We start from the raw sequence: 115343 nt of genomic DNA, 5'->3' as shown, positions 1-115343 counted from the left end.
ATAATCATCGGCAACAATCGGGATTTCACGGCCGGTAATCGGGAGGACAACATTTTTCCCTATCAGATGCTGATAGCGTTCGTCTTCAGGGTGAACCGCTACGGCTGTATCGCCAAGCATGGTCTCCGGACGGGTTGTGGCAACCTCAATGGATCCTGAACCGTCTGCAAGCGGGTAGTTCATATGATAAAAGGCGCCCTGGACATCCTGGTGAATTACTTCGATATCTGAGAGCGCAGTTTTTGTGGCTGGATCCCAGTTGATGATATATTCGCCGCGGTAAATCAGGCCTTTTTTATAAAGAGAGACAAAAACTTTATTAACCGCCTTGGAAAGCCCCTCATCCATTGTGAAGCGCTCGCGGCTGTAATCAAGTCCCAGGCCGAGCTTAGACCACTGCTGGCGGATATGCTCTGCATATTCTTCTTTCCATTTCCATGTTTCCTGGACAAATGCTTCGCGGCCGAGATCGTAGCGGGATTTTCCTTCGCTTTTCAGCTTCTGCTCGACTTTCGCCTGTGTTGCGATGCCGGCATGATCCATGCCCGGAAGCCATAATACATCATAGCCCTGCATCCTCTTCATGCGGGTAAGGATATCCTGAAGCGTGGTATCCCAGGCATGGCCGAGGTGAAGCTTTCCTGTTACGTTCGGCGGCGGGATGACAATCGTATAAGGCTCTTTGCTTTGAGCATCCTTCGCTTCAAAAAATTTGTTCCCGATCCACCATTCATACCGTCCCTTTTCAATATTCCGGGGATCATACTTTGTTGGCATCGCCAATTCATTATTCTCCATTGTATTCCCTGCCTTCCTTGTATCTGTTAGTGTTGTGGGTACCTGAACAAATAAAAAACTCCATCCGTCAATAAAAGGACGAATGGAGCTGATTTCGCGGTACCACCTTTTTTCCGGGCAAGTAATGCAATCCTGCCAGGCGCTTAATCTGATAACGGTTTTCCCGTCTTTCGCTACTGTGAACATGTTCTGTTCGCGAAAGAAGCTCAAGGGCGACCTTCCAATGATTCTGCCTGGAAAACCTTTCAGCTTGGGGTTTTCCTCTCTTTAGGCAGCTTGCACTGTACTCTTCCCTGTCAATGCTTTTCTAATGATATTTATATATGATATAGTACCGAATTTCGCGGTTTATAGTCAATAAGTATCGGCAATATTTTTTAAAATCATACATCCGCCCGTACGATTCTAAAAAATAGGCACTTAACCTGGGGAAGGGACATAGAATGGTGTAAAAGAGATTAGGGGGAAAACAGATGAAAAGGAAATTCAATCCTTATACCCTGCCTCCATGGCTGAGGACCTTTAGAAGTGTTTGTGCCCAATTCATAATTCCCTTCTGTGTCTTTCAGGGAATACGGACCATTCTCATTCCTACGACCTTTGATGTTCTTTTGCTTTCAGTCTTTATCTTGCTGGCTCTGGCACTCCATCTTGAATTCATTTAGGAGCCCTCAGGACGAATTGTCCGGGGCTCCTTCCTGTTCGGCCTGGGCTTTTGCCGCTTCCTGTGCCTGCTGCTTCTGCCTTTCGATTTCGTCGATCCTCATGACGATGTACTCTGTATTCTTCAGAAGCCAGAATTGGCGCTGAAACTGCTGGACGAGCTTTCTTTCATCTGCAGAACCGCGGTTCTTATGGTAGTTTTCCGCCTCTCTCAGGACAGGGCCCGGGTGGGCAAGATAGCTCTGGAACAAGAGCATTTCATCCTGCTTGAACGGTATATATTTAAAGTAGGTATACAGCCACTCAACCGATTCATCGCTCCGCTTCGGGTAACTTCTTAAAGAGCGCGACAGAAACGGCAGGAGATCGTGGAGCGGGGAAGCCTGGCGCGATTTTTCAAAGTTGCTGAAATATCCGTAGCCTCTTTCATCATACAGAAAATGCTCTGTTGAAACTTTTCCATGGATGATGACAGTCCGCGCTTTTTCATCATCCTTCGTTTTTTCATGCCAATCCTTCAGCTTGCCTTTCGAAAATTTCAGCGCCTGGGTAATATCATGGTAATACAGGCAGAAAAGGAGCTCGAATGGCGCCATATACTGCTTTCTTTCACATTCATCAATAAATCCCTCGCAGAATTCTGTCTCCTTCTCCCAGGCGAGCAGGGTCTTTTCATAATGCTCCTGCCGCTCCTCGCTGGTGACATTGACTTCCTTCAATGACAGTGTGTGCAGCCGTGCCAGTTCCCGGAACATCTGCTGATGGCGTTCAAAACGGTTTTCTTTTTCTTCATTGGCGAGCCATGGCATTAAATAATACAGTTCACTCTCATGAAAAACAGCGTAGCGGCCGTCAGCAGCCGGATAGATCGGCACTATCCGGTTGTAGCCCTTCTGATAAAGGGACTGAACCTGCCTGATAAAATCGGTCCCATGCTTTGCTTTCAGCTTTTTCAGTGCAAAAACGCCTTTATCGGAATAGATCTTCCTGGTCCTGCCGTAGTCTTCCACAAAGTGGGGCTGGACGGCATAGTGCTTTAAAATCGGGGAAACCGCTGCTAATCTGTTGCTTCCTTCCATACGCGTATCCCACTTTCTTATTGGCGTAGTGATCCTCCGGAAATAAAAGAAACAGTTGAACAGGTACCTCCATACCTGCCCAGCCTGTTTCATACATGTCTTATTGCCTGCAGAAGGCTATTTCTGATAGGCATGCACAGGGACATACAGCACCTGGCCTTCATAAACGTCCTGGTTCAGCTCCAGGTGATTGACTCTCAGCAGCGCCGGAACAGGAACCTCATATCTTTCTGCGATAATATCGAGTGTATCGCCATGCTGAACGATGCACACTTTCATCCTGGCAGACTGCTCTTCTTCCTTTCGGGCCAGAAACTCAGCCAGTGACAAGCTCTTGCTTTTTTTCTTATTGGCTGCTTTCTTCTTTTTTGGAGCCTGGTCAGAAGAAGATTCACTTTCCTCCTGCTGGGCCTTGAAGCCGGTCAATATTTCTGCCGGCTGCATTTCCGGCTTTTGGTTACCGGCATAAGTATCTTCTGCTGCCTTTTCACTCCTGAACGTTGCAAAGCTATGGTCAGGCACTTGTTCTGCAGGTTCAGCATGGTAGGCTGCTTCCGGGACCGGAAGCTCATGATCTTTGATGGTGTCAAAAAACGCTGCCGGCTTTTCTTCTTTTTCAGCCTCCTCCGGCTGCTTTCTCGCTTCGGCAGTAAAAGGGGCAAACAGATCGGCAGCTTCTGCGTTCTCTGTTTCATCTTCCTCTTCCGCTCCTGCCCCGGCTTTATAAATAGAATCTTTGAAACCGGCATATTCCGGGAGCTGCACCTCTTCATTGTCCTCTATTATTAACTCTGCCGGCGCTGCCGAACGGAATAAAGGCTCCAGCTCCTTTTCAGTCTCCTCTTCTGCTGCAAGCAGTGGCTCAAAATGATCCTGCTGCTGCTCCTCTTCCTGAGCTTCTGCCTCAGCTTCCTCTTCTTCCGGCCTTTCATCGTGTTCCTGTGCTGCATCTTCCTCATCATACTCCGCGGCAGGATGCTGCTGTTCCCCGTAGAGGCCGGTGATGGTCAGATCTGCTGTCAGCCTCATGCAGCTTCTTTCCTGGAATTGATAGTCAAAAGAATCAATATAGACATCCAAATCATAGACGCTTCCTATCCTATTATTCGGAATGGTTATATCAACAGGGAAATGGTGAGAAAATTCACAGATCCCCCCTTCCCTCTCTTCGACGGATTGAATGAATTTTGGACTGGCAAAAGATTCTTCCAGTTCATCTTCTTCATTTTTCCGGTACTCCCCGGCCAGTTTCAGCGATCCTTGAATCGATACATATTGTTCATGTTCCTGGATGGTTATATTCGGATCAAGCGAAATAGAAACAAGCTCAGATACTTCCTGTCCTTTTTGGAACCAGACGGATTCTTCTAAAGAAAAGCGCAGGCATGATTGATCTTCCTGGGACAAAGCGACTCCTCCTTTCAGCTCTTTCACGTATAATCACTATGTCATTATCACTCTATGAACGGCTGATAGTAATTATGATTAGATTGTGAAAAGTTATGGAGCGCAGGAGAGTAGGGGGTGAATATTAATGAGGCAATGAGGGGGGATTCGTGTATAAGGACACACACAAAAAACAGGCCGGAGTTAACCGGCCTGCTTCCATCAGCCTTTCAGCTTGGAAAATGCAAGCTCGGCTGCGTTCAATGTTTTTTCAATATCTTCATCCGTATGGGCGGTTGATAAAAATAATCCCTCGAATTGCGATGGAGGCAGGAAGACTCCTTCATTCGCCATTTCACGGTAATAAGAAGCAAAATAGTCCAGGTTGGAGGTTTTCGCTTTTTCATAATTGATGACTTCTTCGTTTGTAAAGAAGAAACCGATCATTGAACCTGCACGGTTGACCGTCAGCGGGATATCATGCTTCTTCGCTGCTGCATAAAGGCCTTCTTCCAGCCTGTCAGCCTTCCGTTCGAATTCTTTGTACGATTCAGGAGTGAGCTGGCTCAGCGTTTCGTATCCGGCAGTCATGGCCAGCGGATTGCCTGAAAGTGTTCCTGCCTGATAGATCGGGCCGCTCGGGGCGATTCTCTCCATGATTTCCGCTTTGCCGCCATAGGCGCCTACAGGCAGGCCGCCGCCGATTACTTTGCCGAGGCAGGTAATGTCAGGGGTAACGCCGTAATAGCCTTGAGCGCAATGATAGCCGACACGGAAGCCTGTCATGACTTCGTCAAAAATCAGGAGCGTCCCATATTCACTCGTTATGTCCCTTAATGCTTCAAGGAATCCTGGAAGAGGAGGGACAACCCCCATATTGCCGGCAACAGGTTCTACGATGACCCCGGCAATATCTTCGCCGAATTGCTCAAAAGCATATTTTACACTTTCCATATCATTGTAAGGCACAGTAATTGTGTTCTTCGCAACGCCTTCAGGCACCCCCGGGCTGTCGGGAAGGCCGAGTGTGGCAACACCTGAGCCTGCTTTGATCAGGAGGGAATCGCCATGGCCATGGTAGCAGCCTTCAAATTTAAGGATTTTGTTGCGCCCTGTATATCCGCGGGCAAGGCGCAGGGCGCTCATTGTCGCCTCTGTACCTGAAGAAACCATCCTGACGATCTCGATGGACGGCACCCGCTCAATCACAAGCTTGGCCAGCTCATTTTCGGCAATGGTCGGAGCGCCGAAGCTTGTGCCAAGTTCCGCGATTTTCTTGATCCCTTCCACTACCCTGTCATTCGTGTGCCCAAGGATTAACGGCCCCCAGGAAAGCACATAATCGATATATTCATTGCCGTCAATATCATAGATCTTCGAGCCTTTTCCCCGCTCCATGAAGATCGGATCCATATTGACCGATTTAAAGGCACGGACTGGGCTGTTGACGCCGCCTGGCATCAGCGATTTCGCTTCATTATAGGCTTCGGCCGATTTAGTATAAGAACGCATGCTTTTCCCTCTTTTCTTCTTTTTAATCATTCAAGAATAGGATGGCTTTACTGGCATTACTGCTGTTCTTTAATCCATCTTGCAGCATCTTTGGCATGGTAGGTGATGATTAAATCTGAACCGGCACGCTTCATCCCGGTCAGCATCTCCATTACAATGTTTTTCTCGTCAATCCAGCCATTTTGCGCTGCCGCTTTCACCATTGAATATTCGCCGCTCACATTATAGATGACCATTGGCAGGTTCACTGCATTTTTCACGTCTCTTACAATATCCAGATAAGGCATTCCAGGCTTTACAATCAGGAAGTCTGCACCTTCTGCAAGATCAGCTTCTGCTTCCCTGAGTGCCTCCATGCGGTTGGCAGGGTCCATCTGATAAGCTTTCCGGTCGCCAAATTGAGGCGTGCTGCCGGCTGCATCACGGAATGGGCCGTAGAATGCTGAAGAATATTTGACTGCGTAAGACATGACCGGCACATCCTGGAAGCCTGCCTCATCCAGTCCGGCCCTGATGGCTGCAACAAATCCATCCATCATATTGGAAGGGGCGATGATATCAGCGCCTGCTTTCGCCTGGCTGACTGCAGTCTGGACAAGGAGCTCAAGGGACGCGTCGTTCAGGACTTTTCCATCCTCTATCAGCCCGCAATGCCCATGGCTTGTATATTCGCACAGGCAGGTATCGGCGATGATGACCACCTCAGGAAATTTGGACTTGATCAGTCTCGTTGCCTCCTGGACAATCCCGTGATCGTGATAAGCCTGCTGGCCGCATTCGTCTTTTTCGAGCGGAATTCCGAATAAGAGGACTGATTTGATCCCTAATGATACAACCTCTTCCATTTCTTCCTCAATGCGGTCAAGGGAAAGGTTATACTGGCCAGGCATAGAAGGGATTTCCCTTTTAATATTTTCTCCTTCTGCGGCGAATATCGGATAAATCAAGTCTTCAATACGAAGATGATTTTCCCTTACAAGCGCTCTCATACTGGCTGTCTGCCGTAAACGGCGGTATCTTTTGAACTGCATATCCATTTCATTTCCTCCTCTGATTCAATTCAGCTGCTATGCTTTTTGCCAAATCTTCAATCGTATATCCGGCAGGGACCACATGGACACCAAGCCCCAGTTCTTCCGCTCTTTTCTGAGTAACAGGGCCGATGCAGGCCACAAGGCAGCCTTTGATAGCTGCTTCAGCACCCGTCTTGCGGACAATCTCCATAAAATGCTCTACAGTCGACGGGCTGGTGAAGGCCAGCACATCCAACGATCCATTTTTCAGCATGACTGCGAGCTTTTCTCCGCTATCTTCAGGAAATCCGGTTTCATATATAATGATTTCCTGCGGCTCTGCCCCTGCCCTTTTAAGCTCGTCTGCAATATAGCTTCTTGCTTTATTCCCTTTGGGGATCAGCACCTTCATGCCTTTTTCGACAAAGGGAAGGAACTCATCAATAAATCCTTCTGCAGCAAATTCCTCCGGAGTAAAGCTGACAGCAAGCCCTGACTCCTCTGCGGCCCTCTCTGTTTTTGTGCCAATGGCCGCAATCTTGGGAAAAACGGCATTTCTGCCGGCAAAGGATATAAAAGTTTCAAGGGCATTTTTGCTGGTAAAAATGACCCAATCGTATGTAGGAAGCTCCCTGACAGCATGAAGGATTTCTTCTGTTACCTCTGCCGGCCTGAAAGCAAGCAGCGGTATTTCCACTGGTATGCCGCCATAGCTGCGGATCAGCTCAGAAAAAGGTCCGGCCTGATCCTTCCCCCTGGGTACAAGCACTTTTTTGCCTGCAAGGGGAAGGCTCTCCCCGGTCATTCTCCGTCAAGCTCCTTTTTTACATCATCAATAAGCTTTTTGGCGCCTTTTTCAATCAGCTTTTCCGCAGTTCTCAGGCCCACTTCTACAGGATCAGCTCCAGTCACTTTTTCTTTATAAATCGTTTTTCCGTCCGGTGAAGCTACAAGACCTGTAAGCTCAATTTCATCCTGCTCATTCAGCACAGCATATCCTGCAATCGGAACCTGGCATCCGCCCTCCATTTTATGAAGGAATGCACGCTCGGCACGGACTGTCTGGTTTGTTGTCCCGCAAGTGAACTTACTCAGCAGCTCAAGCAGCTCCTTATCGCTCTCGCGGCACTCAATGGACAATGCCCCCTGGCCAACGGCCGGCAGGCAGACTTCCGGCTCAAGGAATTCCGAAACAGTATCAGTTGTCCATCCCATTCTTGACAGACCGGCTGCAGCGAGAATGATTGCATCATACTCCTCTGTTTCAAGCTTTGCGAGCCTCGTATCAATATTGCCCCTGATCCATTTGATTTCAAGATCCGGGCGCTTTGCAAGCAGCTGTGCGCCTCTTCGCAGGCTGCTTGTGCCGACAACCGCTCCCGGCTTAAGCTGATCCAGTGTCTGATGCCCTTTTGAAATCAATGCATCACGGTGATCCTCCCTTTCAGGAATAGAGCCTATCACAAGGCCTTCCGGCAGGACAGCGGGCATATCCTTCATGCTGTGGACTGCCATGTCGATTTCTTCATCAAGCATAGCCTGCTCGATTTCTTTTACAAATAAGCCTTTTCCGCCAACCTTGGATAAGGTCACATCAAGGATCTGATCTCCTTTTGTCACGATTTCTTTCACTTCAAACTCGAAAGAATCGTCTATCTTCTTCAACTGGTCCATCACCCAGTTGGTCTGTGTTAATGCAAGCTTGCTGCGCCTAGAACCGACTATAATTTTTCTCATGACAGCCTCCTATGTATAGGGGGCAAGGCTTTTGCCAAGCCCCCTGATATAAATCATTATTATGAGCTCCAGAAGTGGAAGGATGAAAGCCTTCCAAACAGGAAAAAGTTAATAAGTACAATTAAAAAGGATGCGAGATTCCACAGGGCCAGCGATTTGCCTGAAAAGCCCCTTGCCACCCTCACATACAGGTATACGCTGTATACGCCAAGCACGATGAATGAGCCAATGACTTTCGCATCATACCAATGCATATCTGGTACCTTGATATAAGCCCATTGCGTCCCGAGGATCAGGCTTATAATCAGCATCGGTACACCGATTACATTTAATACATACGACATATGCTCAAGCTTTGACAAATCTGCAATTCTCAGGAGCCTGGATCCCCATTTTTTCCTCTTTAGCAGGTCATACTGAATAAGATACAGCAAAGAGAAGACAAATGACAGTGAAAAGGCGCCATATGAAAGGATTGCGACTGTTATGTGGATCAGGAGCAATTCCGAGACGAGCTGCTGGGCCATGACTTCAGATTCGTACTGAACGGGTGCAAAGGTGTGGATGGCCATGATGACAAAGCCGAGCACATTAGTGAAAAAGACGATAAAATCCACTCTCAGAAGGCGGTTGATTCCGAGCGAAAGAGTGATAAGCACCCAGGCATAAAAATATAGCCCTTCAAATATAGTCAGCACCGGAAAACGCCCTGTATTTTTCATGTACAAAAACAGAAAAACAGTCTGCAGAATCCACACAAATGCAAGTAACCAGAAGGCAACCCTGTTGGCCTTCCGGTTATTGTGAAGAAAGTCGATGAAGTATAAAAGCACGCATAAAGCATACAGAACGACTGTTAACTCATGCAGCCTTGTCATATAGATGTCAAACATTGCCCAGAACCCCGCTTATGACTGAAAAGAAGGCACGGCCGGCTTCACTGCTGCCCGCATTGGTTCTGCTGCCTTCACTTCATCATCATGTTCTGCAACAAGGTCTTCTATATTGAAGATTTTCACAAATAAATCCAGCGCTTTATCGGCATCAGCCTGTGCAGCCATTTCCTTGGCCTGCAGGATTGGGTCTTTCAGCATCTGGTTGATGATGCTCTTCGTGTGTTTGTTCAGCACTTTTTTGTCGCGCTCACTGAGATGAGGCAGTTTTCTTTCAATGCTGTTCATGGTTTCGGACTGGATGGCCAAAGCTTTCTCACGCAGGGCGGAAATGACCGGAACAACCCCAAGGAGGTTGAGCCACTGCTTGAATTCCACAATCTCGCCTTCAATCAGCATCATGATAGCTGCTGCCGCTTTTTTGCGTTCCTGGAGATTGGCTTCTACAATGCCTTCCAGATCGTCAATATCATAAAGGAATACGCTGTCCAGCTCAGAAAGCTTTGGATCAAGATCGCGTGGCACGGCAATATCCACCATAAAGAGCGGTTTGCCTTTGCGCATCTTCTCTACATGGACCATCATCTCTTTCGTAATGACGAATTCCTTTGCACCTGTAGAGCTGATCAGGATATCAGCTTCCATTAAAGCGCACTGCAGCTCCTGGAGGGTCTTGGCTTCACCGTGGAAGCGGCTCGCCAGATCCTGGGCCTTTTCAAATGTGCGGTTGATGACAGTCACCTTGCTTGCCCCATTGGCATGCAGGTTCTGAATGGCCAGCTCTCCCATTTTCCCTGCTCCAAGGACAAGGACATGCTTCCGGTCAAGAGATCCGAATATCTTTTTAGCCAGCTCGACGGCAGCATAACTGACCGAAACCGCATTTGCGCCAATTTCAGTTTCAGAATGGGCCTTCTTCGCCAATGTGACAGCCTGCTTGAAAAGCTGATTAAATACAGTGCCTGTCGCCTGCTTTTCCTGTGAAGCCAGGAAGCTAGTACGCACTTGTCCAAGAATCTGTGTTTCGCCAAGAACCATGGAGTCCAAACCGCAGGCAACTTTAAACAGATGCTCTACAGCACCGTCCTGTTCGTAAACAAACAGATACGGAGAGAATTCTTCATGGGCCATATCAAACCACTCAGACAAAAATTCTTTTATATAATAGCGGCCGGTGTGAAGCTGATCGACCACTGCGTAAATTTCAGTGCGGTTGCAAGTAGAGAGGATAACATTTTCCAGGATGCTCTTTTTGCTGTTCAATGCCGTCATGGCATCCCCCAGAGAGTCCGGATTGAATGTCAAACGCTCGCGGATTTCGACAGGGGCAGTTTTATAATTAAGACCTGCTACAATAATATGCATAAAGTGTTTGCACCCCCAGCTAAGTACGTCATTCAATACTATAATTATAACATTTTTTTCGTGTAAAATTGTGAACAGATAATGAACTCATATGGTAATATAAATGATTGAAAGGTGCTCTTGCTGCATGGCTCAAAAGAAGCCTGCAGGAGCAGAAAGCCTTGGCCCAAATTACATATATCGACAAAAAGGCTTACTTATGTACAGTACCAAAAATAAAGCCGGGATTCAAGTGAACCTTACTGGAAGTGGTGTAAAAATGAAAAACCAGCGGATTTTCCCAGGAATCATCCTTATAGGCTTCGGTGCCTATTTCCTGATGCAGCGCTCAAACGTACAATTATTCCAGGATTTCTATTCCTGGCCGACACTATTATTGATCGTCGGTATTGCTTTTCTATTCCAGGGATACGGAGCCAAAGAATATGAAGCGATCCTTCCCGGCGTCATCCTGGCAGGGTTTGGATTGCACTTCCATATTGTAAGCCGGCTCGAAGTGTGGCCTGACCATATCGGCACCTTCATCCTGATCATCGCCCTCGGGTTCCTGCTCAGAGCCCAAAAGACGGGGGCAGGCTTTGTCCAGGGGCTGCTTTTCCTGTCCATCAGCATCCTGCTTCTATTCAATGACAAAGCAGAAAACATTTTAGGACCATTAGGGCCGGGCCTATCATCCATCTTAAGATTCTGGCCGGCTGCACTTGTGCTGGTAGGCCTGTACCTGCTGTTATCAAAGAAAAAGTAGGCTTATACTGCCTATCATTCCACACTTGCACAAAGATAAAACACCCGGACGGGTGTTTTATCTTCCTTTATTCAAAAATCTCCACTGCCTTACAGCACAGAATCCAGGAAGCTTTTTGTCCGCTCTTCCTTCGGGCTCAAAAACAGCTGCTCCGGATGGCCTACCTCGACAATCCTTCCTTCATGCATATATACCGCAAAATCGGCGACTTCTCTCGCAAAGCCCATTTCATGGGTCACGACAATCATGGTCATCCCTTCCTTCGCAAGGTCCTTCATGGTGGCAAGCACTTCACCGACCAGCTCGGGGTCAAGCGCAGAGGTCGGTTCGTCAAACAGCATGATATCAGGCTTCATGGCCAATGCCCTTGCAATGGCCACCCTTTGCTTCTGCCCCCCTGACAGCTTGGCGGGATATACGTCCTCTTTATCTGATAACCCCACTTTTTTCAGGAGCTCTTTTGCCTCTTTCCTGGCCTGCTCCTTTGGCACTTTTTTTACATACACCGGGGCCTCCATTACATTCTCAAGGACAGTCCGATGGGGGAACAGGTAGAAATGCTGAAACACCATCCCCACTTTTGACCGGATCCTGTTCAGGTCATGCGTTTCTTTCTCAACCTTCTCCCCTTCAATGACAATGTTTCCGCTGTCCTTCATTTCAAGGAAGTTGAGGCATCGCAGCAGCGTGCTTTTTCCTGACCCGCTTGCCCCGATCAAACAGACTACATCGCTTTCTTTCACTGTCATATCTATATCCTTCAATACATGAAGGTCCCCAAACGACTTGTTCAGCTTCTCCACTTTTATCATCACTGCTTCATTCATCTGCCATTGCCTCCTCTTTAATCACTAATTGCCATCCGCTTTTCAATAATGCTGACCAGGAATGAGAATACGAGCACCAGTATGAGGTAATAGACTGCCACGATTAAAAGATAGCTCATATAGTCATACTCATTTGATCCATATGTGGTCGCCACATTGAAAAGCTCGTACATGCCAATGAATGAGGCAAGGGATGAATCCTTCAGCGCTATAATGAATTGATTGCCAAGAGGCGGCAGGGCCCTTCGAACTGCCTGCGGAAGAATGATGCGCCTCATAGCAAGCCCGGCTGACATGCCGAGCGACCTGCCCGCTTCCATCTGCCCTTTTTCAATGGACTGAATCGAGCCCCTGAAAATCTCCGCTATATAAGCGCCGTTATGGAAGGCGAGCCCAAGGACAACGGCCAGAAACTGCGAGATATTCAGAGATGTCAGCCCAAAGTAGAAGATAAATATCTGGACAACCAAAGGCGTTCCCCTTACAAGGAATATATATATATCTGCAATCCATTCAAGAACTTTTATTCGCGAGATTTTTAAAAAGGCAAAAAACAGCCCGATGAAGATGGCTATAAAAACAGAAACAATCGTCAATTCAAAGGTAAGAAGCATGCCCCGTAAAAATACGGGATATGTTTCTATAAACTTTCCTGCAAGTTCCATAGGCTTTTCCTCTCTTTAATTGTAATATGAAGCATTTCTTTTATGTACATAAAGAGGCGAATGCAAGTTGCAGTACATTCGCCTTCTTCCCCTTATTCCTTTTCAGGGTCTTTTGTGATGTCCTCACCGATGTACTTCTTGCTGATTTCTGTCAAAGTTCCATCTTCATGAAGCTTTTCAAGCGCTTCATTGATTTGATCAAGCAGCTCTTCATTGTCCTTCGCTACGGCAATTGCCTGTTCACTGCGCCCAAGCAGCTCCTTGCCTTCGATTTCCATCCCGGAACCGATAGCCTCTTTGCCTGTGATGAAGTCAGTGATGACGGCATCATGCTTCCCCCTGCTCAATGCTTCGAGGGCGGTTACATCACTGTCGTAAAAAATGATGTTGTCTGTCACCTCTTCAGCAGAGTCTGCATAGGTTGAACCTTTGGATACAGCAATCTCCAGATCCTTCAGATCATCAAGGCTTTTCGCCGAACTGTCAGGACGGACAAAAATCTGCGGTCCTGAATAATAATAAGGAATGGAAAAATTCACTGCCTTCAGCCTGTCTTCATTGATGGTGTGGCTCGCTACCGCGGCATCAAAACGCCCTGATTTGACGCCTTCAACAATTCCGCCAAACTTAAATTTCTTCTGAACCGGTTCAAGGCCCAGCTCCTTGGCCACTGCTTCTCCGACTTCAATATCAAAGCCGGTCATGGTCCCATCCGCTTCTGTCACGCTGAAAGGCTTGAATTCACCTGAAGCAGCATATGTAAACTTACCTTCGTCTGCAAGCTCCATCCCCCCGGAGGATGCCTCTTTTTTCCCGCATGCTCCGAGAACAGCGGCACAGCATAAAATTACAACAGCTATGATCCATTTTTTCAATTGTTTTCCCCCTCAATGTTTTCTGAATTTCATTTCAAGCTTATTACCCTTATTACCATAACATTACACTTACTTTTGCCACAAAATTCAAATTTAGCTGTATTTTCAGTCATTAACCCCCATACTGGCCTGACAGCGGCTCAGCTGTACAATGCTATTAAATGGGGGCATATACTGCCCTCTTCTCCCATTTCCTCCCGAACGGCCGCCATACAGCAGCAAAAGAGCTGTTTTTGCAAAAAAAAAAACGCCAAATCGGCGTTTTTTAGCTCTGCATATATTTCTTGAGAATCCCCCAGGCCTCATCCTTGCCTTCACCGGTCTCGGATGAGAACAAAACAATATCGTCCCCAGGTTCAAGCTCCAGAGTCTCTTTCGTGATTTTGAAATGCTTCTGCCTTTTTGTTTTAGGAATTTTATCAGCCTTTGTGGCTATGATGATGCATCGGATTCCATGGTGCTTCAGGAAATCGTACATCATGATATCATCCTTGGTAGGAGGATGGCGCAAGTCGACGATCAGGACAGCTGCCTTCAGCTGCTCCCTGGAGGTAAAATAGGTTTCAATCATCCTACCCCATGCTTCGCGCTCCTTTTTGGAAACTTTGGCATAGCCATATCCCGGGACATCGACAAAATGCATCATTTCATTGATCAGATAGAAATTCAGTGTCTGGGTTTTGCCTGGCTTCGAGGATGTCCTCGCCAGGTTCTTACGGTTAAGCATTTTGTTAATAAATGAGGATTTGCCGACATTGGATCTCCCTGCCAGGGCAAACTCGGGCAGGGACTCCTCAGGATATTGTGCCGGTTTGACCGCACTTATAACGATTTCAGCACTATTTACTTTCATTGCTGTGCACTCCATTCAGGGCGTGCTTGAGAACTTCGTCAACATGTGATACGAGAACAAAATCCAATTCGTCGCGGACACTCTCTGGAATATCATCAATATCTTTTTCATTATCTTTAGGAAGGATAATTTTAGTCAATCCCGCTCTATGGGCACTTAAAGTTTTTTCTTTCACTCCGCCGATCGGCAAGACCCGGCCGCGGAGCGTTATTTCTCCTGTCATCCCCACTTCTTTGCGTATCGGATTCCCCGACAGCGCTGAAACAAGGGCTGTAGTGATGGTAATCCCTGCAGATGGGCCGTCTTTTGGAACGGCACCTTCAGGCACATGGATGTGGATATCGTACTTTTCATAAAAATCTGCCTCGATGCCCAGCTCTTTCGCTTTTGAACGGACATAGCTGAATGCAGTCTGTGCAGATTCTTTCATGACATCCCCAAGCTTGCCTGTCAGGACCAATTTGCCTTTGCCTGGAGATAAAGATACTTCGATCTGCAGCGTGTCTCCGCCAACTGTTGTATAAGCAAGGCCGGTCGCAACCCCGATCTGGTCCTCGACCTCTGCCTGGCCATATCTGAACTTTGGCTTGCCAAGGAAGTCTTCTATATTCTTTTCAGAAATGATGACCTTCTTTTTCTCGCCTGAAACAATAATCTTTGCAGTCTTACGGCAGATGGAAGCCAGCTGGCGCTCAAGCCCGCGGACGCCTGCTTCTCTTGTATAATAGCGGACGATTTTCTGGATTCCGTCCTCCCTGATCTGCAGCTGGGATTTAGAAAGCCCGTGCTCGCTGATCTGCTTAGGCAGGAGATGGTCCTTTGCTATATGAATCTTTTCAAGCTCCGTATAGCCCGCAATCGTGATAATTTCCATCCGATCGCGGAGAGGGCCCGGTATGGTTGCCAGATTATTCGCTGTTGCAATGAACATAACCTTCGACAGGTCATATGTTTCTTCAATATAATGATCGCTGAAATTGTGGTTCTGCTCAGGATCCAGAACTTCCAGCATGGCTGATGAAGGGTCTCCCCTGAAATCATTGGACATTTTATCAATTTCATCAAGCAGGAACACCGGATTGATGGTCTCTGCCTTTTTCATGCCCTGGATAATCCGGCCCGGCATGGCGCCGACATAGGTCCTTCTATGTCCGCGGATTTCAGATTCGTCCCGCACCCCTCCAAGGGAAACGCGGACAAAGTTGCGGTTCAGCGACGCAGCAATAGACTTGGCAAGGCTCGTCTTACCGACTCCCGGAGGCCCGGCCAGGCAAAGGATGGGACCTTTCAGCGAATTGGTGAGCTTTTGCACAGCCAAATATTCCAGCACCCGCTCCTTGACCTTTTCAAGGCCGTAATGATCCCTATTCAGGATACGCTCTGCATTATGAATGTTCAGGTCATCAACAGTTGCCTCAGTCCATGGCAGAGAAACAAGCCAGTCGATATAGTTGCGGATTACCGCGCTTTCAGCAGAGCTGGAAGGCACCTTTTCATAACGGTCAAGCTCTTTTAATGCAGCAAGCTTGACATGATCAGGCATCCCGGATTGTTCGATTCTATCATTGAGCTCGGCGATTTCGCCTGTTTTGCCTTCCTTATCGCCCAATTCCTTCTGAATCGCCTTCATCTGCTCACGGAGATAATACTCCTTCTGCGTTCTTTCCATGCTTTTTTTGACGCGCTGCCCAATCTTCTTCTCAAGATTCAGGACCTCTTTTTCATTGTGGATAATCTCTATGACCTGATTCAGCCTTTTTTTGACATCGATCATTTCTAGAATATCCTGCTTTTCCTTCAGCTTCAGCGGCAGATGGGAAGCGACGATATCTGCCATGCGCCCCGGTTCCTCAATATCGGATACTGAGGAATAGGTTTCTGCAGAAATCTTCTTGGATACTTTTATGTACTGTTCAAAGTACTCAAGCATCGTCCTCATCAGCGCCTGGTCTTCGGCATCCTTGTCTTCTCTGTCATCATAAGTCTCAACACTGACTGTATAATGATCTCCCTCATCGGTGAGCTCGGTAATTTCTGCCCTCTTCAATCCTTCCACCAGCACACGGATTGTGCCGTTTGGAAGCTTCAGCATTTGTTTTACACGGGTAAGAGTACCCATTTTGTATAAGTCATCTTCCGCCGGCTCATCTATTGAAATATCCTTTTGAGTCGTCAAAAAAATAAGATGGTCATCTACCATTGCTTTTTCAAGCGCCTGCACGGATCTTTCCCGTCCAACGTCCAGATGCAGGACCATTGTAGGGTAGACGAGCAAGCCCCGAAGCGGCAGGAGGGGGACGATGATGTCTTTCTTATTCGCCATAGTTTGCACCTCCAAATGCAAATCAAATATATTATCTGCCTCATCCTTATTCTTTGCACTAAGCCCGCAAAAAATGAGAAAGAGAAACCAAACAATCATTCCAAACCCGCATCATATCACAGGTCAAGCCTTTGTACAATTCTAACTTATTTATTTGTGGGTGTCTATTAAATGAAATGCGGAGCCGGCTTGTTCAGAGCCGACAAGCATAAGACGAGCAGGACGGAAGGTTGTTCTTTAACCTTCTGGCCTGATCGGCTTATGACTCGAGGGGCTAGCGCCCGCAGCTGGACAACGCGAGATGCGGAGGGAGCTTGCCCCATCCCCCTTATCTTATTGCTTTATTGCTTCATTGATTATATGACGAATGAATTCCTGTTAGACAGCTTATTTCTCTTTTATCCTGTCAGAATAAAATAAAACTCCGGTTTGAAGCATATGCTGCAAACCGGAGCTCCTTTAGATACTTTCTTTCTTAGAAAGCTCGATTGACGCTGTGAGGGACTGGTCTCTTGCATAGTCCTTCAGCAGGGCTGCAGTGAACACCTGGCTGAGGTGGCTGACAGGAATGATGTCGATTCCCTCTATCTCTTTCAAAATACTTTGCATATTTTCTTCAGGGATGATAACAGTCCTGGCGCCGGCTTTCTGGGCAGCCTTTACTTTGGCATACACTCCGCCGATCGGCTTAACATGGCCGTGGATGCTGATTTCTCCTGTCATGGCCACTTCCCTGTTCACCGGCCTTTTATATATAGCCGAATAAATTCCGGTAGCCATAGCAATCCCAGCAGAAGGACCGTCAATTGGCACACCGCCTGGGAAATTCACATGGATATCATAATCTTCAGCAGGCACTCCCATTGTTTTTAAAACGGTCAAAACATTTTCAATTGAACCCTTTGCCATACTTTTCCTGCGTATTGATTTTCCGCGGTCCCCGATGCTTTCCTCTTCAACAATCCCGGTGATATTGATAGAACCTTTTTCCTTTGCAGGCATAACCGTCACTTCTATTTCCAGCAGGGCACCTGTGTTTGGCCCATATACAGCAAGTCCGTTTACAAGCCCGACTGCCGATTCTTCACTGATCTTTCTTTCCATCCTTGGAGAGAGCTGGCTTGAGTTAATGACCCATTCAATATCCTCATCCTTTATGTAATCCCTATCCTCGGTAATGGCAACCCCTGCAGATATCTGCACAAGATTTACCGCTTCACGACCGTTTCGTGCGTATGAGGCCAGTGTCTTTAAGCTTTTTCCGCTGATTGGCATTTTGACCTTATCCGCCGCCTTGCTGCTGATCGTTTCCACTTCATCTTCTGTGAGCTCTTTAAAAAATACTTCCATGCAGCGTGATCTGATTGCCGGCGGAATCTCACTCGGAGTCCTTGTCGTCGCTCCCACAAGCCTGAAATCTGCAGGAAGCCCGTTCTTAAAAATATCATGGATATGCTGAGGGATTTGTGTATTTTCTTCATTATAATAAGCACTTTCCAAAAAGACCTTGCGATCCTCTAAAACTTTAAGCAGCTTATTCATTTGAATCGGATGCAATTCGCCAATTTCATCTATGAACAGCACTCCCCCATGCGCATTGGTGACTGCTCCCTGCTTTGGCTGCGGAATGCCTGCCTGTCCCATAGCCCCTGCACCTTGATAGATGGGATCATGGACAGAACCGATCAGCGGATCTGCTATCCCCCTTTCATCAAAGCGGGCTGTTGTCGCATCAAGCTCAACGAAAACAGAAGATTTCCGAAATGGAGACTTGTCCTGCTTCTTTGCTTCTTCCAGCACCAGCCTTGCCGCAGCGGTTTTACCGACTCCAGGCGGCCCATAGATGATGACATGCTGAGGATTGGGTCCGCAGAGTGCCGCTTTTAATGACTTAATTCCATCTGCCTGACCGACGATATCTTCGAAGCTTGCCGGACGCACTCTTTCCGAAAGCGGTTCAGTCAGCCTGATGGAACGCATTTTTTTCAGCTGGTCCATTTCTTTTTTTGACTCCCGGTCGATCGACACCTTTTGAGTCCTCTGGCTCTTTAGCAGATTCCAGAAATAAAGCCCGATAATGATTCCGAAAAACAGCTGGATGAATAAAGCTATCCCGGTCCAACTCATAGTATCCCTCCTGCACTTTTGTTCAAGCTGATACTTGGTAGTATCTCCTTGTACAGGTTGGAATAAACAAGAATACACTGTAAAAAACTTCCTGAGCAAAGACTTGAACAGAATCTTAACGTGCAGCAGTGAATACAAAAAAGCCAGGCAGAGAAAACCCCGGCCTGGCTTTATTTATTCTGTTATCATGCAGAAGTTTTACGCTCTTCTTCCACAACCGTACCATCATTCAGCACAAGCTTTGGCACGCTGTTATCTGTAACTGTCTCTTTTGTGATGATGCATTTAGAAATATCATCACGGGACGGAAGATCGAACATAACATCCAGCATAATGCCTTCAATGATTGAACGGAGTCCGCGGGCGCCTGTTTTTCGCTCGATTGCTTTCTTCGCAATCTCATGCAGGGCACCTTCTTCGAATTCAAGCTCAACATCATCAAGCTCAAGCATTTTCTGATACTGCTTAACAAGAGCATTTTTCGGCTTTGTCAGAATTTCAATAAGAGCTTCCTCATCCAGCTGAGTAAGGCTGGCAATGACCGGAAGACGTCCGATGAATTCAGGGATCAGACCGAATTTCAGCAGGTCTTCAGGAAGAACTTTTGAAAGTAATTCCTTCTGGTCAAGCTCCTGCTGCTTCTGTTCAGAACCGAATCCGATCACTTTCTGGCCAAGACGGCGCTTAATGATCTGCTCGATGCCGTCAAATGCACCCCCGCAGATGAACAGGATATTTGTTGTATCAATTTGGATAAATTCCTGGTGCGGATGCTTTCTTCCGCCCTGTGGAGGAACACTTGCTACAGTTCCTTCCAAAATCTTAAGCAATGCCTGCTGCACACCCTCACCTGAAACATCCCTTGTTATGGACGGGTTCTCAGATTTACGCGCCACCTTATCGATTTCATCGATATAGATAATGCCTTTTTCCGCCTTTTCAACATCATAGTCTGCAGCCTGGATCAATTTCAGGAGAATATTTTCCACATCTTCCCCAACATAGCCAGCTTCCGTAAGAGATGTAGCATCAGCAATTGCAAATGGAACGTTGAGAATACGGGCAAGCGTCTGGGCAAGGAGCGTTTTACCGCTTCCTGTCGGCCCGATCATGCTGATATTACTTTTTGAAAGCTCAACATCATCGATCTTGCTGTTTGAATTGATTCTCTTATAGTGGTTATAAACAGCCACTGACAGAGATTTCTTTGCCTGTTCCTGGCCGATTACATACTCGTCAAGAATATCGCGGATTTCTGCCGGCTTTGGCACATCCTTGAATTCGACTTCTTCCTCTGTGCCAAGCTCCTCTTCCACGATTTCCGTGCAGAGCTCGATGCACTCGTCACATATATATACACCTGGTCCGGCAACTAATTTACGTACTTGATCCTGTGTTTTCCCACAGAAGGAACACTTTAATTGCCCTTTTTCATCATTAAATTTAAACAATGCCTTCACCCCTTGAATTACTTCTGTGCCTTATATAAAGCTTGCGGATCACTGCAAACAATTTTTACTATTCAGCTTTTTCAGCTTATGGAATAACGGCTGGGAAAATCCCAAAACAGCCCCTGTGCCTTTATGTCCTTTTGATTGCTATTTGTCAATCGATTGGTTGGGAACAGTTCACACAGGAGAAAACTTTAACAGTTATGTATTGCATTGTAACACATTTAACAACTGGACAGGAAATGATAACTCTTAGAAAAGTATGTTTCATTTTTATCATGATCTGTCTGCTGATCCGCATTTAAAACTATGTACCCAATAAGCTTATCCATAAAACAGAGAGTTAAATCCCGATTAAGGGATATTTAATTACGGCGGTTATGTATAGAATTTTTCCTGTCCGTTTTAAGCCTTAATATACTATATGCTGCTTTTTATTGTATAAAACAAGGCACGATCAAATCGCGCCTTGTTTTATTAAAAAAGTTTATGCAGCCATTGCTGCTATTACAAACATTTATTTTTGGCTATTAAGCAGTTTTGCTGTTTTCGATAAGGAAGTCAACAGCTTTTTTCACTTTAAGGTCTGCTTTCACGCTGTCGAGGCTTCCAAGCGCCTGCTTGATTGCATCGGCAGTCATGTTGTACATTTCAGCCATTTTATCAAGCTCGGCAGTAACCTCTTCGTCTGTTACTTCAATGTTCTCTGCTTTTGCGATCTCTTCAAGAGTCAGGTTGATGCGTACACGCTTTTCGCCTTCTTCTTTCATCTGCTCGCGCAGGGCACTTTCGTCCTGGCCTGAGAACTGGAAGTAAAGCTCAAGGTTCATACCCTGCATTTGAAGGCGCTGTTCGAATTCCTGCATCATTCTGTCGACTTCATTGTCGATCATTACTGCAGGCAGGTCGATTTCAGCATTATCAGCAGCTTTTTCGACTACAGTGTCGCGAAGGTTGTTTTCAGATTCCTGCTTCTTGCTTTCTTCAAGGCGAGTCCTGATTTTTTCCTTAAGGGCATCAAGAGTTTCAACCTCTTCGTCAACATCTTTTGCAAACTCGTCATCAAGCTCAGGAAGCTCTTTGCCTTTGATTTCGTGAACAGTTACCTTGAATACTGCCTTCTTGCAGGCAAGCTCAGCAGCATGGTATTCCTCAGGGAAAGTCACTTCAACATCCTTGGATTCGCCAGCAGCTGTTCCTTCAAGCTGTTCTTCGAAACCAGGGATGAACTGGCCAGAACCAAGCTCTAGTGAATAGTTCTCAGCTTTTCCGCCTTCGAATGCTTCGCCGTCAACAAAACCTTCGAAGTCCATGACAACTGTATCGCCGTTTTCAGCTTTGCCTTCTTCTTTAACAACCAATTCAGCCTGGCGCTCCTGAAGGGAAGTGATTTCATTGTTTACATCTTCTTCAGTTACTTCTGTTTCAAGCTTTTCTACTTCAAGGCCTTTGTATTCGCCAAGCTTAACTTCAGGCTTAACTGTAACTGTTGCCTTGAAAATAAGGCTCTTGCCTTTTTCAATTTGCTCTACATCGATTTCAGGGCGGTCAACAGGCTCGATCCCTGTCTCATCAATTGCACTTGCATATGCTTCAGGAAGAAGGAAGTCAATTGCGTCCTGGTATAGAGATTCAACGCCAAAGCGTTTTTCGAACATTCCGCGCGGCATTTTCCCTTTACGGAATCCTGGCACGTTTACTTGTGCAACAACTTTTTTGAATGCAGCGTCCAGACCTTCTTTGACTTTCTCTGCATCTACTTCAATTGTGAGAACCCCTTGGTTCCCTTCTAGCTTTTCAAACTTAGCAGACATACTATAATTCCCTCCAACAATCTATTGTCATTACCATTTTTGCGGACTTTGTATGAATATTGCCTAAATATCATAGCATATTCATCTTTTTGATATGTAAAATAACTATTTTTACACATAACAGCCACTATATTATAACATACGTTATCTTTGTTTCAACAGAGATACTCAAATATTGGGATAAGAAATTTCTTCTATCTTCCCTATAAAAATCCTGGATGCCTCAAGAGTATCTTCTTCCACCCCATATTGGCCGGCCATATCCCCCGGATCTCCATCCATGCCGTAAAATGAGCATCCGACAAGATGGTATGCAGCTGCCCAAAGGTCAGGCTGATCAGGCTGCAGCTTGAACGGGTACAACAGGAAGAACTGCCTCTGGAGCAAAGCGATGATATTTTCCAGCAGGACCGGATCTTCGTGTTCAAGTTTATCTTTAACCGCTGCTTCAATTGCCCTCAGCTGCTTATGATCATGGACGTCATGAAGTGCCGATGGGATGAACTCTTCATTCATCCCGAGCTTTTTTACAGTCACAGGCTTATCATATTCCTGCTCTTTCAGTATATTGATAATCATTGTTTTCAGGAAAGGATGCCCTTCCTCTGAAATCAGGTAAGACTTCAGCTCTTCAAGATATGGCCTGATGTTGATGTTTGCAAGCTTTGCCAGCAGCAGGACCTGCTCTTTGGGATCTTGATAGGACAGGAGGTTCAATTCCTTATCCCTGTATTCTTCGCGGAGCTGTTCTTCTGCAGCAGGATCAGGGCTTCCCTCCGCCATACGCCTGCTGAAGTGCAGCATTTTTGCGAAATGCTCCAGCTTATCCTTAGGGATCTCCCTTTCCTGGAGAAGGGCTTCGATAGTGGCGGCTATTTCCCCATATTCATGGAGCTGGACCATGATCATCAGATAAAGATCTACGATTTCAAAATAATCTCCGATCCCCTCCTGAAGCATGGATTTGGCTAGATTTTTGGCCTTTTTCAGCGCTCCGGCCTCAAAATAGGCCAGGACAAGCCCTATATGTATATCACTGCTCTCCGGGTCAAGCTCTTTGGCGTCCTCAAACAGCTGGATTGCATCTGAAAACTTCTTTCCCTGGAGGCTCTCAAGCCCTTTCTCAAGCAAACGTTTTTCCAGACCGGGAAAGGGGATGAGATTGCTGCTGTCGTTCTGGTTCCGCTTAGTCATGAAAAAACCGCCTTCCCTGTTAATATTGAAGATAGTATAGCACGCATGGAAAGAAAAAAGAAATTCAAAGAAGAGAGCCTTGAAAGGGGGAATAGATTAACTTCCGCAGTAAAAAAAGAAGATCCACATGAGAGTGGATCTAGCTTGTTTTTTCATACGCCTCTATTTCCTTCTCAAGCTGAAGCGTTATTTCAATTTCATCCCACCCATTAAGAAGCATCGTCTTCCAATAAGGCTGGATCGGAAAGCTTGCTGAGAACCCATCCTCACTATAGACAGTTTGTGTTTCAAGATCAACTGTCAAAAACAGCTCGGCTTCTGCTGCTTTCAGCAGGAGCTGTTCTGTCTCCCCCTGGCTCAGACGGATGGGCAGCAGACCATTTTTCAGGCAGTTCTGATGGAAGATGTCAGCGAAGGAAGGGGCAATTACCGCTTTAAATCCGAAGTCCTGCAGAGCCCAAGGGGCATGTTCTCTTGAAGAGCCGCAGCCGAAGTTTTCATTTGCAATCAGAATTTCCGCACCGCTGTTTTCAGGCTTATTCAATTCAAATGCAGGATCAAGCTGTCCATCTTTATAGCGCCAGTCATAGAATAGGTATTTCCCAAATCCGGTTTTCTCGATTCTTTTTAAAAATTGCTTCGGTATGATCTGATCAGTATCTACATTAACCCTGTCCAGCGCAGCTGCTTTGCCTGACAGCTTTTTGAAACCGCCCATTCTATCTCCTCCTACACTGTAATTGATTCTTCCATCAATGTTTTCCGGACATCAACAAATTTTCCATTCACAGCAGCAGCTGCTGCCATAAGCGGGCTGACAAGATGGGTCCTCGCACCTGATCCCTGCCGCCCCTCGAAATTGCGGTTTGAGGTTGAAGCGCAATGCTCGCCCGGAGGCACGATATCATTATTCATGCTGAGGCACATACTGCAGCCTGATTCCCGCCATTCAAAGCCGGATTCAATAAAAATATGGTGAAGCCCTTCCTTTTCCGCCTGCTCCTTCACGGCCTGTGATCCCGGTACTACAAGGGCCCTGACACCCGGATGGACTTTTTTGCCGGCCGCAAACTCTGCAGCCTGCCTAAGGTCCTCGATGCGCGAATTTGTGCACGATCCGATGAACACATGCTGAATGCTGATATTGCTGATCTCCTGCCCTTCAGAAAGACCCATATACCGAAGAGCCCGCTCAAGTGACGTCCGTTCTGTTTCGGTCTTGCAATCAGCCTCAGAAGGTATCCTTTCATCAACCCCCGCTGCCATGGAAGGATTGGTCCCCCAGCTGACCATCGGCGGGATCTCCCCGGCATCGAGCGTGATTTCTTTGTCATAATTCGCATCAGGATCCGATGCGAGGGCCTGCCAATGAGCAAGGGAAGTATCCCATTCATTGTCTTTCGGTGCATATTTCCGCCCCTTTATATAAGAGAAGGTGGTCTCATCAGGACTGACCAGGCCAGCCCTTGCTCCTCCCTCTATCGACATATTGCATATGGTCATCCGCTCTTCCATGGACATAGACCTTACAGCCTCTCCGCAGTATTCAATGACATGTCCTGTTCCGAACCCGATGCCAAACCTGCTGATGATATACAGGATGACATCCTTGGCTGTAACCCCGCTTTCAAGCCGGCCATCAATCTGAAGCTTCAGTGTTTTCGGCCTGGACTGCCATAATGTCTGGGTTGCAAGGACATGCTCCACTTCACTTGTTCCGATGCCAAAAGCAAGCGAACCAAAAGCACCATGGGTGGAAGTATGGCTGTCCCCGCAGACAATGGTCATCCCCGGGCGGGTCAGGCCAAGTTCAGGGCCGATGACATGGACAATGCCCTGATCCGGGCTGTCCATTCCTGCAAGCGGCACACCAAATTCCCGACAATTTTTTTCAAGGGTGGTCATCTGTTTTTTGGCGACTGGATCATCTATATGGCCGCGGTTGATTGTCGGCACATTATGATCCATAGTAGCGAAGGTTTTGTCCGGGCGCCTGACTTTCCTGTTTTTCATCCGCAGGCCGGAAAATGCCTGAGGGGATGTGACTTCATGCACTAAATGCAAATCGATATAAAGCAGATCAGGCTTGTCTGTTTCTGTATGGACGATATGCCGGTCCCAAATTTTCTCTACAATTGATTTGCCCATCTATTTTTCTCCCTCCATCTTTTCCGGGTCCTTCTCCCGGAATCTTTTATAAATAAGTACACGGCTGGAAAACCAGCCGTGATATCCTGAATCTGTCAGGCATATGCCCCCATTATCTGCAGAATGGCTTCATTATCCAGCAGAGCAGCTTTAATTTCCTCGGTCATCACCTTGGTAGAAGCTGCCTTCCCTCCTGAAGCCAAATCAGCTGTGCGAATGCCTGATTCGAGTACATCACTGACTGCCTTCTCGATTGCAGCAGCTTCTTCTTCCATCCCGAAGGAGAGGCGGAGCATCATGGCCGCGGAAAGAATCATTCCAACCGGGTTGGCGATGCCTTTGCCTTCGATGTCCGGGGCCGATCCGTGGATCGGCTCATAAAGATATGGCCCGCCTTCTGACAGGCTGGCAGATGGAAGCATGCCGAGCGATCCAGTCAGAACAGAAGCTTCATCACTTAATATATCTCCAAACATATTCTCGGTAACAATCACATCAAACTGTTTTGGATTTTTAATGATCTGCATGGCTGCATTATCGACCAGCATATGCTCGAGCTGTATATCGGGATATTGGGCTGCAATTTCCTCTGCCGTTTCCCTCCACATCCTGCTTGATTCAAGGACATTCGCCTTATCCACGCTCGTTACCTTTCCGTCCCTTCCGCGGGCGAGTTCAAAGGCCAGCCTAACCACCCTCTGCACTTCTTCCTTTTTATAAAATAAAGTGTCCACGGCAGTTTCTTCACTGCCATTCCCGGCCCTTTCGCTCGGCTTTCCGAAGTAGAGTCCGCCCGTAAGCTCCCTTACCATTAAAAAGTCGGTACCTTCAATGACTTCCTTCCTTAAAGGAGAGGAATCTGCCACACTCGCAAAATAGCTGGTGGGCCGGAGGTTTGCATATAGATTCAGATCTTTACGGATTTTCAGGAGGCCGCGTTCCGGCCGGAGGCTTGGATGGAGCTTCTCCCAGCGCGGGCCGCCAACAGCTCCAAGCAAAATGGCATCACTGCTTTTACAGAGTTCGACTGTTTCATCCGGCAGCGGCACCCCGGTGGAATCAATTGCTGTTCCGCCAATTTTCCCATAGCTGAATTCAAATGTATGCCCAAATCGTTCTCCTGCAGCCTGCAGCACTTCAACTGCCCCTGCTGCCACTTCTTTTCCGATGCCGTCACCCGGCAGCACTGCGATCCGCTTCTTCATGCCTAATCCCTCCGTTGCAAGTTTTATAATGCCACTTTCGTCTTTTCCTCCAGGTAGATGACCCTGTTAACAGCGTTCAGATAGGCTTTCGCGGATGCTTCAAGTACATCCTGCGCAAGCCCCCTCCCGCTCGTTTCCCTGCCATTGTATTTCATTTTGACGAACACCTGCGCCAGGGCATCCCTTCCGGCCCCAACCGACTGGATCCGGTAATCCAGGAGGTTCACCGTACCATTCACTGATTTCTCCAGCGTATTGTACAAGGCTTCAATGCTTCCCGCCCCGGTTGCTGCCTCCTGGACGACTTCATTCTCCCTGCCTGAAAGTGTCACTGTCGCTGTTGGCACTTGATTGGTCCCGTACTGGACCTGGATCTGGGACAGTTCATAGAATTGCTGATCCTTTGACAGTCTTTCCTCCAGTACGATGGCGGCAAGGTCATCATCTGTCATCTCTTTCTTTCTGTCTGCCAAGTCTTTAAAAATAGCAAACAGCGGCTTGATTTCCTCTTCCGGAACAGCGAGCCCAAGTTCTTCAAGGCGGGATTTAAAAGCATGCCTGCCAGAATGCTTTCCGAGAACCATGGAATTGGAGTGGAAGCCGACAAGTTCAGGCGAAATGATCTCATAAGTGGTCTTCTCTTTCAGCACGCCATCCTGGTGGATGCCTGATTCATGTGCAAAAGCATTTCTGCCGACAATAGCCTTGTTCGCCGGTACAGCCATACCGGTCAGTTTGCTGACCAGGCTGCTTGTTCTGCTGATTTCCTCAAGCTTGAGGCGGGTCCCTGCCTGATAATGGTCCTGCCGTATGTGCAGAGCGACGGCAAGCTCTTCCAGCGCAGCGTTCCCGGCCCGTTCCCCGATGCCGTTGATCGTCCCTTCAATTTGTCCAGCCCCATTTTCGATGGCTGCAAGGGAGTTGGCAATCGCCATGCCAAGATCATCATGGCAATGAGCGGATAATATGACTTTATCAATGGAAGGAACATTCTCTCTTAAATATTGAAAGACTTTCCCATATTCACCTGGCGAAATATATCCGACCGTATCCGGAATATTGATGACACGGGCCCCGGCCTGGATGACCTCCTCAACGATGCGGGCCAGAAAAGGCAGCTCCGTCCGGCAGGCATCCTCTGCTGACCATTGAATGAGCGGGAATTTCCCGGCTGCATATTTCACAGCAGAAACCGCCGTCTCAATAACTTCTTCCTTTGACTGCTTCAACTTATACTGCCGGTGGATGGGAGAGGTTGCGAGGAAGACGTGAAGCCTCGGATCCTCCCCCTCTCTCAATGCTTCCCAGGCTGCATCAATATCTGACATCACTGATCTTGCAAGCCCTGTAACCGAGCAATTCCTGATGAGGGTGGCGATTTCACGGACTGAAATAAAATCACCTTTTGAAGCTGCCGGAAACCCGGCTTCTATAATATCGACATTAAGCCTTTCGAGCTGTTTGGCAATTTCCAGCTTTTCAGATAGATTTAAGTTGACTCCCGCAGACTGTTCCCCGTCACGCAAAGTCGTGTCAAAGATGTTAATGGTTCGCACTGACAGCCACTTCTTTCTTTTTCTCTTTATTCACAAATGGCATCATTTTTCTCAGCTCCCTGCCGACCTGTTCAATCGGATGCTCATTTTCCCTTGCAAGGATACTGTTGAAGACCGGACGGTTTGCCTGGTTTTCCAGGATCCAGCCTTTCGCGAACTTGCCTTCCTGGATATCCTTCAGGACAGCTTTCATCTCCTGCTTCACTCTCTCATCGACTACTCTCGGCCCGCTGACAAAATCACCCCATTGCGCTGTATCCGAAATGCTGTAGCGCATGCCTTCAAGGCCGCCTTCATACATCAGATCAACAATCAGCTTCAGCTCATGGAGACACTCAAAGTATGCCAGCTCAGGCTGATAGCCTGCCTCAGTCAATGTTTCAAAACCTGCTTTCACCAGTGATGTCAGGCCTCCGCACAATACAGCCTGTTCGCCGAATAAATCAGTTTCTGTTTCTTCCTTAAAAGTGGTTTCCAGCGCCCCTGCCCTCAGTGCCCCAATCGCTCTGGCATAAGCGAGCGCAAGCTCCTGGGCTTCTCCCGTTACATCCTGATGAACTGCAAATAATGCCGGCACTCCTGCTCCTTCCTGATATGTCCTTCTTACCAGGTGGCCAGGGCCCTTAGGAGCCACAAGCAGGACATCACATGTTTTTGGCGCCACAATCTGATGGAAATGGATATTGAATCCATGCGCGAAAAGCAAGGCTTGATTTGTCAGATTCGGCTCAATTTCTTCCTTATAGACTTTAGGCTGAAGCTCATCCGGCAGGAGGATCATGACAATATCGCTTTGAGCAACAGACTCTCCAACAGAAAATACCGGGAACCCATCCTCTGACGCTTTATCCCATGAATTTCCTTTCCTCAGGCCGATTACTACATCAGCACCGCTGTCCCTCAGGTTCTGTGCATGGGCATGACCCTGTGATCCATAGCCGATTACCGCTACTTTCTTTCCATTCAGATATGCTGGATTTGCGTCTCCGTTATAATACATTTTCGCCATGATTTATTCTCCCTCTCGTTTTTGGAATATTTTTATTTAAATTATTTTTACACGATTGAATAATTCTTCGGCTGCCCCTGGCTCCTCTGGCTTCCTCTTGTAAAGGCTGTTGTCCCTGTCCGGGCAATCTCCTTGATTCCATACGGCTTTACAAGCTCAATGAAGGCTTCTATTTTTTCCGACTCGCCTGTAATTTGGATGACCAGGCTGTCTTTGCCGACATCTATCACCGATGCCCGGAAAGGCTCAATCAGCGAGTATAACTCACTCCTCGCCTGCGGAAGCGAGAGCACCTTTATGAGCGCAAGCTCCCTGGCGACTATCTGCTGGCCGCTTATATCATTTACTTTCAAGATATCAATCTGTTTATTGAGCTGTTTCGCAATCTGCTCTGCGGCCTCTTCATTGTCCACATGGACCGTGCAGGTAATCCGGGAAATCCCCTCCTGTTCAGAATGCCCGACCGAGATGCTTTCAATATTGAAGTTGCGCTTTGAAAACAGGTTGGTGATTCTATTGAGGACCCCCGGCCTGTTCATCACGGTTAAACAGATGATTCGTTTCATGGTTTTACACCTTCCATCTCATGGTGCCCTTTGCCCGGGGCGATCATCGGGAATACATTTTCATCTGGAGCTATCCTGAAATCGAATAACACCGGCTCATCGCTTTGGAGTGCTTCATCCAGCGCCTTAACAGCTTCTTCCTCAGTTCGGATCTCATAAGCTTTAATATCATAGGCTTCCGCCAGCTTGACAAAGGAAGGCTGATACTGGGCTTTGCTGTGCGAAAAGCGTGAGTCATAAAAGATTTCCTGCCACTGCCTTACCATCCCCAGCGCTCTGTTATTGAAAATAGCTATTTTTACCGGGAGATTAAGCTCACGGATCAGGCCGAGCTCCTGTGCGGACATCTGGAAGCCGCCATCGCCAACAATTGAAACGACCAGGGAATCCGGTGCAGCAAGCTGAGCACCGATGGCCGCTGGCATTCCGAATCCCATCGTGCCGAGCCCTCCTGAAGTGACCCATCTACCAGCTTTCTTAAAGCGGTAATATTGGGCTGCCCACATTTGATGCTGTCCGACATCTGTTGTGACAATCGCATCTCCGCACGTCTTTTCAAACAAGAGCTCCATGACCCGCTGCGGCTTCAAGTCAGCCGATTTGTGAAAATGATAAGGAAAATCTTCCTTCCAGCTTCTAAGCTTTGTCATCCATTCACCATGTTCAGGAGGCTTCCCCTTCTGGCTCACAAGCTGATTCAAAGCCTCTTTCGCATCAGCCACAACCGGAATCAGTGTTGGGACGTTTTTGCCGATCTCTGCAGGGTCGATATCAACATGGGCCACATCTGCCTTAGGTGCAAAATAGGCAAGATTGCCGGTGAGCCTGTCATCAAACCTCGCCCCTATATTGATGAGCAGATCGCATTCATGTAAGGCCATATTGGCTGCATAGCATCCATGCATACCGGCCATCCCGACAAACAGGCTATGGTCTGCAGGAAAGCCCCCGAGTCCGAGAAGGGTATGCACGACCGGAAGCTGCTGCTGTTCGGCATATTCCTTAAGCAATCCGGAAGCCTTTGCATGGAGGACGCCCGCCCCTGCCAGGATGACCGGCCTTTTCGCACGGCTCACAGCTTCTGTCAGCTTGCGGATCTGAAGATAGTTTGGCTTTAGAGTCGGCTGGTAGCCCGGGAGGAAGATCTCTGTCTCCTCAGAGGGCTGTTCTGCGCCTGCAGCAATATCCTTCGGAATATCAATCAATACCGGACCAGGCCTCCCTGTAGAAGCAATATGAAAGGCCTCCTTTACAATCCTCGGAATGTCCGCTATGCTCCTTGCCTGATAGTTATACTTGGTTATCGGGGTGGTAATCCCGAGGATGTCAGCCTCCTGGAAGGCATCCGTTCCGATGACGCCTGTTGCCACCTGCCCGGTAATGACGACAAGAGGCAAAGAATCCATCATGGCATCGGCAAGGCCTGTTACAATATTGGTCGCCCCCGGTCCTGAAGTCGCGATGACAACTCCAGGCTTGCCGGAAATCCTCGCATATCCTTCCGCAGCATGGATGCCTCCCTGTTCATGCCTGGGAAGCACATGAAGTATGCCAGAATCATAGATTTTGTCATAAATCGGAAGAACAGCTCCTCCCGGGTAGCCAAAAATCACTTCCACCTGTTCCTTCTCCAGTGCCTGCAATAGCAGTTCTGCACCGGTTGCCGGCTTCGAGCCAGTCTTGTTTTCTGCAAAGGCAGCTTCCTGCAGCATTTTGAAATAACCTCCTTTTGATTCAAGAAAAAAACAATATAAAAAGCCTTCCCATCCCCAAGAACGCCTGCATCAGCAGACGAAGGGATGAAAAGGCTTTGTCAGCCTGTTCCACGGTACCACCCTGATTCACGCAATTTGCGTGCACTTATGGACGGCAGCTGCCATCCTTTTTGATAACGGGTGCTCTCACACCCGGCCGGCCCTACTCGTCAAGCTTTCAGGCCGGCGCTCTGAGGGGAGTTCATGATGCGGCAGGAATGCCGGCTCTCAGCCTGCCCGGCTCTCTGTAAATCCTGATCCGCAAAACTACTTATCCTCATCCGCGCTTTTAACATATAGTGATTAGCTGTCAGCTTACATGGGGTTCAAAATGTTTCGATGCTACTTTAACACCTTCTGAAACTACTCTTTCCCTAAATTTCACCAGAAGCTCTTTTGTATGTGCCCCCGGATAGCCTTCACCGATTGTCCGTCCGTCCACCTTTACGACTGCAATGACTTCCGCTGCCGTCCCTGTAAGAAATACTTCATCTGCCGTATAAACATCGTGCCTTGTGAAGGGCTCCTCCTTCACTTCATAGCCAAGCGCCCTTGCAATTTCCATGACCGCATTGCGGGTGATCCCTTCAAGCGCCCCAACGTATCCTGGAGGTGTGTAAAAGCATTTATCCTTAATGATGAACACATTGTCAGCCGAACCCTCCGCCACATAGCCCTGATCATTCAGCATGAGCGCTTCACTGACATTTGCCAGGCGGGCCTCAATCCTTACCAGCACATTGTTCAAATAATTCAATGATTTAACTTTAGGGCTTAATACATCAGGTCTGTTCCTTCTTGTCGCTACTGTGACTATCTCAAGCCCTGTTTCATACAATTCTTTCGGGAAGATGCTCAGCGGCTCGACGATCACGACAACATTTGCTTTTTTGCAATTGTATGGGTCCAGCCCAAGGTCGCCTACTCCCCTGGAAACAACGACCCTGATGTAGGCATCTTCATACAAATTCTTTTCGACAGTGGCAACAATGATATCTGTCAGCTCTTCCTCCGTATATGGCATTGTCAGTAATATGGATTTGGCTGAACGATAAAGCCGGTCCATATGCTCTTTCATCCTGAAGATATTTCCGCTGTATACCCGGATCCCTTCAAAGATGCCATCGCCATACAGGAAGCCATGGTCATAAACGGATATTTTTGCATTCTCTTTCGTCACAAACTCCCCGTTTAAAAATATCAATTGCTCAGACACGAAAAACACCTCTTCAATTTAATGTATACACGCTTTAAACGGTTGAAATGACAGGTTAAAAAAATATGGGTTCCACACTTCCAATTCCCGTGTGGAGCGGTTTGTTTTATTATTTGAGGACTATCTTACGCTCATTTTTTTTGGGAGTCAACACCATTTTCAAGAATTATTTGATAATTTAGATTAATCTGATTTATTGAATGCGCTTACATTGCTTGTATATATGAATTTATTCAGCCAAGAAATTTTTTATTTTATTTTTCAATCCCTCGAGCATGATTCTCCGCTCTTTTTTATCAGCATCGAAAGATCCGTACTGGGGATATCCTTAAGAATGCTTTTTCAATATAAAGATGGAGCATATAGGATTTAATGGCGCATTTTCAATGAACATATAATATAGAAGAAACCAGTTAATTATGTCAGGTTTACTGACATACAAAGAAGCGCTTTCATTTGACGGGAGATATAATATTCAGCTGCAGCACTGAGTACTTTTATAAACCCTGTAACCTTAATCGGAGAAGATACAGATTTTTCGAGGAAGAACAAAGGCGTAAGTGCCTTGAACACAAAAAACGGCCCCGTCCTGGGGGCATCGAAACATCACCGGCATGAAAAGAGTGAGTCATGAATAGTAAGAGGCTTTATCTATGCATGGTCGGCATGAAAATGAGGCTTGTAACCCCCGAGAACCCCGGCACAGCGGCTGGACTCGGATCAAGGATTTCTAATTCCTTAACAACAAAAAAACCGCCATTTGATTAGAAATCAAACAGCGGTAATATAGGTGTATGTAGTAATGGCGTCCCAGGAGAGATTCGAACTCCCGACCGCGCATTTCATCACATTATATAAACGCTAATAAATACAATAGTTGAATCGGTCATTGTAACGGACAACTGACCGTATTAAATTCACTATTATTATATAGTTACGCAAATGATTATACAAGTTAGAATTTTGCCATGGAACAGACAACTAAATTAATTGATGCAATTAAATGCTCTATAATTGCCCACATCCACATTAAAAAAGCTCCAAGAGCATAATCCAAGCGAAAAACATCAACGATCATCCTGTCCAAGCTTCAGCAGTTGCATAAACTCCCGGAACTCTGCGGCAACCTCTGCTGGCGCTTCCTCGCGTAATCGCCAGGCGCCAGGCGCCTGAATCACCCATTCATCGAACCATTCTGGCTTCTCTACGTCCAATAAATTACTCTCCCCTACATAATTCATTTTACCGGTTAAAGTTAGATCAAGGTATTTGGTTATCAATTTTTTCCAGCATGTCTGCAAACATATCTTCACAGTCATCGAGGATATATCCTTTAAATTCGCTTTCAAATACATCTTTAAAAAAGCCTCTTTCTACCTTTTCAAATCTAACTTGTAGATGTTCATAAAAAGAGTCAGTATAAACATCTTCAGAAATACACCAAAATCTTGACATTATTTCAACCGGTGTAACCGAATCTTTAATATAATCGACCATCATATACCATAAAAAATATTTTATTCTATATTCATTTATTAAACTTAACTGGCTTTGATTTAAGAGTTTTTCCTTTTTAAGATGATTGTAAGCTTCACTTAGTAATGTTTTATATAAAAGTAGCTTAAGTCTTTCTTCGGCAAATCCAGATAAATCTTCATAATAATCGAACCTTTTCAATTCTTGATAAGCTGAAATAACTGCAGAATTTGCATGTTTAATGTTATTATTTATTTTTTCTTTTATCTCATTTACTAAATTTTCTTCAATTATATGATCCTTAATATCATGACTACGCCTAAAATTAGTTCTAATATCATACAAGGCGATAATGTCCAGCAGCACGGGAGAATATAACTCTTGGTAAACTTCTTTTTCGTATTTTTTTCCCTCTCTATTATTGGTTAGAATATTATTTAATACTTGGCCTCCTAATGCTCCTGATAAGGCAAATAAACCAGAAATTAAAGCTGTATAGCCCTCCATAAAATCACTCCTTCACTCGTGAAAATGCTCTATCCATTTATTTTGCTTAAATTATACAAGAAAAAGTGCCTGGATTGCTCCGGTGTATGGAAACTTAGCAAGTTTTTATGAAGTAATTTTTAGCATCTATCATATTTACAAGCTTGACAAACTCTTCATTTTACAAGAGTTCAGAAACGTCAAACATCCTTCCTGATCCTCAATCACCAAGTGTTTGCTGTAAACAAAAGTCTCCATAATCCTAAGACTCCCTCCAATTTCATTATTTAACCCGCCAAAAATTACTTTTTGCGCAATCCATAAGATAATATTATAATTTTTACCATAGATTACCTAGGATTAATGGGGAACAAAACGTTGAGAGGGGATTCTTAGAGTTATGCCCAAGGAATATTTTATGATGTTAGCGGCAGTTATTACTGGTTTTGCCGCTATTATTGTTGCTATTTATAATGCATTCATTACCAATAAAAAGGCTAAAAGAGACTTTAAAAGGGAACACAACTACGACCAACTTAAAGAATTATATTTGTTTCTTTACGGAATTGTAACGCAATCAGAATATGTTAGATATTTCTTTAAGCATCATAGAAATATAGATTTATCTTACAGGGAGTATCCATTTTTAGAGATTCAAGGGAGAACTACGCATTATAAAAAAGGGCAAAATGAAGTAAGGATACATGATGATCCAATCACAGAATTTAATAAACTGAACATCGCTAATAAAATAATCGAAAAAAGTGAATATGCCTCTCAACGTCTCTTAAAACTTGCTGTAGCTTATAGGTATTGCCATAAACATTATCAACAAAATGTAAGTACAACAGATGGGACAAACTTGAAAAATAGCTTCCAAAGCGAAGAATTAAAATTGATTTACTTAATTGTCACTACAATAATAATAGAGTGTAATGGGCTTCTTGAAGAGTGCCAAATGAGTTACGATGGCAAGGAAGTTTCATATGGAATTATGAATTATGATGTTTTTGATGATACAGAATATTAAAATACGTCGTCTGAATAAGCCAGCATAGGCACAGTTATAGATTTACTACCTAACCACAGTACATCCACAGCCCTGTGAATGGTTCGGAAGAATCCTCATAACCTTTGAAATTATTACAAAAAGAAAAAGGGACGCCAAGGATCCACATCGATCCAAGACGTCCTTTTTGTTATCGACTTGTAATTCCCGCCGCACGATTTTTCTTTGTTTTCATCCGTTCCAGTTCTTCTTCCGTGAAGCGTGCTGTGGCGCGTGCCACTTCTCGACCGTCGATCACGACTGGAATCTCGAAGTAGTATTCTGCGCTGTCTGTGCTTCCTGGTTGCGTAACATTTGACGCAGCGACTGCTGCATCGCCTGTGAACGCTTGACCGCGACGGATAGGCGCGATTGTTGGCTGCATCGGGATCGGCTCCTGGATCGCTGCAGCTGCCAGTGTTTCCGAAGATTTCCTGACAAGACGCTGCATGTCCGCAATACCGTTTGCCAGCCCGATTCCAGTGAATTCACCCAGCGCGTGCATGATGCGGGATGGACTGTGGATGTTCAGCAGCTTCTTGACGCCTGCTGGGATCCCTTTTGCGATTCCTGCGACAGCATCGCCGACGGCGCTTGCCATCGATCCGATACCTTTGACCAGACCGCCGATGATGTCTTTTCCGACCTGGAATAGATCGATCCCTTTGAAAAAGTTCACGATGCCATTCACGATGTCGACCGCAATTCCCTTGATGTTCTGCCACGCAGAAGACCAGTCACCTTGCAGCAAAGCCATCCCGATGTTGATTATGCGCAAAATGACATTGATCGCCGTGTCGATGTACGTGGAAATAAAAGTCCACGCCACTTTGACGATATTTTCAATAATCGGGAAGACGGCCTGGAAGATGCCCTTGATGAAATTTAGCCCGGCTTTCACGACTGTCTGCGTCACTTGCATGAAATTCTTCACAATGGACATGACCTGGCTGCCGTGTGAACTCCACCAGCTGCGGATCTTATCCAGCTGCTGACCGATAAAGGCGGACACAGCGCCGATCACCTGTGTCGTTTTGCCCTTGATCCAGTCAACCGCGACGCCCCAGTACGATTTGATCTGTGCCCAGGCATTGTTCACCATGTCACGGAACCAGCCGACATTTTGATATGCCTTGTACAGCACGACACCAATGGCTACCACAGCCGCGATCGCAAGGAAGATCCATCCGATTGTGACGGACAGAACGCCTGCTGTTAGATTCATAGCACCAGCTATAGCCGTAAATCCGCCAATTACACCAGGAATCAGCGATACGACCCAAAGAACACCGCCACCCAGGATCATTAGTATAGCTGATACAGCTGCACCGATTGCCAGAAATGACTTCATCCCTGGCGATAGGCTGTTAAACGCATCTAGCAGCCACTGGATCCCGCTGACAATCCCCTTAATCGCTGGAAGTAGCGCATTTCCGATGGATATGCCTGCGCCTTCAAACGCTGAAGATAACAACGTCAACTGCCCGGATAAATTGTCCAGCTGCTTATTTGCGATGTCTTCCGCAATACCTCCACTGTTTTCCAGTTCCCCGGCGAATTCGGCAATTGTGTCGCCACCTGCTTCCATTAGCGTCAAGATCGACTTCATCGCTTCCTGGCCGAAGATGTGACTGACTGCTTGCATCTTTTGCTGTTGTGTCAAATCTTTTGTTTTATCCGTCAGTTCTGTGATAATTTGTGAGAATGGCTTCATGTTTCCCTGCGCATCAAACGCATTAAAGCCCAGCTTCTCCATCATTTCTGCGCCACGTTTCGCTGGTGACGCCAGTCGTGTTAATGCCATCGCCATCGATGTCCCTGCCATTGTTCCCTGGATCCCTGCGTTTCCAAGAATTCCAGTCGCAGCTGCCATTTCTTCCAGCGATTGTCCCGCAGCTTTCGCACCAGGCGCAAGATATTTCATTGTTTCGCCAAGCATTGACAGATCTGTGTTTGAATTCGTGAATGTCGCTGTTAAAACGTCCATTACTTTTCCAGTGTCAGATGCAGCAATACCAAAGCCAGATAAGATGTTAGACGTGATATCAGCAGTCGCGGCAAGATCTGTCTGCCCTGCTGCTGCACCCGCCAGAAGTCCCGGCATTGCGTCAATAACGTCATTTGTTTTATAGCCCGCCATTGCGAGATATGACATCGCTTCTGATGCTTGCGTCGCGCTATAGGAAGTCGTTTCGCCCAGATGCAAAGCTGTGTTTGTCATTTGCTGCAGCTCTTTATCAGTCGCACCCGATAAAGCACCGACACGCGATATTCCTTTTTCAAAGTCCGCTGCTGTTTTAACTGCGAATCCCAGTCCGGTACCTACCGCAGCACCAGCAGCCATCATTCCCTTTCCCATCGTGCCAGCCGCAGAATATGCTTGATTCAATTGGCTGTCCAAATTGCGGAAGGTGGATGTAAATCGATCGATTGCCTCAATGGCAAATTGTATATCGGCCAATATGTGTCATTCCTTTCTTTGTTGTGTGATACGCCTTTCAGCGCGCCTTAAAAACTCTATAGCTTCCGCTAGCTTCTTTTGGATTTTCGATTGTGTGATTTTAGTTCCGTTCTGGATAGCGTTTTGAAATTGGAATATCCGCTGATAACAGCGCAAAGCCCGGATAACATTTGCTCTTGCGTACTTATCCAGCACTTCATCTTTTTGCATCTCCTGGATCATCTTCTCAACGTATATAGCAGCTAGTGCTGCAGTAATGGATCCTGAAGCAAAGTCTTTGTTTAACTTTTTTATCTTTGTGTTCACTTCCAGCAGTTTTTTCACGGTTTATCGACTCCTTTTGGATAAATAAAAAAAAGGACGCAGATCCTTTTGATCCGCGTCTTAATTCACGCCGTCATATCGCTGCATAAGGCCTATTTGCGTCACAGCTTCAGGCTTTTTCACGTGACCTTCCAGCACGCTTTCCAATAAATCTGTTAAGTCCGCAATCATGTGGGATCCAATGCCCAGCTGCTGCATTAACTGCAAGAATTCGGATGTTTTCACGTTTGATTCATACGCAGCTAAAAGCTGGCCACTTGTTTTCTTAGCCGACAATTCCTTCACCCTTTCATTAAAAAAGCGCCAGGATCGTCCCGGCGCCTAGTTGTTTATCGTTTTCGTCTGTTCTTTATCCTCTGGTACATGGTTCGCCCGAGCTCTGTGCCGTCAGATGGTTGATATCTACTGCGGGCGCCGTTTCCAGGACTGGGGTCTGCACCAGACATCCTTTCGCGAATCTTCAGATCGTCCAGCAGATCGCGCAGAATTTCAGACATCTTTTCAGGATCTACCGTGCCTTCCAGATGCGTTAGTGCGTTCTGCACATCATCCGAGTCTTTGATTCCAACCGCAGTTATTGCCTTTTCCTTTCGCAGCCGGATCAGTTCTGAATATTCATCCTCCGATAATGGATCTGGCTTCGGTTCTGGATCGGGATCTTGCTGATCGTTCGGAACTGGTTCCGGATCGCTCAAAGGATCATCCGGATCATTCGGAGGATCTTCCGCAAAAAATTGAAGATTTAAAGGAAGCAGCAAACGTGGCTGCAGCTGTTTTTTGTCTTCCATCCTATCGACCTCCTGCAAACTTTCTATATCCTTTGTGCACCAATCCCAATCGTTTATATGTGACAGAAGGCGATCCTGACATGGCCAGCTGCCTTTTGAGCGCATCCAGATGCCTACTCTTTGTCTGGTACTCCTGCAGCCCTTTCAGAGAACTACTGGCAATCTTATACGCCTGGCTTAAAAGCTCGGATGTTTCTCTGTCGGCTGGATCCGCAGCGGATCGAATAGCAGCAAAGTTCTGCGCAATGTGTGCCTGCTGACCTGGCGTCATGGCTTGCAGCTGGCCGATCAGAAGCTGCAAAGCTTGCACACCATTGCCCATTGCTGCGCCATTTGCCGCCATGCTGATCGCTCCCTGTGCCTGGCTGCGCTCCTGTTCACTTACTGCAGGCAATTCCATCGATTTCTGCAGTAACTCTTTCTCATACAGGCGAATTTCCTCCGTATATTTTTCAAGTGCTGCAGCTGCTTTTGAATCCAGTTCGAAAGTTAATTCCGACAGCTGAAACTCTCGTTCTGCTGGATTGGAAGCATATCGCGAATGGGCTTCTGTCTCTGCGTATTTCTCCCTATAGTGCATAGCTTCCTTATCCAGATCCTGTCGGATTGCATCTAAGCGCGGAAAAGATACTTCCTGTGCTGTCGATCCCAGGGAAGCAGCGTCATCAGCTGATAACTCATATATGCTGCCATCCTGCAGTGTAGTTCCTTTCATAGTCACCTTATTGACGATGTAGTATTGTTGACTCCGTTTGGGTATTCTCATTGTTTATCGTCCTCCTTTTTATGGCATCCAGATCCGCAGGAATGCTGAATGGGTACGCAAAATCTTCCCGAAGCTGTCCTATCTTCCAGCCGTTCTTCCGGCATAATGAGTAAAGTCTTCTCGTAATCGACTTCTGCACTATGCGTATTGGCATAAAATGATGCTCTGCTTCTTCACTGTGCAGCATGTTCCCGGCATAGTCCCAGATCACTATCCGTGCCAAGTACAGCCCAGCTGCAGCCGTGTGAATATTGATCATTACTTTGACCCGCATGAAATCAATCCCCTCTTATATACTGCAACACGTCCTCCGCTAGTTCTGCAGCGACTTCAGCAGCTGTTTGATCGTTTTCATATGCTAGAAAACGCAGCAGGGATTCCACGCGGTCCCAAGTTATTCGCTCAGCTGCAAATATCAGCAACGGTTTGTCTCCTTTGTTCGCATTACAATGCAGGCAGATTGGTAATAAATTACCTGTTTCGTTTCTTCCTCCACGTTTGAAAGGAACCACGTGATCCAGTGATAGCTGCTTTCGATCAGCAAAACTGGAACCGCAAATTATACAGCCGTGCGGCTCGAAGAATCCCATTAGATGGCGGATGTCTTGAATCTTTAGCCTTCCAGGTAACCCGTATTCTTGTGCCCGGCTGTTGGCTCCACGAACGGCCAGCTCATACTTGCGGCACGTCCTGCACTCTTCCCGCAGTCCGTCTGGCTTCGCTGCATTCTTCGCAAACTGATCAGCAGGCAAGGATATTTTGCAGCAATAGCAGCGCTTTGTTCTCATCGTAGATCTCCTGCTTCGAACTTCATCAAACTGATTACTGCGCATCGTAGATCTTCATCTTCTGGATCTTCTACGCCCAATGCCAGAAAATAAGCACGCAATGACCTGATCACGCCTTTCATAAGCTCCTCGCGGATATCGCCATTGTTATATATGGAATCTCTTTCTTCTGCTTCATATCCGATCTGATCCAGTAATTCTTCCGTAAGTGCCATGCCCTTTAGTGATGTTGTTATTTCTGTCATTGTTTCATCGCTCCCCTGTATTGTTTTTAACTGCATTATTTGCCAACGTGCTGCAGCACTTCGTCCATCATCAACACTTTCTTTTCGTCGATATCGAAGGCACGCAATATTCTGAGATTCATATCATCACTGATCGGCTTGACCCCATTGGTTAGATACGAAGCCATCGCTGACGATATCCCGACCCTCTTTGCGAACTCTTGCTGTTCTAGGCCGTGTGCTGCCTGGATAAGCCGTAAATGCCCCGGCGTTAATTTTATGATCATTTTGATCTTCCCTTTCGTTAGTGTATTGCCTTCATTCGCTATGCGAATAAAAAACCACCAGCGAACAAGCTGGTAGCCCATGCGATGCAGGCGAATAAAGAAATGGTGTTTTCCTTTCTTCATCCATTGTGTTAACCGTGCGCAAGATTGTTGACATAAGTTCACTATTAAAACAAAAAAAAGTGACAGCCAATCGGAACGAATCCGAGCAGCTGCCACCCATTTATGCATTCATTCTTAATACCGCTTTTTCTCTGTTTTATTATCGCAAAATATATGTATTATTGGCGCGGGCATCGTTAATAGCGTATATAAGCGCTTATAAGTGATACAAAACAAACAAACATACCAATTATTATTCTTGCGAATAAAATTGGACGAATGAATTATAAATTATTTTGTAGCACCTGTGATTACGAAGTAAGAGCAGTATCTTTAAAGTTTATCTTTGCGTTTATGGTAGCGATATATAGCGTAAGTCAGCGCATATCAGCGTTATTATTATTCAAAACATATAGCTAACAGAAAAAGGCGTATTTGACTACGCACACCAATTTGTAACACAATTGTAATATTAGATACATATTTTGTAATATAACCGTAATAATCTAACCATATATTGTAATTATCTTATGCTGTTACGCGATTGCCCGCCGCTGTATAACCCCATGAAGCATCAGAACAGCAGACAGCAGGCGACACACCAGCCCAAAGATGGCACTTTTGCGCCGATGGTTCGCAGACTGTTCACTTGAGAAGGCGTCAGGGTCCGTTCCTGGCGTCTTTTTTCGTTTGCCAGCGATCCATCTGGATCCTGGTAGCGCCCATATATCCGCATTATAGAGCGGCTTCCGCTTCAACTTCGTCCAGTATCTTCAGCAACTGCGTATTATTTAACCGCAGAAGGTCTTTAAATCTGCGATTCATTTCGGCAGTGACGTTCCGATCCCCTGCTTCCATTTTCGTAAGATATATATAGCTAATTTTCATGCGCTTTGCCATCTTGACACGTGATATGCCCAAGTATTCACGGATCTGCCGCAGCTGGCTGCCCGTCAAAAGTAACTGTTTCATCTGTTCGTCCTCCTTGTGCTTTTGCGTGAAAATAAAAAAAAGGGACGATCCAGCAGCCGAATATAGCCGCCAGATCGTCAAAGGGAATACATCATGTTCAGGTATGAATAGCAGGCAACGCAGACAATTGCGTGTCAACTATCCAACACCTGTTGCGGCCGAATATTAAATATTTGACACAACGTGTATATATTTTTCAGTGCAGCAAAGTTCGCATTTTTTCAGCTGGCAAAGTTCGCATTTTTGCGATCTCATCAATGTTACATCGTTCATTGTGGAGGATGGGCGCAGGTTGGCGGTCTGGGACGGAGGATCGCGCAGGACGATCCGATAAAGATCTGCTGCTGTATTGCGATGGATGGCCGGGATGATCGGGATGGCGCCGGATCTTTGCCCCCTTGCTTAAAAATTTTGCAAGAAAGTTGTGGGTACCAGACACCGGGCTGGCTTGCTTGACGCCCCCCCCATATTTATTTCCCAGCCGGATCTTATCACGCAAAAAAAAAGCCGCCCAAATAGTCGGCAGCTTTACAGTTTAAAATCAGCCAGGCTCTGCTGGATCTCGTCTTCTGTGATACCTATATATCGTTTTGTGATAGACGGTGCGCTGTGCCCGAAGATCTCCATCAATGTCGCAATGTCCTTTGTCTTTTGATAATAGTGATAACCAAATGTCTTTCGCATTGTGTGTGTTCCGACGTCCTGGCGATCCAGCGCTTCAGCAGCTTTATTCAGTGATCTGTACGCCTGTGTTGGGCTGATATGGCCGCTTCCTTTGCGTGAAGGGAATAACCATTCATCATCCGCTTTTCCGGCGCAAAACTCCATAATTTCGTCCTGGATTGCTGCCAGATATAATCTGCGAGGTTTTCCGGTCTTTTCTTCGACAATCGTGCTGGTGTTTTTGCCGCGGACATCGCTGACTTTCAGCTTTACTAAATCGGAAGCACGCAATCCAGTATTTATTCCAATCGTAAACATAAACCGATCCCGATCGCTGGCAAATCGCTTGAGCGCCCATTTAAATTCTGCGATTTCCTCTGCAGTTCGCAGCGGCTGCACATTATATGTAGTTTCCTGAGTCCTCTTTTTCCCCATTTTTAACGCCCTCCAAATGTATGAATTTAAATATTATGATCCATTTTCGTACATTTAGAGTATCACGAAATCCCAAATACTGCAATAGTGCGGAAATGAATGTACGAAAATAGATAGATTCGTACATATAAACGATATCTGATGCAAAAATGCAGCCCCCTTTTATTTCCCTGCCTTTCGTCTGGGAAGCGAAGGCAGATATTTTACAGCGCCACCCTTCGGCTTCACGATATTTAACATGATAATTGCGCCATTTATGCAATATAGCTTGCTTATGCGCAACTCAACGTAACACGGCTTTTCGTATACGCTTTTATAGCCGGGAATATATACATCTTTTCCTACTAATCAGCTGAGAATTGTGCACGCTGCGCGTATAATTCTTGTAATTGGACGAATTCTTGCTGTAAGTTTTCGCCCTTTCTTCTAAGCCGCAATATTTCCCCATTTATGCATAAATCTACAAACAGCAACGTTACACAGGTTCGAAATTTATCCCCGATCTTCGATTCTTTATCCACTATTTTGCGATAAAACTGCCTTTGCGATTTATTCATGGATCTTTTTAATTTTCCGATAGCATCTTCCGTCAATAAGCATTCAGGACTATGCACAAATTTACGTCTGTATGTGTCAATGAGATCGTATGGAGTTAGGGATTCTTTCGGCAGAACGCCCAGCGCTACTAACAGACTTAGCTTGTCCGAAAACGTCATACGTGACAAATCTAACATTTCTGAATGCTCTAACTTAATTTTAATCTGTTTTTCGATCTCTGCTTCTATGTACAAGTGCCCAATTAAAATGGCTGGCATGGCATCATTGAACTTCAAAAATCCATCATTGATTTGTTGACTAAATTTTGCATATATACTTGTATCTTGAACTTCTTCAGACACATTAATCACTCCTAATAAACGCCTAATTCATCTAGTGCGTCATTTTTGTATTTAACTATACTTTCATCATTTAACCAGTCGCGGAATACTGGATGATCTGGACGCTGTACAGCTGCAATCTTGCGCTGAATCCTTTCTGTGACACCTTTCCAAGCAGAAAATAAATAGCCCGATAGATTACGTATCTTACGCTGTTTGAACATCAGGACGGCATATCTGAAGCTATCTGCGTATGCTGAAGCATGATCCTCGACTAGTATGCTAGAACCGCCAGCAGCTGATTTGGATCTCCAAAGAATTCCGATCGTTTGGAAAAGTTCTTCTGCGCTGAAATATGGGCACATGGCTGCATATAATTCTTCTGGGATTGTATTCCTTAATGCAGCATTTGCGTCTGGATCCGTTTCTTTAAAGTGATTTTTAATAGATTTATATAAAGATGATTGAACTGGCGCAAAATCCCTTTCAGACGTTGCCTGGCGCTGGCTGGCACTTTCGGACCGCTTGGGCATATTATAAGCTTCCGCCTGGTCACTAGATAGATCTGGCGCATCCTGGGACGCCTTTGGCTGCTGGATTTGGATGATATTTGCTCCGGTTCCTTTAGACTTCGGACGGATCGTCGTGATTTTGCGCAAAATGCCCAGTGATTGCAGCTTGTTTAATATGCGGCGGGCTGTCTTCTCTGACTTACCGATAAGAACGCCCAACGTCGCAGCCTTCAGATGGGCAGCGCCTGGATATTTAACAGAGTATCTGGCCAGGATCTTCAGTGTATTGCGATCTGTGTCTGTCATATCGTTCCAGTGATCGCATAGATGTGCATAGATTGCGGCATTAAGATCCGCAACAGTATTGAATGATTTGTATTCTTCTAATAGCAGCACTGTTGTCAGCCCTTTCGAGCACCACATACACAATAAGAACATTTGTTCTGTTAAATGGACAGACTTGCAGAAATTATTATTCGCAGATTTTTTTCAAATTTGCTATAATCTATGTATACGGTATTTCTGCGCTCTCGCCTTTGTGTGTGGCGCAAAGTGTTTTCGGGCTTCCAGCTGTTCCCGCAGCAGGAGCCCGTTTTCTTTTTATAAATACTTCCGGAGATTATTCATGACTTCTTCTTTATCCATGTGCAAATAACGTGTCGTAACTGCCAGATCAGCATGTCCAAGAGCTTTGGAGATCAACGCAATACTTGCGCCCTTTTTTAGCAGGTTCTTAGCGAAGCCACGCCGCAATGCATGTGGACTTATGTTTTTTAAACCGTAATCCTTGGCGTATCTGCACAATCGCTTCGTGATATTGTTGTTTGTCGGACTGGATGCGATCATGCCGCCTTCCTTAGTAATAAACAAATAATCATTGTTTTCTTTGCGATCGGCACGCACCAAATCATTCTGCTGCATTAATGCTTCCAGGATCCGCCCCAGCACTTCATCAAATGGCAGATAGATTGATTCATGGTTTTTAATAATGCCACCATCAATTCGCAATGTTTTGGACTCCAGATCTACGTGTTTGTGCTCCAATTGCGATAATGTTCCGACACGGATCCCAGTTTGATACATGATCAGAATCGCCGCCGCATCCCGAAGTTCAACAAACTTTGTCAAATCCATCATGGAAAGCAGTATCGTGATCTCCCTATCTGTGGCACCTGCTTTCACAGGTGAGTCTACTTTAATCTTGATATCCGTCCAGAAGTTGGTATCTATCCATCCATTGAGAAAACATCTGCTTAAAAAGGCTTTTAAGCACTTTAATCGTGTTAGCTTAGTCTGATTGCTGACATTCATTGACGACAGCCATCTGTAAACGTGTTCAGCTGATAATTCTTCGACAGTGACAGCAGATGTTATATCCGCAAAGTGATTAACATGCAGCATATAGTCATCAATTGTTCTTTTTCGCAATCCCGCTGCCTTCATCTGCTTCAAAATGGCTGCAAGCGCTTTTTCTATTGGGTACCCTTCGATCGTTAAGTGGTTTGGTTTTGCGTGGAAAATATCTGAGAGATCGGTTTTAACCGTTAGCGATGCTTTTCTTTTAGACATAAAAAGAAGCCTCCTAATGCGCAGTTGACCGATTCATTGACCGATTCAACTGACGTATTAGAAGGCTTATATAACGCGGATTTTCTCCGCTAGGTGTATGTAGTAATGGCGTCCCAGGAGAGATTCGAACTCCCGACCGACGGCTTAGAAGGCCGTTGCTCTATCCTGCTGAGCTACTGGGACATTTTTTTTATTAGTTATTGCGAGGACATTTTTTATTATAGTAGACAAATAAATGAAAGTCAACAACTTCTCAGGAAAAATATAATAAACCTGGCATCTTTTTTTCCGGCCATATAAATCTGTTTATTGCAAGAGGGGTTCCCCCCTCATGCAATAAACGGATTCATGCCCTTTCCGGAATCTGAAAAGTCTGTGACAGCTTTTCAAGCTTTCCGGTTTCAAAGTCATATATATCCACACGGATTTCCCTCTCTGCCGTTTCCAGCAGAAGATAGGTCCTCTCATAGCGCCCTCTCGGCAGCCTCAAGCTTCCCGGGTTCAAAAACAGCCTGCCATCAATCATTTCTGCCCCAAGCTCGTGCGAATGTCCGAAGCAGATGATATCTGCTCCTTCCTCCTCGCCTTTATATTTCAGCTTCATAAGGCTGCTCTTCACTCCGTAGAGATGCCCATGGGTAACTAAAATCGTCAAACCTCCAAGGTTTTTGACAAGCTGGTCAGGATAAGCATCATCATAATCGCAATTTCCCCTTACTCCAGCAAAACCCGACATAGAAGGATGTCCGGCAGGCAGCTCGGAATCCCCGCAGTGGATCATGAAATCTGCTTCTTTCCCATGCCTCTCAGCGAGCTGCGCCAGCTCCTCCTCAAGCCCGTGGCTGTCACTTACAATCAATATTCTAGCCATTGGCACCGTCCCCTTTAAAAAGGGCTCCCAGACTGTTTTCCAGCTTTTCAAGGGCCTTGGCCCTGTGGCTGATCTGGCTTTTCTCTTCAGGGGGGAGTTCTGCCATGCTTTTATTTTTTTCAGTCACAAAGAAGATCGGATCATACCCAAATCCATGGCTGCCCCTTTTATCAGTCAGGATCCTGCCCTCACACGCTCCGGAGACTGTGTAAGCTTCCTTGCCTGGCACCGAAACAGCCAAGGCACAATAAAATCTGGCTGTCCTTTTTTCTTCCGGCACACCTTCTAGCTCTGCGAGCACCTTTTGCATATTTGCTTCATCACTTTTCGCTTCGCCGGCATACCTTGCGGAGTAGATGCCTGGACGGCCCTCAAGGGCATCGATCATAAGGCCGGAATCATCGGCAATGACGATTTTTCCGAAAGCTTTAGAGACAGCCTCTGCTTTTAGGACTGCATTTTCCTCAAACGTGCTTCCAGTCTCTTCAATATCCTCAAATTCAGGAAAGTCGAGAAGGGTTTTCACTTCATAGCCCAGCGGCTTGAACATCCTGCTGAATTCCTTCGCTTTCCCTGCATTTTTCGTTGCAATAATAACTTCCTGCACAGTTTTCATCTCCCTGGATTTACTTCCCGATCTGCGAGCTGATTTTTTCGCCGAGCACTTGCTTTTGAATATCAAACAGCCTGCCTACGCCTTCTTCCGCCGCTTTTAACAGCTCCGTCAGCTGGCTTGCTGAGAATGTTGCTTCTTCTCCTGTACCCTGAAGCTCCACAAATTCGCCATTGCCTGTCATGACCACATTCATGTCGACTTCCGCCTTGGAATCTTCAGCATAATTCAGGTCAAGGACTACCTGTTTGTTTTCAAGGATTCCCACACTTGTAGCTGCAAGAAATTGCGTAATCGGGAATTTTGACAATTTTTTATTGCTATACAGCTTTTCGACAGCAATTGCCATTGCGACAAATGCGCCTGTGATGGAAGCTGTCCTTGTCCCGCCATCGGCCTGGATAACATCGCAATCCAGCCAGATTGTTCTTTCACCAAGTGCCTCAAGGTCCACGACTGCCCTTAATGCCCGTCCGATCAAGCGCTGTATTTCCATTGTGCGCCCGGTGATTTTCCCCTTTGCGGCTTCACGGATATTCCTTTGCTCTGTTGCCCGGGGCAGCATACTGTATTCAGCCGTAATCCACCCTTTTCCTTCCCCTCTCATAAATGGGGGCACCCGCTCATCTATGCTGGCTGTACAAATCACCTTTGTATTGCCCACACTGATCAGCACAGAACCTTCAGGATGCATTAAATAATTCGTTTCAATATGTATCGGTCTTAACTGCAGCTGTTCACGCCCGTCTTTCCGCATGTTCATTCCTCCTTCGAACCTGTTCCGGCATGTATCCGGAATCCAATAAAGAAGAGGCGGCAAATAATTGCCTACCTCTATCCTTGTCATTATATAGTATATCAAAAAAGTTTTTTTAAAAACTACCTGTATTCACATTTTCAGGCCGTGTAACCGGTTCTGTCAGCTTTTCGCCATTTTCATCTACCAGCTCTGCCTTTCCATTTACAGTGACCGCTACACTTTCAATGCCCTTTTGTTCAGTCAGGGACAGTACTAATGAATTAAGCAGGTGCTGGGAAATGATTTTTTCTTCAAAGCTGCCATAAACGGATTCATTGAAATCCAATGTTGCCAGACCGTTTTCGATCTTAGGGTCGCCGAGCAGCTCAACCTCCGGCATAAAGTCTGTAAACAAATTGGATGTGAAGCTAGGGCCTTTGACAAGCTCCTTCACTACCGCTTCAACCTGATTGTCTTCCTGTGCGCTGATGCGCTTTGTCACAGGAACATAATAGTAGGCTCCTTCTTCACCGCCCAGATAATAAACCGTCAGGGATTTTGTATTAGAAATATCCACTGCATCGGACGTGTCCATATTGATGCCCTTTGACCTGGACAGGGTTTCGCTGATCGGCGTCCCGTTTACAGGCATTTCTGTCAGAGCATGGCCATTCATCTGGAGCTTTACTTTCTCGATCGAATCGAATTGTGTGAGGGTCCAGGTAATAGATTCAAGAATTTTTTCTTCATCCTCGGCCTGATAGTCCCCGAACTCTTTCGAGAAATCAACGGTAGCCACCTTATCCTTCACGTTTACGCTTATTTTCGTATCTGCAGGAAGGACGGCCCTAAAGTCATTCGGCAGCATATCGGTAACTGGCCCGTTCTGCACGAGATATTCCAGCGCCTGTGTAGCAACAGACTCTGTTTTCGGCAGAGTTAGCGTCTGCGGAACTACATAGCCATTTTTATCAACCAGATATAATTCGGTCTGGACAGACCCCTCCACCTCTGCCTCTTCACCTGACTGCTCTGCCTCAGTTCCAGCTGTTTCCTCAACAGCTGTTTCATCCTCTGTATAGCTGACCTCTTTCGGAGGATCGATCTTTTCTTTTTCCCCGATCCCGAACAGCCCGCATCCGGATAAAAGCACAGAAGAAGCCAGTACGGCTGAAACCATTGTTGTCTTTTTATTTATAGACATATTGAATCCCTCCCAGAACAGTTTGTACTACATATATACGAGCCTTCCGGAAAAATAGACCCGTGAGAGAAAAAAAAATAGGACAGCTGAAATGTGGAGGGCGCTTGCTTAGCCCCGACAAGCATAAGCCACTTAGGAATAAAAGGCGTTCTTTGCCTTTAATTTCTAAGTGGCTTATGCCTCGAGGGGCTAGCGCCCGGAACTGGACAAAACTGAAATGTGGAGGCGGCTGTTCAGATTAGAGGAACGCAGGGCTAAAACCGCTACGTCCTGTGGCAACGCCTGCATGACCCGCGTCCTGCGGGCCCAGCATAAGCCGCTCCAGGATAAAAGGCGTTCTTTGCCTTTAATCCTGGAGCGGCTTATGACTCGAGCACCTAGGAGCCGGAGCTGGACAACGAAATGTGGAGGGCGCTTGTTCTATTAAGGAACGCGACTAGGAACTCCAAATCCAGCGCCATGCACAGGCGCCGCTTTCTGCCCAATCCAAAAAAGCAGACCCTGTAAAGGCCTGCTTGTTTTACCATATTCATGATGTGACGGCTGCTTCATTTTTAATCAGTACTGCTTTGATTGTAAAATAGTCGATTTCATCCCCGAGGAGCTCTTTAATGGGCTTAAGCTTTGTATCTCCGCTTTCCACGGCTGCCGACATGATCTTCTGCTCTGTTTCCTCATCAAACAGCTCAGACCAGTTGAAAGGATTCCCTTCAGTCACTGCCCGGAGGACATGGTTCTGGACGGTCACTAAAGAAAAGCCGCGCTGCTTGGCAATCTCTTTTATGCCCATCCCCTCCATATAGTGCTTGTAGGAAACCATATAGCTTGGCTCCTCATCAACCTTGAGCCTGTCCGCCTGTTTTTCCTCTTTCGGGGGGAGGGCAGACGGCGGTTCAATATTGTTTTCCTGCATATATAATTTGATTTCCTCAGCGAACATGCTGCCGTATTTATCATACTTCATCTGCCCGACGCCTTTGATCTGCAGCATAGACTCTCCATCAGCCGGGTAATACTTGCTCATTTCGCGCAATGTGCTATCAGGGAAAACAACATATGGCGGGATTTTCCCCTGTTCAGCCACCTGCTTCCGCAATGCACGCAGCCGTTCAAACAGGTCATGATCCCCTTCAGCTTCGGGCTTCTGTTCGATTGCCTTTGTTTTGCGCATCATGATCGTTTCCTGTCCCTTAAGAACCCCTTGGACCCTTGATGTCAGCATGATCACCGGATACTTCCCGTCTGTCAGGCTGAGGAAGCCTTCAGCAAGCAGATAGTTAATAACAGCAGCAATTTCTTTTTCTGCACGATTTCGCATCAATCCATAGGTAGACAACTCATTGAATTTCATATCACGGATTCTTTTATTATTGGAACCTTTCAGCACCTGCGCTGTCAGACTCACGCCAAAGCGCTCACCCATGCGCTTTATACATGAGAAAATCATCTGTGCTTCAAGCGTAATATCAATCTTCTCTCTGTCATCCATGCAATTGCTGCATTTTCCGCAGCGGCTTTCATCGCTTCCATGGTCGAAGTACTCAATGATGTAGGATTGAAGGCATTGCTCTGTATGGCAATAGTTCACCATCCGGTTCAGCTTGCTGAATTCAAGCTCCCTGTTCCGGCTGTCCAGGCCGGTTTCCTCGATCAGGAACTTCTGCAGCTGGATATCCTGCTGGGCAAAAAGAAGGATGCATTCACTCTCCTCCCCGTCACGCCCGGCCCTGCCGGCTTCCTGATAATAGGCCTCAATATTCTTCGGCAGGCTGTAATGGATAACAAACCGGACATTTGATTTATCAATCCCCATGCCAAACGCATTGGTGGCCACCATGATGTCTGTCTGGTCATGGACGAAATCATTCTGGGCTGTTTTCCTGTCTTCCTCATTCATGCCGGCATGGTAGCGTGAAGCCGGGATGTTTTTCCCCTGCAAAAATTGCTGCAGCTGATCGGTTTCCTTGCGGCTCGAGGTGTAAATAATACCCGGCTGTCCTTGATGCTTACGGATATAACTTGCAATGAATTCTCTCTTGTTGACGCCTTTGGCCACTTTAAAAGCAAGGTTTTCCCTCGCGAACCCGGTAATGAAAATATCTTCGTCCCTGATCTGCAGCAGCCCGCAGATATCATTGGCCACATCCTCTGTCGCAGTTGCGGTGAGCCCGACAAGGATCGGCCTGCCGTTCAACTGCCCGAGCGCAGGAATAATGGAGCGGTAGCTCGGCCTGAAATCGTGGCCCCATTGGGAGATACAATGTGCTTCATCGAATACAATCATCGAAATATCGATGGAATTCAGCAGATGGATGAATCCAGTGGAATCAAAACGCTCCGGCGCAGCATAAACCAGCTTATACTCTCCATTCCGGATCCCTGAGGTCCTTTCCATCAGCTCCTGCTGAGTGAGGCTGCTGTTTATGAAAGTGGCGGACACGCCTGCTGCAAGCAATGCGTCTACTTGGTCCTTCATTAAAGAAATGAGCGGGGAAATGACGATGGCGGTGCCAGGCATCGCGAGTGCGGGAATTTGAAATGAGAGGGATTTTCCTCCTCCTGTCGGGAGGATGCCAAGAGTATGGCGGCCATTCATGACATTCTGAATGATTTCTTTTTGGCCATTACGGAAGGTGGAATAGCCGAAATATTGCTTAAGCAGCTTTTCCGCTTGTTCTATCAATATCATCACCTTTTTCTTTTAGAGATACTAGAATTGTACCATTTTCGGAAGCCTTATGCCTTTATTTCTGCTATTAACTTTTGGCATTGTTAAACATTGCTGTTGATTTTGGGCTCATTTCAGCTGTTCTGAAATGAGCCCAAAATCAACAAGGTACAATAACACAGCCTGACTTTTTAAAAAATTGAACAGCAAAAGCCCCCAAAAAGGAGGCTATGCTTCCAGCTTTATTTTTTCTATATGGTCAACGGGCCTTTGCAGCCATTGGCCCGCAATCTTCGTAAAAATGCTTATGGATCCTGTCGCAAAATATTTATGGACAGGCTCGTCCGCACTTTGATTGAGCAATCCCCGGTAGTCCAGTATGGTGCTGACTTCCCTTGCGGTCTCTTCACCTGAGCTGATCACTTTCACACCCGGCCCCATGATATTTTTAATCAAGGGTTCAAGCAGCGGGTAGTGCGTACACCCAAGGATCAGTGTATCAAGATCCTTGTTCCTTAAAGGCTTCAAGGTTTCAGCAACAATTTTCTTGGCTACAGCACTCCCATATTCCCCGCTTTCCACAAGCGGGACAAATTTCGGGCAGGCCAAAGGTTTCACACATACCTTCCGGTTGATTTGCTTAAGGGCCTTTTCATAGGCTTTGCTGTTGACCGTGCCGATCGTGCCGATGATTCCGATCTTATTGCTTTTGGATACCTTTAAAGCCGCCCTTGCCCCGGGATAGATGACCCCAAGGACAGGAATGGGGAGCTTTTCCTGTATTTCCTCAAGCACGACCGCAGTTGCCGTATTACAGGCAATCACAAGCATTTTGATATCCTGAGTCAATAAAAACTCAGTCATCTGCCATGTAAACCGCCTTACTTCTTCAGCCGTCCTCGGCCCGTAGGGGCACCGGGCAGTATCTCCCAAATAAACGATATTCTCATTCGGCAGCTGCCTCATGACTTCTTTTGCCACTGTCAAACCGCCGACCCCTGAATCAATGATCCCAATTGGTTGCTTCAAACATACCGCCTCATTTTTCGCGCATATCTTGGTGTAATTGCGTTAAGTTGTTCTTCAGTACGGTTACTTCATCCTTGGAGAAATTCTTGAGAACCTCGCGCAAGTAGATCTGCCTCTTCACGATAACCTCTTCGATGATCCGCTCTCCCTCCGGCAGCAGATGGATGCGGACGACCCGCCTGTCATTCGGGTCCTTCACTCTCTGGACGAGCTCGTTTTTTTCCATTCTGTCCACAAGGTCTGTCGTTGTACTGAAGGCTAAATACATTTTATTAGAAAGCTCGCCGATTGTCATGTCCCCTTCCTCGTGCAGCCACTGCAGGGCAACAAACTGTGGGGGCGTAATTGTATAATTGCTTAATATTTCCCGGCCTTTTTGCTTAATGATGCCGGATATGTAGCGAAGGTCTTTCTCAATATCTGCAACAATATCAATTGTTTCTTTTATGTCTTTATTATTTCCATGCGTCATCCCATACAACTCCCATTTAAGCAATTCCAGTCTTTATGCAGGCGGAAAGATTGCAGTTCTTTGCTTTATTGTCTACTTTTTTCATCCAATTTTCAAGATGGAAATCCAGGCAATGCAAAAAATGCGTCAATTCTGCAGACTGCACGTCCTGCCGGCAGGCTCTCCCCTGCAAAACTGCCCTATAAAATATGATAACCGGCAACCTTATCCAAGATTGCCGGCCATAATCAAAGTTCTAGCTCTCCCATTCGAAGGAGCTCTACAACGGCTTGAGAACGCCCCTTAACGCCAAGCTTTTGCATAGCATTTGAAATATGGTTGCGAACCGTCTTTTCGCTAATAAATAGTTCACCAGCGATTTCTTTCGTTGTCTTGTCTTGAACTAATAGCTCGAATACTTCTCTTTCACGTTTGGTGAGTAACGGCTTGTGAGTATATTCGTTCTCCTTCAAGTATTGTAACCCTCCTTGCCTTCGCCAGCTATGAACCGCGGGATGGGTATATATTTAGTCACCATATCATATGTAATCTGTACTGGCGGAGTGACTGCATTTACTGGAAGGAGAGATTATTTTTTCTAAAAGGGCTATTGCCTGGTTTAGTTGGGGGTCCGCGCCATACAGCCACATGATTTATGATTCATGCTCCATACACCTGCTCCCCCAATTATATGCAGCTGCAGGAGCAGGTGTGAAAGAACTGCTCCTGCGGCTTAAGCGTGGATGGTTTTTCCGGCTGTAAGAAGATTCCTCATTCCCTCGGTCCAGGGTACGCCTTTTCCTGTTTTCCTGGAAATTTGCACGATTGTCCCCCTGCCCGCAAAGCAGACTGCTCCATCTTTCCGTTTTGCCATATAATGAAGATCTGCTGAAGACCGCCCAATGCTTTCTGCTTTTACATGGATGCTGAGGCTTTCATCGAAAAATACCTGCTTCAGGAAATCGCACTGCAGATCGGCTACAACAGGAATCGTTTCGTTCCCAGGCTTCACCCATTCCTGCATGAAGCCGATGCTCTTGAAAAACTCTATTCTTGCTTCCTCAAAATATGTGAAGGGAACTGTGTTATTCAAATGGCCAAACATATCTGTTTCTGAAAACCGGACCTTGACAGGATGGGAAAACACAAAGCTTTCCTCCCAAGCCGCAAAGTCATCAACATAATTCATTTTACTCATGACGCGCCTCCAATAATGAATGAACATTCAGTCGTTTTATATTATTATAATTTCTTTCACCGGATTTGGAAACATCAAATGCACAAAAACCCCCTTTCAGCCTGAAAGGGGGTCTGTTCTATTAAGCCTGATCGCTTCCGAAGAAGCTTCTGAATGACTGGATTGTTGTATCCCGGTTCAATGCTGCGATTGAGGTAGTCAAAGGGATGCCTTTCGGGCAGGACTGAACGCAGTTCTGGGAATTTCCGCAATTCGCCAGTCCGCCATCGCCCATGATCTGCTCCAGGCGTTCGGATTTATTCATCTCACCAGTTGGATGGGCGTTGAACAAGCGCACCTGTGATAACGGGGCAGGACCGATGAAATCGGCTTTGCTGTTCACATTCGGGCAGGCCTCAAGGCAAACGCCGCAAGTCATGCACTTGGACAGCTCATAAGCCCATTGGCGCTTCTTCTCAGGCATGCGCGGTCCAGGTCCAAGATCGTATGTTCCGTCAATCGGAATCCATGCTTTCACCTTTTTCAGGGAGTCGAACATGCGGCTTCTGTCTACCTGAAGGTCGCGGACGACAGGGAATGTACGCATCGGCTCAAGCCTGATCGGCTGCTCGAGCTTGTCGACAAGCGCAGTACAGGATTGGCGCGGCTTGCCGTTTATGATCATTGAGCAGGCGCCGCATACTTCTTCAAGACAGTTCATGTCCCATGCAATCGGCGTCGTGCTCTCCCCTTTGGAATTTACCGGATTACGGCGGATTTCCATCAGTGCTGAGATAACGTTCATATTCGGGCGGTAAGCCAGTTTGAACTCTTCTTGATAAGGGGCTGAATCAGGCGAGTCCTGCCGGGTGATTTGAAATGTAACTGTTTTGTTTTCAGACATCGTTTATTTTCCCCCTTTCTTCTTCGTGTAATCACGTTTACGAGGCGTGATCAGGCCTGTATCTACTTCCTCATAATGGAATTGAGGCGCTGAATCAGGACCAGCGAACTTTGCCATGGTCGTTTTCAGGAACTCATCATCATTACGGTCAGGAAATTCAGGCTTATAGTGAGCCCCGCGGCTTTCATTCCGGTTATAGGCACCAATTGTGATGACCCTGGCAAGCTGCAGCATGTTTTGAAGCTGGCGTGTGAAGACAGCTCCCTGATTGCTCCATTTTGCTGTGTCATTGATATTGATATTTTTATAGCGTTCAAGCAATTCTACGATTTTTTCATCAGTTTTCAATAGCTTATCATTATGGCGGACAACCGTTACATTATCTGTCATCCATTCGCCCAGCTCTTTATGGAGAACATATGCATTCTCTGTTCCATCAAGGGACATGATGCTGCTCCATTTTTCTTCTTCCTGTCTGACATACTTGTCGAAAACGGAAGAAGAAACATCTTCTGCACTCTTTTCAAGGCCGGCGATATATTCGAGCGCTTTCGGACCTGCAACCATTCCGCCGTAGATGGCAGACAGAAGGGAGTTGGCGCCCAGGCGGTTTGCACCATGCTGGGAATAATCGCACTCCCCTGCTGCAAATAATCCTGGGATATTCGTCATCTGATCATAATCTACCCACAGTCCGCCCATCGAATAGTGTACGGCAGGGAAAATTTTCATAGGTACCTTGCGAGGGTCATCCCCCATGAATTTTTCATAGATTTCAATGATTCCGCCAAGCTTGATATCAAGCTCTTTAGGATCTTTATGGGACAGGTCAAGATAAACCATGTTCTCGCCATTGATGCCAAGCTTCTGATTGACGCAGACATCGAAGATTTCACGTGTGGCAATATCACGAGGCACCAGGTTTCCGTAGGCTGGATATTTCTCCTCCAGGAAGTACCATGGCTTCCCATCTTTATAGGTCCATACACGGCCGCCCTCACCGCGTGCTGATTCACTCATCAGGCGCAGTTTGTCATCCCCCGGGATGGCTGTCGGATGGATCTGGATGAATTCGCCGTTTGCATAATATGCTCCCTGCTGATATACGATCGATGCAGCAGACCCTGTGTTGATGACAGAGTTGGTTGATTTTCCGAAAATGATGCCCGGGCCTCCGGTTGCCATGATTACGGCATCCCCTGAGAACGATTTGATCTCCATGGATGTGAGATTTTGAGCAATTACCCCGCGGCAAATGCCTTCATCATCGACGACAGAGCCAAGGAACTCCCAGCCTTCATATTTTGTTACAAGGCCAGCCACCTCATGGCGGCGCACCTGCTCATCCAATGCGTATAAAAGCTGCTGGCCGGTCGTGGCGCCTGCAAATGCTGTACGGTGATGCTGGGTTCCGCCGAAGCGCCTGAAGTCCAGCAGTCCTTCCGGTGTACGGTTGAACATGACGCCCATGCGGTCCAATAAATGGATGATTCCCGGCGCTGCTTCAGTCATGGCCTTTACAGGCGGCTGATTGGCAAGGAAATCTCCCCCGTAAACCGTATCATCGAAATGCTCCCAAGGTGAATCTCCTTCACCCTTTGTGTTGACCGCTCCATTAATACCGCCCTGGGCACAAACAGAGTGAGAACGTTTAACCGGGACAAGAGAAAATAATTCAACCGGAGTCCCTGATTCTGCTACTTTAATTGTTGCCATCAAGCCGGCCAGTCCGCCGCCGACAACGATTACTTTTCCTTTACTCATCATGGCTCACTCCCTCAATACTAGTACAGCTCTATTTCAAACTAAGCCTAAGCGCATTTTCCCCTGCGCTATGCTGAAAATTACAAGATTTAAGCACTCTGAAACTCTTAAACAAATGCCGTGATTGCGCGGATCCCAACGATGGAAAGGGCAATGAAAATTGCGATTGTAACATAAGTGGAAATCAGCTGTGAACGAGGAGTAACGGTGATTCCCCAGCTTACTGCGAAAGACCACAAACCGTTTGCAAAGTGGAATATTGTAGAAATAACGCCGACAATGTAGAACCAGAACATAAACGGATTCGACAAAATATTCTCCATCATCTGGAAGTTGACATCTGCGCCAAAAGCGGCAGCAACCCTTGTCTCCCACACATGCCAGGTAATGAAAATAAGCGTCACTACACCGGAAACACGCTGGAGAAGGAACATCCAGTTGCGGAAAAATCCGAATCTGCTAGCATTATTCTTAGCAGTAAAAGCAATATAAAGGCCATAGATCGCGTGGAACAGCAAAGGCAGGAAGATGACTACAGTTTCTAAGACATATCTGAATGGAAGCTGCTCCATAAAGTGTGCTGCCTTGTTAAACGACTCTTCTCCTCCTGTTGCAAAATGGTTCACTACAAGGTGCTGAACAAGAAACAGCCCAACTGGAATGACCCCAAGTAATGAATGCAGTCTGCGATTGAAAAACTCCCGATTACCTGCCATTGATTTACCCCCCCTGAATTTTGAAGAAATGATGAAAGGCCTTTTCTATGAAAATATTATTTCTGGAAAACAGGTCCTTTCCATCATCGAGAAAATGTTAATTATTCATTTTCTTACAATTAAGTGACATGTCCATTTTACTCCCATCGGAATAGAGCGTCAAGAAAACGGATACATAAAATATATGATATAAATAAAATTTTTAAAATATATTGATATTATATAAAGAACGAAAATCCTCTATTTGGCTATGATTCCTTATGTATAGGAGAATATATTGAAATAGCATTTTTTTCTTATAGGACTGAAGCTGTTTTTTCTTGAATCAGTGCTTTATTTTTATCTGGATTGTATATAATAGAATCATAGAAAGAGGGGAGACGATTGAGCAATATGACATCTGCAGAAACAAAGGCTGAGCACGGGCCGGAAACCGTCCCTGCTTTCGGCTATGAATTGATCCGGGAAGAGATTCTTACCGATATGCTCGGCAAGGATGCAGCCGAAATACTTTATTGGGCCGGCAAGAGGCTGGCAAGGAAATACCCGCTTGAATCGATGGAAGCAGTCATTGAGTTTTTTGAAAACGCCGGATGGGGAAATCTTGCTGTAAAAGAAGAAAAAAGGAGCGAAATGGAGCTCCAGCTTTCAAGCCCATTGTTCGCCAGGCGCTTTAAGGAAAATCCTGATTGCACTTTTCAGCTCGAAGCCGGTTTTCTCGCACAGCAGCTGGAATCCCAGAAAGAACTGCTCTCTGAAGCCTTTGAGCATCCCAAAAAAAGGGGCGGCCTTGTCCTTTTCACAGTGAAGTGGGATAAAAAAGACCGCATCAGCCCGCTATAATGGATAAGCTGCTGTAAGCATAAAAGAAGGGATGGCACGAAGCGCGGCGCGCATCCGGGAGGAGATCCTTCCCCGATGCATCCAGCCCGGCGCCTCTGCCATCTTTTTTGATTTACACGCTCTTTGCCGGAGTGCCTGACAGTTCGAACGCTTCGTGGAGGGCTTCCACCGCTTTGACCATAGAGCTGTCACTGATGACCGTTGACACCTTGATCTCTGAAGTGCTGACCATCTTGACCTGGATCCCATTTGAAGAAAGCACTTCGAACATCTCCGCTGCCACCCCAGGATTCGACACCATTCCCGAACCGACAATAGACACTTTTGCAAGTCCTGATTCTGATTCAATCCGGTCATATTTCAGTGTATCCCGATTGTTCTCCAGAACCTTAAGCGTTTCTTCCAGATCATCATTTTTAATTGAAAAAGACAGGCTTCCTGTTTGTCCTTCAGCAACACTCTGAATAATGATGTCAACATTGATGTGATGCGCAGCAAGTGTCGTGAAGACAGTGGACAGGCCCTTCAGGCTGTCCTCCAGCCCAAGGATTGCTACCTTGGTGATCGCATTTTCAAAAGCTACTCCCCGTACAACTAAATTTTCTTCCATCGTTGGCTCCTCCTCAATGATCGTTCCTCTTTCCCTTTCAGTGCTTGATCTGACTTCAAGCGGCACTTCATAATTCTTGGCAAATTCCACTGCCCTCGGATGAAGCACACCTGCACCGAGATTCGCAAGCTCAAGCATTTCGTCATATGACAGGGACTGCAGCTTCCTTGCTCCTTTTACATAGCGCGGGTCAGTCGTATAGACGCCTGTCACATCTGTATAAATATCGCACTTATCCGCTTTCAGCACTGCTGCCAGCGCCACTGCCGTTGTATCGGAGCCGCCGCGTCCAAGGGTGGAAATGCTCCCATCTTCTGTTACTCCCTGGAATCCGGCAACCACGACGATCTTTCCTTGATTAAGCTGATTTTGGATTTTCTCCGGATCTATATGTACAATCCTTGCGTTCCCATGCACAGCCTCAGTTTCTATTCCTGCCTGCCATCCAGTGAAGGAGATGCTTTCATAGCCTTTTTCGTTCAAAGCCAGGCTCAAAAGGCTGATTGTCACCTGTTCACCTGTTGTAAGGAGCATATCCATTTCACGCTTGCTGGGCGAAGCAGAAATTTCCCTGGCCAGGCCTACAAGCTGGTCAGTCGTTTTCCCCATTGCAGATACAACAACGACTACGTCATTGCCTCTCTCTTTTTCTTCAATTGCTCGCTCTGCTGCATTCATGATTCTTTCTGTGCTGCCAACAGAAGTCCCTCCGAATTTCTGGACAATTAATCCCATCGTTTCTCCTTCTTTCATCTGGATATCGTTTTTCCGGCCGCCTGACATGTAAAAGAGAGGTTATCCATTGCTGATTTGAACACAAAAAAGCAATGAGAATAACCATCCCATTGCTGTGTTTTAAATACATATAAAATATGCCCACACAGTGAGATAGCTCTCCAAGACGGCGCTGTCTTGACAATCCAGTATTTATTCAATACAGGACCAGAAAAGAAAGAAATGAGACTTCCTTTTCTTCGGCAAACATTCCCTTTCAAAGCTTTTCACAGAAACTCATCTTTCTCCAAGCTTTTACTGATGAAGTTTGCACCTCTACCTTCACTTTAATGCTATAAAGTGATATTGCTATAAAGTTGAAATCATTATATCATAGCGTTTTTTTTATATCAATGCTATTCAGATAATTTATTTTTTAATTCCTGTGCGACATTAGCCGGAATTCCGATAGCTGTAAATTCATCCAAGCCGGCTTCTTTCATTTTCTTTACGGATCCGAAGGTTTTCAAAAGCAGCTTCTTTCTCTTCTCGCCAATTCCGGGAATGTCATCCAACAATGACTGGAAGGCGCTTTTTCCGCGGAGCTGCCGGTGGAAGGTGATGGCGAAGCGGTGGACTTCATCCTGGATGCGCTGAAGCAGATAAAACTCCTGGCTGTTCCGCTCAAGCGGTATGATTTCCAGCGGATTCCCATACAAGAGCTGGGAAGTCCTGTGCTTCTCATCCTTGGCAAGGCCGGATATGGGAATATCAAGCCCGAGCTCATTTTCAAGTACATCCCTGACCGATTCAATATGGCCTTTCCCGCCGTCGACAATAATAAGATCCGGAATGGGCAGACCTTCTTTAAGCACCCTGGTGTACCGCCTCCGGACAGCCTCGCGCATGGATTCATAATCATCCGGTCCCTTGACTGTCTTGATCTTATATTTCCTGTATTCGCGCTTTTCCGGTTTGCCGTCTATGAATACAATCATGGCAGAAACCGGGTCAGTGCCCTGGATATTCGAGTTATCAAAAGCTTCAATGCGGTGCGGCGTATAAATGCCCAGCTGCCTGCCAAGATTTTCAACCGCTTTGATCGTCCGTTCCTCATCCCGTTCTATAAGGGAGAACTTCTCCTGGAGGGCAATCCTGGCATTTTTCCCTGCCAGCTTGACCAGATCTTTCTTCTGGCCGCGCTGCGGTTTGAGCACCTTTACTTCCAGGAGCTTTTCTGCCATTTCTTCATTGACCGTATCCGGCACCAGAATTTCACGCGGTTTAAAATGGTTTGCCTTTGTATAGAACTGGCCCATGAAGGTAAGCATTTCTTCCTCAGGCTCCCCGTAAACCGGGAACAGCGAAACATCTCTTTCAATCAGCTTCCCCTGTCTGATAAAAAAGACCTGGACGCACATCCAGCCCTTATCGACGGCAAAGCCGAATACATCGCGGTCAGTAAAATCGGTCGATGTCATTTTCTGTTTTTCCATCGTCGCTTCAATATGGGCGATCTGGTCCCTCAGTTCCTTCGCCCTTTCAAAATCCAGTTCCTCTGCTGCTGCCGTCATTTTGACTGTAAGCTCTTTCTTGATGTCTTTGTAGCCGCCGTTCAAAAATCGTGCAATCTCATCGACAATATCTTTATACTGCTTTTCGCTGACCGGCTTGACGCAGGGCGCCAGGCACTGGCCCATATGATAGTACAGGCAGACCCTGTCAGGGAGGGTCGAGCACTTCCTGAGCGGATAGATCCGGTCAAGCAGCTTTTTTGTTTCATTCGCCGCCTGGACATTCGGATATGGCCCAAAGTACTTCCCTTTGTCTTTTTTGACATTCCGGGTTGTGATCAGCCTTGGATGGCGTTCAGCTGTCAGCTTGATGAACGGGTAGCTTTTGTCGTCCTTCAGCATGACATTGTATTTTGGATCATACTTTTTGATCAGGTTCATTTCAAGAATGAGGGCTTCCATATCTGATGATGTGACAATATATTCGAAATCCTCAATTTCATTTACAAGGCGGAGCGTTTTGCCGTCATGTGAACCGGTAAAGTAAGAGCGGACTCGGTTCTTCAGTACCTTTGCTTTCCCAACGTAAATCACGGTATCCTGCCTGTCCTTCATAAGGTAGCAGCCTGGCTGGTCCGGCAGCAGCATCAGCTTATTCTTGATTCTTTCGTTCATATTTTCACCCCCGGTGCAAAATCAATCTATATACACGCATTGCGTTACAATTTTTTAGATGCCGCCCTTTCATTTTAATAAAAATTACAAAAGGAAAAAAGCAATAAAGGAAAGGAGGGCAAGATTACTATTATAAAAATTCCACAGGACTGCGTCAATATTTTCTTTTTTTATGAAAACTTCCAGCCCGGCATCAGGAGACATAAGGCAATATTATACATAACAAAACCCCGGCTCTTAGAACCGGGGCCATCTTCAATGTTTACGCGTGTTTTGAAAGAAGTTCTGAAAGAGCTTCTTTTGGCTGGAAGCCGACAACTTTGTCAACGACTTCGCCATCTTTAAGGACCAGCAGTGTAGGAATGCTCATGACACCGAACTTGCCTGCTGTTTCCTGATTTTCATCTACATCGATCTTGACGATTTTCACTTTGTCGCTCATTTCGCTGTCAAGCTCTTCAAGCACAGGTGCAATCATTTTGCATGGTCCGCACCATGGTGCCCAGAAGTCAGCAAGAACCAGGCCAGAGCCAGTTTCTGTTGCAAAAGTTTGATCAGTCGCATTTGTAATTGCCATAATATATGCCTCCTAAAAAGTATAGAGTTTGCCGGGAAGTCCCGTCTGGATTCAGATTGAACAATACAGTTTTCCCGGGCAGCATATCTATGCCTGGCTGCCCAATCAAACCGCCAGCTCGAATTCTAATGACAGTATATCACCGTTTCCCTGACGAAGCTAATAATCTGTTTCGTCCGTAATATACCCTTTTAACACTGTTATATTCATGGTTTGACCCAGAATTAAACCAGGGGCCAAAAGAGAAAGAGCGGCTCGTGCCGCTCCCCTCATTATGCGTTTACAACGACCTTTCTGAATTCCTCGGTCAGCAGCGGGAGCACTTCAAACAAGTCTCCGACGATCCCGTAGTCTGCCACTTTGAAGATATTTGCTTCAGGATCTTTATTGATGGCTACAATCACCTTTGAATTGGACATCCCGGCTAAATGCTGGATGGCGCCGGAGATGCCGCATGCGATATAAAGATCCGGTGTAACAACTTTTCCAGTCTGGCCGATCTGAAGTGAATAATCACAGTACTCTGCATCACAGGCACCGCGGGAAGCCCCGACCGCTCCTCCAAGAAGATCTGCAAGCTCCTTCAGCGGCCCGAAGCCGTCTTCACTCTTGACGCCGCGGCCTCCTGCTACAATTACTTTCGCTTCAGAGAGGTCCACCCCTTCAGAAGCTTTTCTTACCACTTCTTTAATGATGGTGCGCAGGTCTTTGATTTCAACAGAAAGTGAAGCTGTATCCCCAGTGCGTGACTCATCCTTTTCAAGCGGTGCGATATTATTTGGCCTGATCGTTGCAAAGATCAGCCCGTCTGTGATGATCTTCTTTTCAAAAGCTTTGCCTGAATAAATCGGGCGTGTGAATACAATATTTCCGCCGCTTTCTTCAACGCTGACTGCATCAGAGATGAGGCCGGATTCAAGCTTTGCTGCAATCCTCGGCGACAGGTCTTTCCCAAGCGCTGTATGTCCGAACACGATCCCTTCCGGACCTTCAGAATCCACCACAGCCAGGAGTGCCTGTGAAAAGCCGTCTGAACTATATTGCTTCAGCTTTTCGTCCTCCACAGTAACAACCCTGTCTGCACCGTACTGGATCAGCTCTGCTCCCAGTGCGCTGACTGAATCCCCAATCAGAACGCCGACAACCTCGCCTCCTTCAGATGCAATTTTGGCAGCTGCAATCGCTTCGAACGATACATTCCGCAATGATCCGTCCCTGACTTCGCCCAATACCAATACTTTTCTAGCCATTTTGTGTACCTCCTGAGTATTTATTCTGTATCAATGAATTAAATGACTTTCGCTTCAGTGTGAAGAAGGCTGACAAGCTCTTTGACCTGGTCTTCAAGGTCGCCTTCCAGCACTTTACCGGCTTCCTTCTTCGGAGGGAGATATATTTCGATCGTCTTTGTCTTCGCCTCTACATCATCTTCTTCAAGGTCAAGATCATCCAGCTCAAGCTCCTCAAGCGGCTTTTTCTTCGCCTTCATGATTCCCGGCAGAGAAGGATATCTCGGTTCATTCAAGCCCTGCTGAGCTGTAGCGAGAAGAGGAAGGCTTGTTTCAATCACTTCAGAATCACCTTCAACATCCCGGACAATCGTTGCTGTTGTACCGCTGATGTCCAGTTTCGTGATAGTAGTGATATAAGGGATATCCAGCAGCTCTGCGACACGAGGGCCAACCTGGCCTGAGCCGCCGTCAATGGCCACATTTCCTGCCAGGATCAAATCGGCTTCTTTGTCCTTTAAGTATTCGGACAGGATCTTGGCTGTTGTGAACTGGTCTCCGGCTTCCACATCATCTTCCGTGTTGATCAGTACCGCTTTGTCAGCTCCCATCGCAAGTGCGGTCCGGAGCTGCTTTTCAGCTTCCTCCGTGCCTACGGAAATGACCGTGACTTCGCCGCCATGCTCATCCCTCACCTGGATCGCTTCCTCGACGGCATATTCATCGTACGGGTTAATGATGAATTCTGCGCCATCTTCATTGATCTGTCCGCCCGAAATGGAAATTTTCTCCTCGGTATCAAAGGTTCTTTTTAATAAAACATAAATGTTCATTATGTTCCCTCCCAAATTGATAGGTTAGATGAATCGAATAATTGTTTGCGTTTACATTTTAGAAAAAAATATCAGTTTAAAAGATTGGGAAAATTCAAGGCGGAGTAAATCCCCAGCCAAGAAGCTGAGGGAAACACTCTCTTTGCAGCAGTTATTTTCCTTTAAAAGCAGGCTCTCTTTTTTCAATGAAAGCCGAGATCCCTTCCTGCCCATCTTCAGAGGCGAACACTTTTCCAAAGAGTTCCGCTTCTTTTTCTACCCCATTATAAAACTCAGCATGCTTGGAATGGCTGAGAAGCTCAATTGCCGCTTTCAGCGCAATCGGACTCTTCCTGGCAATTTTCTTTGCCATATTAAACGCATTTTCCAGCAGCTCTTCTTCAGGGAATGCATGGTTGGCCAAGCCATACTGGACTGCCTGGATGCCTGTGATCGGATCACTTGTGAACAGCATTTCCGCTGCCCGTGCAGATCCTACCAGCCTTGGCAGCCGCTGTGTGCCGGCAAAGCCCGGGACAAGACCCAGCTGAAGCTCTGGAAGGCCCAGCTTGGCTGTTTCGGAAACAAGCCTGAAATGGCAGCCCATGGCAAGCTCGAGGCCCCCTCCAAGCGCAGCTCCGTGAATGGCGGCAATAATCGGCTTCGGAAATGATTCCATCCTTTCGAACAGATCCTGGCCGAACTTGCCCAGTTTAGAAAAGTCGCCGCTGGACTCTACCTCTGTAAATTCTTTGATGTCAGCGCCCGCTGAGAAGAAACGGCCTTCCCCATGGATGAGGACCACCCTGACCTCGTCAGTTTCTTCAATTTCATCCAATACACCGGAAAGCTCTTTAAGCACGCCGGAAGAAAGTGCATTTGCAGGAGGCCGGCTGATTGCAATCTCGGCAACCATATCCTGATGCGACCAAGTTAAATACTCCATGTTTACCCTCCTATAATCGTCGGTTTACTCTTATTATCAGAGTCTGCCTGCCCTAACGGCTGGAACAGCCGTGCACAAGCAGTTTATGGACAGCAGGGGCCAGATCAGTCAGGCTGTACTTTTGGTCGTTCATGACCCAGGTCGTTACAGTTTCGTCTATTGTGCCAAAAATCATCTGTCTGGCCAGCCTGATATCAAGCGAGGGTGAAAATTCCCCGGTTTCAATTCCTGATGCAAGTATCTGATCGATCGCCTTCAAATAGCCTTTCAGCACGTCATTGATTTTTAAGCGCAAATCCTTATTGGACTGCCTTAATTCCAGCTGGGTGACAATGGCCAGATGGTGATCTTCAGATAAAAGCTTAAAATGATTTTCGACCATCATTAATAATTTCTCTGTGGCTGAGTCATTTCCTGCAATATTCTGTTCGATTTTTTCAACAAAAGATCCCATTTTCTCTTCAAAAAGTGAAATCAGGATATCTTCCTTATTCTTAAAATATAAGTATATCGTCCCGTCAGCCACCCCGGCCTGCCTCGCAATTTTCGAAACCTGGGCCTGGTGGTAGCCGTTTTCTGCTATAACCACTACAGCAGCCTCAATAATTTGCATATATTTTGGTTTATTCTTCTTCAACATTTTTCCCCCGTTCCATTTATCAAAAAGCGCAAAGAAAGGGATAATGCTGTCATGCAGATTGTTCCTTTGTGCTAAAATGAATGAATCATCATTCATATTTTTATAATAGTATTACAAGCAAAAGTTGTCAAGAATTTGTCATGATAAAATTTTCTTATCGGCGCTGAGGCGGACAAGCTCTATTTTTCAAAATAAAGAGTCCGAATGGAGATCCGGTCTCAGGAAGGATTTGAATCTGTTTGTTTATACTTTACTCTATTATCCGCTATTTTAAAAATGATCAGGCTTGCTTTTTCTGTTCTTCTTCCAATTTCTTTTTCTCTTCTTCTACAAGAGCCCGGCGCAGTATTTTTCCGACGGCTGTTTTCGGGAGCTCACTCCTGAATTCATAAATCCTTGGAACCTTGTAGGCAGCAAGATGTTTCCTCGCAAATTCATTCAATTCTTCTTCGGATGCCTCATGCCCTTCTTTCATGACTATATAGGCTTTGACCGTTTCCCCCCTGTATGGGTCAGGGATCCCTGCAGCCACAACTTCCTGTACGCCCGGATGTTCATAGATGACTTCTTCTATTTCACGCGGGTAAATATTGAAGCCGCCGGCAATGATCATATCTTTTTTGCGGTCCACAACATAGAAATAGCCTGATTCGTCCATATACCCAAGATCACCTGTAAGGAGCCAGCCGTCCCTTAAAGTCTGGGCCGTATCCTCCGGACGGTTCCAGTAGCCTTTCATGACTTGAGGGCCCTTTACTGCTATTTCCCCGACTTCCCCGGGAGGCAGCTTTTCGCCATTTTCCATTGAGAACACCGCAGCATCTGTATCAGGCCATGGCACACCAATGCTTCCTTTAACCCTCGGACGGTCCCATAGATAGTTTGAATGGGTGACCGGTGAAGATTCTGTCAGCCCGTAGCCTTCAACGAGCTTTCCTCCCGTCACTTCCTCAAAACGCTGCTGTACTTCAACCGGCAGGGGAGCTGAGCCGCTGATGCAGGAATCGATCGATGACAGGTCATATTTCTGAAGATCCGGATGGTTGAGAAGCCCTATATAGATGGTTGGCGCTCCAGGAAACAGGGTTGGCCTTTGCTTTTGGATGGTTTTCAAAGTTGTCTCGGCATCAAATTTCGGCAGCAGGACCATCTTATATGCCTGCATAATGGAAAGGATCATCACAGTGGTCATGCCGTACACATGAAAAAACGGCAGCAGGCCGAGAACGATTTCTTCCCCGCGGCGGCATTTGTACAGCCATGCCTGGCACATGGAAGCATTGCTGACAAGATTCCTGTGGGTAAGCATGACCCCTTTGGGGAATCCTGTGGTCCCGCCTGTATATTGCAGCAGGGCGATATCTTCTTCATAGTCGAAGCTATGCTCCTTCAGGCTACCGATGGGACGCTTCAATATTTCCTTCAGCAAGTGGTTATTTCCTTCATGCTTCACATTAACTACAATGCCATATTGCTTTTTCTGGATATACGGGTAGACAAGATTCTTTGGGAAAGGGAGAGCATCTTTGACAGCGGTTACAATAATATGCTTGATCTCTGTTTTTGGGACAGCCTTTGAAACACGCGGAAACAGAATATCAAGTGTGATGATGGCTTTTGCCCCGGAGTCTTTCATCTGGTACTCAATTTCTCTTTCCATATAGAGCGGATTGGTCTGGACTACCACCCCGCCCGCTATCAGGATGCCATAATAGCTGATGACTGACTGCGGAGTATTGGGAAGCATGATGGCCACTCTGTCCCCTTTTTCGATGCCCAGCCCCTGAAGATAGGAGGCAAGCTTGAGCGCCTGCTCATACACCTCCTTAAACGTAAATTCCCTGCCCATAAAGTGAATGGCGCTTTTGGTTGGAAACTCCTCTGCTGCTCTTTTTAAATACTGCTGTACCGGTTCGTCTGTGTATGTCAAAGTCGGGGGGATATCTTCCGGATAGCTTTGAAGCCAAGGCCTTTCTTCTGTCATTTTTTTCCCTCCTTCAAAAATGATTTGTTAGAACATTCTAACTGTTCCCATTCATTATAGTATAAGGAAATAATCATGACAATCTGTATGAGCCAAAGGACCTGCTGTTTGGTTCCTGAAAAATAAAAAAACTGCAGGCATGCCCCGCATTAAGGGTTTGCCTGCAGTTTTTGCCGCCATATGCCGGCGGCTCTAACTTTATGCGATGAAAAATATATACACGGCTCCGATGACTATAAATAGCCCGCAAAGCACCAGAAGAATTTTCGCCAATTTTTCCACAGTTCTCCCGCTCCCTGTTAGATGCCTGCCCCGATGACATATGACAATCCGATTGAAATGACCATGGATATGAATCCGACCGCCTTGTTATTATTTTCGATTTCCTCATCGATCCTGAACTTCGGGGTCAGGAATTCATAAATGAAATAGCCTGCCAGCAAAAGGAAAAAACCGAAGACCCCCCAGCCGATCATGGTGAAAAGTGAATCATGCTGAGAAATGGAATGCCTGAAGATGTTGGCGATCCCGAATATCTTCCCCCCTGTTGCCATGGCTACAGCAATATTGCCTTTTTTGATTTCTTCCCAGTTTTTATATTTAGTGACAAGTTCAAAAATGGCCAAAAACACAATCATGCACAAAATGACGACGCTGTAATATGCCGCTGTCTGGATATACTCATTTTCCCAAAAACCGTTCATTCAGACTCTCCCCATCATTTGAACTCCACCACGGTTACGCCTGATCCGCCTTCACCCGCTTCCCCGAAACGGATCCGCTTTACAGACCGGTGGTTCTTCAAGTATTCCTGCACTCCCTGGCGCAGAGCCCCTGTCCCTTTTCCATGAATGATCGAGACCCGGGGATAATTGGACAATAGCGCATCATCAATATATTTCTCGACTCTGATCAGCGCATCCTCATACCGCTCACCGCGCAGGTCCAGTTCAAGGCCTACATGGGAGTCCCTGCCTTTTACGATGGCCATCGCCTTTGTTTCCTTCGGCTTTGGACTTTTAATAAACTCCAGGTCCCGTTCTTTTACCTTCATTTTCAGGATGCCGATCTGAACCTGCCACTCGTCTTCTGAAGCTCTTTCCAGAAGATGCCCTTTTTGGCCAAAGGTCAGTACCTTTACTTCATCCCCGGCTGCAAAATCATGCTTGTCAGACTTTCTTGCCTCTTTTTTGCTTTTGCTGACTTTCGGTGCAGCATCCTCCAGCTTCTTCCGGGCGTCGATCAGCTCATGCTCCTTCACTTCAGCATGCTTTTCGATGCGCATCTTTCTGAGATCACGGATGATCTCTTCTGCTTCCGCCTTCGCCTTCTCGACAATGTCAGCGGCTTTGGCGGCAGCCTTTTCCTGCATCTCGTCCTTTTGCTCATAATACTCCATCATCTGCTTCTGCATATCCTTATGGAGCATATCAGCGCCCCGCAGCAGCTCGTGAGCCTCTTCCAGCTCTTTTTCCGCCTGGCGCCTGCTGTCTTCAAGAGACGCGATCATGTTCTCGATCTGGCTGCTGTCCTCGCTCACATGGGAGCGTGCAGATTCGATTACAGAATTATCGAGGCCAAGGCGCCTGGAGATTTCAAAGGCATTGCTCCGGCCCGGTACCCCGATCAGGAGTTTATAAGTGGGGCTGAGCGTCTCAATATCGAATTCGACACTGGCATTGATAACTCCTTCCCTGTTATACCCGTAAGCCTTCAGTTCAGGATAATGGGTCGTCGCAATAACGCGGCTGCCCCTTTTGTATACCTCATCAAGGATGGAAATAGCAAGGGCTGCCCCTTCCTGCGGATCTGTCCCGGCTCCAAGCTCATCGAAAAGGACAAGGCTTTCAAAATCAGCCTTGGCTAAAATATCAACAATATTGACCATATGTGAAGAAAATGTACTCAAGCTTTGTTCAATAGACTGCTCATCCCCGATATCCGCATAGACAGCCCCAAATACAGACACCTCTGATCCATCCAGAGCAGGAATCTGCAGGCCTGCCTGGGCCATCAGCGTACACAACCCCACAGTTTTAAGCGTTACAGTCTTTCCTCCGGTATTCGGTCCCGTAATCACAATGGTTGTGTAGTCCCTGCCTAGAGAAATATCGTTAGCCACCGCTTCATCTATCGGCAACAGCGGATGCCTTGCCTTGAATAGATTGATCCTTCGCTCATTATTCACTTCCGGCTTGGATGCTTTAAGCCTCCTGCTGTACCTTCCCTTTGCAAACATAAAGTCAACCTCGGCCAGGACCTCGACGATCATATCGAGCTCAGGCTGATAGGCCGCCGCCCGTCCGGAAAGTTCAACTAGTATGCGCTCAATTTCCTGCTGTTCCTTCACCCTGATGCTCTGCAGCTCGTTGTTCAGCTGCACGATTGCCTGCGGTTCAATGAACAGCGTCTGCCCTGATGAACTTTGATCATGGATGATTCCCCCGTAATGGCCGCGGTATTCCTGTTTGACCGGGATGACAAAACGGTCATTCCGGATGGTGATAATGGCATCTGACAGCATTTTCGCCGCATTGGAAGAACGGATCATGCTCTCCAGCCGCTCACGCACACGTGACTCCCTTGTGCGAAGCTGTGTTCTGATGGACCGGAGGGCATCGCTCGCACTATCCAGCATTTCGCCGTTTTCATCGATTGCCATGCGGATGGCCTCTTCAAGCTCAGCCAGCACGATTACCCTATCCATATACTCAGTCAGTATCGGCAGTTCTGATTCTTCGTTTGAAAAATCATCAATAAAGCGCTTCAGCTGTCTGCTTGCATGGACTGTGCTTGCAATCTGCACCAGTTCCTGGGGGCTCAGCATGCCTCCAATCACTGATCTTTTTACATGGGGACGGATATCAAAAATGCCCCCAAGCGGAATATTGCCTTTTATCCGCAGCACTTTAACCGCTTCATCTGTTTCCTCCTGCAGCCGCACCACTTCTTCGTAATCGGCAGAAGGAAGGAGCACTTCTGCTTTACTGCGTCCAAGCGAAGATGACACATGCTCAAGCAGCTGCTCCCTGACTTTATTAAATTCAAGCACCTTAAGCACCCGTGAATCCATGGAGTAATTCCTCCCTTTTTCTTTCTAGTCCTTCTCTATATAAGCCCTCAAGTCCGGCTGTAATTCTCCGCCTTTGACAAAGGAATCATCAATCATTCCGTTTAAGGAAGGAAAGAAGTTCTTCCATGCTGTAAGCATTTATTACATTTTCCTTCCTCAGCCATGCCTTTCTCCCTGCTGCAGCACCGATTTCCATATGGATGAGGGTGTCAAGCTTATGCGCATCTGTATTGATGACTAGCTTCACTCCCGCCTCCTGTGCCTTCCTTAAATGTTCTGCTGCCAAATCAAGCCGGTTCGGGTTGGCATTCAGCTCCAGGGCAGTATTTGTCTCCCTGGCAAGCTCGATCAGCATCTCCATATCCACCTGATAGCCTTCCCTCCGGCCGATCAGCCTGCCGGTCGGGTGGGCGATGATATCCACATGGCCGTTCATCAGGGCCGTCTTCAGACGTTCCATTATTTTATCCTTTGGCTGGCTGAAGGAGGAATGGATCGAGGCGATGACCACATCAACTTCTCCCAGCAAGTCATCTTCAAAATCGAGCGTCCCATCCGGAAGGATATCCATCTCGATCCCTGTCAGGATTTTGATGTCGTCATATTTTTCATTCAAGCTCCTGATCTCTTCCATTTGCTTTCTCAGTCTTTCCGGCGTCAGTCCATTTGCTACCTTCAGGTACTGGGAATGATCAGTGATGGCCAAATATTGATAGCCTCTTTTGCGGCATGCCTCTGCCATTTCTTCAATAGTGTGGGCACCGTCGCTCCAGGTGGAGTGCATATGAAGATCTCCCTTTATATCTTCCAGGGAAATGAGCTCCATGCCTGCCTTAAAATCTTCTACCTCACGGCCGTCCTCGCGGATTTCCGGAGGAATGAAAGGGAGGCCGAAATGCGCATAAAAGGCTTCTTCATCCTTGAAAGTAAGGACTTCGCCCGTTTCAGCATTCTCAACACCATACTCACTTATTTTTTCTCCGCGTTCCTTTGCCAGCTGGCGCATCCGCACATTATGGTCCTTAGAGCCGGTAAAATGATGAAGCGCTGTCGCAAATTCATCCTGTGATACGATCCGGAAATCAGCAGACACATCATACTGATGATCAAATGTCAGCGAGACCTTTGTGTCGCCTGCAGCAATGACATCCTTAATGCCCGGAAGGCTGAGCAGGGCTTCTTTCACTGATGAAGGATCATCGGAAGCAATGATAAAATCCAGGTCCTTGACTGTTTCCCGCATCCTGCGCAGGCTGCCTGCCCTGGAGAACCTGATGATCGAATCCACCCCTGCAAGCCTTGCTTCAATATCCTCTGCAATCGGAAGCATAAAGGCAGCCGGGAGACGGTCCGGCCTTTTACCTGCATTGGCAAGCGCTTCAAGGATCTTTTCCTCTGTTTTCTTTCCGAAGCCTGCAAGCGCCTGAACCCTGCCGTCCCTGCATGCCTGCTCAAGGTCTTCAGCGTCCTCGACCCCAAGCTCCTTATAGAGCTTCGCTATCTTCTTGCCGCCAAGTCCCGGCAGCTGGAGCAGCGGGATAAGGCCTGCAGGCACTTCTTCCTGCAGCTCCTTCAGCACGGTTGATGTTCCTTCTTCGATATATTCCTCGATGACCGCAGCCGTCCCTTTACCGATACCGGAAAGCTTCGTGAAATCCTTTATTTCTGAAAACTTGTCATCATTTGCTTCCAGGGCCCCTGCAGCCTTCCGGAAGGCCGCGACCTTGAACGGATTTTCACCTTTCAATTCCATATATACTGCTATTGTCTCCAATAGTCTTACCACATCTTTTTTATTTGGGTTCATTTTCTGCACCTGCCTTTAGAACATTCTCTCTCCTTATCCTTACCCTGAAACAGCGATTATTCTCCCATTCCATCCAGGAGAGCATATAAGTATAATAGCAAACATAGCCTACTATCACGATTTTTTAAAAAAACTGTGCTAAACACGGCTGTTGATTTTGGGGAATCAGCACAGCTGAGTGGCGAGTTGAAACAGAGTTTGACATGAATGAGCCCCAAAACAGCATGTACCACTAACAAAGCATTATAAAAAGAAAACTTCTCTGCTCAAAGAGAAGTTATGCAGCCTTATATTCAATCCACATTTCCTTTAGCTGCTGCGAAAGTGCAGGTGTATGGTTTATGATGAACTTTGCGGTGCCTGAATCATCGATCGGCTGCTGGACTGCTTCCACAGGGAGCAGTGCTCCTATGTATAACAAGATAAAAATGATAAGATAGACTTCAGCAAAACCGAGCAGTCCGCCTGCCCAAACATTGAGCTGCTTCAGCACAGGCAGTGAAGATACAAAATCCAGCATGCTGCCGATGATCTGCAGAATGATCCTTACAGCAAAAAAAATCACGACAAAAGCAATGGCGCGATAATAGGCATCCTCCATATTGGCATTGTCGAAAAACAGCTGAAGGGAAGAATCGCTTCCAAAATTCGGATAGGGCACCCAGAGGTTCAGCTTGGGAGCGAGGTCATCATAATACATATTTGCTGCAATAAAAGCAACGATGAAGCCTGCTAAATGGATGAGCTGAAGGATAAACCCCCTTTTTAATCCCATAAAAAATCCAAAAACCAGTAATATTAAAATGGCGAGATCCAACATGACCCTGTTCAGTCCTTTACTCTTTTTAATTCATCTTCAAGCCGTTCAAGGCGGTCTAATATCTTAATATAATCATTAACGGCATTGACTGCCGTCAGGACGGCAAGCTTGCTGCTGTCAAGTGAAGGATTCAAGGAGCTTATTTCGCGCATCTTTTCATCAACCATAGAAGCGACAAGCCGGATATGGCCTGAGCTTTCCTGGCCGACGATGACATACTGCTGTCCATAAATATCAACACTTGTGCGGTTTTTCTGCGTATCTGACAACGCTAATGCCCCCATTCCTTCCAAATCCTAATCTATATGATAACATGAACGTAAAAGAGTGGGAAGTCAAAGCCTGTCAAATTAAGCCGTATCAAGGGGAATGCTGCTGTTTTTATGGATCGTTTACATGAAGACTGATGCTGGAGTTGATCGGCGGATTCAATTTTGGCCTGTAAAGTTTTGTTTATACATATATATTTCTTTTCTAGGAGTGGTAGATATGAGCCATGTTGTACTTCAGAAACATCCCTCGGAAATCGAGGAAATGAAAGCTTACTATAAGCCAAACCTGTCCGGAAAAACACCACAGGGAGGCATTTTTGCCGCCAAAACGGCAAATTGCAGCATAACTGCATATAAATCCGGGAAGGTGCTTTTCCAAGGGGCCGGCTCTGCATCAGAAGCGGCAAAATGGGGAAGCCCTGCCGAAAAAAAGGCGGCATCACCCAAAAGCCCCCAAGGCTCACACCTTCCGCCTTCTTTTGAAAGCCTTTCTGTCATCGGATCAGATGAGGTCGGGACAGGCGATTATTTCGGTCCAATCACTGTTGTTGCGGCATATGCAAAAAAAGAAAGCCTCCCGCTGCTGAAGGAACTTGGCGTAAAAGATTCAAAACATCTGAAGGATGACCAGATTATCAGGATTGCCAAGGAAATAAAAGAGGTTGTTCCGTACAGCCTGCTGACGCTTAAAAACAGCAAATATAACCAGCTTCAGCAGTCAGGCATGTCCCAGGGGAAGATCAAAGCGCTGCTTCACAACCAGGCAATCGGCAATGTGCTGAAAAAGATGGCACCAGAAAAGCCTGAAGCCATCCTGATTGACCAGTTTGCAAAAGAAGATGTCTATTATAGACATCTTCAAGGACAGTCAGTGATCCAAAGGGAAAATGTCTTTTTCAGCACAAAGGCTGAAGGCATCCACCTCTCGGTCGCCGCCGCCTCCATTCTGGCCCGCTACGCCTTCCTGCGGTATTTCGACAAGCTCAGTGAAGAAGCCGGATTTACCCTGCCAAAAGGTGCCGGGGCTCAGGTGGATAAAGCTGCGGCACGGCTGATCAAGGCTAAAGGAAGGCAGGTTCTGCCTGATTTTGTGAAATTGCATTTCGCTAATACAGAGAAAGCTTCGCGGATTGCAGGCATTTAGCCTGAGACTTAAAAAGGAAGCCTGCAGCTAATTGATTCTGCAGAAAAAAGGGGTACGGAATCTTCCGTACCCCTTTTTACGCTTATGCACCTTTATTCAACAACGTGTCTCCTGTATTAATTAAATTATCCTGGGTGCAGAGCTGAAATCATAACTTTCGTAACCCTGTTAATCGGATTGGAAGGCACGTAGGCTCCGGCGGGACTGCACGGGCAATTTTCACACAATCCGGGCGCAGCGGGAGAAGGCCCAACTTATCCTAAGGAGCGACGGACTTTAATCAGACATCTGCAGCCTCTTTAATTGGCCCTGCAAACTTACCCAACTAATTTTTAAGAACCCTGTTGATTGGAGTGCAAGGCACGCAGACTCCTGCGGGTTTGCAGCGGCAATGCTGAGACCCCGCAGCGCGCAGAGGGAGGAGGCTCAGCGTCGCCCCGCGGAAAGCGAAGTGTCTGGAACGGAAATCAACAGCCCCATTAGCTGAGCCTGCAAACTTGCCCAACTAATTTTAAGAACCCTGTTGATTGGAGTGCAAGGCACGCAGACTCCTGCGGGATTGCAGCGGCAATGCTGAGACCCCGCAGCGCGCAGCGTGAGGAGGCTCAGCGTCGCCCCGCGGAAAGCGAAGTGCCTGGAACGGAAATCAACAGCCCCATTTACAATAGCAACTTCCTTCAAACTCAATTTTTTTATTTACAAAAGGCAGCCTGTCGGCTGCCTTTTATATTAATATTAACCTCGCAATACTGCTCCGGCTTTTTCTTTTACTGCTTCAAGCACTTTATCATGAGCTTTGGCGATATCTTCATCTGTCAGTGTTTTCTCCGGATCAAAATATTTCAGGGAGAATGCAAGCGATTTTTTGCCAGCCTCCATCCTGTCTCCTTCATATAGATCGAACACTGCGACTTCCTTCAGAAGGCTTCCGCCAGCTTCCTTGATGATGCGCTCCAGCTCTCCTGCTTCTTTTCCAGAATCAATCACAAGGGCGATATCCCTTGTGATTGACGGATAGCGCGGAATGGCTTGATATTGAAGCGGAGCGGTTTCCTCTTCAAGCACATCCTTGAGGGAAAGCTCAAATACATAGGTTTCCTTCAGGTCAAGATCCTTCTCGACTGTTGGATGGACTCCCCCGATAAAACCGATTTTTTTGCCGGAAAGAATAATTTCAGCTGTTCTTCCCGGGTGCATGCCGTCAACTGAGGCACGCTGGTATTCAACTTTTCCTTCAAGGCCAAGGCGGGCAAATAAGCCTTCCACGATTCCTTTTAACACAAAGAAATCGACCGGCTTTTTCTCTCCCTGCCATGGGTGGGAGTGCCAAAGGCCTGTGACTGCCGCTGCAAGATGCTCGCGCTCCTCCGGGAGGCTCTCGCTGCCATTGGACAGGAATACGGAACCTGTCTCATATACGGCAAGGCTGTCATTCTGGCGGGCTGTGTTGTATTTCAATACCTCGAGCAGCTGCGGAACAATGCTTTGGCGAAGGATGCTGCGGTCTTCGCTCATGGGCATCGCCAGCTTGATCGGTTCGCGGCTTTCAAGGGCATATTGACCTGCTTTCTTTTCGCTGGTCAAAGCATAGGTCACTGCCTGGTATAACCCGGCACCTTCAAGATAGCGGCGGACGATGCGGCGTTTCTTTTGATACTCCGTCAGGCTTCCTGGAGTCGATTCCCCGGAAGGCAATGTGACAGGAAGGTTATCATACCCATACAATCTTGCCACTTCTTCAATCAGGTCTTCCTCGATCGTGATATCACCGCGGCGGCTTGGGACTGTTACGGTAATGGAACCATTGTCTGCAGATGCCTCAAACTGAAGGCGGGCGAAGATATCTTCTACCTCTGCCATCGCCAGTTCAGTTCCGAGGACCCTGTTGATCTTTTCCAGGGAAATGGAGATGACTGCAGGCTCGATTGTGAGCGAATCAGCTTCAACTGATCCTTCAAGAACTTCACCTGAAGCATACTTCTCCATCAGTTCAGCTGCTCTTTCTGCAGCAGCACGGACACGGTTAGGGTCTACACCCTTCTCGTAGCGGGTGCTGGCTTCGCTTCTCAGGCCGTGGTCTTTCGACGCTTTGCGGATCGTTCCCGCTGTGAAATACGCAGATTCAAGAAGGACTGTCGTTGTATCTGACTGCACCTCGGAAGTAGCGCCGCCCATTACACCTGCAAGCGCTACAGGCTCACTTCCATTCGTAATGACAAGATGCTCTGCTGAAAGCTTCCTTTCTGCATCATCCAGCGTGACAATGGTTTCACCTTCATTCGCACGGCGTACAAGGATTTCTTTGGAGCCAAGGCGCCCATAGTCAAAAGCATGGAGCGGCTGACCGTATTCAAGCAGGACATAGTTCGTGATATCAACCACATTATTATGCGGCCTAATGCCCTCAGCCATCAGCCTCGTCTGCATCCATAGAGGCGAAGGGCCGACTTTCACGTTTTTGATTACCTTTGCCACATAAAGCGGGTTGTCTTCCTTGGCTTCTACATTCACAGTGATATAGTCTGAAGCTTTTTCAGCTGATTCGGCTGCCTGCGGGGATGGAAGCTTCACTTCTCTTCCCAGAATGGCTGCAACCTCATAAGCTACACCGAGCATGCTCAGGCAATCTGCACGGTTCGGGGTGAGTCCAAGTTCCAGGATATGATCATCCCTGTTGAGCATTTCAAGCGCATCCTCGCCCACTTCCACGTCATTCGGGAAAACAAAGATGCCTTCAGAGAATTCCTTGGCCACAAGCTTGCTCTCGATTCCAAGCTCCTGAAGAGAGCAGATCATGCCGTTGGATTCTTCGCCGCGCAGCTTTGCACGTTTGATTTTGAAGTTGCCCGGCAGGACAGCGCCGACTGTTGCAACGGCAACCTTCTGCCCTTTATCCACATTAGGCGCGCCGCAGATAATCTGCACAGGCGCTTCTCCTCCTGTATCAACCAGGCATTTATTCAGCTTGTCGGCATTCGGGTGCTGCTCGCGTTCCAGCACGTGGCCGACAACTACACCTTTGATGCCTTCGTTCAATGTTTCGATTCCTTCTACTTCTATTCCGCTCTTAGTAATCTTTTCTGCCAATTGTGCTGCGGAGATGCCGGATAAATCTACATACTCCTGCAGCCATTTATATGAAACCAACATAAAGCAGTCCTCCTATTCCTGTACTGAAAATTGTTTCAAGAAACGAATGTCGTTTGTATAAAAATGGCGGATATCATCTATGCCATATTTCAGCATCGCAATCCGCTCTACGCCCATGCCGAATGCAAAGCCGGTATATTTCTTCGGATCATAGCCTGCCATCTCAAGCACATGCGGGTGGACCATGCCTGCACCAAGCACTTCGATCCAGCCGGTGCCTTTGCAGACACTGCAGCCTTTCCCGCCGCAGATCTTGCAGGAAATATCCACTTCAACAGAAGGTTCTGTGAACGGGAAGAAGCTCGGGCGGAGGCGGATTTCCCGTTCCTCGCCAAACATCTTTTTAGCAAAGACCTCAAGCGTGCCTTTTAGATCTGCCATGCTGATCCCTTCGGCCACAACCAATCCTTCTATCTGCATGAACTGATGGGAGTGAGTCGCATCATCGTTATCGCGGCGGTATACCTTGCCTGGACAGATGATTTTGACAGGCCCTTTCCCTTCATTTGCCTCCATTGTGCGCGCCTGCACAGGAGAGGTATGGGTACGGAGAAGCGTTTCTTCCGTAATATAGAATGAATCCTGCATATCCCTGGCAGGATGCCCTTTCGGCAGGTTCAGCGCTTCAAAGTTATAATAGTCGCTTTCGACTTCATAGCCTTCCGCTACTGAATAGCCCATCCCAATGAACAGGTCTTCAATCTCTTCCACGATTTTCGTCAGCGCATGATGAGTCCCGGTTCTGACTGGGCTTCCCGGAAGGGTCACATCGATGGTCTCTTCGGCCAGCTTTTGTTCAACTGCTGCCCTCTCAAGCTTTTCCTGCTTTTCTTCGATGGCTGAAGAAATGCTGTCGCGCACTTCATTTGCCAGCGCCCCCATTTTCGGACGCTCTTCCGCCGATAATTTGCCCATCCCTTTCAGGACTTCAGTAATCGGGCCTTTTTTGCCAAGATAAGATACACGGATATCATTGAGCTCTTTCAGGTTCTCAGCTTTTTCAACTGAAGTTAAAGCTTCCTGCTGCAATTCTTTTAAACGATCTTGCATCTTTTTTCCTCCTTTTTACGTAACAGCGATATTTTTAGGCAAAATAAAAAACCCCTCCCTGTTAAGGGACGAGGTTTTGGCTTCGCGGTACCACCCTTATTAACAGCCGCCTTTCAAAGAAGGTGCTGTTCGCTTCATTCAGATAACGGCTGTGCCGGGGGCATCTTTCGATTTGCAGTGTCTGCAAATGTTCCCGATGCCAGCTCAGGAGGTGAACTTCACTTAAAAAATACTCTAAAATGCTTCCAGTCACGGCATTTTATCCCTGGTGAGCTTTTATAAGCTACTTTTCTCCATCATCGCTTTTTTATGTAATGCAGTTTTGCTGTTTATTATAGTATATTCTTCCCTTTGTTTCAAACTCTTTTCAAGTTTTTGCTGGCCCAATTCAATTCTTCAGATAATACAGTAGGATGCCTGCTGCGACCGCAACATTGAGCGACTCGCTTTTTCCGTATATCGGGATATAAAGATTCTTATCTGTCCGCGCAAGCAGTTCAGGGCTGACCCCGCTGCCTTCATTTCCGACCAGAAGCGCAAAACGGCCGGCCGGATGGGTCTCCTTGTATGGTGATCCATTTTCAAGCGCAGTCCCGTAGACCGGTATTTCCTCTTCCTCAAGCCTGTCCATCCACTCATTGAGACTGCCTCTTATAATCGGAAGATGGAAGTGGCTGCCCTGGGCGGACCGGAGAACCTTAGGATTATAAATATCTGCACTGCCTTTCCCGACTATCACTGCATCAATTCCAGCAGCATCAGCTGTCCTGATCATGGTTCCCAGATTGCCTGGATCCTGGACAGCATCAATCAGCAGGAAGGTGCTTCCCTTTACAGAAGCCGGCGTTTTTTCTTCTTTGCATACCGCGATGACCCCCTGGGGAGTTTCGGTGTCTGAGAGTGATTTGATGATTTCATCGGTTACCATTGTTACCGGCAGCTCGCCGTAATCCCAGCGGACAGGCAGCTCTGCATTTTCACTGATGATCAGCTCGATGGCTTTTTCTCCCTTTAGGGCTTCTTCCGCCAGGTGATATCCTTCAGCAAGGAATATGCCCGTTTTATCGCGCTCTTTCTTGGCCAGCAGCTTCCTCCATTGTTTGATCTGCGGATTATTGGCAGATTGAATATGCTTCAACACGGTCTCTCCTTTATCTTTCAGCTTTCAATTTTCTTATTATAGCTTACCCTCTGTACATAATAAATCCAAAAATAGAAAACATATTAAAGAATTGAATATGAAAGGGGTGCGTGCAGATGAATCTGAACTTGCGCAATGCCATTATCCACAATGTTTCCGGCAACTCTCAGGACGAGCTGAAGGAGACCATAGTCGACGCAATCCAGAACGGCGAAGAAAAAATGCTGCCTGGCCTTGGCGTCCTCTTCGAAGTCATCTGGCAGAACTCATCAGAAGAAGACAAAAAAGAAATGCTCCAGACCTTGGAGAGCAGTTTGAAATAGGAGCTGCAGGGATGGTGACAGGCACCTATACCAATTTCGAAAGTGGTATAGGTGCCTGTCACCCGCTGAAAACCAAAAAACGAACAGCCCCGCAAAGAGGGGCTGTTCGTTTTTTCAATCGAAAGTAATCCTGTCAACAGTTTCCTTATCCAAACGTTTAATCACTTCAACGATGAGCTTAACTGCATTTTCATAGTCGTCGCGATGAAGCATGGCTGCGTGTGAATGGATATACCGTGTGGCAATCGTGATGGCCAGGGACGGCACCCCATTATGTGACAGATGGATGGCGCCTGAGTCTGCACCTCCGCCGGCAATGCTGTCGAACTGATATGGGATATTCATTTCGTCCGCTGTATCTGTGACAAGGTCGCGCAAGCCTTTGTGGGAAACAAGGGATGCATCATAAAGGATGATCTGCGGTCCTTTGCCCATCTTGCTCAATGCTTCCTTCTCAGAAATCCCCGGTGTATCCCCTGCGATTCCTACATCCACGCCAAATCCGATATCCGGTTCAATGAGGTTGGCAGCTGTCTTTGCTCCTCTCAGCCCTACTTCTTCCTGCACAGTACCGACACCGTATACCACGTTTGGATGCTCGGCATCTTTAAGCTGCTTCAGAACATCGATGGCGATGGCGCAGCCAATGCGGTTGTCCCATGCTTTGGCAAGCAGCATTTTTTCGTTATTCATCACAGTAAATTCAAAATAAGGGACTGCCATATCACCTGGCTTGACTCCCCATTCCATCGCTTCTTCGCGGCTGGAAGCACCGATATCAATGAACATATCCTTGATGTCGACCGGCTTTTTGCGGGCTTCAGGAGGAAGGATATGCGGCGGCTTGGATCCGATGATGCCTGTAACGTCCCCTTTGCTAGTTACAATGGTGACACGCTGGGCAAGCATAACCTGTGACCACCAGCCACCGACCGTCTGGAAGCGGAGGAAGCCTTTGTCATCAATGCTTGTGATCATGAATCCTACTTCGTCCAGGTGTCCGGCAACCATGATTTTCGGTCCGCCCTCTTTTCCTGTTTTCTTGGCCACAAGGCTGCCAAGGCCGTCAGTTGTCACTTCGTCTGCAAATTCTGTTATGTATTTCTTCATGACTTCGCGAACTTCGCGCTCATTGCCCGGAATGCCTTTTGCATCAGTCAATTCTTTCAGCATCGTCAGCGTTTCATCTAATTTTGCCATTTGTTTCGACTCCCTTAATATTTATTTTCTTCTCCATTATACCTTACTGTCCCATGGTGTAAAAAGAAAAATCCGAATCTTGCGGATTCCTCCCGATCGGACAAAATTAATCTGTTAGTATCCTTGCCGCTGCCTTTCATAATTCACTTCATTCTTCTCCACATAAGCCCTTTCAATTTGTTCTTCAGAAAAGCCAAGCATTTCTGCCAGACTTATATAAGCGCCCAAAAGCACATTAAAATCCTCAAGGGTCCTGGAAGCTTTGAATGTATCTATTAAATGATAGAGATTCAGAAACTGATGGGACAATGATTCGCCTTTTTCCTGCGGCTCAATGGCGGCACTTTCCCCAAATCCGCATTCAATTCCGAGTGACAGGATGAAATGGACGCCGTCGACGAATTCCTCAAGAATGACTGCAGGCTCAGAAGCCGGCTTCTGGCTCCAGAATTTAAAGCACCTCGTTTCATTGGCCAGCTCACCCAGTTCTACCAAAAGGGCAAGGATTTTTCTGTCAAAAAGATTTTCTTCTGTTAATTGGTGCTCTGTCTCAATATGAAGGTCAAGCGCTCTCTGCATATCAAAAAGCCTGTTAATATTCATAGCAATCAAACTTCTCCTTTCAAACCGGCCCCCTGGATTGGCAGCTGACGGTGATGGGCCATGGCAAAAAAATCATCCGTCAGAAAAAATTATAACAAATTAAAAAAAGAACGAAACTTTTTTGAGATATATCCGTAAGTAAAGATAAAACTGTGACCAGTGGAGGTATTTTATGATGTGGGCGATACGCTTGCTTTTGTTTGCACTCATTTTATTTCTCATCTACACATGCGTTAAATATATAATCAATCCAAAGCGGAAGCTCGAGCTTGCCCATGAACAAAAGCGCTATTATTTCCTGGATGACCAGAATAATGTCCGCAAAAATTTCCTGATTACGTACAAGGGCGTCCTGCTTGAGGGGGAGAAATATTTAGGGACCACTGACAATGCTTTTGAGGTTGTTTCCATTTTTATTTGGCCTCATAATCCGTCCTCTCTCAAAGGGATGGTAAGGGAAGACTTTCAATTCATTGAAAGAAAAATTTCGGAGCAATATCCCAATGCAAAGCTTGACTGGAAGAGCCCCATCAAGGAATTCATGAGCAAAGGCACAGACTCTATTTAAGGGAGTTTGAAAGCTGAACTTTAGAAAAAGGAAAAGGCGCCAATCATCCGGCTGGCGCCTTTTTATCATGCAAAAAATTGACTTATACCCAGCGGCCGGAGCGATGTTCTTCTTATGCTGTTTCCTTGAAAAAATCCCGCCATTGAATAACGCTCATCTTCTCTCTTAGTATATACACTAAAACTCCAAGTACCAGCAGAATTGCCAATGCGGCCGGAAGCGAAAACCGGCTGATGAACCCGCCAAACATGGTATAGCATACCGCCATAGGCAGATTGGTCAGCCAGCTTCCCTTCACAAACTCCCCAAACCGTTTATACCGCTCAAGCAGACAAAAGGTGAGCAGATGATAATGAACGAAAGGGATCAGCCGGAGAACAGCCACCTGGCCTGCAGTAAGATTCCTGTATTCGCCGAACCAGCGTTTCTTCAAAGAAGTCAGCTTACTGCGGGCAGCGGGCATTTTTTCCAGCAGCCAATAAAAGAGCATATTCCCAAGGAGAAGCCCTGCAGCAGAATAGGCGGTGCCCGGAACCATTCCGAATGCCGCCCCTCCCGCTATGCAAACAGCAGCCGCAGGCACGAAAAGAAACAGCCTTATTGTATGAAGCAGAATGAATAAGACCGGAGACAGCCAGCCGCCCGTATGGACGGCGGCCAATATGAGAGACAGCATTTCATTCATGGTTGCCACCTTCTTTGCTGTTAAATCTTGATGTTACTTTAACATATAGCAAATGAAGGCAGCTTATGACCAAACGGCAAGCAAATATATACAGACTGCCGCTTCAATTATGCTCAGCGCCGGCAGCCCGTATTTAAAAGCATCATGCTTTGTTTTATGCCTGAATTTATTCATGCCGGCGTACATTCCCGGAGCCCCGAAAACAAAAGCTATGGTCCAAAGTGTTCTTTCGCTTATCCGATATTGATTTTTCTGTGCTTTTTGTTTATCTGCCCTCATAATAAAATAGCCTGCTGCATTGATCAGCAGCAAATACAAAGCAGCCCATTGCATTAACAGCCAGCCCCTTTATGTATAGTCATATTATTGAAAAAAGCCATCCTCATAGCGAGAATGGCTTTCTAAAGGCCTCAGCCTTATTACTTGCTCAGGTTCTGCTTTGCAACAGAAGCTAATTCTGCAAATGCTTTTTCGTCAGCAACTGCAAGTTCAGCAAGCATTTTGCGGTTCACTTCGATGCCTGCAACCTTAAGGCCATGCATCAAACGGCTGTAAGAAAGACCGTTCATGCGGGCAGCCGCATTGATACGAGTGATCCATAGTTTACGGAAGTCGCGCTTTTTCTGGCGACGGTCACGGTATGCATACATTAATGATTTCATAACCTGCTGGTTAGCAACTTTATATAATGTATGTTTTGAACCGAAATAACCTTTGGCTAATTTAAGAACTTTTTTACGACGTTTGCGAGTAACTGTACCGCCTTTTACACGTGGCATATCTTTTCCCTCCTATATTCGGAAATTACTTAATGTTGTCTAGCATATGGCGAATGCGTCTGAAATCGCCTTTGGAAACAATCGCAGCTTTACGAAGCTTACGCTTTTGTTTAGTTGATTTGTTAGCAAATAAGTGGCTAGTGTAAGCGTGAGAACGTTTCAGTTTGCCTGAACCAGTCTTCTTGAAGCGCTTAGCTGTACCGCGGTGAGTTTTCATTTTTGGCATGTGGAATTCCCCCTCTTTACTTGTCGATTTTAGGTGCTAAGACCATGAACATGCTGCGTCCGTCCATTTTCGGATGTGATTCCACAGCTGCAACTTCCTTGCAGGCTTCCGCAAAACGGACTAAAACACGCTGACCAATTTCCTTATGTGTAATCGCACGACCTTTGAATCGGATCGAAGCTTTTACTTTATCGCCCTTTTCCAGGAACTTAATTGCATTTCGCAGCTTTGTATTAAAGTCATGCTCATCAATAGTCGGACTTAAGCGAACTTCTTTGATATTGATAATCTTTTGGTTTTTGCGAGCTTCTTTTTCCTTCTTCTGCTGCTCAAACTTAAACTTTCCATAGTCCATGATACGGGCTACAGGAGGTTTAGCATTTGGCGCAACAAGAACAACGTCAAGATTTACGCGTGTAGCAATTTCCAGCGCTTCATTCTTGGACTTGATTCCCAATTGCTCGCCATTTTGGTCAATTAGACGAACTTCACGGGCGCGGATGCCCTCGTTTAACAACATATCTTGTTTGCTAATAGTTAGCCACCTCCAAGGTTTTGTGCGAATACAACGTCTGAGTCAAGAGCAGCCGCAAGCTGCAGAACCTGCACCGAATCCCACGCTGCATCCAGCATGACACTGACAATATTACATCATAAAGCTTTATAGACATATAAAAAAGTGCGGATGAAATCACCCACACTTACGAAACGACAAGTTAAAAGCTGTTTCAGTAAAACCTGCCAACTGCTCTTTGCGTCAGCCAGGTGAGAAGCGGGTGCTTCTTCTTTTCCTCAAAGCCGTATTCAATTTACCTAAGTAACTATATCACAAATGATAATTTCGTGTCAAACGAATAGATGTTTTTATCACAACGATTTGAATTCTATCAAAGAAATTGATTTCTTGCAATAGTTTTCGCGGATTTTTTTTCTTAATCATTATAATGATTGGCTGTGTTATACAGAGTTTTACGCAAATGAGTCCAAAATCAACCATTAATAACAAAGTTTAACTAATAAAAAGAGAGGCCGCAGCCTCCCTGTAAAAATTGTTATCTCACTGTATCTTCCTTCAGTGCATCCTTGAATACATCAAATGACATGGTCTCAGACTTCTGCTCGCCGTATTTGCGGACATTTACCGCATTATCTGAAACTTCTTTGTCCCCAAGAACAAGCATATACGGGATTTTCTGCATCTGTGCTTCGCGGATTTTGTAGCCGATTTTCTCATTGCGGGCATCCAATTCCACCCTGTAGCCTTGAGCCTGGAGCTCTTCCTGAACCTTTTTCGCGTAGTCGAAATGGGCGTCAGGGGAAACCGGGATCACTTGTACCTGTACTGGTGCCAGCCATGTCGGGAACGCCCCCTTATATTCTTCGATAAGGAAAGCTACAAAGCGTTCCATCGTGGAGACGACACCCCGGTGGATGACGACAGGGCGATGCTGCTTCCCGTCTTCGCCGACATAAGAGAGATCAAAGCGCTCAGGCAGAAGGAAATCAAGCTGGGCAGTGGAAAGGGTCTCTTCTTTGCCAAGCGCTGTTTTTACCATCACGTCCAGCTTAGGGCCGTAGAATGCTGCCTCGCCTTCTGCTTCATAGTAGTCAAGGCCAAGCTCGTCCATCGCTTCCTTCAGCATGGATTGTGCTTTTTCCCACATCTCATCGTCATTGAAGTACTTCTCAGTATCCTGAGGATCGCGGTAAGAGAGGCGGAATGAATAATCTTCAATATTGAAGTCTTTATATACCTCGAGAATCAGGTGAACAACGCGCTTGAACTCTTCCTTGATCTGATCCGGGCGCACAAAAATATGAGCATCATTCAAAGTCATTCCGCGCACACGCTGCAGTCCGGACAGCGCACCAGACATTTCATAGCGGTGCATGGTGCCAAGCTCGGCAATCCTGATCGGCAGCTCACGGTAGCTGTGAATGCTGTTTTTATAAATCATCATATGGTGCGGGCAGTTCATCGGGCGGAGGACAAGCTCCTCATTATCCATTTCCATGACAGGGAACATATCTTCCTGGTAGTGGTCCCAGTGGCCGGATGTTTTATATAGCTCAACATTTGCCATAACTGGCGTATATACATGCTCATAGCCGAGCCGCTGTTCCTTATCAACGATATAGCGCTCAACGATGCGGCGGATGGTTGCACCCTTCGGCAGCCACATTGGCAGCCCCTGACCGACCTTCTGGGAAGTCATGAACAGATCAAGCTCTTTGCCGATCTTCCTGTGGTCGCGCTCTTTCGCTTCCTCGAGCAGGCGCAGATGCTCAGCCAGATCTTCTTTCTTAAAGAATGCTGTACCGTAAATGCGCTGCAGCATCTTATTGTCGCTGTCTCCGCGCCAGTATGCGCCGGCAATGCTGAGAAGCTTGAATTCCTTGATCTTGCCTGTGGAAGGCACATGGACACCGCGGCAAAGGTCTGTGAAATCACCCTGCTCATAAAGAGTGACAGTTTCCCCCTCCGGAATCGCTTCAATCAGTTCAAGCTTGTACTCATCGCCGATTTCCTTGAAGAACTCGACCGCTTCTTCACGGCTAACTGCTTTGCGGTGCACATCAATGTTTTCATTGACGATTTTGGCCATTTCTTTTTCAATCAGCGGCAGGTCTTCCGGAGTCAGTGATTCTTCAAGATCCACATCATAATAGAATCCGCCTTCAATGACAGGGCCAACACCGAATTTGGCGCCCTTGTGCAGGCGTTTGATGGCCTGTGCCATTAAGTGGGCTGTACTGTGGCGAAGAACCTCGAGCGCTTCATCACTGCCCTGTGTGACAATTTCAATGGAACCATCTTCTTCAATCGGCCTGCGAAGATCGTACATTATGCCGTTCAGCTTTCCGGCCAGTGCTTTTTTCTTCAATCCCGGGCTGATGGATGCAGCCACATCCTCTGTAGATGTTCCTTTCGAAAATTCCTTTACAGCTCCATCCGGAAAAGTCAATTTAATTAATTCTGACATGAAAATTCCTCCTTATGTGCTTAAAAAACAAAAAACCCGTCCCTAAAGAAGGGACGAGTTGTATTTAACACGTGGTTCCACCCAAATTCCCAGACGCAAAAAAACACGCAGTCCGGCTTAGTGAGGGATATAACGGTCCCATGCCCGCCAGCCGATACTTTGGCCAATGATAACAGCAAATCTTTTCGCCGTCTGCTGCACCCGGCTATTGTTACGGGCGCAAAATCATCGTCCTTTTCCTGGCTGTTGTTCGGAGGCGGTAAGCATTTCATCCGTGCTGGGAAGTTTTCAGCCTTGGCTTCCCTCTCTTTGAACCGTAATGAATACCCTTGTCCTCGTCGCTACATTTGTGGTGTTTGAATTATTATGTACGTTATTATAGTAGTTTATCTTGGAAAAATCAAGGGATTTCAGATTTTCTCCCTTCCTGCTGCAGAGAGGATTTTCTTCAGTTCTATAAAGGCCTCAAGAGGCTGGATGATCACTCTTTCCTCAAAAATATTGCGGACGGTCCTGGCGAGCGGACAGTCTGGTTCATTAGAATAAAGATAAATGGCTGACGGTGCCATTGAAAGGAGCGGGGCGATCGTAACGGAGTCGACGTATACTGGATGGTTAAAAAGCAGCCGGCGGTCAACCATCTTCAAGAGCTCAGCCCGCTTGATTTCAATAAGTCCTCCATCATAAAAAGCAGTCTCCTCCCCCATCACCAGATGGACAGCACTGCGCTTAGGGGCCCTGCCCTTCAGGAAGTCCCTCAGCATGTGGATGAACATTTGGTATTCCTGCTCCATTTTATATTCATCTATGGAAAGTGCTGCATATCGTTCAAGCTGGTCCATCATCGGGCGGAGACGGAATTTTACAAAAGAGTCGAACGAAAACGAAGAGATGTCCCCTGTCATTAATTCTTCAATTGCGAGGCTAAGGCTTTCCTCCGGTCCAGGACCGTCCAGAAAAGCAGACAAATCATCCCTGTTTCCCTCCAGGATAGAATGGATGATATCCAATATCTGCTGCTGCTCTTCCTCGTCTTCATAAAAATACTGCTCCGAAAGAATCCTGCGGAACCAGTCATCCTGCTTCGTTTCTATAATAAAATGTGTCATCGCCCTTTTTACCAGGTCTGCCGTCTCCTGCAATCCGCCCGTTTTAATCTGAACAGCATACCCGTCTTTAAGCTGAAGTGATGATATATTAGAGGATGACAGTCCAAGCTCCAGGAGACCCTGCAGTTTCCTCGCATCCTGCTGATTCTGGAAAATGATTTCAATCAATCATATCCCCCCTTGTTTTTTAAACAATATTCGAAGCTGCAGCAAGCGCCGGGAGATATCCTCTCCTTACCTATACGGCTTCCTTCGTTAATATCCCTGATTCCATGTATATGGGAAACTTGTACAATTTAGAAGCAGATGCGGAGCATAACAGGGATAAAAAAGGGGACATATTGAAGGAATGGAATTTGGAGAAAAAATAAAAACTGCCTTTCCCAAGGCAGTTTTCAGATTCATTCCTTATACACGGCGGTTCGGACCGTCAACCAGGACAGGCTCAGACAGGTAGCGGATGCGCTCCATGATCCGGCGCGCTTTCATTTTTTCTTCTTCACCGCGCTGGCTGTAGGTCAGATGATGCTCCAGCCCCTGCATATCAAAATTGGACGTAAAGAAGGTTGGCAGGTTCTCCAGCATCCTGAACTGCAGGATCGGTCCTAATACCTCATCCCTTGTCCAGCTGGACATCGTTTCGGCGCCAATATCATCGAGCATCAGGATCGGCTCGCGCTTGATGGCCTCAAGCTTTTCATTTAAGGTCGAATCTCCGATGCTGCTTTTCATTTCCCTTAAAAGCTCCGGGACATAGACGATCATGGACGAAATCTTCTTCTTGGCAAGCTCATTGGCAATTGCACCAAGCAGAAATGATTTGCCGACTCCGAACTTCCCATAGAAATACAGCCCCTTCTGCCTTGTCCCGGGCTGGTAATTTTCGACGAAGCTTTCCGCTTTATCCACCGCATCCAGTCTTGTATCCAGGTAAACATCAGCGAAGGAGGCGTTGACAATCTCTTTTGGGATATACAGGCTCCGGATCAGCTTCTCATTTTTCTTCCGTTCATCATGAATCACCTTGCGCGGGCAGCGGTTGTATTGGACATCAATGATCCCCCGCCTGATGACCAGTTCAGGATGATATCCCTGCATCATATTCTTGCATTCCCCAAGGCTTGGGCACTCTCTGCATTCCTTGCTCTGCTGGGCATACTCCGAAAGCTTGATCATGCTCCTTTCTGCCATTTCAGCTGTAATTTCTGCGCGGTGCTCCTGCAAAAAAGCTTTTACATCAGGATGGGAGAAAACTTCCTTCTTTTGCTGCTCGTACCTCTTTTGAAAGCTTTCATTACCTGCAAGTTTTTTCAATGTCTCATTGATTCTTTCCATGCTGCCACCTCCTTATTTCCGATACTTTTTAAGCCTTTCCTCTAAGGCCCGCCTTTTTGCCTCATATTCTGAGTCATTGGCGGCAGCTGCTTTTTGCGGCTGCTCTTCCTGCTGCTCATCAAACCAGTCAGGCAATGCTTCTTTTCTGATCGGCTTTTTCGCTGAAGCAGGCTTCGCCTTTTTGCCTTCTGCCCACTCCAGATACTGGCGGTGTTCATTCTTGGCCAGCATCATAGCTTCTTTAACCGTTTTAATCTGTTTTCTTGCCCAATGCCCGGCAATCTTCTCTACATATGCTTTCGTCAGCTTCATATCTGTTTTTAGCATAACATACTGAATGAGAACATTAGCAACGCCTGGATGCAGTTTCTGCTGAAACATAACGTCCTCAATAATTTGCAGATCACCTTTAGAGGGATCTGCCCCGCCGGAAATATCCTTTAACAGCTGGCGCGGGGAAGTGATCTCCATATATCTGATCAATTCTTCTTCCTGTGTTTTCGGCTCAGCGGCTTGAACCTGATGGATGCCTGGCTGGATCCGGTCTATCAGGGAAGGCAGCTGGTCCTGATGCTCAAATTGATACCAGTCACGTGCCGATTTCCGCAGTTCTTCAATATTGATATTATTATCTTCCGTCATTGCACTGATCAGGATGTTTTTCATCTGCAGGGCATCAATCCCATAAAGGAAGGACAGGTTGCTGATGGCTTCCCGGACCTTCGGGGTCAGGGCCGACTTGGGGAGAAGAGATTCATTCAACCCCGCTGCCAGCAGCTCAAAATCAAAGGATGAACCTCCGATTTTTATCTCTTCAGGGCTTGTTCTCCCTATGAAGGTAAATCCCTCTTCAAGAGACAGATCCCTTCCTGTATCCTGGTCAGGGGAGAAAGCTGCAGGATGGCCTGACTCATATACATCCTGAAAGGCTTTAGTCACTTCATCATAACCCTGCATCACGCCGGAATCATGGTCACAGAAAAAGCGCTTGAGCCTCAGAAACTGATTTTTGCCGATTTTGCGGTATAGATAAATGTTAAGCATCCCATCCAGGAAAAACTGCTCCGGACTCAGCGGCGGCTGCAGTTCGTATATAAAAGAGCGGCTGCCCTCCTCATTTTTCACAAAAGCCTTCAAAAGACCAATTCCTTCAAGCTTCAGTCTTGCTTCATAAATTTCCTTTAAGTTCATCCCCATGAAATTCATCAAGCTGTGATGGCTGTTTGATTGAGACCAAAGCCTGTTTTCCTCCAGTTCAGCCCATAACGTCATATATAGACTGAGGCAGGCTGCCCCGATTAAGGGCTGATACAACAAAGTCAGAACTTTTCTGTCATAATCATGCAAAAGACCGCTCGCGGCCACTGCATAGCGGTCAATCGGAAGCATTTCTTGCCAATGCTGGGCCATAGCTGCCAACCTTTCTACGATCTTCAGGAAACCAGCCAAAAAAGAGCCAAAGACAGTCTTTAGCTCGGCTCTGGCTGGAGGCACCTCAATGCATCACTTCCAAAAGATCATTGTTCTTTTTTGATTAATTCTTTCAACTCATCGATAAATACATTGATATCCTTGAATTGCCGGTAAACAGAGGCAAATCTGACATAAGCAACCTCATCGATTTTGGCCAGTCTGTCCATGACCATTTCACCGATAAATTCGCTTTTTATTTCAGAAACCCCCTGGCTGCGAAGCTCCTTCTCCACTTCAGATGTCACTTCTTCAAGCTCCTTAAGGGCAACAGGACGTTTTTCGCAGGCCTTGATCAGGCCCCTCAGCATCTTATCGCGGCTGAACTCCTCGCGTGTGCCTTCCTTCTTTACGACAATGAGCGGAATTTCCTCCACCTTCTCGAATGTGGTGAAGCGATAGCCGCATTTCTCGCACTCCCGCCTTCTGCGAATGGAACGGCCGTCATCGACCGGACGGGAATCAAGGACGCGTGTATTGTTATTCTGGCATGAAGGGCATTTCATACAATCAGCTCCGTATCCTCATTCATGTACTTGCTGGCCGTTTCTCTGCACGAAGGCCATTCTGTTTCTATCATATAAAAAACACATCAGCTGTACAAGCTTCCGCTATTCAGCATTCCTGCCGGAACCAAGATATGTAAGTTCTTTATCCAGTCTGCTGTAGAAACCTGTGATTTCCTTTTTCAGGGAAGGTAATGCTCCCGCAGGAGAAAATTGCTCAGTCGATATATTTACATCAATGGCAGACTCCATTCCTCTTACAGACACAATGGTGATAATGGCAAAGTACTTTTTGCCGCGGGTAATTTCCGCAGCCATTTCTCCATGCTCTTTGGCAGAGCTGATCATTTTCACGCTGGGGTCCTTCCGCAGAACGTTTTCCGCGGTTTCAAAAGCCTTATTAAAGCTGGCCTTATAGTATCTTGTGCGCAGATTCTCATCCCGATGGCTTTCGCTTGTTTCACACTGTTTTTGAAAGCGGCCGAAAACTGTCCGAAAAATTGACATTCATTCATCCTCCGAGTTATCACTTTTCTCTATTTTAACACAAGAAAAGCGCCAGCGCCTTGTCAAAAACGGGACGCTGCGTCCTGCGGCAGCGTCTTGTGATCTTGAGGGGCAGGAGCTGGGGCTGTACAGCTGCCATAGCTGAAAAAAGTATCTAATCTTTATAGAAGATCATGCTGCCTGCCCTTTCTTCCGGCCAATATAAAAAGAGGTGTATGGATACACCCCTTTGATTTGTCAGTTTATCAGTTTGTCATTTTTATAGTGCGTTTGCTTGAGCTTGCTTAACTTGAACAGGACCCATGCCGCGAGGAATTTCGATATTCTCACGCGTTTGAGCGCCTAACTCTTCCGCAATATAGTCTGCAGCAATGTTAGGATCAAGATCTCCGCATGTGTATACATCAATGCTTGCATAGCCATGCTCCGGGAAGCTGTGGATAGTTAAATGAGACTCGGAAATGATTACCACTCCGCTTACACCCTGCGGCGCAAACTTGTGGAATGCGACTTCGCGGATTTCTGCACCAGACTTTAATGCAGCCCCTACAAATGTCTGCTCAATAAATTCCATATCATTCAACTTTTCAAAATCGCAGCCCCATAGCTCTGAAATAACATGACGGCCCATTGTTTCCATATTCAAATTTCCCCCTTTTTAAAAATACAAACGAATTAATGAGCTTCTTCATTTTTACTGGCCAACAACTACCACGGGGGAAAGTTAGTCCAGAGAGGTCCTAACCCTTTAAGTAGCCATCACTGCCAAAATTCAAGAAGTTCACGAGGAATAGTATACTTTGTTTATATTTTTTTTGCAACAGGAGTTTTTGATTTTTTTAGATGGCTATTTTCCTCATCATTAGATGGTCAACCATTGAAATAAATCAGGACAAAACTGGTTTACTTAAAGGACTATCCTCTAATAATGGAGTGTTGATTTCCGTTCCAGGCACTTCGCTTTCCGCGGGGCGGCGCTGAGCCTCCTCAGAGCAAGCTCTTGCGGGGTCTCAGCTTTGCCGCTGCAATCCCGCAGGAGTCTTCGTGCCTTCCACTGCAATCAACTGGTTTTAGAATTTTAAAAGGCAAAATCATAATACAAAAAAATAAAAAATAAAAACAGGGTACGGAAGAATTCTTCCGTACCCCTTATGTCTAAATTCAGCGTGCTTTAATAAACAAGCATTGGCTTACAATTTTCCGGTGTGTCAGCCTGCTTTTACTTCTGTGAGTTTAGCCATTTTTCCTGCGACAAAGTTGACGAGGTCGACGACTCGGCAGGAGTAGCCCCATTCGTTGTCATACCAGGCGAGCACTTTTACTTTGTTGGGGCCGATGACCATGGTTGAGAGGCCGTCTATGATGGCAGAGTGTTCATTGGTATTAAAGTCGACAGATACGAGCGGCTCTTCTGTAATATCCAGGACGCCCCTCATGCTTCCTCTGGCTGCAGCTTCAAAGGCATCGTTGATTTCCTCGGCAGTCACTTCTTTATTCAGGTCCACCACAAGGTCAACCAGCGATACATTTGGCGTCGGGACACGGAGGGCCATTCCGTGAAGCTTGCCCTTCAGCTGGGGCAGCACTAGGGAAAGGGCTTTGGCGGCGCCTGTCGATGTCGGAATGATCGATTGTCCGCATGCCCGTGCACGGCGCAGGTCCTTATGCGGATTGTCGATATTTTTCTGATCGTTTGTGTAAGCATGGACAGTCGTCATCAGTCCATTTTCGATCCCGAATTTTTCATCAAGCACCTTTGCGACGGGGGCAAGGCAATTTGTTGTGCATGATGCGTTAGAAATGATGTCATGCTCATAAATATTTAATGCGCTTTCATTTACTCCCATCACAATGGTGACATCCTCATTTTTACCCGGAGCAGTCAGTATAACCTTTTTAGCTCCTGCCTCTAAATGGAGCGCTGCTTTTTCGCGGGAATTGAATTTGCCTGTTGCTTCTATAACAATATCAATCTCCAGGTCCCTCCATGGGAGTTCAAGGGGATCTCTGCTTGCCAGCAGCCTGATGCGCTTCCCATTTACGACAATTGCATTATTTTCAGGAATCACTTCGCCTTCAAACATCCCGTGATTCGTATCATATTTAATTAAATGAGCCAGAGTTTCAGCAGGATAGCTGGCGTTGATTGCTGCAATTTCAAGGTTTTCCTCCATAATTGCCTTTCTGAACACCATTCTTCCGATCCTTCCAAAACCATTAATCGCTATTCTCGCCATCATTATACGGCCCCTTCCGAATAAGTGTTATACTTATGTTGTTTACCTTTGCTATTAGTATAACATATATAAAACCTTTTGTGCTCCTGATTGTGCACATTTTCAAAAAGTCTAATTATTCAGAATAACATTTTTTAGACCTCAGTTCAATATAGTCAGCTTTAAGCCTTTTATGAACGGAAATAACAAAGCACATACTATAAATGTTTTGTTTTTTAAACATAAAAAAGAGGAAGGCATCAGCTCTTCCCCTTTTCCTCCGGCAGCCATAGATCAAGGAGCCCGGATAACTGCTCCTTCGTCTCCTCAATGGTGCCATTATTATTAATAACCGCATCTGCCAGCCTGACTTTTTCAGTAAGAGGCATTTGAGAATTGATGCGGGCCTCCGCTTCTTTTTCACTTAATAAATTACGGTTCATCAGGCGCCTCAGCTGAGTTTCCCCATCTGTATAAACAAGCAATGTCTTATCTGCCAAATGTTCCAGCTTGCTTTCGAACAGCAGCGGTATATCCAGCACTACTAGCTGCTCCCCTTTTTGGATGGCCTGCTCTTTTTTTTCCAGCATTCTCTTGCGGACTGCAGGATGGACAATCGCATTAAGAGCCAGCCGTTCCTCTTCATTATGAAAAATGATGGCCCCGAGCTTTGCCCGGTCAATTTCTCCATCAGGCTGCAGAATCCCGGTTCCAAAGCGGCTGACAATACCGTTATATGCTTCTTCTCCCTTTTCCACTGCAAGCCGTGCTTCCAAATCTGCATCAATGACCGTAACCCCTTTTTCTATCAGCATGGAGGATACGGTGCTTTTCCCGCTGGCGATGCCTCCAGTCAATCCTATTACTAACGGCATATTCTGTCCTTTCCGGACTCGTTATATTTTCCAGATTCCGATGACAATCAGCAAAAGCCCAGGAATAAAAGAAAAGCGCTGCACCCAGCTGCTGTGGCTGAAAATGGTGCCGATTTTCATTCCGGCAAAAACAAATAGCGAGCTCATCGCAGCCACCGCAGCGGCCAGATAGCCGGGAGAATATCCCAGCATGGCGGCTCCTATCCCTGCTCCAAACGCATCCAAAGATAAAGCAAGGCCCAGCATAAATGCTTCAATCCCTGTAATCGTGCCTGATTTATCAAAATCGGCAGCCATGGGCTTTTGCAGGATGTTTATAACAAGGCCTAATGATTTAATTTCAAAATTGACAATCGTTTTCTCATGGGGAAGAACATCTTTTGATTTTTCCGGACGGAAAAACTGGTACAAGACCCAGGCTCCAAGGAGAATCAAAAGAATTCCGCCAAGACTCTCGGCAGCTTGAGGTGACAGAAAACTCTCGATCACATGGCCGATGGTCATTGCTGTTATTAGCGTTATAGCCGAACAGCAGGCAATGATTAAAATCGACTTTAAGGGTATGCTCATTTTCCTTAACCCATATGTCAAGCCAACACTGAAACTGTCAAGACTGACAGCAAATGCAAGCATAAGAAGTGAGAGTGTGTGTACCATGGATCATGCTCCTTCCTCCTGTAAATCGCTAGGATAGTATATGGAAGAAGCCAATCCAATGTTATTAGAAAAGCGGAAGCGGCTTGCCCAGAGCCGACAAGCATAAGACGCTTTGGATTGAAGGCATTCTTTGCCTTCGGTTCCAAAGTGGTGGCTTATGACTCGAGCACCTAGGAGCAGCAGCTGAATCGAAATGCGGAAGCTGCTTGCCCAGGGACGACAAGCATAAGACAGACTGGATGAAAGGTTCGCTCTTTAACCTTTTAGCCAGGCTGACTTATGTCTCGAGTCCCTAGCCGCTGCAGCTGGACAATCGAAATGAGGAAGCTGCTTGTTCAGCCCCGCTAAAGACTCCCCTATTTCACCTGGCACACAGGGCAGAAGACTGTGCCCCGCCCGCCGACGATGATTCTTTCGAGTGTGCTGCCGCATGTTTTGCATGCCTCTCCTTTTCGCCCGTAGACGAAAAGCTCGAGCTGGAACATGCCGATCTGGCCCTGTGAATTCACATAAGACCTGATGGTGCTGCCCCCCTTCTCAACTGCTTCAGAAAGTGTGGCGACAATCTCCTTATGCAGCCTGCCGATTTCATCATCAGAAAGAGAACTGGCCAGCCTTTCAGGGTGGATGCCTGCTCTGAACAGCGCCTCATCCACGTAGATATTCCCAAGTCCGACGACTGCTTTCTGATCTAAAAGGGCAGTTTTGACCGCTCGATTGGTGCCTGCCAGCCGCTGCTGCAGAAACTGGGGAGTAAATTCTTCCGAAAACGGCTCAGGCCCCAGCTGGGAAAGGGGCAGACTCGCAAACTCCTCTCCCTTGGCAAACAGGTGCATTGTCCCGAACTTCCTTACATCCCTGTAGCGGAGTTCAGAACCGTCTGTGAAATGGAAGATAACATGGGTATGCTTATCCTTGTCCTCTTCTTTTGAATAAAGAGCATACTTGCCTTCCATGCGGAGATGGGAAACCAAAGCATAATCGTCTGTATAAATGATCAAGAACTTTCCGCGCCTTCCGACATTCAGGATAGTCTGTCCGGCAAGCGCATCGGCAAACTGCTCAGCTTCACCAGGCTGCTTGATCATCTTCGGCCAATGGATGGACACTTGCCCGATTTCTTTGCCGCTGACAAGCTCTTTCAATGTTTTCCTGACTGTTTCTACTTCAGGCAATTCAGGCATGATTCATTCTCCTTTCTTCTTTCTTCAGCCCGGGCTGTCGGGAAGGAAGAAAGCGCCCGGCTGTACCCAAGCGCTCGCTTCTTCCTTCTACCTATTTTGCATCAAACCATGTCGGCCCGTATGAGAAGTCGACCTTTAGCGGGACATCCAGATCTACTGTATTTTCCATCACGTCGGGCACAATTCTCTTTAGTATCTCAATTTCTTCCTCAGGCGCCTCAAAGATCAATTCATCGTGCACCGATAAAAGAAGGCGGGACTGCAGCCCTTCTTCCCGAAGCCGATCGGCCATGTCAATCATGGCTTTCTTAATAACATCGGCAGCACTGCCCTGAATGGGCGTATTCATGGCTGTGCGCTCTGCGAAGCTCCTTAGATTGAAATTCCGGCTCGTAATCTCGGGAAGATATCTTCTTCTGTGAAGAAGTGTCGAAACATATCCCTTCTGTTTCGCCTCCTGGATGATATCGTCCATATACTCGCGGACTCCGGGATAGCTTTCCAGATAGCGGTCGATGAACTGCCCGGCTTCCTTCCTCGTAATCCCCAGGCTTTGCGACAATCCATAATCGCTTATTCCATATACAATTCCAAAGTTGACTGCTTTAGCGTGGCGCCTCATGTTCGAAGTCACTTCGCCTTCTGAAACATGGAATACCTCCATAGCTGTCTTTGTATGGACATCCTGATCTTCACGGAAAGCCTCGATCAGCTTTTCATCGCCAGCAATATGCGCAAGGACCCTTAGCTCGATCTGGGAATAGTCGGCTGCAAAAATGACCCAGCCTTTTTCAGAAGGTACAAATGCCTGCCTGATCTTTCTGCCCTCTTCCAGCCGGATCGGGATATTCTGCAGGTTCGGATCCGTAGAGCTGAGGCGCCCCGTTTGTGTGAGTGCCTGATTAAAGCGGGTATGAACCTTCCCTGTTTTCTTGTCCGTCACCTTCAGCAGCCCTTCAATATAAGTCGACTGCAGTTTGCCGAGCTGCCTGTACTGCAGGATTTCCCTGATGATCTCATGCTTATCTTCCAGCTTTTCCAGAACATCAGCAGAAGTAGAATATCCTGTCTTTGTCTTTTTGACAGGAGGCAGGCCGAGCTTTTCAAAGAGGATGACCCCAAGCTGTTTAGGAGAATTAATGTTGAAAGCCTCACCCGCGAGCTCGTGGATGCGCTCTTCAATATCGCCCAGCTTCTGATTGATCTGTTCTCCCATCGCCTGAAGCCTTTCAAGGTCGACTTTGACGCCCTGCGACTCCATATCAGCCAAAATAAGCGAAAGCGGCATTTCCAGATCATAAAAAAGCTCATACTGCCTGTTTTCCTTTAACTCATCTTCAAGCTTGTCCCTAAGGGCTTCCAGGGCTGCAGCTTTTCTGGCAAGATGCCCTGCCAGCTCTTCCTGTGGCGGAATCTTTCTTTTCGCACCTTTCCCGTAGACAGCATCATCCGTCTGTACACCATTATACCCATGGCGTTTGGCAACAGAAGCAAAGTCTTCGATTGATTCTGACGGATTGATGATATAGGAAGCGATAAGAAGGTCAAACTCCACTCCTTTTAAGTGGATGCCGTGATGGCGCAGAGAAACCTCCGTTCGCTTGGCATCATAGACAATCTTCTTTTTAGATTCGTCCTCGGCCCATTTCTTAAAGGTCTCAGAGCTTAGTGCAAGCTCAGCGGGAATAAAATAGACCCCATTTCCGCTTGCAGCCGAGAAGCCGGCTATTTCGGCGGTATGATAATTCTCTTCAAGCATCTCGACATAAAAAGCAGTTTCGTCTGCAAATAAATCGTCCAGGATGTTTTCTGCTGTTTCAAACTGGATATCTTCAAGGGGCGCAGCAGTTTCTTCTGGTAATTCCCCGCCAATCTTTTCAAGAAGCGAGTTGAATCCGAGATCTTTGAAAAGGGAAACGACTTTGGCCTGGTCGTAGCCTGAATAGCCCACATCTTCTACCTTCACTTCAACAGGCGCTTCCCTTGTGATGGTGGCAAGCTCCTTGCTCATCACTGCCAGATCTTTGTGCTCCTCAAGCTTTTCCTTCAGCTTCTGGCCGCTCACACGATCGATGGATCCAAGCAGGTTTTCAAGCGTTTCAAATTCCTTCAGCAGCTTGATGGCTGTTTTCTCTCCTACACCGGGCACCCCTGGGATATTGTCTGAGCTGTCCCCCATCAGGCCTTTCATATCAATGATCTGGCCAGGCGACAGGCCATATTTTTCCCGGATATGTTCCGGAGTATATTCTTCTATATCCGTTATTCCCTTGCGGGTGATTCCGACGGTAGTATGTTCAGAGCTTAACTGGGTCAAATCCTTATCCCCGGAAATGACTTTTACCTCGAAGCCCTCCTGCTCTGCCTGGAGGGAAAGTGTGCCGATGATATCATCCGCCTCATAATTTTCAAGCTCATAGCGCGGAATCTGATAAGCATCAAGCAGATCACGGATGAAGGGGAATTGTTCAGACAGCTCCGGCGGAGTTTTTTGCCTGCCTCCCTTATATTCAGTGAATGTTTTATGGCGGAATGTAGTTTTTCCTGCATCAAAAGCAACCAGAATATGAGAAGGATCCTCATCCTCCAGGATGCGCATGAGCATCATCGTAAAACCGTAAACCGCATTTGTATGTATGCCTTTGTCATTATTCAGCAGCGGAAGCGCGAAAAAGGCCCTGTATGCAATACTGTTTCCATCAATCAATACAAGCTTTTTAGCCATTGGTCCATCCTCCTTGCAGCGTAGTTCTTGAAAGCCCGGGAAGCGCACTCTTGTTCAGCACTGCCGCATCTTCAGCCAGTCAAAATAACCCTCACCCTGGCAGAAAAGTAGCTTAACAAAAAAAACCGTTATTCTTCTTTCATTTTATCACGACTGGATAAAGAAAGAAAAATAACGGCGCGCAGCTATTTGCCTGCTAGTTTGTATACCCCATCAACAGGCGGGCATACGGCGAATCGGAAGGAAGCACAATAACAGACTCCCCATTGATCGTCTTTTTATAAGATTGAAGTGTTCTGTATAGAGAGTAGAAATCAGGATCTTTTGAAAACGACTGATTGTAGATGCGGGCAGCTTCTGCCTCACCCTCCGCCCGGATCGTTTCTGCTTCAGCCTGTGCCTTTGAAAGCATCTCTTTAACGTTCATGTCTGTTTCTGCTACAATCCTGTTATTTTGCGCATCACCCTGTGAAAGATATTCCTGTGCCTTTGTATCCCGCTCGGAAATCATCCTTGTGTATACAGACTGCTCATTTTCGCTTGGCAGATCGGTCCTTTTCATCCTGACATCCGTCACAACGACCCCATACTGGTCCCTGGACAGCATCTCATTCACCTGTTCAGTGATCCTGTCATTGATTGAACCGCGGGAAGAGGCTTCTTCATCAGTGATGATGTCCTCATATTCCAAATTTCCAAGCTCTGCCCTTACCACCGAGTAGATGAATTCTTCCATTCTTGACTCTGCTTTTTCCATCGTCTGGGCATTTGCAATCAGCTTCTTGGGATCCTCGATTCTCCAAACGGCATAATTATCAATAATGATCCTTTTCTTATCTTTCGTATTAATTTCCGCTTCATTGACATCATAGGTCATCTGATACTTAGGCAGGGAAGTGACACTCTGGATGAAAGGAAGTTTATAGCTGAGTCCGGGATCCTTCTCAATCCTGACTACTTCTCCAAACTGGCGGATAACCCTGTACTCGCCTTCCTTCACGATAAAGAGGTTGGCAAAGACCAGAATCAGTGCTGCGATGACAACTACAAGAAAAATTCCTGCTTTAATATAGTTTCGCCATTGAAACCCGTTTCCGCGCTCATTTATATTCACTACATTCTGATCATCCATTGCTTTCACTTCCTTCCTCTGCCGGTGCCTTAGGCTGCTCCTTCTCAAGAGGCCTGATCGGGAAATATTTCATGGTATTCCCGTCATCATTCATGATATAGATTTCAGCACCGGGAAGAACCTGCTCAAGCGTTTCGAGCACCAGCCTCTCCCTTGTGATATCAGGGCTGTTCTTATATTCCGCGTACAGCTTATTGAATACGGCTACATCACCAGTCGCTCCCTGGATCCTTGCAGTTTTATCTCCTTTTGCCTTGGAAATCATGGCATCCTCTTCACCGGCTGCCTCATTCATTCTCTTATTCTTATATTTCTTGGCTTCATTTATTTTAGTATTCATCGTCTCACGGGCATCTGTTACATTGGTGAATGCCTTGCGGACTTCATCATTGGGAAGTTCGACATCCTGAAGTTTGACTGCCAGTATCGATATGCCAATATCATATTTTTCAATCAAAGAAGTCAGCATCTCTCTGACATCCCCTTCGATTTGCGCCTTGCCTGAGGTTAAGGCGTCATCGATCTTGGAATTGCCTATGATGCTTCTTAATGAGGCAGAAGTTGCATCATACATGACTTCCTCAGGATTATCAGCATTAAAAAGGAATTTTTCAGGATTTGTAATTTTCCATTGCACCACAAGGTCTGCATGGACTATGTTCTCATCCCCTGTAATCATCTTTGTATCTTGAGGATGTTCCTTTACCTTCCCATCTTTTTCTTCATAACCGAATTGAAGGCTGAAGGTTTCTTTCGATAGCTTTTCTACTGATTGAATTGGCCATGGCATTTTAAAATGCAGTCCAGGCTCATTGATGCCCTGTTCCACTTCACCGAATGTCAATATGACAGCCTGTTCAGATTCGTCGACTGTATACCAGGTCGTGAATGCTGCAATGCTCAGTATGATAATCAGGACCGCGAGGCCTAATATCGTATAAATCCTTTTTAAACTGACCATTCCCCTGCTCCCCTTTCTGTTTTTATCTCTGCCTCTTAATACGGCTGTATAACATAAAGGTTTCAATATGATTACAAAAAAGCTGAATAAATGGCGAAAGACGAAAGCGGGGTCTGCTTTCGTCTTTCTGGTTTGGCTCCTTGGATGAAGGGGTTTTTCATAAATGATTGTATCAATGGAATATTAAGGCACAATAAACACCATGTAAAGAATGTGTAAACTTAAATCCATATGTACGCATTTTATGAAATTTCCCTGTGCAGCTGCACTTTAAAAGTTGTCCCCTTCCCCACTTCACTTTCAACCGTAATGCTGCCTTTGTGGGCCTCAACGAGATGCTTAACGATTGCAAGGCCAAGGCCAGTGCCTCCGGAATTCCTGCTCCTTGCTTTGTCGATCCTGTAGAACCGTTCAAAGATCCGGGGAATTTCATCCTGGTCAATTCCCATGCCTGTATCCTTAACCTCAACCTGGACCTTATCTTCCTTTTCCTCCAGCGATACGGATATTTTTCCGCCCTGCGGAGTATAAGTAATGGCATTGGTCAGCAGGTTGATGAACACCTGCTTCAGACGGTGAGGATCTCCCTTGATCCACCCATTTCCCGATTGATCTGAATACTCTATATCAATAACCTTATCCTTTGCTTTTCCATTCAGTATCGCCAGGCATTCGCCAAGCAGGCTGGAAAGATCCATCTCCTGGACAGAAAGCCTGAACCCCTGCTGTTCTGTTTTGGAGAGATCCAGCAGATCCTGGATGAGCGACTGGAGGCGGTCGCTTTCTTTCAATATTATGTCCAGGAAAGCCGATAACGCTGCTTGATCATGCATAGCACCGTCAAGCAGTGTTTCTGAAAAACCTTTAATAGAGGTGATCGGTGTCTTCAGCTCATGAGAAACATTAGCGACAAAGTCCTTTCTCATCTGTTCGAGCTTTTTTAATTCCGTTATATCATGGAAAACAAGCAGGATACCTTTCCATACATCATTCGTTCCGATGATCGGGACTCCATACACCTCAAAATGCTTGCGCTCAATTGCAACCGGGATCACCATTTGCTTTCTTGTTTTCTGTTCTGTCATGAAGATATCTTCAACCAGGTCGGTTATTTCTTTTTGTTCAATCACTTCATAATAAAGATTGCCGACATAGCCGTGAGGCTCCAGGCCGAAGATTTCATAGTATGGCTTATTCACAAGGCTGATATAGCCCCTGCTGTCAATTAAAATAAGGCCGCTCCCCATGTTTTCAATCAGGGTTCCCAGCCGGTCCTGCTGCATTTCCTGGGCCTTGACCATATCCTGCAGATTTCTGGCAAGGACATTGATCGAGGAGCTGAGCATACCGGTTTCATCTATATTATCCTCATACGTCCTTGCACGGTAATTTCCTTTTGCAAGTTCAATGGCGACGTTAGTAGCTGATTCAATTGGCTTCGTATATCTCGCAGCAATCTTTGAGCCCAGGAGGATGATGACTGCAAGTGCAAGCCCAAGGCTGACAGTCAATATCCACCAAATCTGCCTGTAGGCTTTTTTCAGCTCTGTCATCTGTGAGCTGAGAAATATATAGCCTTCATTTGCTCCACCCTGGATAATCGGCTTCCAATAATAATGCAGATCAAAGCCGCCTTCAACCTCGAAGACCTCCTCATCTCTGCCTGTTTTGCTTAGGATTCCCTGTATAATCCCTTCATGCCTGCTATCAATGCTTTCTCTTTCACCTTTGCTGTCATAACGGATGGTGCCGTCATCATTGACAATGGTGACACGGACACCCAGCATTTCCCCAAAATCGAGGATGGTTTTTTGGCTCAGCGCATCAATCCCCCCGCTGTCTTCAATATATGTAGAAAGCATCTCACTTTCCTTGATGAGCCTTTCATCGAATGACTTAAGATAATAGCTTTTAAACAGCTGGCCCAGCAGGAGGCCCAAACCTACCAAAACAGCAATGATAAGCGTGATCAGGGCAAAAAGAAGCCTTGTGCGGAATTTGGTCATCAGCCCTTCGGCTCCTCCAGTTTATAGCCCAGCCCCCTGATTGTTTTTATATAAGCCGGCTTTTTCGTATTCTCCTCAATCTTTTCCCGCAGATGGCTGACATGTACATCCACGATTCTTGTATCGCCTGCGAAATCATAATTCCATACAGCACTCAGCAGCTGGTCCCTCGTCAGCACCCTGCCTTTATTTTGGGCAAGGTAAAGCAGGAGTTCAAATTCCTTCGGTGTCAGTTCCAGCAGTTCTTCCGAGAAAAATGCCTCATAATGCTCCGGGAAGATCTTCAGCCCGCCTATCCGGATAGAATCAGAATCCTCTTCAGCCTGCTCCTGCTGCCCGGCCGTCAGCTGAGTCCTGCGCAGGATTGCTTTTACCCGGGCAACAACCTCTCTCGGGCTAAAAGGTTTTGTCATATAATCATCAGCGCCAAGCTCCAGGCCAAGCACCTTATCAAATTCATCATCCTTTGCAGTCAGCATGAGGATGGGTGTATGTATTTTTTCCTGGCGAAGCTGCTTGCAGACCTCTATGCCATTGAGCTTTGGCAGCATTAGATCCAGCACGATCAGATCCGGCCTTTCCTGCAGGGCAAAATCCTTGCCGGACTCTCCATCCATTGCAGTGATTACCTCATATCCTGCCTGTTTCAGGTTATACTCCAAAAGGGTGACAATGGATTGTTCATCATCAACTACTAGCACTTTTTTATCCATAAAGGCCTCCAATAATCTATATTACCCCTGTAAAAACCCCAAGTACCACAGCTCTATTATAATATATGGGGCCGGAGGAAAAGCAATAAGGAATATTCCGGGATAAGAAATATGATTTAGAGGATGTCTCACAACCGCTGGACAGTCCGAGCATGAGATTTAAGCTAAAAAAGATTAAAAAGACCCGGAATGCTTCCATTCCGGGTCTAAATATTGTCTATTTAAAAGTTATCCAATGCGCTGCCTTCCATTCCTTCCAGGCGGTGTGGAGGGCATACAAGGAGAGAACCGCTTAATGCGAGTTCGCCTTCTTCCGTGATGGCCTCCACTTTGATTGTTACTGTATGGCTGCTTTGATTTACGTCATCCACCAAAAATAAAAATTCGATGACAGAATAATGGAACACAGGTTTATGATACTCAATCTCCTGTTTAAGAATATGAGAACCCGGACCAGGCAAATACTTGGAAACAGCCGAAGATATGATGCCATTCAGCATGATATTGGGTACTATCGGTTTTTTATAAGGCGTCTGGGAAGCATAGTCATGCTGGATATAAAGAGGATTTGCATCATTGGTCAAGCCAAGATAAAGCAGCAGATCCTTATCCTCTATTTTTTCTGTTAATGTCAGCTTTTCCCCTGCTGTTATTTCTTCAATTCTCCTGCCCAGTTTGCGCTTTTTTCCTAGAAGCAAGGAAGAGCACCTCCAATTATTGTAATCGTTTTCATTTATAAGTTTGATAATTCAGTTATTTATTTTTAAAAAAATCGGGGGTATCCCCCCCGATCTGATTGTTTATCAAGCAAGCACATCCATCACATTTCGGACAGCTTCCGCCGATTTATCCAGCGCAGCTTTTTCTTCGTCGGTCAGTTCCAGTTCAATGATTTTTTCGATCCCGTTCGCCCCAAGAATGGTTGGAACGCCAAGATAAATGCCTTCATAACCATATTCCCCTTCAAGATAAGCAATGGAAGGCAGCACCCGCCGCTGGTCTTTAAGGATTGCTTCGCACATCTCCACCAAAGAAGCAGCCGGAGCATAATAAGCGCTTCCGTTTCCAAGAAGGTTAACGATTTCTCCTCCGCCTTTGCGTGTCCGCTCAACGATTGCATCCAGGCGGTCCTTCGGAATCAATGTTTCCAGCGGAATGCCCCCTGCATAAGAATAGCGGACAAGCGGCACCATGTCATCTCCATGTCCGCCAAGGACGAAGCCTGTAATATCCTTAACAGAAAGGTTAAGCTCCTGGGCGACAAAGGTGCGGAAACGCGCCGTATCAAGGATGCCTGACTGGCCTATTACCCGGTTTTTCGGGAAGCCTGACTCTGTGAAGACCGTATAGGTCATGGCATCAACCGGGTTTGTCAGGACAATGATATAGCTTTCAGGAGAATATTTTACAATTTCCTGCGCGACGCTTTTCATGATTTTTTGGTTGGTCTGAACAAGGTCGTCGCGGCTCATGCCAGGCTTGCGTGCAATTCCGGCTGTAATCACCACGATATCGGAATCCTTCGTATCTTCATAGCTGGATGTGCCTGTTATATTGGCATCAAACCCCTGTACAGGACTTGCTTCAAGCATATCAAGCGCTTTTCCTTTTGTAGGGTTTTCCATTTGAGGAATATCCACAAGGACTACATCCCCAAGCTCCTTTTGGGCAAGCAGGAAAGCTGTCGTTGCTCCGGTAAATCCTCCGCCGATTACAGAAATCTTTTTGCGTTTCAATGTCATGACATGTTCCCCCTTAAGGAATGGTTTGGTACGCAGCCTGCAGCTGGCAGGGCAGCGGCCGGATATCTCCGATTATGTAAGAGGCCGTCCTCGGATGAGAACCGGCCTCCTGAAAAGTTCCTGCTGGTTTTACTTCATGTTCTTGATCAGCTCATCGCCGAACTCAGAACATTTCACTTCTGTCGCACCGTCCATCAGACGCGCAAAGTCATAAGTCACAACTTTTGATGCAATTGTATTTTCCATGGATTTGACGATTAAGTTCGCAGCTTCAGTCCAGCCAAGATGCTCAAGCAGCAATACGCCTGACAGGATAACTGAAGATGGATTAACTTTATCAAGACCGGCATACTTAGGTGCAGTGCCGTGGGTTGCTTCAAAGATTGCATGTCCTGTTACATAGTTGATGTTTGCTCCAGGAGCGATTCCGATGCCGCCTACCTGTGCAGCCAGTGCATCAGAGATATAATCTCCGTTCAGGTTCATTGTAGCCACTACATCAAACTCGCGCGGACGTGTAAGGATCTGCTGAAGGAAGATATCGGCAATGGCATCCTTGACGATGATTTTGCCTGCAGCTTCTGCATCAGCCTGTGCATTATTGGCAGCTTCTGTCCCCTGCTCTTCTTTGATGCGGTCATACTGGGCCCAAGTGAATACTTTGTCGCCGTATTCCTTCTCAGCCAACTCATAGCCCCAGTTTTTGAATGCGCCTTCTGTGAACTTCATGATATTGCCTTTATGTACAAGCGTTACTGATTTGCGGCCTTCCTTGATGGCATAATCAATAGCTGCACGGACTAAACGGCTTGTGCCTTCTTCAGACACTGGCTTGATGCCGATTCCTGATGTCTCAGGGAAACGGATCTTATTGACGCCCATTTCGTTTTGAAGGAAAGTGATCAGCTTCTTCACTTCATCAGAGTCTTTTGCATATTCAATCCCTGCATAGATATCTTCCGTATTTTCGCGGAAAATAACCATATCAGTATCCTGAGGACGCTTGACTGGAGATGGGACACCTTCGAACCAGCGTACAGGGCGCAGGCAGACATACAGGTCAAGCTCCTGGCGAAGGGCAACGTTCAATGAACGGATCCCGCCTCCGATTGGAGTTGTCAGCGGACCTTTAATCGCAATCAGGTATTCGTTGATCTGTTCAAGCGTTTCAGATGGAAGCCATTCGCCCGTCTGGTTGAATGCCTTTTCACCTGCAAGAACCTCTTTCCAGACGATTTTGCGCTCGCCATTATAAGCTTTCTCAACTGCAGCATCCAATACTCTTGATGCTGAAGCCCAAATATCCGGTCCAGTTCCATCTCCCTCGATAAATGGGACGATAGGATTGTTAGGCACGTTTAAAGCGCCGTTCGTTACAGTAATTTTTTCACCTTGCATGGTTTCTCCCTCCAAATTCTTAAGCATAGGCCGGCACACATCACCCCGGCAGCAGAGACCAGCGGGAAAAAGCTGGCCGGAAATGCCGATCGGTGCGCGGTTTTCTCCAGGAAACGGAAGTTTAAAAGTGCAGCCTATCATTCTATCATGCTGCCATCCTATCCTCTTTAAAAAGAGGCATCCGAATTCCCTTCTTCTATTACATCAATTTTTTACTGAAAAGTAAAATTGTTTACTATATTATCCGCGTTCAGCAACCGGAACATAAGTCTGCATACCCGGTCCTGTATAGTCGGCGCGCGGACGGATGAGGCGGTTGTTTTCGTATTGCTCCAGAATATGGGCAAGCCATCCGGATACGCGGCTTACGGCAAAGATCGGCGTAAACAGGTCATGGTCGATTCCCAGGCTGTGATAAACAGATGCAGAATAAAAATCAACATTCGGCGGAAGGTCTTTCTCTCCTGTCACAATATCCTCAATCTGTGTTGACATCTGATACCAGTGCGGCTCACCAGTCAGATGAGTCAGCTTTTCAGACATTTCCCTCAGGTGTTTGGCGCGCGGATCGCCTTTACGGTATACGCGGTGGCCAAAGCCCATGATTTTTTCTTTATTGTCCAGCTTCTCGCGAATATATGAATCTACATTATTCAATTCGCCGATTTCTGTAAGCATCTTCATGACGGCTTCGTTTGCTCCTCCATGAAGAGGCCCTTTAAGAGCGCCGATGGCTGCAGTGACACCGGAATAAACGTCAGATAATGTCGCTACACAGACACGGGCAGTGAAAGTGGATGCATTCAGCTCATGGTCGGCATGCAGGACAAGCGCCTTGTTGAAAGCTTCAACTGCGATATCTTCCGGCTCGTTGCCAGTAAGCATATAAAGGAAGTTGGCAGCAAAAGTGAGATCCTTTCTAGGGGCGATCGGATCAAGCCCTTTGCGCACACGTGCAAATGCCGTAACGATCGCAGGCATTTTGGCCTGCAGGCGGACTGCTTTGCGGTAATTGGCCTCTTCATTCATTTCATCTGCTTCCTCATCATATAAGCCAAGCAGGGACACAGCTGACCTCAGCGCAGCCATAGGATGCACCTTATCAATCGGATACATTTTGAAATGTTCAAGCACTTCCTGAGGAAGTTCCATATCTTCTGCCAGCTGGTTCTTAAGCTCTTCCAATTGTTTGGCAGTCGGAAGCTTCCTGTGCCACAATAAATAGATTACCTCTTCAAAACTTGCATTTTCCGCCAGATCATCGATATTATATCCCACATAAGTGAGCGTATCATCGATGATCGAGCTGATAGAGGAAGTAGTCGCCACTACCCCTTCAAGTCCTCGTGTTGCTGTCATATGAACCTCTCCTTTACAAATTGATTTTCCCCTTGCCGGTATGCCTGTAAACATGCCGGCATGTCCAAAAATAGCACCGGTAAAAGATCATTCTGTTCAGCCCGACCGAGCCTGTTGTGTAATAGACTGCAGAGCTGATGCTGCAGGTTTTTGAACAAAGCTCCGCAAGCCTGATATATCGAGCGCTTGCTCGGAACCAGTATTAAAAAAAAGAAAATGCTTTCATTTTTTCGTTGCCGCCTTTTACTGATTCTGGCGGCAGGAAATTGTAAAAAGGTTACGCTTACAAGTCCTATTATAAACAATTATCTGATATTTGTGAATGAAAAGGCACTCGAAATGTGAAAAAATTATTATTTTTGGAGAAAACTATTTTAGAAATTCAAATAGTCTCATTGCCATGTAAGCGATTCCAGCTCCGATCAATGGCCCGACTGCAACCCCCTTAAACAGGGATACGGCCAGAATGGTCCCAAGAACAAGCGCTGCCGTAATATGCGGATCCTCGGTCAGCAGTGTCAATCCGCCTTTTGCAATCAGCGCGACTGCCATTCCCGAAATCAGGGCAATCCAGGCGTACGGCGATTTAAAAGCTGCTGTCAGTTCCTTGAAACCGATATCTCCGCTTGCAATCGGGGCCAGCACTGCGATGGTAATGACCGTGACTCCCCAATTGACTCCTTTTGACTGCAGCACGGAAAATATCTTTGAATCAGCACCAATGGCTTTTATAGCCACCAGCACCATGACAGCGAGGACAAGAGAGTTATTTTTCGCAGCCAGCCCGATGGCCAGCAGCAGGATCAAAAAAATAAGCGACTGAGACATATTATTCTTCCTTCCTTCATACTTTCATTATTTTAACATAATATAATTAAGGTTTTTTATTGATTTGCCTGACAATGCGCACATGCTGCCACATTGCTTTTCAGTCTGGTCTTCCTCCTGATTCTGATGCTATTGAAGCTGCTTAATCGCTTTTTCTTTTGAAACATATGCAGCAGGACAATGGACCGTCTTCAACGAATATGTCACTATATGCTGGTCCTGGCTGCTTTAGCGCCTGCCCCAAAAAATATCTTTTTTCGGGCAGTGCCGAATCTTACTCCAGCGGGGAACGTAAATATGAAGTGATGCCTGCTGAGCAGTGCAGTACGGCAGAGGGCAGCACCCGGCGCAAATTTGAATATCCCAAGGAGGAAAAACGGTTTTGAATACTGTTTATCTGAATCGATCCCTGAGATTTATTGTAGTTATTGGAGCAGTCCTCCTGCTCCTGGCTGGTTTATTTTATGTTTCAAAGGTAACCTATCCGTTTATAATCGGATTCGCCATTGCGTTTCTGATGAATCCGCTTGTCAATTTCCTCGTCAGGAAAGGGAGGATGCCAAGGGCTCTCGCCGTTCTTATCAGCCTGATTCTTATTTTTGCCTTTTTTGCCGGTCTTATTACTCTGCTGATTGCCGAGATCGTCTCTGGTGCAGACTACCTGGCACAGGTGGTCCCGAATCATCTTGAAACGCTGATTACATATGCCGAAGACTTTTTTGCAGGACAGCTGATCCCGCTTTACAATCAGCTCACCAGTATGTTCAACAGCCTGGATACGGGACAAAAGGATACCATCCTCGCCAATATCCAAAATGTAGGCTCCAGATTCGGAGCGACCGCAGGATCTTTTATACAATCGTTTTTTGAAAAAATCCCAAATATCCTTTCCTGGTTCCCTAATGCTGCAACCGTCGTGATTTTTTCCCTTCTGGCCACTTTTTTCATCAGCAAAGACTGGTACAGGCTTTCCATCCTGGGGAACAGGCTGCTCCCTGAAAAAGCAAAAGCCAGCAGCGCAACAGTTTTCACCGATCTGAAAAAGGCCTTATTCGGGTTTGTCAAAGCACAGGCTACCCTGGTCTCTATCACTGCTATCATCATATTAATCGGGCTGCTCATCCTTCGTGTAGATTATGCCATCACGATTGCCCTCGTTACAGGGATCGTTGACATCATCCCTTACCTGGGCACAGGCCTGATTTTTGTCCCTTGGATTATTTACGAGGCCATTGCAGGAGAAATGAGCACCGCAGTCGGACTGGGAGTCCTATATGTCATCGTCCTTGTACAAAGGCAGATCATGGAGCCGAAGGTGCTTTCCTCCAGCATAGGCATGGATCCGCTCGCTACCCTGGTTGCTTTGTTTGTCGGCTTTAAGACAATCGGTTTTCTTGGCCTCATTGCCGGCCCTGTAGTCCTTGTCATTATCACGACCCTCCATAAGGCAGGCGTGTTCAGGGATTTATGGCTTTACATTAAAGGTAATGACAGAAGAAAGCCTGTATGAACAGGCAATGAAAAGAAGAAAGTCTGCCATGCAGGAAGCGGGGGAATAAGGAACCCGCTGCTCCAGGGCAGACTTTCTTTCTATCTGATAATCTTAATGTTTCCTCTTTGAATCCTGCTCCTGAAAATTTTCATCAGGATATTTTTGAAGAATATCCTTGAAGGGGGCAGCAGCAGAAGGAAACCAGTTATATCTGTAATAAACCCGGGCGTCAAGAGCAGCGTGCCGCCGACTAGGATGCAGATGCCATCCAGGACCGCATCTCCCGGAAGCTGGCCGCGGCCGAGCTGTTCCTGTACCCTGCGGATTGTCTCAAGCCCCTGCTTCTTTGCCAGGTAAGCACCCAGCAGGCCTGTACAAATGATGAGCAGGATGGTCAGCCATACACCGATGACCTTTCCTGACAGCAGAAGAACTCCTATTTCAGCTGCCGGGATGACGATCAACAGCAGAAGAATATAGCGCATTTCTTTTCCTCCAGTCTTGAACAGGTGGTGGATTACATGCCAGAAGACATTTTTCTAAAATACCTGCCTGTCCCTATTATAAAACTGTATGGCTTAAAAGACCAATTATGCAGGAACAGCACATCATAAAATTAATTTTTGACAAAAAAGAAGAAGGGCGGCAAAACCCTTCTTCTTTTCTTAATTACAGGACGCTGGCATGTCCATTATAGATGATGCCTCTGCGCGAATCGACTGTGATTTCCTGGCCATCCTTGAAAATGGAAGTAGCGTTTTCCGCACCCACGATAACAGGAATTCCAAGATTAAGGCCGACAACAGCTGCATGGCTTGTCAATCCGCCCTCTTCCGTAATCAAGGCACTGCATTTTTCAATGGCAGGAACCATATCACGGTCAGAGCCGACTGTGACAAGAATGGAACCTTGCGTGACCTTTTCAATCGCTTCCTTTGCATCCTTTGCGACAACCACTTTCCCGAACGCTGATTTGCGGCCGATGCCCTGTGCTCTCAGTGCTGCATCGCCAATCACGTGAATCTTCATCAGATTCGTTGTTCCTGCCTCGCCAACAGGGACGCCTGCAGTGATGACAACCAGGTCGCCTGAACCGACTAGTCCGCTGTTCATGCTTTCCTGTACAGCTGAATCGAGCATATCATCCGTCGTTGAAGCTTCCTGTCCGACCTGAGGATATACACCCCAAACCAATGAAAGGCGGCGTGTAACAGATTCTTGGGAAGTTACCGCAACAATCGGTGCCTTTGGACGATATTTTGAAATCATCCTTGCTGTATGGCCGCTTTCCGTTGGAGTGATGATTGCATTAACATCGAGATTCAAAGCAGTATGTGCCACAGACTGGCCGATCGCATCTGTGATATTATGTTCGTTATCCTTGCTGCGGTTAGAAAGGATTTCTTTATGATCAAGCGCTGATTCTGCACGGGAAGCGATGTTATGCATCGTCTGCACTGCTTCTACCGGGTATGTGCCTGCTGCTGTTTCGCCGGATAGCATGATGGCATCTGTGCCGTCAAAGATCGCATTGGCCACATCGCTTGCTTCTGCACGCGTCGGGCGCGGATTGCGCTGCATAGAATCAAGCATCTGTGTAGCGGTAATAACAGGCTTGCCTTGAATATTGCACTTTTTGATCAGGCTTTTTTGCACAAGAGGAACCTCTTCTGCAGGGATTTCAACACCAAGGTCGCCGCGGGCTACCATCAGACCGTCAGATACTTCAAGGATTTCATCGATGTTGTCGACGCCTTCCTGGTTTTCGATCTTAGGGATGATTTGGATATGTGAAGCATTATTATCTTCAAGCAGCTGCCTGATTTCAAGAACATCCGAAGCGCGGCGCACGAATGATGCAGCAATGAAGTCTACTCCCTGCTCAATTCCAAAAAGGATATCATTTGCATCCTTCTCTGTAATTCCTGGAAGTTTTACAGAAACGCCTGGAACGTTAACGCCTTTTTTATTTTTCAAAGTTCCGCTGTTGAGGATCTTTGTATGGATTTCACTGTTGGCCTTATCAATCTTTGTTACTTCTAATCCGATCAGGCCGTCATCCAGCAGGAT

The 115343-nt window shown here is 46.6% G+C and carries 109 protein-coding genes, 1 tRNA gene, 1 riboswitch and 4 other annotated features (2 of these 115 only partly in view); of the genes, 8 read left to right on the top strand and 102 right to left on the bottom strand.

From position 1 onward, the window contains the following. Positions 1 to 798: the start of a valine--tRNA ligase gene (locus Q9R36_RS15560; RefSeq protein ID WP_311225488.1), read on the bottom strand. Its footprint begins 1845 nt before the window's first position; the window shows 798 of its 2643 coding nt (coding positions 1–798); it begins with the start codon at positions 796 to 798; its stop codon lies beyond the left edge, outside the window. Between the two features lie 71 nt (positions 799 to 869). Next, positions 870 to 1107, bottom strand: a binding site (T-box leader). Between the two features lie 164 nt (positions 1108 to 1271). Between Q9R36_RS15560 and Q9R36_RS15555 the strand changes: the two genes are divergently transcribed. Next, on the top strand, positions 1272 to 1463 hold the full coding sequence (locus Q9R36_RS15555; protein ID WP_009796068.1) for a hypothetical protein: 192 nt from the start codon (positions 1272 to 1274) through the stop codon (positions 1461 to 1463). A gap of 6 nt (positions 1464 to 1469) precedes the next feature. On the opposite strand, the gene ysxE is transcribed toward Q9R36_RS15555, so the two are convergent. The 8 genes from ysxE to hemA form a co-directional block, all read right to left on the bottom strand. Next, complete coding sequence (gene ysxE, locus Q9R36_RS15550) at positions 1470 to 2540, bottom strand: spore coat protein YsxE (RefSeq protein ID WP_253618081.1); 1071 nt, start codon at positions 2538 to 2540, stop codon at positions 1470 to 1472. 117 nt (positions 2541 to 2657) lie between these two features. Further along, entirely contained in the window at positions 2658 to 3947 is a 1290-nt protein-coding gene (spoVID, locus tag Q9R36_RS15545; RefSeq protein WP_224951625.1) for a stage VI sporulation protein D, read from the bottom strand. Between the two features lie 201 nt (positions 3948 to 4148). After that, a complete protein-coding gene (gene hemL, locus Q9R36_RS15540; RefSeq protein WP_009796065.1) occupies positions 4149 to 5438 on the bottom strand; it encodes a glutamate-1-semialdehyde 2,1-aminomutase in 1290 nt (429 codons plus the stop codon). Positions 5439 to 5494: 56 nt separating this feature from the next. After that, a complete protein-coding gene (gene hemB / locus Q9R36_RS15535) occupies positions 5495 to 6475 on the bottom strand; it encodes a porphobilinogen synthase (protein ID WP_009796064.1) in 981 nt (326 codons plus the stop codon). A gap of 1 nt (position 6476) precedes the next feature. After that, on the bottom strand, positions 6477 to 7256 hold the full coding sequence (locus Q9R36_RS15530; protein ID WP_009796063.1) for a uroporphyrinogen-III synthase: 780 nt from the start codon (positions 7254 to 7256) through the stop codon (positions 6477 to 6479). Beyond that, complete coding sequence (gene hemC, locus Q9R36_RS15525) at positions 7253 to 8188, bottom strand: hydroxymethylbilane synthase (RefSeq protein WP_101550456.1); 936 nt, start codon at positions 8186 to 8188, stop codon at positions 7253 to 7255. Before hemC ends, Q9R36_RS15530 begins: the two co-directional genes overlap by 4 nt. Before the next feature lie 59 nt (positions 8189 to 8247). Next, positions 8248 to 9081, bottom strand: a complete 834-nt coding sequence (locus Q9R36_RS15520; RefSeq protein WP_009796061.1) for a cytochrome c biogenesis protein — start codon at positions 9079 to 9081, stop codon at positions 8248 to 8250. Between the two features lie 15 nt (positions 9082 to 9096). Beyond that, positions 9097 to 10446 carry a glutamyl-tRNA reductase gene (gene hemA / locus Q9R36_RS15515; protein ID WP_253618082.1) on the bottom strand — a complete coding sequence of 450 codons (1350 nt, stop codon included), beginning with the start codon at positions 10444 to 10446 and terminating at the stop codon, positions 9097 to 9099. 259 nt (positions 10447 to 10705) lie between these two features. Between hemA and Q9R36_RS15510 the strand changes: the two genes are divergently transcribed. Beyond that, positions 10706 to 11191, top strand: a complete 486-nt coding sequence (locus tag Q9R36_RS15510; RefSeq protein WP_101550605.1) for a LiaI-LiaF-like domain-containing protein — start codon at positions 10706 to 10708, stop codon at positions 11189 to 11191. 89 nt (positions 11192 to 11280) lie between these two features. Here the strand turns inward: Q9R36_RS15510 and Q9R36_RS15505 are convergent, their stop codons facing one another. The 19 genes from Q9R36_RS15505 to Q9R36_RS15415 form a co-directional block, all read right to left on the bottom strand. Further along, positions 11281 to 12018: an amino acid ABC transporter ATP-binding protein gene (locus tag Q9R36_RS15505; protein WP_101550460.1), complete on the bottom strand. Its 738-nt coding sequence runs from the start codon at positions 12016 to 12018 to the stop codon at positions 11281 to 11283. A 17-nt stretch (positions 12019 to 12035) separates the two neighbouring features. Next, a complete protein-coding gene (locus Q9R36_RS15500) occupies positions 12036 to 12683 on the bottom strand; it encodes an amino acid ABC transporter permease (protein ID WP_009796057.1) in 648 nt (215 codons plus the stop codon). Between the two features lie 92 nt (positions 12684 to 12775). Continuing rightward, positions 12776 to 13558 carry a transporter substrate-binding domain-containing protein gene (locus tag Q9R36_RS15495; protein ID WP_009796056.1) on the bottom strand — a complete coding sequence of 261 codons (783 nt, stop codon included), beginning with the start codon at positions 13556 to 13558 and terminating at the stop codon, positions 12776 to 12778. A gap of 265 nt (positions 13559 to 13823) precedes the next feature. After that, entirely contained in the window at positions 13824 to 14411 is a 588-nt protein-coding gene (gene yihA / locus Q9R36_RS15490; protein ID WP_009796054.1) for a ribosome biogenesis GTP-binding protein YihA/YsxC, read from the bottom strand. Beyond that, positions 14398 to 16734: an endopeptidase La gene (gene lon / locus Q9R36_RS15485; protein ID WP_094766943.1), complete on the bottom strand. Its 2337-nt coding sequence runs from the start codon at positions 16732 to 16734 to the stop codon at positions 14398 to 14400. The genes yihA and lon overlap by 14 nt, the downstream gene beginning before the upstream one ends. Before the next feature lie 459 nt (positions 16735 to 17193). Continuing rightward, positions 17194 to 18861 (bottom strand): ATP-dependent protease LonB, encoded by a 1668-nt coding sequence (gene lonB, locus Q9R36_RS15480; RefSeq protein ID WP_009796052.1) that lies wholly within the window; start codon positions 18859 to 18861, stop codon positions 17194 to 17196. 185 nt (positions 18862 to 19046) lie between these two features. Continuing rightward, positions 19047 to 20312: an ATP-dependent protease ATP-binding subunit ClpX gene (gene clpX, locus Q9R36_RS15475; RefSeq protein WP_022544244.1), complete on the bottom strand. Its 1266-nt coding sequence runs from the start codon at positions 20310 to 20312 to the stop codon at positions 19047 to 19049. 530 nt (positions 20313 to 20842) lie between these two features. Then, a complete protein-coding gene (gene tig / locus Q9R36_RS15470; RefSeq protein WP_311225487.1) occupies positions 20843 to 22126 on the bottom strand; it encodes a trigger factor in 1284 nt (427 codons plus the stop codon). A 168-nt stretch (positions 22127 to 22294) separates the two neighbouring features. Next, a complete protein-coding gene (locus Q9R36_RS15465; protein WP_311225486.1) occupies positions 22295 to 23320 on the bottom strand; it encodes a tetratricopeptide repeat protein in 1026 nt (341 codons plus the stop codon). Positions 23321 to 23459: 139 nt separating this feature from the next. Continuing rightward, entirely contained in the window at positions 23460 to 24038 is a 579-nt protein-coding gene (gene leuD / locus Q9R36_RS15460) for a 3-isopropylmalate dehydratase small subunit (protein WP_148948960.1), read from the bottom strand. 11 nt (positions 24039 to 24049) lie between these two features. Next, entirely contained in the window at positions 24050 to 25468 is a 1419-nt protein-coding gene (leuC, locus tag Q9R36_RS15455; RefSeq protein WP_148948959.1) for a 3-isopropylmalate dehydratase large subunit, read from the bottom strand. Positions 25469 to 25563: 95 nt separating this feature from the next. Next, positions 25564 to 26673, bottom strand: coding sequence for a 3-isopropylmalate dehydrogenase (gene leuB, locus Q9R36_RS15450; RefSeq protein WP_009796046.1), 1110 nt, complete (start codon positions 26671 to 26673; stop codon positions 25564 to 25566). 23 nt (positions 26674 to 26696) lie between these two features. Continuing rightward, positions 26697 to 28229: a 2-isopropylmalate synthase gene (locus Q9R36_RS15445; RefSeq protein WP_311225485.1), complete on the bottom strand. Its 1533-nt coding sequence runs from the start codon at positions 28227 to 28229 to the stop codon at positions 26697 to 26699. After that, positions 28216 to 29238, bottom strand: a complete 1023-nt coding sequence (ilvC, locus tag Q9R36_RS15440; protein ID WP_009796044.1) for a ketol-acid reductoisomerase — start codon at positions 29236 to 29238, stop codon at positions 28216 to 28218. The genes Q9R36_RS15445 and ilvC overlap by 14 nt, the downstream gene beginning before the upstream one ends. Before the next feature lie 47 nt (positions 29239 to 29285). Beyond that, a complete protein-coding gene (ilvN, locus tag Q9R36_RS15435) occupies positions 29286 to 29804 on the bottom strand; it encodes an acetolactate synthase small subunit (protein ID WP_022544246.1) in 519 nt (172 codons plus the stop codon). Further along, entirely contained in the window at positions 29801 to 31516 is a 1716-nt protein-coding gene (gene ilvB, locus Q9R36_RS15430) for an acetolactate synthase large subunit (RefSeq protein WP_311225484.1), read from the bottom strand. Before ilvB ends, ilvN begins: the two co-directional genes overlap by 4 nt. An 80-nt stretch (positions 31517 to 31596) precedes the next feature. Beyond that, positions 31597 to 31851, bottom strand: a binding site (T-box leader). A gap of 17 nt (positions 31852 to 31868) precedes the next feature. Next, on the bottom strand, positions 31869 to 32774 hold the full coding sequence (gene ilvE, locus Q9R36_RS15425; RefSeq protein WP_311225483.1) for a branched-chain-amino-acid transaminase: 906 nt from the start codon (positions 32772 to 32774) through the stop codon (positions 31869 to 31871). Between the two features lie 1067 nt (positions 32775 to 33841). Beyond that, on the bottom strand, positions 33842 to 33988 hold the full coding sequence (locus tag Q9R36_RS15420) for a hypothetical protein (RefSeq protein WP_311225482.1): 147 nt from the start codon (positions 33986 to 33988) through the stop codon (positions 33842 to 33844). A 46-nt stretch (positions 33989 to 34034) separates the two neighbouring features. Next, the gene (locus Q9R36_RS15415) at positions 34035 to 34757 is read right to left on the bottom strand and encodes a hypothetical protein (RefSeq protein ID WP_311225481.1); all 723 of its coding nucleotides are present in this window, start codon (positions 34755 to 34757) and stop codon (positions 34035 to 34037) included. Positions 34758 to 35136: 379 nt separating this feature from the next. On the opposite strand from Q9R36_RS15415, the gene Q9R36_RS15410 reads away from it, so the two are divergent. Beyond that, positions 35137 to 35766, top strand: coding sequence for a hypothetical protein (locus Q9R36_RS15410; protein WP_311225480.1), 630 nt, complete (start codon positions 35137 to 35139; stop codon positions 35764 to 35766). A 169-nt stretch (positions 35767 to 35935) separates the two neighbouring features. On the opposite strand, the gene Q9R36_RS15405 is transcribed toward Q9R36_RS15410, so the two are convergent. From Q9R36_RS15405 to Q9R36_RS15270, 28 genes are all read right to left on the bottom strand, one after another. Continuing rightward, positions 35936 to 38245, bottom strand: a complete 2310-nt coding sequence (locus tag Q9R36_RS15405; protein ID WP_311225479.1) for a phage tail tape measure protein — start codon at positions 38243 to 38245, stop codon at positions 35936 to 35938. Between the two features lie 6 nt (positions 38246 to 38251). After that, positions 38252 to 38569: a hypothetical protein gene (locus tag Q9R36_RS15400; protein WP_311225478.1), complete on the bottom strand. Its 318-nt coding sequence runs from the start codon at positions 38567 to 38569 to the stop codon at positions 38252 to 38254. Between the two features lie 60 nt (positions 38570 to 38629). Next, on the bottom strand, positions 38630 to 38845 hold the full coding sequence (locus tag Q9R36_RS15395; RefSeq protein WP_311225477.1) for a hypothetical protein: 216 nt from the start codon (positions 38843 to 38845) through the stop codon (positions 38630 to 38632). A gap of 53 nt (positions 38846 to 38898) precedes the next feature. After that, the gene (locus Q9R36_RS15390) at positions 38899 to 39357 is read right to left on the bottom strand and encodes a hypothetical protein (protein ID WP_311225476.1); all 459 of its coding nucleotides are present in this window, start codon (positions 39355 to 39357) and stop codon (positions 38899 to 38901) included. A 1-nt stretch (position 39358) separates the two neighbouring features. After that, complete coding sequence (locus Q9R36_RS15385) at positions 39359 to 40123, bottom strand: hypothetical protein (protein ID WP_311225475.1); 765 nt, start codon at positions 40121 to 40123, stop codon at positions 39359 to 39361. Further along, positions 40080 to 40397 carry a hypothetical protein gene (locus Q9R36_RS15380; RefSeq protein ID WP_311225474.1) on the bottom strand — a complete coding sequence of 106 codons (318 nt, stop codon included), beginning with the start codon at positions 40395 to 40397 and terminating at the stop codon, positions 40080 to 40082. The genes Q9R36_RS15385 and Q9R36_RS15380 overlap by 44 nt, the downstream gene beginning before the upstream one ends. Before the next feature lie 4 nt (positions 40398 to 40401). Further along, positions 40402 to 40911 (bottom strand): HNH endonuclease signature motif containing protein, encoded by a 510-nt coding sequence (locus Q9R36_RS15375; protein ID WP_311225473.1) that lies wholly within the window; start codon positions 40909 to 40911, stop codon positions 40402 to 40404. Continuing rightward, positions 40908 to 41156: a hypothetical protein gene (locus Q9R36_RS15370; protein WP_311225472.1), complete on the bottom strand. Its 249-nt coding sequence runs from the start codon at positions 41154 to 41156 to the stop codon at positions 40908 to 40910. Before Q9R36_RS15370 ends, Q9R36_RS15375 begins: the two co-directional genes overlap by 4 nt. Positions 41157 to 41191: 35 nt before the next feature. After that, positions 41192 to 41545, bottom strand: coding sequence for a helix-turn-helix domain-containing protein (locus Q9R36_RS15365; RefSeq protein ID WP_311225471.1), 354 nt, complete (start codon positions 41543 to 41545; stop codon positions 41192 to 41194). A gap of 553 nt (positions 41546 to 42098) precedes the next feature. Beyond that, on the bottom strand, positions 42099 to 42260 hold the full coding sequence (locus Q9R36_RS15360; RefSeq protein WP_311225470.1) for a hypothetical protein: 162 nt from the start codon (positions 42258 to 42260) through the stop codon (positions 42099 to 42101). Then, the gene (locus Q9R36_RS15355; RefSeq protein WP_311225469.1) at positions 42260 to 42496 is read right to left on the bottom strand and encodes a helix-turn-helix domain-containing protein; all 237 of its coding nucleotides are present in this window, start codon (positions 42494 to 42496) and stop codon (positions 42260 to 42262) included. The genes Q9R36_RS15360 and Q9R36_RS15355 overlap by 1 nt, the downstream gene beginning before the upstream one ends. Before the next feature lie 528 nt (positions 42497 to 43024). Then, positions 43025 to 43594 (bottom strand): tyrosine-type recombinase/integrase, encoded by a 570-nt coding sequence (locus tag Q9R36_RS15350; RefSeq protein ID WP_311225468.1) that lies wholly within the window; start codon positions 43592 to 43594, stop codon positions 43025 to 43027. Between the two features lie 344 nt (positions 43595 to 43938). After that, positions 43939 to 44493, bottom strand: a complete 555-nt coding sequence (locus Q9R36_RS15345; RefSeq protein WP_311225467.1) for a hypothetical protein — start codon at positions 44491 to 44493, stop codon at positions 43939 to 43941. Positions 44494 to 44504: 11 nt separating this feature from the next. Continuing rightward, positions 44505 to 45380, bottom strand: coding sequence for a helix-turn-helix domain-containing protein (locus Q9R36_RS15340; protein WP_311225466.1), 876 nt, complete (start codon positions 45378 to 45380; stop codon positions 44505 to 44507). Positions 45381 to 45584: 204 nt separating this feature from the next. Further along, positions 45585 to 46553, bottom strand: coding sequence for a tyrosine-type recombinase/integrase (locus Q9R36_RS15335; RefSeq protein ID WP_311225465.1), 969 nt, complete (start codon positions 46551 to 46553; stop codon positions 45585 to 45587). Between the two features lie 106 nt (positions 46554 to 46659). Further along, a tRNA-Arg gene (locus Q9R36_RS15330) sits at positions 46660 to 46736 on the bottom strand. Positions 46737 to 46899: 163 nt separating this feature from the next. After that, positions 46900 to 47424, bottom strand: coding sequence for a metallophosphoesterase (locus tag Q9R36_RS15325; RefSeq protein ID WP_009796040.1), 525 nt, complete (start codon positions 47422 to 47424; stop codon positions 46900 to 46902). Beyond that, on the bottom strand, positions 47417 to 48031 hold the full coding sequence (locus Q9R36_RS15320) for an XTP/dITP diphosphatase (RefSeq protein ID WP_101550474.1): 615 nt from the start codon (positions 48029 to 48031) through the stop codon (positions 47417 to 47419). The genes Q9R36_RS15325 and Q9R36_RS15320 overlap by 8 nt, the downstream gene beginning before the upstream one ends. 19 nt (positions 48032 to 48050) lie before the next feature. After that, positions 48051 to 48794, bottom strand: coding sequence for a ribonuclease PH (gene rph, locus Q9R36_RS15315; RefSeq protein ID WP_022544249.1), 744 nt, complete (start codon positions 48792 to 48794; stop codon positions 48051 to 48053). 115 nt (positions 48795 to 48909) lie between these two features. After that, positions 48910 to 49980 carry a GerMN domain-containing protein gene (locus tag Q9R36_RS15310; protein WP_094766933.1) on the bottom strand — a complete coding sequence of 357 codons (1071 nt, stop codon included), beginning with the start codon at positions 49978 to 49980 and terminating at the stop codon, positions 48910 to 48912. A 529-nt stretch (positions 49981 to 50509) separates the two neighbouring features. Continuing rightward, a complete protein-coding gene (recQ, locus tag Q9R36_RS15305) occupies positions 50510 to 52669 on the bottom strand; it encodes a DNA helicase RecQ (RefSeq protein WP_009796036.1) in 2160 nt (719 codons plus the stop codon). Positions 52670 to 52876: 207 nt separating this feature from the next. After that, a complete protein-coding gene (racE, locus tag Q9R36_RS15300; RefSeq protein ID WP_311225464.1) occupies positions 52877 to 53677 on the bottom strand; it encodes a glutamate racemase in 801 nt (266 codons plus the stop codon). 10 nt (positions 53678 to 53687) lie between these two features. Further along, the gene (locus Q9R36_RS15295; RefSeq protein ID WP_022544251.1) at positions 53688 to 54149 is read right to left on the bottom strand and encodes a MarR family winged helix-turn-helix transcriptional regulator; all 462 of its coding nucleotides are present in this window, start codon (positions 54147 to 54149) and stop codon (positions 53688 to 53690) included. A 227-nt stretch (positions 54150 to 54376) separates the two neighbouring features. Further along, complete coding sequence (gerE, locus tag Q9R36_RS15290) at positions 54377 to 54601, bottom strand: spore germination transcription factor GerE (protein ID WP_009796032.1); 225 nt, start codon at positions 54599 to 54601, stop codon at positions 54377 to 54379. 260 nt (positions 54602 to 54861) lie between these two features. Then, the gene (locus Q9R36_RS15285) at positions 54862 to 55326 is read right to left on the bottom strand and encodes an acyl-CoA thioesterase (protein WP_022544252.1); all 465 of its coding nucleotides are present in this window, start codon (positions 55324 to 55326) and stop codon (positions 54862 to 54864) included. A gap of 121 nt (positions 55327 to 55447) precedes the next feature. Continuing rightward, positions 55448 to 56209: a succinate dehydrogenase iron-sulfur subunit gene (gene sdhB, locus Q9R36_RS15280; RefSeq protein WP_009796030.1), complete on the bottom strand. Its 762-nt coding sequence runs from the start codon at positions 56207 to 56209 to the stop codon at positions 55448 to 55450. A 3-nt stretch (positions 56210 to 56212) separates the two neighbouring features. Further along, complete coding sequence (sdhA, locus tag Q9R36_RS15275; protein ID WP_148977160.1) at positions 56213 to 57973, bottom strand: succinate dehydrogenase flavoprotein subunit; 1761 nt, start codon at positions 57971 to 57973, stop codon at positions 56213 to 56215. A 107-nt stretch (positions 57974 to 58080) separates the two neighbouring features. Further along, complete coding sequence (locus Q9R36_RS15270) at positions 58081 to 58689, bottom strand: succinate dehydrogenase cytochrome b558 subunit (RefSeq protein ID WP_257991991.1); 609 nt, start codon at positions 58687 to 58689, stop codon at positions 58081 to 58083. Positions 58690 to 59082: 393 nt separating this feature from the next. Between Q9R36_RS15270 and Q9R36_RS15265 the strand changes: the two genes are divergently transcribed. Next, positions 59083 to 59532 carry a YslB family protein gene (locus Q9R36_RS15265; RefSeq protein ID WP_009796026.1) on the top strand — a complete coding sequence of 150 codons (450 nt, stop codon included), beginning with the start codon at positions 59083 to 59085 and terminating at the stop codon, positions 59530 to 59532. A gap of 112 nt (positions 59533 to 59644) precedes the next feature. On the opposite strand, the gene Q9R36_RS15260 is transcribed toward Q9R36_RS15265, so the two are convergent. The 13 genes from Q9R36_RS15260 to zapA all read right to left on the bottom strand — a co-directional run bounded on the left by Q9R36_RS15260 (position 59645) and on the right by zapA (position 75202). Next, positions 59645 to 60877, bottom strand: a complete 1233-nt coding sequence (locus Q9R36_RS15260; RefSeq protein ID WP_311225463.1) for an aspartate kinase — start codon at positions 60875 to 60877, stop codon at positions 59645 to 59647. A gap of 146 nt (positions 60878 to 61023) precedes the next feature. Next, positions 61024 to 61203: riboswitch (Lysine riboswitch) on the bottom strand. 69 nt (positions 61204 to 61272) lie between these two features. Continuing rightward, complete coding sequence (gene uvrC / locus Q9R36_RS15255) at positions 61273 to 63045, bottom strand: excinuclease ABC subunit UvrC (RefSeq protein ID WP_101550484.1); 1773 nt, start codon at positions 63043 to 63045, stop codon at positions 61273 to 61275. Between the two features lie 262 nt (positions 63046 to 63307). Continuing rightward, complete coding sequence (gene trxA, locus Q9R36_RS15250) at positions 63308 to 63622, bottom strand: thioredoxin (protein ID WP_009796020.1); 315 nt, start codon at positions 63620 to 63622, stop codon at positions 63308 to 63310. Positions 63623 to 63894: 272 nt separating this feature from the next. After that, complete coding sequence (locus Q9R36_RS15245; protein WP_009796019.1) at positions 63895 to 64872, bottom strand: electron transfer flavoprotein subunit alpha/FixB family protein; 978 nt, start codon at positions 64870 to 64872, stop codon at positions 63895 to 63897. A 38-nt stretch (positions 64873 to 64910) separates the two neighbouring features. Further along, positions 64911 to 65684: an electron transfer flavoprotein subunit beta/FixA family protein gene (locus Q9R36_RS15240; RefSeq protein WP_009796018.1), complete on the bottom strand. Its 774-nt coding sequence runs from the start codon at positions 65682 to 65684 to the stop codon at positions 64911 to 64913. 151 nt (positions 65685 to 65835) lie between these two features. Beyond that, complete coding sequence (locus Q9R36_RS15235; RefSeq protein ID WP_022544255.1) at positions 65836 to 66609, bottom strand: enoyl-CoA hydratase; 774 nt, start codon at positions 66607 to 66609, stop codon at positions 65836 to 65838. Between the two features lie 52 nt (positions 66610 to 66661). Next, a complete protein-coding gene (locus tag Q9R36_RS15230) occupies positions 66662 to 67246 on the bottom strand; it encodes a fatty acid metabolism transcriptional regulator FadR (protein ID WP_009796016.1) in 585 nt (194 codons plus the stop codon). A gap of 283 nt (positions 67247 to 67529) precedes the next feature. Beyond that, entirely contained in the window at positions 67530 to 69233 is a 1704-nt protein-coding gene (locus Q9R36_RS15225) for a long-chain-fatty-acid--CoA ligase (RefSeq protein ID WP_101550486.1), read from the bottom strand. A 299-nt stretch (positions 69234 to 69532) separates the two neighbouring features. Next, positions 69533 to 69937, bottom strand: coding sequence for a DUF350 domain-containing protein (locus tag Q9R36_RS15220; RefSeq protein WP_009796014.1), 405 nt, complete (start codon positions 69935 to 69937; stop codon positions 69533 to 69535). Between the two features lie 14 nt (positions 69938 to 69951). Then, positions 69952 to 72306, bottom strand: a complete 2355-nt coding sequence (locus Q9R36_RS15215) for an endonuclease MutS2 (RefSeq protein ID WP_311225462.1) — start codon at positions 72304 to 72306, stop codon at positions 69952 to 69954. Positions 72307 to 72394: 88 nt separating this feature from the next. Then, positions 72395 to 74113, bottom strand: coding sequence for a DNA polymerase/3'-5' exonuclease PolX (gene polX, locus Q9R36_RS15210; protein WP_311225461.1), 1719 nt, complete (start codon positions 74111 to 74113; stop codon positions 72395 to 72397). A 277-nt stretch (positions 74114 to 74390) separates the two neighbouring features. Further along, the gene (locus Q9R36_RS15205) at positions 74391 to 74933 is read right to left on the bottom strand and encodes a CvpA family protein (protein ID WP_009796010.1); all 543 of its coding nucleotides are present in this window, start codon (positions 74931 to 74933) and stop codon (positions 74391 to 74393) included. Between the two features lie 8 nt (positions 74934 to 74941). Beyond that, positions 74942 to 75202 (bottom strand): cell division protein ZapA, encoded by a 261-nt coding sequence (gene zapA / locus Q9R36_RS15200; protein ID WP_101550488.1) that lies wholly within the window; start codon positions 75200 to 75202, stop codon positions 74942 to 74944. 220 nt (positions 75203 to 75422) lie between these two features. Here zapA and rnhC point away from each other — a divergent pair, with 220 nt between their 5' ends. Beyond that, the gene (rnhC, locus tag Q9R36_RS15195; protein ID WP_022544259.1) at positions 75423 to 76349 is read left to right on the top strand and encodes a ribonuclease HIII; all 927 of its coding nucleotides are present in this window, start codon (positions 75423 to 75425) and stop codon (positions 76347 to 76349) included. A 735-nt stretch (positions 76350 to 77084) separates the two neighbouring features. Here the strand turns inward: rnhC and pheT are convergent. From pheT to Q9R36_RS15180, 3 genes are all read right to left on the bottom strand, one after another. Further along, on the bottom strand, positions 77085 to 79499 hold the full coding sequence (pheT, locus tag Q9R36_RS15190) for a phenylalanine--tRNA ligase subunit beta (protein ID WP_253618105.1): 2415 nt from the start codon (positions 79497 to 79499) through the stop codon (positions 77085 to 77087). Positions 79500 to 79511: 12 nt separating this feature from the next. Then, the gene (pheS, locus tag Q9R36_RS15185; RefSeq protein WP_009796006.1) at positions 79512 to 80549 is read right to left on the bottom strand and encodes a phenylalanine--tRNA ligase subunit alpha; all 1038 of its coding nucleotides are present in this window, start codon (positions 80547 to 80549) and stop codon (positions 79512 to 79514) included. Between the two features lie 61 nt (positions 80550 to 80610). Beyond that, positions 80611 to 80858, bottom strand: a binding site (T-box leader). Positions 80859 to 80937: 79 nt separating this feature from the next. After that, a complete protein-coding gene (locus tag Q9R36_RS15180; RefSeq protein ID WP_129613938.1) occupies positions 80938 to 81687 on the bottom strand; it encodes a TrmH family RNA methyltransferase in 750 nt (249 codons plus the stop codon). 119 nt (positions 81688 to 81806) lie between these two features. Here Q9R36_RS15180 and sspI point away from each other — a divergent pair, with 119 nt between their 5' ends. Then, positions 81807 to 82013: a small acid-soluble spore protein SspI gene (sspI, locus tag Q9R36_RS15175; RefSeq protein WP_009796004.1), complete on the top strand. Its 207-nt coding sequence runs from the start codon at positions 81807 to 81809 to the stop codon at positions 82011 to 82013. 114 nt (positions 82014 to 82127) lie between these two features. Here the strand turns inward: sspI and Q9R36_RS15170 are convergent, their stop codons facing one another. Continuing rightward, entirely contained in the window at positions 82128 to 83213 is a 1086-nt protein-coding gene (locus Q9R36_RS15170; RefSeq protein WP_009796003.1) for a M42 family metallopeptidase, read from the bottom strand. 114 nt (positions 83214 to 83327) lie between these two features. Then, on the bottom strand, positions 83328 to 83816 hold the full coding sequence (locus Q9R36_RS15165) for a dUTP diphosphatase (protein WP_022544260.1): 489 nt from the start codon (positions 83814 to 83816) through the stop codon (positions 83328 to 83330). A gap of 172 nt (positions 83817 to 83988) precedes the next feature. On the opposite strand from Q9R36_RS15165, the gene Q9R36_RS15160 reads away from it, so the two are divergent. Further along, entirely contained in the window at positions 83989 to 84384 is a 396-nt protein-coding gene (locus Q9R36_RS15160) for a hypothetical protein (protein ID WP_009796133.1), read from the top strand. A gap of 112 nt (positions 84385 to 84496) precedes the next feature. On the opposite strand, the gene Q9R36_RS15155 is transcribed toward Q9R36_RS15160, so the two are convergent. The 26 genes from Q9R36_RS15155 to Q9R36_RS15030 all read right to left on the bottom strand — a co-directional run bounded on the left by Q9R36_RS15155 (position 84497) and on the right by Q9R36_RS15030 (position 111781). Continuing rightward, positions 84497 to 85069, bottom strand: a complete 573-nt coding sequence (locus tag Q9R36_RS15155; RefSeq protein ID WP_148948947.1) for a TVP38/TMEM64 family protein — start codon at positions 85067 to 85069, stop codon at positions 84497 to 84499. Positions 85070 to 85132: 63 nt separating this feature from the next. Next, the gene (locus Q9R36_RS15150; RefSeq protein ID WP_009796131.1) at positions 85133 to 85402 is read right to left on the bottom strand and encodes a DUF1294 domain-containing protein; all 270 of its coding nucleotides are present in this window, start codon (positions 85400 to 85402) and stop codon (positions 85133 to 85135) included. A gap of 86 nt (positions 85403 to 85488) precedes the next feature. Continuing rightward, positions 85489 to 85848, bottom strand: a complete 360-nt coding sequence (gene rplT / locus Q9R36_RS15145; protein WP_009796130.1) for a 50S ribosomal protein L20 — start codon at positions 85846 to 85848, stop codon at positions 85489 to 85491. 25 nt (positions 85849 to 85873) lie between these two features. Next, positions 85874 to 86074, bottom strand: coding sequence for a 50S ribosomal protein L35 (rpmI, locus tag Q9R36_RS15140; protein WP_009796129.1), 201 nt, complete (start codon positions 86072 to 86074; stop codon positions 85874 to 85876). Between the two features lie 16 nt (positions 86075 to 86090). Beyond that, entirely contained in the window at positions 86091 to 86594 is a 504-nt protein-coding gene (gene infC / locus Q9R36_RS15135; RefSeq protein ID WP_022544261.1) for a translation initiation factor IF-3, read from the bottom strand. A 147-nt stretch (positions 86595 to 86741) separates the two neighbouring features. Then, positions 86742 to 86868, bottom strand: a sequence feature (ribosomal protein L20 leader region). Between the two features lie 258 nt (positions 86869 to 87126). Further along, positions 87127 to 89058: a threonine--tRNA ligase gene (thrS, locus tag Q9R36_RS15130; protein ID WP_148948946.1), complete on the bottom strand. Its 1932-nt coding sequence runs from the start codon at positions 89056 to 89058 to the stop codon at positions 87127 to 87129. 410 nt (positions 89059 to 89468) lie between these two features. Further along, a complete protein-coding gene (gene ytxC, locus Q9R36_RS15125) occupies positions 89469 to 90335 on the bottom strand; it encodes a putative sporulation protein YtxC (RefSeq protein WP_009791381.1) in 867 nt (288 codons plus the stop codon). Between the two features lie 240 nt (positions 90336 to 90575). Further along, a complete protein-coding gene (dnaI, locus tag Q9R36_RS15120) occupies positions 90576 to 91502 on the bottom strand; it encodes a primosomal protein DnaI (protein ID WP_009791379.1) in 927 nt (308 codons plus the stop codon). Between the two features lie 12 nt (positions 91503 to 91514). Continuing rightward, on the bottom strand, positions 91515 to 92912 hold the full coding sequence (locus Q9R36_RS15115) for a replication initiation and membrane attachment family protein (RefSeq protein WP_311225460.1): 1398 nt from the start codon (positions 92910 to 92912) through the stop codon (positions 91515 to 91517). A gap of 107 nt (positions 92913 to 93019) precedes the next feature. Continuing rightward, on the bottom strand, positions 93020 to 93478 hold the full coding sequence (nrdR, locus tag Q9R36_RS15110; RefSeq protein WP_009791377.1) for a transcriptional regulator NrdR: 459 nt from the start codon (positions 93476 to 93478) through the stop codon (positions 93020 to 93022). Positions 93479 to 93583: 105 nt separating this feature from the next. Continuing rightward, positions 93584 to 93985 carry a hypothetical protein gene (locus tag Q9R36_RS15105; protein WP_009791375.1) on the bottom strand — a complete coding sequence of 134 codons (402 nt, stop codon included), beginning with the start codon at positions 93983 to 93985 and terminating at the stop codon, positions 93584 to 93586. A gap of 259 nt (positions 93986 to 94244) precedes the next feature. Beyond that, positions 94245 to 94625, bottom strand: coding sequence for an adenosylmethionine decarboxylase (gene speD / locus Q9R36_RS15100; protein WP_009791374.1), 381 nt, complete (start codon positions 94623 to 94625; stop codon positions 94245 to 94247). Positions 94626 to 95193: 568 nt separating this feature from the next. Further along, positions 95194 to 96225 carry a glyceraldehyde-3-phosphate dehydrogenase gene (locus Q9R36_RS15095; protein WP_009791373.1) on the bottom strand — a complete coding sequence of 344 codons (1032 nt, stop codon included), beginning with the start codon at positions 96223 to 96225 and terminating at the stop codon, positions 95194 to 95196. A 236-nt stretch (positions 96226 to 96461) separates the two neighbouring features. Further along, complete coding sequence (gene coaE, locus Q9R36_RS15090; protein WP_311225459.1) at positions 96462 to 97076, bottom strand: dephospho-CoA kinase; 615 nt, start codon at positions 97074 to 97076, stop codon at positions 96462 to 96464. Between the two features lie 21 nt (positions 97077 to 97097). Beyond that, a complete protein-coding gene (gene ytaF, locus Q9R36_RS15085) occupies positions 97098 to 97733 on the bottom strand; it encodes a sporulation membrane protein YtaF (RefSeq protein WP_022544264.1) in 636 nt (211 codons plus the stop codon). A gap of 356 nt (positions 97734 to 98089) precedes the next feature. Next, positions 98090 to 98917, bottom strand: coding sequence for a DNA-formamidopyrimidine glycosylase (mutM, locus tag Q9R36_RS15080; RefSeq protein ID WP_311225458.1), 828 nt, complete (start codon positions 98915 to 98917; stop codon positions 98090 to 98092). Between the two features lie 91 nt (positions 98918 to 99008). Continuing rightward, entirely contained in the window at positions 99009 to 101642 is a 2634-nt protein-coding gene (gene polA / locus Q9R36_RS15075) for a DNA polymerase I (RefSeq protein WP_311225457.1), read from the bottom strand. Between the two features lie 196 nt (positions 101643 to 101838). Next, positions 101839 to 102774, bottom strand: coding sequence for a protease modulator HflC (gene hflC, locus Q9R36_RS15070; protein ID WP_009791366.1), 936 nt, complete (start codon positions 102772 to 102774; stop codon positions 101839 to 101841). Continuing rightward, entirely contained in the window at positions 102767 to 103735 is a 969-nt protein-coding gene (gene hflK, locus Q9R36_RS15065) for an FtsH protease activity modulator HflK (protein WP_022544265.1), read from the bottom strand. Before hflK ends, hflC begins: the two co-directional genes overlap by 8 nt. Before the next feature lie 242 nt (positions 103736 to 103977). Then, on the bottom strand, positions 103978 to 105741 hold the full coding sequence (pnpS, locus tag Q9R36_RS15060; RefSeq protein ID WP_311225456.1) for a two-component system histidine kinase PnpS: 1764 nt from the start codon (positions 105739 to 105741) through the stop codon (positions 103978 to 103980). Continuing rightward, positions 105741 to 106454 carry a response regulator transcription factor gene (locus Q9R36_RS15055; protein ID WP_009791363.1) on the bottom strand — a complete coding sequence of 238 codons (714 nt, stop codon included), beginning with the start codon at positions 106452 to 106454 and terminating at the stop codon, positions 105741 to 105743. Before Q9R36_RS15055 ends, pnpS begins: the two co-directional genes overlap by 1 nt. 221 nt (positions 106455 to 106675) lie before the next feature. Further along, positions 106676 to 107152, bottom strand: coding sequence for a MaoC family dehydratase (locus tag Q9R36_RS15050; RefSeq protein WP_094766914.1), 477 nt, complete (start codon positions 107150 to 107152; stop codon positions 106676 to 106678). A 105-nt stretch (positions 107153 to 107257) separates the two neighbouring features. Further along, positions 107258 to 108196: a malate dehydrogenase gene (gene mdh / locus Q9R36_RS15045; protein ID WP_009791361.1), complete on the bottom strand. Its 939-nt coding sequence runs from the start codon at positions 108194 to 108196 to the stop codon at positions 107258 to 107260. A gap of 129 nt (positions 108197 to 108325) precedes the next feature. After that, entirely contained in the window at positions 108326 to 109594 is a 1269-nt protein-coding gene (gene icd, locus Q9R36_RS15040; protein ID WP_311225455.1) for an NADP-dependent isocitrate dehydrogenase, read from the bottom strand. Between the two features lie 240 nt (positions 109595 to 109834). After that, positions 109835 to 110953 (bottom strand): citrate synthase, encoded by a 1119-nt coding sequence (gene citZ / locus Q9R36_RS15035; protein ID WP_009791359.1) that lies wholly within the window; start codon positions 110951 to 110953, stop codon positions 109835 to 109837. Between the two features lie 369 nt (positions 110954 to 111322). Then, entirely contained in the window at positions 111323 to 111781 is a 459-nt protein-coding gene (locus Q9R36_RS15030; protein ID WP_009791357.1) for a DUF441 domain-containing protein, read from the bottom strand. Between the two features lie 382 nt (positions 111782 to 112163). Here Q9R36_RS15030 and ytvI point away from each other — a divergent pair, with 382 nt between their 5' ends. Further along, entirely contained in the window at positions 112164 to 113291 is a 1128-nt protein-coding gene (gene ytvI, locus Q9R36_RS15025) for a sporulation integral membrane protein YtvI (RefSeq protein ID WP_009791355.1), read from the top strand. 80 nt (positions 113292 to 113371) lie between these two features. Here the strand turns inward: ytvI and Q9R36_RS15020 are convergent, their stop codons facing one another. Both Q9R36_RS15020 and pyk read right to left on the bottom strand, forming a co-directional pair. Then, positions 113372 to 113758, bottom strand: coding sequence for an FxsA family protein (locus tag Q9R36_RS15020; protein ID WP_022544267.1), 387 nt, complete (start codon positions 113756 to 113758; stop codon positions 113372 to 113374). A 184-nt stretch (positions 113759 to 113942) separates the two neighbouring features. Continuing rightward, positions 113943 to 115343, bottom strand: the 3' portion of a protein-coding gene (gene pyk, locus Q9R36_RS15015; protein ID WP_009791352.1) for a pyruvate kinase. It continues 360 nt past the right edge of the window; 1401 of the gene's 1761 nt are visible here — the last part of the coding sequence; its start codon lies beyond the right edge, outside the window; its stop codon occupies positions 113943 to 113945.

It is taken from the genome of Bacillus sp. AG4(2022), assembly GCF_031844465.1.
GTDB lineage: Bacteria > Bacillota > Bacilli > Bacillales > Cytobacillaceae > Bacillus_AB > Bacillus_AB infantis.
Note: the sequence above shows the minus strand (reverse complement) of the source record. Positions and strands in the feature narration are given on the sequence as shown.

Bases quoted from the DNA above. Each gene is read 5' to 3' on its own strand.
- Q9R36_RS15555 (WP_009796068.1), top strand. From the start codon at position 1,272: ATGAAAAGGAAATTCAATCCTTATACCCTGCCTCCATGGCTGAGGACC.
- ysxE (WP_253618081.1), bottom strand. From the start codon at position 2,540: ATGGAAGGAAGCAACAGATTAGCAGCGGTTTCCCCGATTTTAAAGCAC.
- hemL (WP_009796065.1), bottom strand. From the start codon at position 5,438: ATGCGTTCTTATACTAAATCGGCCGAAGCCTATAATGAAGCGAAATCG.
- hemB (WP_009796064.1), bottom strand. From the start codon at position 6,475: ATGGATATGCAGTTCAAAAGATACCGCCGTTTACGGCAGACAGCCAGT.
- Q9R36_RS15530 (WP_009796063.1), bottom strand. From the start codon at position 7,256: ATGACCGGGGAGAGCCTTCCCCTTGCAGGCAAAAAAGTGCTTGTACCC.
- hemC (WP_101550456.1), bottom strand. From the start codon at position 8,188: ATGAGAAAAATTATAGTCGGTTCTAGGCGCAGCAAGCTTGCATTAACA.
- Q9R36_RS15520 (WP_009796061.1), bottom strand. From the start codon at position 9,081: ATGTTTGACATCTATATGACAAGGCTGCATGAGTTAACAGTCGTTCTG.
- hemA (WP_253618082.1), bottom strand. From the start codon at position 10,446: ATGCATATTATTGTAGCAGGTCTTAATTATAAAACTGCCCCTGTCGAA.
- Q9R36_RS15510 (WP_101550605.1), top strand. From the start codon at position 10,706: ATGAAAAACCAGCGGATTTTCCCAGGAATCATCCTTATAGGCTTCGGT.
- Q9R36_RS15505 (WP_101550460.1), bottom strand. From the start codon at position 12,018: ATGAATGAAGCAGTGATGATAAAAGTGGAGAAGCTGAACAAGTCGTTT.
- Q9R36_RS15500 (WP_009796057.1), bottom strand. From the start codon at position 12,683: ATGGAACTTGCAGGAAAGTTTATAGAAACATATCCCGTATTTTTACGG.
- yihA (WP_009796054.1), bottom strand. From the start codon at position 14,411: ATGAAAGTAAATAGTGCTGAAATCGTTATAAGTGCGGTCAAACCGGCA.
- lon (WP_094766943.1), bottom strand. From the start codon at position 16,734: ATGGCGAATAAGAAAGACATCATCGTCCCCCTCCTGCCGCTTCGGGGC.
- lonB (WP_009796052.1), bottom strand. From the start codon at position 18,861: ATGAGTTGGACCGGGATAGCTTTATTCATCCAGCTGTTTTTCGGAATC.
- tig (WP_311225487.1), bottom strand. From the start codon at position 22,126: ATGTCTGCTAAGTTTGAAAAGCTAGAAGGGAACCAAGGGGTTCTCACA.
- Q9R36_RS15465 (WP_311225486.1), bottom strand. From the start codon at position 23,320: ATGACTAAGCGGAACCAGAACGACAGCAGCAATCTCATCCCCTTTCCC.
- leuD (WP_148948960.1), bottom strand. From the start codon at position 24,038: ATGGGCGGTTTCAAAAAGCTGTCAGGCAAAGCAGCTGCGCTGGACAGG.
- leuC (WP_148948959.1), bottom strand. From the start codon at position 25,468: ATGGGCAAATCAATTGTAGAGAAAATTTGGGACCGGCATATCGTCCAT.
- leuB (WP_009796046.1), bottom strand. From the start codon at position 26,673: ATGAAGAAGCGGATCGCAGTGCTGCCGGGTGACGGCATCGGAAAAGAA.
- ilvC (WP_009796044.1), bottom strand. From the start codon at position 29,238: ATGGCGAAAATGTATTATAACGGAGACGCAAATCCAGCATATCTGAAT.
- ilvN (WP_022544246.1), bottom strand. From the start codon at position 29,804: ATGAAACGAATCATCTGTTTAACCGTGATGAACAGGCCGGGGGTCCTC.
- ilvB (WP_311225484.1), bottom strand. From the start codon at position 31,516: ATGCTGCAGGAAGCTGCCTTTGCAGAAAACAAGACTGGCTCGAAGCCG.
- Q9R36_RS15415 (WP_311225481.1), bottom strand. From the start codon at position 34,757: ATGGAGGGCTATACAGCTTTAATTTCTGGTTTATTTGCCTTATCAGGA.
- Q9R36_RS15410 (WP_311225480.1), top strand. From the start codon at position 35,137: ATGCCCAAGGAATATTTTATGATGTTAGCGGCAGTTATTACTGGTTTT.
- Q9R36_RS15390 (WP_311225476.1), bottom strand. From the start codon at position 39,357: ATGGAAGACAAAAAACAGCTGCAGCCACGTTTGCTGCTTCCTTTAAAT.
- Q9R36_RS15385 (WP_311225475.1), bottom strand. From the start codon at position 40,123: ATGAGAATACCCAAACGGAGTCAACAATACTACATCGTCAATAAGGTG.
- Q9R36_RS15380 (WP_311225474.1), bottom strand. From the start codon at position 40,397: ATGCGGGTCAAAGTAATGATCAATATTCACACGGCTGCAGCTGGGCTG.
- Q9R36_RS15375 (WP_311225473.1), bottom strand. From the start codon at position 40,911: ATGAGAACAAAGCGCTGCTATTGCTGCAAAATATCCTTGCCTGCTGAT.
- Q9R36_RS15370 (WP_311225472.1), bottom strand. From the start codon at position 41,156: ATGACAGAAATAACAACATCACTAAAGGGCATGGCACTTACGGAAGAA.
- Q9R36_RS15365 (WP_311225471.1), bottom strand. From the start codon at position 41,545: ATGAAGAAAGGAAAACACCATTTCTTTATTCGCCTGCATCGCATGGGC.
- Q9R36_RS15360 (WP_311225470.1), bottom strand. From the start codon at position 42,260: ATGCGGATATATGGGCGCTACCAGGATCCAGATGGATCGCTGGCAAAC.
- Q9R36_RS15355 (WP_311225469.1), bottom strand. From the start codon at position 42,496: ATGAAACAGTTACTTTTGACGGGCAGCCAGCTGCGGCAGATCCGTGAA.
- Q9R36_RS15350 (WP_311225468.1), bottom strand. From the start codon at position 43,594: ATGGGGAAAAAGAGGACTCAGGAAACTACATATAATGTGCAGCCGCTG.
- Q9R36_RS15335 (WP_311225465.1), bottom strand. From the start codon at position 46,553: ATGTCTAAAAGAAAAGCATCGCTAACGGTTAAAACCGATCTCTCAGAT.
- Q9R36_RS15325 (WP_009796040.1), bottom strand. From the start codon at position 47,424: ATGGCTAGAATATTGATTGTAAGTGACAGCCACGGGCTTGAGGAGGAG.
- rph (WP_022544249.1), bottom strand. From the start codon at position 48,794: ATGCGGAAAGACGGGCGTGAACAGCTGCAGTTAAGACCGATACATATT.
- Q9R36_RS15310 (WP_094766933.1), bottom strand. From the start codon at position 49,980: ATGTCTATAAATAAAAAGACAACAATGGTTTCAGCCGTACTGGCTTCT.
- recQ (WP_009796036.1), bottom strand. From the start codon at position 52,669: ATGATATTGATAGAACAAGCGGAAAAGCTGCTTAAGCAATATTTCGGC.
- Q9R36_RS15295 (WP_022544251.1), bottom strand. From the start codon at position 54,149: ATGACGCATGGAAATAATAAAGACATAAAAGAAACAATTGATATTGTT.
- Q9R36_RS15285 (WP_022544252.1), bottom strand. From the start codon at position 55,326: ATGAGTAAAATGAATTATGTTGATGACTTTGCGGCTTGGGAGGAAAGC.
- sdhB (WP_009796030.1), bottom strand. From the start codon at position 56,209: ATGTCTGAAAACAAAACAGTTACATTTCAAATCACCCGGCAGGACTCG.
- sdhA (WP_148977160.1), bottom strand. From the start codon at position 57,973: ATGAGTAAAGGAAAAGTAATCGTTGTCGGCGGCGGACTGGCCGGCTTG.
- Q9R36_RS15270 (WP_257991991.1), bottom strand. From the start codon at position 58,689: ATGGCAGGTAATCGGGAGTTTTTCAATCGCAGACTGCATTCATTACTT.
- Q9R36_RS15265 (WP_009796026.1), top strand. From the start codon at position 59,083: ATGACATCTGCAGAAACAAAGGCTGAGCACGGGCCGGAAACCGTCCCT.
- Q9R36_RS15260 (WP_311225463.1), bottom strand. From the start codon at position 60,877: ATGGGATTAATTGTCCAGAAATTCGGAGGGACTTCTGTTGGCAGCACA.
- uvrC (WP_101550484.1), bottom strand. From the start codon at position 63,045: ATGAACGAAAGAATCAAGAATAAGCTGATGCTGCTGCCGGACCAGCCA.
- trxA (WP_009796020.1), bottom strand. From the start codon at position 63,622: ATGGCAATTACAAATGCGACTGATCAAACTTTTGCAACAGAAACTGGC.
- Q9R36_RS15245 (WP_009796019.1), bottom strand. From the start codon at position 64,872: ATGGCTAGAAAAGTATTGGTATTGGGCGAAGTCAGGGACGGATCATTG.
- Q9R36_RS15240 (WP_009796018.1), bottom strand. From the start codon at position 65,684: ATGAACATTTATGTTTTATTAAAAAGAACCTTTGATACCGAGGAGAAA.
- Q9R36_RS15235 (WP_022544255.1), bottom strand. From the start codon at position 66,609: ATGGAGTATTTAACTTGGTCGCATCAGGATATGGTTGCCGAGATTGCA.
- Q9R36_RS15225 (WP_101550486.1), bottom strand. From the start codon at position 69,233: ATGACAGAAGAAAGGCCTTGGCTTCAAAGCTATCCGGAAGATATCCCC.
- Q9R36_RS15220 (WP_009796014.1), bottom strand. From the start codon at position 69,937: ATGAACGGTTTTTGGGAAAATGAGTATATCCAGACAGCGGCATATTAC.
- Q9R36_RS15215 (WP_311225462.1), bottom strand. From the start codon at position 72,306: ATGGATTCACGGGTGCTTAAGGTGCTTGAATTTAATAAAGTCAGGGAG.
- polX (WP_311225461.1), bottom strand. From the start codon at position 74,113: ATGAACCCAAATAAAAAAGATGTGGTAAGACTATTGGAGACAATAGCA.
- Q9R36_RS15205 (WP_009796010.1), bottom strand. From the start codon at position 74,933: ATGTTGGATCTCGCCATTTTAATATTACTGGTTTTTGGATTTTTTATG.
- rnhC (WP_022544259.1), top strand. From the start codon at position 75,423: ATGAGCCATGTTGTACTTCAGAAACATCCCTCGGAAATCGAGGAAATG.
- pheT (WP_253618105.1), bottom strand. From the start codon at position 79,499: ATGTTGGTTTCATATAAATGGCTGCAGGAGTATGTAGATTTATCCGGC.
- pheS (WP_009796006.1), bottom strand. From the start codon at position 80,549: ATGCAAGATCGTTTAAAAGAATTGCAGCAGGAAGCTTTAACTTCAGTT.
- sspI (WP_009796004.1), top strand. From the start codon at position 81,807: ATGAATCTGAACTTGCGCAATGCCATTATCCACAATGTTTCCGGCAAC.
- Q9R36_RS15170 (WP_009796003.1), bottom strand. From the start codon at position 83,213: ATGGCAAAATTAGATGAAACGCTGACGATGCTGAAAGAATTGACTGAT.
- Q9R36_RS15165 (WP_022544260.1), bottom strand. From the start codon at position 83,816: ATGAATATTAACAGGCTTTTTGATATGCAGAGAGCGCTTGACCTTCAT.
- Q9R36_RS15160 (WP_009796133.1), top strand. From the start codon at position 83,989: ATGATGTGGGCGATACGCTTGCTTTTGTTTGCACTCATTTTATTTCTC.
- Q9R36_RS15155 (WP_148948947.1), bottom strand. From the start codon at position 85,069: ATGAATGAAATGCTGTCTCTCATATTGGCCGCCGTCCATACGGGCGGC.
- Q9R36_RS15150 (WP_009796131.1), bottom strand. From the start codon at position 85,402: ATGCAATGGGCTGCTTTGTATTTGCTGCTGATCAATGCAGCAGGCTAT.
- rplT (WP_009796130.1), bottom strand. From the start codon at position 85,848: ATGCCACGTGTAAAAGGCGGTACAGTTACTCGCAAACGTCGTAAAAAA.
- rpmI (WP_009796129.1), bottom strand. From the start codon at position 86,074: ATGCCAAAAATGAAAACTCACCGCGGTACAGCTAAGCGCTTCAAGAAG.
- infC (WP_022544261.1), bottom strand. From the start codon at position 86,594: ATGTTGTTAAACGAGGGCATCCGCGCCCGTGAAGTTCGTCTAATTGAC.
- thrS (WP_148948946.1), bottom strand. From the start codon at position 89,058: ATGTCAGAATTAATTAAATTGACTTTTCCGGATGGAGCTGTAAAGGAA.
- dnaI (WP_009791379.1), bottom strand. From the start codon at position 91,502: ATGGAAAGAATCAATGAGACATTGAAAAAACTTGCAGGTAATGAAAGC.
- Q9R36_RS15115 (WP_311225460.1), bottom strand. From the start codon at position 92,912: ATGGCCCAGCATTGGCAAGAAATGCTTCCGATTGACCGCTATGCAGTG.
- nrdR (WP_009791377.1), bottom strand. From the start codon at position 93,478: ATGAAATGCCCTTCATGCCAGAATAACAATACACGCGTCCTTGATTCC.
- Q9R36_RS15105 (WP_009791375.1), bottom strand. From the start codon at position 93,985: ATGTCAATTTTTCGGACAGTTTTCGGCCGCTTTCAAAAACAGTGTGAA.
- speD (WP_009791374.1), bottom strand. From the start codon at position 94,625: ATGGAAACAATGGGCCGTCATGTTATTTCAGAGCTATGGGGCTGCGAT.
- Q9R36_RS15095 (WP_009791373.1), bottom strand. From the start codon at position 96,225: ATGATGGCGAGAATAGCGATTAATGGTTTTGGAAGGATCGGAAGAATG.
- coaE (WP_311225459.1), bottom strand. From the start codon at position 97,076: ATGCCGTTAGTAATAGGATTGACTGGAGGCATCGCCAGCGGGAAAAGC.
- ytaF (WP_022544264.1), bottom strand. From the start codon at position 97,733: ATGGTACACACACTCTCACTTCTTATGCTTGCATTTGCTGTCAGTCTT.
- mutM (WP_311225458.1), bottom strand. From the start codon at position 98,917: ATGCCTGAATTGCCTGAAGTAGAAACAGTCAGGAAAACATTGAAAGAG.
- polA (WP_311225457.1), bottom strand. From the start codon at position 101,642: ATGGCTAAAAAGCTTGTATTGATTGATGGAAACAGTATTGCATACAGG.
- hflC (WP_009791366.1), bottom strand. From the start codon at position 102,774: ATGGATGATCAGAATGTAGTGAATATAAATGAGCGCGGAAACGGGTTT.
- hflK (WP_022544265.1), bottom strand. From the start codon at position 103,735: ATGGTCAGTTTAAAAAGGATTTATACGATATTAGGCCTCGCGGTCCTG.
- pnpS (WP_311225456.1), bottom strand. From the start codon at position 105,741: ATGACCAAATTCCGCACAAGGCTTCTTTTTGCCCTGATCACGCTTATC.
- Q9R36_RS15055 (WP_009791363.1), bottom strand. From the start codon at position 106,454: ATGGATAAAAAAGTGCTAGTAGTTGATGATGAACAATCCATTGTCACC.
- mdh (WP_009791361.1), bottom strand. From the start codon at position 108,196: ATGACATTGAAACGCAAAAAGATTTCTGTAATCGGCGGAGGATTTACC.
- icd (WP_311225455.1), bottom strand. From the start codon at position 109,594: ATGCAAGGTGAAAAAATTACTGTAACGAACGGCGCTTTAAACGTGCCT.
- citZ (WP_009791359.1), bottom strand. From the start codon at position 110,953: ATGACAGCAACACGAGGACTTGAAGGGGTAGTGGCGACTACTTCCTCT.
- Q9R36_RS15030 (WP_009791357.1), bottom strand. From the start codon at position 111,781: ATGTCTCAGTCGCTTATTTTTTTGATCCTGCTGCTGGCCATCGGGCTG.
- Q9R36_RS15020 (WP_022544267.1), bottom strand. From the start codon at position 113,758: ATGCGCTATATTCTTCTGCTGTTGATCGTCATCCCGGCAGCTGAAATA.